Below are 113,889 nucleotides of genomic sequence, written 5' to 3' on the forward strand. Positions count from 1 at the left end.
GATCGGCTTGATCACTCTCATTAGTCAATGCCCATCCATCGTCCCAAAAAGACGAAGCAATACAAAACCTAAGACCAGTTCACGATTTTTGCGCTCTGCCGGCCTGGTGGCCATTGCGGGGACCCAAACACCCGATCCCATCCCGAACTCGGAAGTGAAACGCCCCAGCGCCAATGGTACTGCGTCTCAAGACGTGGGAGAGTCGGTCGCCGCCAGGCCCGCAAAGCGCAAAAAACAATCCTCTACAAATACAACAAACACCGCGGGGTGGAGCAGCCTCGCGAGTTTTCGGACCTCTGATGTCCGTTTCCCAGACACAATTTGCCTCTATCGACAGCGTCACGCTCAAGCGTGGCGCTTTTTCTGTTTTTCAAGGGCTCTCACTGGAGCTTTCGGAACGCCGGATCGCGCTTGTCGGCCTCAACGGCTCCGGCAAGAGTTCGCTTCTACGTCTCCTAAACGGACTTCTCTTGCCGGATGAAGGCGCGGTGACGGTGTTCGGCCTCGATACCCGCAAGAACCGCCGCAAGTTGCCGAGGCATGTCGGCATGGTATTCCAGAACCCGGACCACCAGATAATCTTTCCCACCGTCCTGGAAGAGCTTGCCTTCGCACCGCGGCAGATGGGGGCAACGCGCAGCGATGCCCAAACCCTGGCGCGCCATACCTTGGTACAGCACGGCTGCGAAGGCTGGGCCGAACGACCTGTCGCCTTGCTGTCGGAAGGCCAGAAACAGCTCGTGTGTCTGCTCGCCGCCAGCATCTCCGAACCGGGGCTGCTGCTTTGCGACGAACCGTTCTCGGGTCTCGATCTCTCCTTGCGACTGCATTTTGCCGCCCACATCGCCGCGATCCCTGCGCGCGTGGTGATGGTCAGCCATGACCTCGACATGCTGTCGGAGTTCGACCGGGTCATCTGGCTTGACAAGGGAGCCGTCGTCGGAGAGGGACGCCCGGACGAACTGCTGCCGGAATATCGGGCGTTTGCCCGGGCGCGGGCGGGCCAACTGACGGCGGACGGCCTTTGATCTCCTCCTATCTGCCGGGGAGCACCGTGCTGCACAGGGTGAGTGCAGGATGGAAGCTGCTCGGGCTGTTTCTCGTCTCCATGCTGCTGCTGCCGGTCGATTCCCCGCTGGTTCTCGGGGCCGTGCTGCTGTGCGCGCTGGTCCTGCTGGCGTCTTTGGGGGCAGGCATGGGCGCCGTCCTGCGCTCCTTGAGGCCGGTTGCCTTCGTCGTTGCCTTCATTCTTGCGCTGCACGGGCTGTTCGGCACGCTGGAAGCGGGTGTCATCGTCGCCTTGCGTCTGGCGTCGCTGCTGTTGCTGGCAACTCTCATTACCTTAACCACCCGGCTCGACGACATGCTCGATACGTTGACGCCCGTGTTCCGCCCCGTCGCCTTGATCGGTCTGTCCGAGCGGAGGCTGGCACTGGCAATCGCGCTCGCCATTCGCTTCACGCCGATGCTGGTCGACGTGACACAGCAGCTCAACGAGGCCTATCGTGCGCGCTCCGGACGGAACGGGCATGTCAAACTTGTTGCGCCGCTCTGCATCCACGCCCTAAATGCCGCCGACCATGTCGCAGAAGCGCTTGCGGCCCGTGGCGGAGCGGATGGCTGCCCGCCGGAGAGGGACGACGACCGGGAAGAGGGTAGGGCTGGACGATGACCGCCGATCGCTCGTTGGTGCATATCGCCATTCATGTGGCTGTGATCTCTGCACTCGGGTATTACCTGCCCGCCTTCACCACGCCGATCACCGGCAGTGTTCCGATCACCGCCCAAACGCTCGGCATCATGCTGGCCGGCGTCATGCTGGGCCCAGTTCGGGGCGCGTTCGCCGTGCTTCTGTTTCTCCTCATCGTTGCGCTTGGCATGCCCGTCCTGTCAGGCGGACGCGGCGGCATCGGCGTGTTCTTTCTTCCTTCCGCCGGCTTTCTCATCGGGTTTCCGGTTGCTGCCTTCGTCTGCGGCTTGACCATGCAGCTGCTCCGCCATCGCCCGGTATTCCCTTCGGCACTGGCAGCGTCGATGGTCGGGGGCATTCTGGCCCTCTACCCGTTCGGCATACTCGGCATTTCCCTTGTGGCGGGAAAGCCGCTCTGGGAGTCTGCCATCGGAGCGCTTGTCTTCGTTCCCGGCGATATCCTGAAGTGTTTCGGCACGGCGCTGGTCGCCAGTGCGATCGAGCGGGGTCGTCCGGATGCCATCTTCTCCCGGCAATAGACTGCTCGGGGGCGCAATGGCGCATGTGGGAGCAACGCTGGAACGGTTAGCTGCGCAGGACCCAAACCGCACTGCCGTCAGCGACGGGCGACGGGCCCTCAATCGAGCAGAGCTTCTGGAGCTGGTAACGGCGTCCGAAGTTTTGCTTGCGCAAAAAGCGGCGGCGGACCGGGTGCTGGTGACGACGGGCGAAGCAGTCGAGGCGCTCGGCCAGCTCCTTGCTGCGGCTCGCAGCGGCCGGGCAGCCGTCGTTGTCGACCCTGCGCATCTGGAGCGGCATGGGAACCGGCTTCGCCAGTCTATTGGGCCGCTCTTCGAAGACTGGACCGATATTTCTTTCGATAGCAGGGCTGTGCCCGAGGAGGCGTCGAAGCCGATGGCTCCAGGGCCCGGCACGCCGTTCTATATCGGCCTGACGTCCGGTTCGACCGGCCAGCCCAAAGCCTTTCAACGGTCGCATCGGTCTTGGACGGAGAGCTTCCGTCTTGCGGACGAGGCGTTCGGCCTCGGCGCGGACGAGCGCGTTCTTGTGCCTGGTGGCCTTGGCCATTCCCTGCATCTTTTCGGGGCGATCCACGGCCTGCATCGCGGCTGGCGGGTGGATGTCGTGCGCAGTTTTCAGCCTCTGGCCGTGCTGCGACGGATGCAGGAGGCGATGAGTACGGTGCTGGTGACCACGCCGACGCAGTTGCGTCTGCTGGCAATTGCCGGCGACAGGGAAGGGCTGCGCCTTCATTGCCTAAGGCGGGTTCTCATCAGCGGCGCGAAGTGGCATGCGCGCGACCGCGAGCTGGTCGCCGCTGTTTTTCCGCAAGCCGAATGCCACGAATTCTACGGCACGTCCGAGACCAGTTTCATCTCTCACAGAGGCCCGGCCGATCTGTATAGCGAGGGCGTCGGGCGCCCCTTTCCCGGAGTGGAGCTGGAGGTGCGCGGACAAGACGACAAGGCGCTGCCTGCCGGCCAGGACGGGGAAATCTGGGTTCGCAGTCCCTTGCTTTTCGACCGGTATGTGATGGGGGACGAGCCGATGACCCGGAGCGATGCCGGTTGGCTGACCCTGGGCGATCGGGGGCGCGTGGATGACGAGGGGCGGGTCTTTCTTGCCGGGCGCGGCGGGCGGATGATCGTGACATCGGGGCTCAACGTGTTTGCCGAGGAAATCGAGACGGTGTTGCTCGAGTATCCGGGCATTGCCCAGGCTGCCGTTTTCGGTGTGCCCGACACATTGCGCGGCGCGCGGATTGTTGCGGCAGTTCAGCTGGCGGACCCGGCACTGGCTCAGGCGGACCTGCGCCGCCACTGCCTTGCACGGCTGGAGCGAGCCAAGGTGCCGCGCAGCTTTCATGTCGCCGAGCACTGGCCGCTGACGCCTGGCGGAAAATCGGATCTTCAGACGATAGGAGCCTGGGTGCTGGAGCAGGAGGAAGCCGATGCCGGCGTTTCTGATCGCAGCAAAGCGTAGCGCCGTTGCGCCGATGGGCGGGGCGTTCGCGGCCCTTGAGGTCGATGCGCTCGCCGCGCCGGTGATGCGCGCCTGCCTATCGGCCGGGGGCGTAGATATCGTCGATGAGGTCATGGCCGGAAACGCCCTCTATGGCGGCGGCAACCCGGCCCGGCGGGCGGCCCTGCTGGCGGGGCTCCCGGACCACGTTCCTGCCCTGACCCTTGACCGCCAATGCTGCTCCGGCCTGGATGCGATCATCCTGGCTGCGCGCATGGTGGAAGCCGGGGCCGCCGAGTGCGTGCTTGCCGGCGGTGTCGAGAGCTACTCGCGGGCGCCGCTGCGCATGCGCCGTCCGGCGACAAAAGACGAAGCGCCTGTGGCCTATGACCGGCCACCCTTCACCCCCTGGCCCGACCGCGATCCCGACATGCCGGAGGCCGCTGCCGGTCTTGCCGAGTTGCGGGAGGTTCATGAGGACTCACAGGCCGCCTTTGCTGTCGAGAGCCACGCTCTGGCGCGCGCAGCCGCCGAGGCAGGGCGGTTCGCAGGCGAGATCGTCGACGTTGCGGGGCTCTCCCACGACAGTTTCGCTCGCCGGCTGACGCTGGAGACCTGCCGCCGATCCCGTTCGCTCGCCGGAAAGGCCGGGCATCGGGTGCTGGCAGCAACTGCCGCCGTCTCGGCGGACGCGGCGGCGTTTGCGCTGGTCGTGTCGCAGGATTGGCTGGACCGAAATCCATCCGTGCCCGCCTGTCGGATCGTCGCCGGCGGGGCTTTGGGCGGAGATCCTTGCCTGCCGGGGCTCGCGCCGGTCGAGGCCTCGCGAAAGGTGCTTTCCGCGGCAGGGATCGAAAGCGAAGGCCTTTCGGCAAGCGAGGTGATGGAGGCCTATGCGGTGCAGGCGATGGCCTGCATAGAGGATCTCGGCCTCGATCCGTCAACCGTCAACCGTGGGGGGGGAGCCCTTGCCCGGGGGCATCCCATCGGGGCTTCGGGTGCGATCCTCGCCGTGCGGCTGTTTCACGAATTGCTGCGCGAGGGCGCGGGCAGCTTCGGGCTCGCCGCCATTGCGAGCGCCGGCGGGCTCGGGTCCGCATTGCTGCTGCAGCGGGTCTAGTTGCCGGCCTCGCGCGGCGGATACCAGTAGCGGGCATTTTCCTCGCCGCGGTCGATCAGTACGAACTGGTTGGCGAACACCCGGTAGCCATGGCTCCAGTCGCCGTCGGGCCAGCGCACCCGGATGACGGCCCGCTCGGCCACACCGAGCCCGACATGGACGAAACCGGCGTGGCCGGAGGCGTGGCCGCCGCCGATACCGATGTCGCGGGTGAGACTGCGAGCGCCGACGCGGATGCTCAGCTTCGCCCCCACGGCATTGCGGTTCACGCCATCCTGCGACAAGGCGATGGCGACCCAGTTGCCGAGCGGCTTCGGCCGCTGGCTGCCGTCGTCGCGGCCGAGATTGCGGAACAGGCTGACGGGCGCGGAGCGGTTCACGACGACAAGGTCGAGCAGTCCATCCATGTTGAAATCGGCAAGGCCGGCGCCACGTCCCCGCCGGTCGAGAGCGACGCCGGCGCGGGCGCCCTGCTCCGCAAAGCGACCGTCCCATTGCTGGATCAGCAGGTTGTCCGGGTCGAAGGCGGCAAAGTCCGGCATCGCCTCGACATTGCCCTTGGCGATGAACAGGTCCTGAAGCGTATCGTTGTTGACGTCCTGGAACTCCGCATGCCAGCCGGTCGAGGGACGCATGTCCTCGCCCGTATAGGGGCGGTGCGCGGTCACGCCCTTGTCAAAAGCGATGTCGCGATAGACCGGCAGGAGATCGTCTCCCTCCTGGTCTATGGTCTGCAGCTTGGTGTCGCCCATGCTGGTGAGCGCATATTCCGGCAGCCCGTCGCCGTCGAGGTCCGTCGTGGCGATGCCCATTCCCCAGATCTTGAGATGGCGCCAGCCGTCGCTGCGGCGATAGGGGCGGGGCGGCCGGCCGGGCGGCAGGGCCCAGAGCTGCTCTTCTCCGCCACGATAATAGTGACGGTCGTTGGAGACGCGCAGCGCCGGTTCGCCGGAGCGGTTCCAGTCTGTGAACAGGAGGGAGAGGCTGCAATAGCCGGGTGTCAGGGCGAAGCTCTCGGAGTAATCCGGTGTCTCCCCGGCGCGCGGGCGATGGAGCGCATTGTCGTCGCAGGTTCCCCAAGGCGAACCCGGGGCGCTGCGGTCGACATAATTGCCGAAGGCGAGAGTGGGGAAGGCGAGGTCCTTCTCGAACACGGCGGCAAAACCCGTGGTCCAGCTACGCCCGCCATTGAAGGAGAAGCGGCGATTGGCCGGCTCGAAGCGGCACTCGCCGGTTCCGCGCAACAGCTGGTTCTCGCCGACCCGGAGCAGGGCCAGGTCCATCAGGCCGTCATTGTCGATGTCGAGCGGATAGGCGCCGGTCACCTGCTCCAGCAGGCGCTCGGGAAGGCCGGTGTCGACCCGCTCGAACGATAGCCTGCCGCCTGCGGGCGAGGTGTTGCGATAAAGGGCGGCCCGCCCTTCGCCGCCTGCAAGGAACAGGTCGGGCCGGCGGTCTCCGTCGCAGTCGAAGATCGCCGTGCCGCCGCCCACGAAATACTCCCAGGGGCCCGAATAGGTGTGCTCGATACCGGCCTGCCGCGCCTCTTCCGAAAAACGGGGCACCGGAGCGGGCGCATCCGTGGCATTCGCGTTGGCGGTGCCGGCGAGGAGGGCGAGGGTTGCGGCGGCAGCAGCAGAGAGTGCACGGTGCATCGGAGGATAGCCGGTCATTGCGCGATCTCCAGGCTCCGCAGGAATGCGATGATCGCCTCCCGGTCCTCGTCCGGCAGTGCCTCATAGGCCTTGCGTGCCGTGCGAGCTTCGCCGGCATGGGCGCGGATGACCTCGTCCAGGGAGGTCAGGTCGGCGCGGTGGCCGTAAGGAGCGGTGGAGCCGGCGCCCCAAAGCTCCGCAGTCAGGAAAACATCCCTGTCGACGAAGCGCTGTCCCAGAAGTTCGTTGCCGAGGGTCGGCTCTTGCGCGTCGGCGATCTTGTGACGCTTCAGGTCGCCGAACAGCGGAACGAGAATGTTGCCGTCCGCATCGCGCGGCAGGACCTTCACGAAGTCGAGCTCGGCAAGGTCGATTTCGAGGGGGGCCTCGACATCCGCTTCCCGCAGTGTGCCGGCCGTCTCTCTCGGGCCGGGATCGCGGAAGACGGCGGACTTCAGAGGCAATGCCGGGATATGGCAGGACGCGCAGCCGGCGTCGGCAAAGAGGAGCTCTCCGCGTGTTGCCGCCTGTTGCCAGGCGGCCGGCAGGTCCGGCTTGCGGGTTGGCGCGGCAAGCGTCGCCTGCCATACGACAAGGGCGGTGACGTCGGCGGCGCCGATCTCGTCGACGATCCCGTCTTCGTCGAAGTCCGTCGTCCCGGTCCATAGGGCGCCGAAGCGCTCCACCGGCTGGATGCCATGGTGATGGTTGAGCGCATTCACCGTGAACTGCCGCAAGGAGCCGAAGACGCCTTTTTGCGAGAAGGGGCGCAGGACCAGATCGGCATCGATGCCTTCGATCCCCGTCAGGTCGAGGCCGCCGTCGGGATGGGCGGTGATCGTGCCGAAGGAAACGCCCTTGGTCTCGAGCTCGGCCGTCACGGTCGTGCCCTTCTGCCGGGCTTGTGCAAGTGCCGTGTCGCGCCGGGACTGCAGCTCGGCCGTCATCTCCCGGGCCAGAAGCTCGATCAACCCGGCGCCCTGGAGCGCCGGCGAGCCGCGTTCGTTGGAAAATTGCGGGTCGATCGTGTCGAAGTCGGCGCTCTCGAAGCCTTCGGACACGAAGACATTGGCGGTGAAGGATGCGCCTCCGCCTACGACCGGCTCATGGTGGCAGGACGAACAGGAACTGGCGTCGAGCCCTGCAAGCCGCTGGAAGCGCAGATGCACGGGACGTCGGCGTTTGGTCGGGATGATCGCCTGTGTGGCCATCGGCCGACCGGCGCCTTCCTCGACCAGGAACTTTCCGATGAACAGGCGCTCGCCGTGATCGCGCAGTACCGCGATCCTCTCTTGCATGGGCAGGCGGGCAACGGCCTCAAGGTCGAGCAGCGTGTCGAGCACCCTTTCGCTCCAAGGCGGACTGTCCGCCGCCCGAGCCGGATCGCCGAGCGCCAGCATGGCGAGCAACGGGATCGCAGCATTCTTCCAGCAAGGCATGCGGCCTATCCTCCCTGTGCCTCCTTCTGGCTGCCATACCCGGTGTCGGAGAAAACCTCCGTGTCGAGGGCATGCAGCGCCCGCGCGACGGTGCCGCGCAGGATGAGATCCTCCTCCCAGGGGATCGCTTCGATTTCGACGCTGCCGCGCAGATCGGCCACCAGCGCTTCTTCCAGAGCTGCCCGCGCAGCCGTTTCCATGAGCGGATAGGCGTCGGCCGCTGCTCCCGTGACGACGATGCGCCGCGGGTCGAGTGTTGCGATCACCCTGGCGAAGGCATAGCCGAGCGCGGTGCCGCCGGCGTGAAAGGCATCAAGCGCTCCTGCTTCGCCTGCCCTGGCCGCAGAGATCAGTTCGCGGATCGTCTCGCGCCCGACCGGCAGGTGCGAGGGGGGCGTCTGCAGGTCGAGCCCTTTTGCGTGTCGCAGCAGGGCATAGTCGCCGAGATAGGCCTCCAGGCAGCCGCGACGCCCGCAGCGGCACAGGGAGCCGCCGGGAATGTGATTGGCATGACCGATTTCCGCCGCCGCGCCCGTTTCGCCGACGAACAGGCGATTGTTGACGAAGAGGCCCATGCCGACGCCGTAGTCGATGAAGATCACCGCGAAGGTGCCGCCGTAGCGCAGGGGATCTGTCCGGTGCAGCGCCTCGGCGATCATGTTGGTGTCGTTCGAGAGCAGGCAGGGCACGCCGAAGGCGCGGGTGACGGGGCCGACCGCCTCGACATGCCGCACGGCGAAGGCCGGAGACCAGGCGACCGTACCGGCACTGTCGTCGACGACGCCTTGCGAGGCGAGGGCGATGATTGCCGGGGGCGGGCCTCCCAGTCCGTCGATGAAGCTGCGCAGGCTGTCGATCAGGATCTGGCCGAACCCGTCGGCGGTGACGGAGGCGCTGTCGAAAGCGGCGGCGTCGCGCCCGACCAGCCGTCCGGCATAGTCCGCCAGCGCCATCTCGATGGTGTTGACCGAGAGCTTCACCGCAAGGACGCGGGCGGCGGTTCCGTCGAGCGTCAACAGGCTGCGGGGGCGGCCTCTTGCCCCTTTCTCGCGTTCCCGCTGGGCGTCGTCATCGACGCCGGCGACAAGTCCTTCGGCGATCAGATCGGAGGTGATCGAGGTGACGGTGGCCGGGCTGAGCTGGGTGACGCGGCCGAGATCGATGCGCGCCTGAGGGCCCTTCCTGCGCAGTGCCTGCAAGACAACCGAGCGGTTCTGGCGCCGTATCTGGTCGCGGTCAGCCTTCTGCGTCATGCCCATACCAAAGCGTTCGTTTCCACCCCGACGGGAGCCGTGTCGTGCGCAAGGCATGGCCGTGGCCAGGGTTTACGCGCGCCGGGCGTTTTTGTCATGATCCCCGATCCTCGTCGAGAAACCATGTTGACAGGGGCTTTCGTTTGGAGCAACTTTTTTTCGGACGTCGAAAAAAATAAAATTACGCCGACGAACCAAAGCACGCATCCTTTGGCCGGGGAGGCACAGGCCGGGGACAGCTTGCCTGATACACGATCCTTCGTTCCGCATGGGAGGAGCGGGGATAAATCGGAGGAAAGACATCATGCGCAGATTCTACCCGCTTCTGGCCGGAGCGCTTCTCGTTTCCGTCGCGCTGCCGATCCATGCGCAGGCGCAGGACATCACTGTCGGCGTCAGCTGGTCGAATTTCCAGGAAGAGCGCTGGAAGACGGACGAGGCCGCCATCAAGGGCGCGCTCGAGGCCGCCGGCGCCACCTATGTGTCCGCCGATGCCCAGTCTTCATCCGCCAAGCAGCTTTCGGATGTCGAGGCGCTGATTGCCCAGGGCGTCGATGCGCTGATCATTCTGGCGCAGGATTCCCAGGCAATCGGGCCGGCCATCCAGGCGGCCGCGAACGAGGGCATTCCGGTCGTCGGCTATGACCGCTTGATCGAAGACAATCGCGCCTTCTACCTGACCTTCGACAATGTCGAGGTCGGCCGCATGCAGGCCCGCGAGGTCCTCAAGCTGGCGCCGGAAGGCAACTATGTGATGATCAAGGGCTCGCCCACCGATCCCAATGCCGACTTCCTGCGCGGTGGTCAGCAGGAGGTGCTGCAGGCGGCAATCGACGGCGGCAAGATCAAGATCGTCGGCGAGGCCTATACGGACGGCTGGCTGCCCGCGAACGCACAGCGGAACATGGAGCAGATCCTGACCGCCAACAACAACAAGGTCGATGCGGTGGTTGCCTCGAACGACGGCACCGCCGGCGGTGTCGTGGCCGCGCTGACCGCACAGGGCATGGAAGGCATCCCGGTTTCCGGTCAGGACGGCGACCACGCCGCTCTCAACCGTGTGGCCAAGGGCACGCAGACCGTCTCCGTATGGAAGGACGCGCGAGAGCTGGGCAAGGTGGCCGGCGAAATCGCCGTTGCGCTTGCCAAGGGCGGAACGATGGACGGCGTCGAGGGGGCCGGCAAGTGGACCTCGCCCGCCGGCACCGAGTTGACGGCACGCTTCCTGGCGCCGATTCCCGTCACCCGTGACAACCTGTCGGTCGTGGTCGATGCAGGCTGGATCACCAAGGACGCCCTGTGCCAGGGCGTCAGCGGCGGCCCGGCTCCCTGCAACTGAGCCAGTCCTTCAAGCGATGGCCCTGTCCCGGCCTTCTGTCGGGGCAGGGTGGCCGCTGATGGGTGACATCCGGCCGCGAGGGGGCGCGAGACGCGCGCCGCCCTCCAAGCGGGAGCTTTTCCATGTCTGAGACCGCAGTCACCGGACCGAAGGCACCGGCGAGCAGATCGTTCTTCTCAGCGCTGCAGATCGATACGCGCCTGCTCGGCATGATCGGCGCGTTCGTCGTCCTGTGCCTCGTCTTCAATGTCTTTACCGGCGGCAATTTCCTGACGCCGCGCAACATCTTCAACCTGACGATCCAGACCGTGTCGGTTGCGATCATGGCGACGGGCATGGTGTTCGTCATCGTGACACGCCACATCGACCTGTCCGTCGGCTCCCTGCTTGCGACCGTTGCCGCAGTCATGGCGATGGTGCAGACGCAGGTCCTGCCGGTCGTCTTCGGCCTGGAACTCGGGCATCCTGCGATCTGGATCCTGGCGATCCTGGCCGGCGTCGTCGTCGGCACGCTGATCGGTGCCTTCCAGGGCGTGCTGATCGGCTATCTCGGTATTCCCGCCTTCATCGTCACGCTTGGCGGCCTTCTGGTCTGGCGCAACGCGGCCTGGTTCATCACCGACGGCCAGACGATCGGCCCGCTGGACGAGCGGTTCACGATGATCGGCGGTATCGGCGGCACGCTGGGCGAGACGTGGTCCTGGGTCTTTGCCGGGCTGGCCGTTCTTGCCGCTCTTGCGCTCCAGTTTTCCTCGCGCCGACGCAAGGAACGCCACGGCTTTCCTGTCAAGCCGGTTTGGGCCGAGGTGACGCTGGGTGCCGTGATCGCCTGCGCCATTGTCGGCTTCATCGCCGTCCTCAATGCCTACGAAGTGCCGGCCCGCGTCCTGCGGCGCGACTTCGCGGCACGCGGCCTGGAAGTGCCGGAAGGGTACACGGCGGCTTACGGGCTGCCCTACTCGGTGCTGCTGCTGATCGTCGTCGCCGTGTGCATGACGGTGGTCGCGCGGCGCACGCGGCTCGGGCGCTACATTTTCGCGGCCGGCGGCAATCCGGATGCGGCCGAGCTGTCGGGCATCAACACGCGTCTGCTGACCGTCAAGATCTTCGCGATCATGGGCGGGCTGTGCGCGCTGTCGGCAGCCGTTGCCGCCGCCCGCCTCGGGTTTTCGACCAATGATATCGGCACGCTGGACGAACTGCGCGTCATTGCGGCGGCCGTCATCGGCGGAACGGCGCTGTCCGGCGGCATCGGGACGATCTACGGGGCCATTCTCGGCGCGCTGATCATGCAGTCGCTGCAATCGGGCATGGCCATGGTCGGTGTGGATGCGCCGCTGCAGAACATTGTCGTCGGCGTGGTGCTGGTCGTCGCGGTGCTCGTCGACATCCTCTACCGCAAGCGCACGGGAGACTGAGCCATGGCAACTCCTCTCGTACAGATGCAGGACATCTGCATTTCCTTCGGCGGCGTGCATGCGGTCGATAATGTCAGCGTCGACCTGCATCCGGGGGAAGTGGTCGGGCTGCTGGGCCATAACGGCGCGGGCAAATCGACCCTGATCAAGATCCTGTCCGGCGCCTATCGCGCGGACAGCGGCGAGATCCTGATCGATGGCAAGCGCGCGACAATCAACAGCCCGCGCGATGCCCGCAACTACAATATCGAGACGATCTACCAGACACTGGCGCTTGCCGACAATCTGGACGCTGCCTCGAACCTGTTCCTCGGCCGCGAGATCGTCTCGCCGCTCGGCTTTGTCGACGACGACGCGATGGAGGCGGAGACCCGCAAGATCCTCAGCCGCCTCAATCCGAACTTCCGCAAGTTCAAGGCGCCGGTGAAAGCGTTGTCGGGCGGCCAGAGGCAGTCCGTCGCCATTGCCCGTGCGGTCTATTTCAACGCCCGTATCCTGATCATGGACGAGCCGACCGCCGCGCTCGGTGTTCAGGAGACCCAGATGGTCTCCGAGCTCATCAAGGAGCTGAAGAAGCAGGGGCTCGGCATCTTCCTGATCAGCCACGACATCCATGACGTGTTCGATCTGGCGGATCGGGTGGCGGTGATGAAGAACGGCAAGCTCGTCGGCACCGCCCGTACCCAGGATGTCACCAAGGACGAAGTGCTTGGGATGATCATTCTCGGCAAGTGTCCGGAGGGTGCAATCCCGGGTCCGGGCGCCTTCATGGATGTATCCGCTGCGTGATGCGGTGCGGCAAGACGACAGGAAGAAAGGCTTTTTCCGGGCCGGGACTTCTCATCGAGGGTGAGTTCCCTTAGGCTCTTGGCATGAACGCGCCACCGCCCGTGACAGACGACATCGCCCTGTTTCTCGATTTCGACGGAACGCTGGTCGAGATCGCCAGGACACCCGATGCGGTCGAGGCCAGCCGGGCGACCATTGCCTGCCTGGAAGGGCTCGTCGAGCATCTCGGCGGTGCTTTGGCGATCGTGAGCGGCCGTCCCATCCACGAGATCGACCATTATCTCGCACCTCTGCGGCTTCCCTGCGCCGGCCTGCACGGGCTGGAGACGCGGTTGCATCCCGATGAAGAGGTTGAGCGCGCGCCGGTCGGTCCCGAGATCGAGGCGCTGAAGGCGGCACTTTCCGGCAGCGGTCTCCTGGGGCGCGGCGTCTCCATCGAGGACAAGGGGCCGGCGATCGCCGTCCACTTCCGGATTGCGCCCGATTGCGAGGATGCGGTGGTGGAGGTGATGCAGGCGGCGATTGCCGAACTGCCCGACCTGCATCTCGTTCGCGGTAAGATGGTTGTGGAGGCAAAGCCGGCTTATCGCGACAAGGGATGGGCGGTCGGGACCTTCATGGATCTTTCCCCGTTTCGCGGGCGCACTCCGGTGTTCGTCGGCGACGATGTGACGGACGAGGACGGCATCCGCGCGGCCGAGGCCGTCGGCGGTTTCGGGGTCAAGGTGGGAACCGCCGAGAGCCTTGCCCGTTTTCGTGTCAGCGACGTGAAAGGCGTTCGCGACTGGCTGGCGCTCGGCCTGCCGGCAAAGGCACAGGCAAGGACACGACATCCATGACGCTCGACCGCAAGGCTTCCCTCGACCTCGCCCTGATCGGCAACTGCTCGATTGCGGCGCTGGTCGACAGGATGGCGCGGGTGGTCTGGCTGTGCCTGCCGCGCTTCGACGGCGATCCGGTCTTTCACGGGCTGCTGGGCACCTGCAGCGACGAGCGCGACGGATTGTTCGCCATCGAGTTGGAGAATGCCTGCCGCAGCGAGCAGGCGTATCAGGAGAACACCGCCGTCGTGGTGACGCGCATCTTCGACGATGCCGGCAATGCCATCGAGATCACCGACTTCGCTCCGCGCTTCCAGACCAAGGGGAGGACGTTCCGGCCGACCGCTTTTGTGCGCCGGGTCAGGCCGCTTTCGGGCCACCCCAGGATCCGGGTGCGCTGCCGTCCGCGGTTCGACTACGGCGCGCGCGCGCCGGAAGTGACCTACGGCTCCAACCACATGCGTTTCGTCGGCAACGGGCAGACCGTCCGCCTGACGACCAATGCCTCGATCACCTATGTGCGCGACGAGACGCCGTTCCTGCTCGACGGGCCGGTCTCCTTCTATTTCGGTCCCGACGAAAGCCTGACGCATCACCCCGAGACGCTGTGCCGCGAGTTCGAGGAAGAGACGGTGCTGCACTGGCGGCTCTGGACCCGGCGCCTCGGCCTGCCTCTCGATTACCAGGAAGCGGTCATCCGGGCCGCGATCACGCTAAAGCTGTGCACCTACGAGGAAACGGGCGCGATCATCGCGGCGGTGACGACCTCGATCCCGGAAGCGGCCAACAGCGGGCGCAACTGGGACTATCGCTATTGCTGGCTGCGCGATGCCTTCTTCGTGGTGCGGGCTCTCAACTCGCTCTCCGAGATGGAGACGATGGAGAACTACCTCCGCTACATCAACAATATCGCGTCGATGACCGGCAGCGGGCACGTGCAGCCGCTCTACGGGATCGCGCTGGAAGACCGCTTGATCGAGACCACGGTGGACCTGCCGGGCTATCGCGACATGGGGCCGGTCCGGGTCGGCAATCAGGCGTACGAGCATTTCCAGCACGACGTCTACGGCAACATCGTGCTCGGCGCCTCGCAAGCCTTCTTCGACAAGCGGCTTCTGCGACAACCCGGTGTCGATGATTTTGAGCGGCTGGAGGTGATCGGCGAGCGCGCCTTCGCCATGCACGATCAGCCCGATGCGGGCTTGTGGGAGTTGCGCACCCGCGCCCGCGTCCACACCTCGTCGTCGCTGATGTGCTGGGCGGCCTGCGACCGGCTCGCCAAGATCGCGCATCAGTTCGGCCGGCGGGAGCGGGCTCTCTTGTGGCAGGACCGCGCAGACACGATCCGCTCGGTGATCCTGTCGCGGGGATGGAATGCCGAGACCAATGCCTTCGTCGAGAGCTTCGAGGGACGCGATCTCGACGCCAGCCTCCTGCTGATCGCCGAGGTCGGGTTCCTGTCGCCGCAGGATCCGCGCTTCATCGCGACGGTGGAGCGGATCGGCGAGACGTTGCGCCGCGGCAAGCATTTGTTCCGCTATCACGCGGCAGACGATTTCGGCGCGCCGGAGAACGCCTTCAACATCTGCACCTTCTGGTACATCGACGCGTTGGCGCGGATCGGCCGGAAGGAGGAGGCGCGCGACATCTACGAGACGATGCTGTCCTGCCGCAATCACGTGGGCCTGTTGTCCGAGGACACCGACCCCGTGACCGGCGAGATGTGGGGCAACTTCCCCCAGACCTATTCGATGGTCGGTATCATCAACGGCGCCATGCGGCTTTCGTCCGGATGGGAAAGTCTCGTCTGACCTGACGCTCGAGCTGGCTCGCGGGCCTTCACGGCCGCGGCCAGACCACTTCATGTGTCCGTCGGATCCCGGTCCGCAGGCCGGGCCGGCTTGTGCCGGCGCGAACGGACACGCAAACCGGAGGAACCCATGTCCAGACTTGTCGTCGTCTCCAATCGTGTCGGACCGCTCAAGGATACGGGGCGGGCGGGCGGTCTGGCAGTGGCGCTTGTCGATGCCCTGACGGAGATGGGGGGACTGTGGTTCGGCTGGAGCGGGGAAGTCTCCGAGGAAGGTACCTTCGGCAACATCAAGCACGGGGGCGGCACCCGCAAGGTGGCGATGGCGACGGTCGACATGACCCAGGCGGATTACGACGAGTTCTATGCCGGCTACGCCAACCGCACGCTCTGGCCGGTTCTCCACTATCGCCTGGATCTTGCGGATTTCGACAGACGCTTCGAGGAAGGCTATCGGCGGGTCAACGAACGCTTCGCGACGCGGCTGCGCCCGCTGCTGCAGGCCGACGACATCATCTGGGTGCACGACTACCATTTTCTCGCCTTTGCGGCGGAGTTGCGGGCGATGGAGGTCGGCAATCCGATCGGCTTTTTCCTGCACATTCCGTTCCCGGCGCCGGAGGTGCTCGCGGGCCTGCCGAATGCGGAGCGGCTGGTGCGGCGCATGCTTGCCTACGACGTTCTCGGCTTCCAGACGCGCAGGGATGCCGCGAATTTCCGCCGGTTCGCCGTGGAGGAACTCGGGGCCGTCGAACGCGACGGCGAGACGCTGGACATCGCCGGCGGCACGGTTGTCGCGCGTGCCTTTCCCATCGGGATCGACGCAGCGGGGTTCGCCCGGCAGGCAACGACTCCGGAGGCGCGCCGCAATACGGCGCGCACCGAGAAACTGCTCGCGGGACGGCAACAGATCATCGGGGTCGACCGTATCGACTATTCGAAGGGCCTGCCGGAGCGCTTCCGGGCCTTCGGCCGGCTTCTGGAGGACTATCCGGAGAACCGGGGCAGGGTGAGCCTGATGCAGGTCGCTCCGCCCTCGCGGGCCGAACTCGATGCCTATGCGGAAATCCGGCGTGAGCTCGAGGAACTGACCGGAAACATCAACGGTCGCTTCGCCGATCTCGACTGGACACCCATTCGCTACATGACCCGCTCCTTTACCCGGCGGGCGCTTGCCGGGATCTATCGTGCCAGCCGGGTGGCGCTGGTCACGCCGCTTCGCGACGGCATGAACCTTGTCGCGAAGGAATATGTCGCGGCGCAGCGGGCGGAAGATCCCGGTGTGGTGGTGCTGTCGCGCTTTGCGGGGGCGGCCGAAGGCATGCCGGAGGCACTGATCGTCAATCCGCATTCGGCGGAAGGCGTCGCGTCGAGCCTGCAGGCCGCGCTCAACATGCCGCTCGACGAGCGCCGTTCGCGCTGGCAGGCAATCTTCGACCGGATTTGCCAGAACGATGCCGCCTCCTGGGCGGGGGCTTTTCTCGACGCCTTGCGCGGCCGCGGGGCAGGCTGAGGACCCTGGCGGCCTTACAAAAAAGGGGAGCGGCCGGGCCGCTCCCCTTGTTTCTTTCGATCCGGCCGCGCGTTATTCGGCTGCGTCGGCCTTGATCACGCCGCGGCGGATCTGGTCTTCCTCGATGGATTCGAAGAGTGCTCGGAAGTTGCCTTCGCCGAAGCCCTCGTCGCCCTTGCGCTGGATGAACTCGAAGAAGATCGGCCCGATGACGGTCTTGGAGAAGATCTGCAGCAGGATCTTGGTCGTCCCGCCGTTCACCACGCCCTCGCCGTCGATCAGGATGCCATGCTTCTTCATCCGCTCGATGGGCTCGTCATGGCCGTGCACACGCTCGCGTGACATCTCGTAATAGGTGTCCGGCGGGCCGGGCATGAACTTCAGCCCGTTGTCCGACAGCAGGTCGGTGGCGTCGTAGATGTTGTCCGTGCCGACCGCGATGTGCTGGATGCCTTCGCCCTTGTACTTGCGCAGGTATTCGGCGATCTGGCTGGTGTCGTCCTTCGACTCGTTCAGCGGGATGCGGATCTTGCCACAGGGCGAGGTGATCGCCCGGCTGACGAGGCCGGTGATGCGTCCGTCGATGTCGAAGAAGTGGATCTGCTTGAAGCCGAACAGGTCGCGGTAGAAGTCCCACCACTTGTCCATGTTGCCGCGATAGACGTTGTGGGTCAGGTGATCGAGGTAATAGAAGCCGACCCCTGCCGGACGCGGGTCGCGTTCCCCGAGCCATTCGAACTCGTCGTCATAGGCCGAGCCCTTGGCGCCGTAGGTCTCGACGAAATACAGCAGCGAGCCGCCGATGCCGACGATGGCAGGGACGTCGAGTGCCTTGTCGTCGCCGTGATAGGGCGTCGCCCCCATCTTCACCGCATGCTCGAACGCGTGACGGGCATCGACCACGCGCCAGGCCATCGAGGGCGCGCAGGGACCGTGCTCCTCGACGAAGCGCATGGCATGCGAGCCGGGCTCGGCATTCAGCACATAGGTGATGTCGCCCTGGCGGTAGAGGGTGATCGCCTTCGTCTTGTGCCTAGCGACGGGCACATAGCCCATACGGCGGAACAGGGCGTCGAGCTTTTCCGGCTCGGGATGGGAAAACTCGACGAACTCGAAGCCGTCCGTGCCGGCCGGGTTGTTCTCGTCGATCTTGGCGGGCGGTGCGTCGTGCGGAAACGGTCCCATGCTGTCCTCCTCTGGAAAGCGAAACTTCGCACAGTATGCGCCCCGTTCGATGCAAGGTGCGTGCATTCTGGGTGCGTAATGGGCTATCAATGCACAAAACGTGCATAATCAAGATAGAGTGCGCACAAGATGACGGATCTTGACCCTTTTGACATTCGCCTGCTTGCAAGCCTTCAAGATGATGCGGCGGTCACCAACCAGCAGCTCGGCGAGCGGATCGGGCTGTCCGCCTCGCAGGTTTCGCGGCGGCGACAGAGGTTGGAGGAGGAGGGCGTCATCCGCCGTTACCGGGCCGATGTCGATGCCGCGGCCGTGGGTTTCAGCGTCGTTGCGTTCGTGGGCGTCGCGCTCAATGCCCATAGCCGCCAGAACGCCCGCCGTTTTCGCGATCTGGTGCGGGCCTTGCCCGAGGTTCAGGAGGCGCATGTGCTGACCGGCGACATGGATTACATGCTGAAGGTGGCGGTCGCGGACCTGGCGGCGCTGTCGCGCTTCATCAATGACGAGTTGCTGCCGCATGAAGCGGTGCGCAACGTCCGCTCCTCCATCGCCATGGAGACGCTGAAGGACGACAACCGTCTGCCTTTTGCCTGAGCAGGTGGTCCGATGCTTGCAGTCGCGCCTTTCGCTTCCCATCTCCAGACGTGAATGCTCCGGGGTACGCCCTGGGCTGCCGCCAATCGTCAAGGGACCGGAGACAGACAACGATGTTCGATGCACGCAAGCTGCTTGAGGAGTTCATGGGCCAGGGCGGTTCCTCGGCAGGCTCCGGGCGAAGCGGATCCGGTGGGGGCGGCGCGGGCGACCTTCTGGCGCGCGGGCAGGACTATCTGCGCTCCTCCGGCTCCGGCGGAATTGCGGGCGGCGCGCTGGCCGGCGGCCTTGCAGGCCTGCTGCTCGGCACCAAGAGCGGCCGCAAGATCGGCAAGAAGGCTCTGACATACGGCGGCATGGCGCTGGTTGCCGGCCTCGCCTACAAGGCCTATCGCGATTATCGCGGCGGTGGGGGCGCTTCCGCTCCCGCGCAGACGGCTCCGGCTGCTTCCTCCTCGTCCGCTCCGGTGCTGCCTCCTCCCTCCGATTCCCCCTTCTCTCCAGCGCGTCAGCCGGGTGGAGAGGAAGAGTTCGCTCTCGTGCTGCTGACAGCGATGATCTCGGCCGCCAAGGCGGATGGGCATATCGATGCCGACGAGCAGCGCAAGATCTTCGACAAGCTCGATACGCTAGATCTCGACAGCGAGGCCAAGGCCTTCGTGATGGACGAGCTGCGGGCGCCGCTGGATATCGACCGCGTGGTGAAGGGGGCGAAAAGCCCCGAGGCGGCGCTGGAGGTCTATGCGGCCTCGCGTCTCGCCATCGATCCCGATCATCCGGCAGAACGAGCCTATCTGCAGATGCTCGCCGCCCGTCTCGGGCTGGAGCCGGGCCTTGCCGAAGAGGTCGATCGCGCAGTTGCTGAGGCTGAAGCCTCCCTCTGACAAAGCCAGCGCCCGGCCGTTCCGGGCGCTGGGCTTTCCCTCCTTGCCATCGACGGCGCCAGCGGGCATCGTTCCGCTCCACGCGGGCCAGGGCAGGGAGGAACCATGCGCGACCTGGGGGAATGGGATTACGTGATCGTCGGCGCGGGCTCGGCCGGCTGTGTGCTGGCCAATCGCCTTTCGGCCGATCCGCAGGTGAAGGTCCTGCTGCTCGAGGCGGGCGGCAAGGACGACTACGTCTGGATCCACATTCCCGTCGGCTACCTCTACTGCATGGGTAATCCCCGGACCGACTGGGGCTTCAAGACCGCGCCGGAACCCGGCCTCAACGGCCGCTCGCTCTCCTATCCGCGCGGCCGGGTGCTCGGCGGCTGCTCCGCCATCAACGGCATGATCTACATGCGCGGCCAGGCGCGCGACTATGACGGCTGGCGCCAGATGGGGCTGGAGGGCTGGGGCTGGGACGACGTCCTCCCGCTGTTCCGCCGCGCCGAGGACCACTACGAGCTTTCCGACGACATGCACGGCCGGGGCGGCGAATGCCGCGTCGAGCAGCAGCGTTTATCTTGGGACATTCTCGATGCGGTGCGCGATGCCTGCGAGGAGGTCGGGATCCCGAAGATCGACGACTTCAACCGCGGCGACAATTTCGGCTCGTCCTATTTTCAGGTCACTCAGCGAGGCGGTATCCGCTGGACGGCAGCAAAGGGGTTCCTGAAGCCTGTTGCGGGCCGCCAGAACCTCAAGATCGTCACTGGTGCGCAGGTGACCCGGCTGACCGTCGCCGATGGACGGGTGAGCGGGGTCGAGCTGCGCGTCGATGGCGCCCCCGCACTGGCGAGGGTCGCCGGCGAGCTGGTGCTGTCGGCCGGGGCTATTGGCTCTCCGCAAATCCTGGAACTGTCAGGCATCGGCGATCCGGAGGTGCTTGCGCGCCAGGGCATCGACGTGGTCGGCGAAAGCCGGCAGGTGGGAAGCAACCTGCAGGACCACTTGCAGATCCGCACGATCTTCAAGGTCAGCGGGGCGGTCACCCTGAACCAGTTGGCCTCGAACCTTTTCGGCAAGGCGAAGATCGCGATGGAATACGCCTTGTCGCGCTCCGGGCCGATGTCGATGGCGCCCTCTCAGCTCGGCGTCTTTGCAAAGTCGGATCCGGCATTCGAGACCGCGAACATCGAGTATCATGTGCAGCCGCTATCGCTCGACAAGTTCGGCGAGCCGCTCCACTCCTTCCCGGCGATCACCTTGAGTGTCTGCAACCTGCGGCCCGAGAGCCGGGGCAGCGTGCATGTCGCGAGCCGCGACCCGTTCGCCCATCCCGAGATCCGGCCGAACTACCTGTCGACGGCCGGCGACCGCAAGGTCGCGGCCGACAGCATCCGGCTGACGCGCCGGATCATGGCAACGGACAGGATGGCGCGCTTTTCGCCGCTCGAGCACCTGCCCGGTCCCCTGGTACGCAGCGACGAGGACCTGGCGCGGGCGGCGGGCGACATCGGGACGACGATCTTTCATCCGGTCGGGACCTGCCGCATGGGGAGCGACGAGGCATCCGTCGTCGATGCGAGGCTTAGGCTGAGGGCCGTGGGCGGCATTCGTGTCGCGGACGCCTCCGTCATGCCGGCGATCACCTCCGGCAACACGGCCGTTCCGACCATGATGATTGCCGAAAAGGCCGCGGAGATGATTCGCGCGGACCGACGTGCCTGATCTTGCCTTTCCGCGATTTGTACCCGGCTGCCTGGCCCGCTAGGATCGCGCGAATGACGCTGGGGAAGACACGGTGATGACGACGCTTGCCAGACGGGCCAGCCGCAACGCGCTGCATATCATGGTGTTGTGCTGCGCCTTGCCGGTCACCGTGCTGATCGGGTGGGTGACGTGGGAAACGGCCTCGCGGCTGTTTGCCACCGAAGTGGCGACCAGGGCGCAGGCGCTTCTTTCCGTGCAGTCGGCAACGCTGGAGCGCCAGCTCGACAAGTTCCGCCTTCTGTCTCCCTTGCTGGCGCAGCGCCCCGATGTACGGGATATCATCCTGCGCCGGGACGCGAGGGGCGGCGAACGGGCGGCGGCGCTGGTCGCCGGCATGGCCGGAGCGCAGGAGGTCCTGTTCCTCGACGCCGCCGGCGGGTTGATCGCATCCAGTCACATGGCGCCGCGCCGTCCCGGCAGCACCCTGGAACAACTGCCGCTGGCGGAGGCCCAGCAAGGTCGCCTCGGCCGTACCTACCGGCGAGGCGATGGCCGCGAGCCGGGTAGCTACGTCTTTGCCTCGGCTGTCCGTTCCGGCAGTCTCGTGGTCGGCATTGTGGTCGTGCGCGTTAGCCTTGCCGAGATCGAGCAGGCCTGGGCGCTGAGCCCGGCGCCGATTATCGCAATCGACGAGATGGGCGAAATCGTTGCGACCAATCGCCCGTTGTGGCGCGGGGATAGGGCGAGCGAGCGGTTCGAAGTGCTTGGAGCTGCCGAAGTGCCGCGAACCGGAGACGGTGCGGCGGCCGCGGCAACCGAGGCCGAGTATGTGCGCTTCAATGGCGCGGCCGGTCGCGGGCCCTATCTGCGGATGGCGCGGACCTTGCCCGTGCTGGACTGGCAGGTCGCGGCGTTTGCCGATACGGGCGATGCCCGCTCGCAGAGCCAGAAGGTCGCGGCGATCGCCGTGCTGATCTGCCTGCTCGCCAGCGTGGTCGGCTGGGTGGCGGCCGACCGGCGCGTTGCCGTCCTGCGCCGGCTGCGCGAAGACAAGATCGCCGCGTCCCGATTGGAGCGGAAGGTGCGGCTGCGCACGCGCGATCTTTCGGAAGCGAATGCGCGGCTTGCGCGCGAGGTGAGCGAGCGAGAGGCCGCCGAAGCCGAGCTCAGGAACATGCAGGCCGACCTTGTGCAGGCGGCGAAGATGGCGACGCTCGGCCAAATGTCCGCCGCCCTGTCGCACGAGTTCAATCAGCCGCTGGCGGCGATCAGGTCCAATGCGGACAACGCCAAACAGTTCCTCGAACGCGACATGCGCGAGCGTGTGGGCAGTGCACTCGACCGCATCGTCCTGATGGTCGAGCGCATGGCGGAGATTTCGCGCGTGCTCAAGGGGTTCAGCCGCCGCGCGGGAACCGACCTGCGCCCCACCGCCCTCAAGCCGGTGATCGACGAGGCGATGATGCTGCTGTCGCCCCGGGTCAAGCAGGGCAGGGCACAGCTCGTCGTCACGCATCAGAATGGCCCGCTCTCCGTGGTCGGTGGCCATGTGCGGCTGGAGCAGGTGGTGCTCAACCTCGTCGCCAACGCGCTGGATGCGGTGGACGAGCGCGAGGACGGGCGGGTGATGCTGATCACCCGCAGCGAGGCGGGGCAGGCGGTCGTCGAGGTGCATGACAATGGGCCTGGCATTTCCTCCGATCTCCTGCCGAAGGTGTTCGATCCGTTCTTCACCACCAAGGAAGTGGGCAAGGGGCTGGGCCTGGGGCTTTCGATCGCCTACAAGATCGTCCACGATTTTTCGGGCAGCCTGACCGTGCGCCACGCAGATGGCGGCGGGGCCGTCTTCACGGTCCGGTTGCCGCTGGCCGAGGGGCTGAGCGATGCGGCAGAGTAGGGCACGGCTTGCCAGGCGGTGCGATGCCGGCGACATGACGGGAAGCTGATGGACAAGGCGACAGTGCTGCTCGTCGATGACGAGCCGGATCTGCGGGAGGCGCTCGCCGAAGGGCTGGAACTGGCCGGCCATAGCGTCGACACGTTCGAAGGCGCGTCCGGCGTCTTCGGGACGCTCGGTCGGGATTTCTACGGCGTGCTGGTGACCGACATCCGCATGCCGCAGACAGACGGTCTCGATCTCATGCGCAAGGCGCTGGAGATCGATCCGGCCCTGCCGGTCATTCTCATCACCGGCCATGGCGACGTGCCCCTCGCGGTTCAGGCGATGCGGGCGGGCGCCTATGATTTCATCGAAAAGCCGTTCCCGGTCAGCCGGCTGTCCACGGTGATCGAAAGGGCGCTGGAAAAGCGGCGCCTCGTGCTGGAGAACCGCCTGCTGCGCGAACAGCTCGCCAGCCGGACGGGGCTGGAGGGGCGGCTGGTCGGTCGCTCGGCCGTGATGGAGCGGCTACGCGGGCTTGTTGCGGCGCTGGCCGACACCGATGCGGATGTCCTGATCATCGGCGAGACCGGTGCCGGCAAGGAAGTGGTGGCCCGCGCCCTGCACGAGGAGGGGCACCGGCGCGATGGCCCCTTCGTCGCGCTGAACTGCGGCGGCCTGCCGGCCGAGATCATCGAATCCGAGCTTTTCGGCCACGAGAAGGGAGCCTTTACGGGGGCGGCGAACCAGCGCATCGGCAAGCTGGAGCATGCCCATGGCGGCACGGTGTTTCTCGACGAGATCGAGTCCATGCCTCTCGATCTTCAGGTGAAGCTGCTCAGGGTGATCGAGACCCGCACCATCGAGCGGCTCGGCTCCAACCGGACGATCCCTTTGGACGTGCGCTTCCTGGCAGCGACAAAGGACGATCTGGAGGCGGCCGGCAGCGCAGGCCGCTTCCGCAAGGACCTGTTCTACCGGCTGAATGTCGTCACGATCCAGATCCCGCCCTTGCGAGCGCGCAAGGAAGATATTCCTCTGCTCTTCCATCACCTCACTCGTGAGGCGCGGGCCCGCTACCGGCGGGAGATACCCGATGTCTCGCCGGCCTTCGTCAGCGAGCTCATCGCACGCGACTGGCCTGGAAACGTCCGTGAACTGCGGAATGTTGCGGATCGGTTCGTGCTCGGTCTTGAACGGCCGGGTGGTACGGGCCTTGCCGGAAGTCCGAACGAAGCGACGGCCCTCTCCGAGCGGGTTGCCGCCTATGAGCGGGCCGTGATCGCGGAAGAACTGGCCAAGAACGGCGGCAGCCTCAAGGCGACGTATGAGGGGCTGGGTCTGTCGCGCAAGGCGCTCTACGAAAAAATCCGCAAGTACGGTCTCGACCGCACGACCGCGGATGGCGAAATTCCCGGTTGAGTCCGCAGCGGATGTGTCGATCTCGACACATCTTGTCTGAATGATGTGTCGGTTCCTGCACATCCTGGGCTCGCCAGCGAGAGGATGAGATCCTCTCCTGCCCGCAAATCAGGCGATCTGCCCGCCTGTCGGGCATCTGGCACGCATGTTGCTGTGTTGAAGGGGCGAATAAACCGGCACCTCTTGCCGGATCACCCGGCCGCGCGCCCTAGCGCGGCAAAACATGTCTGGGAGGACATTCATGAAAAAGTTCGCAACGGCTGCGGTCGCAGCCGCATGCCTTACCTTCGCCGCTCCGGCTCTCGCCGATTGCGACGACGGTGAGATGGTCATCAAGTTCAGCCACGTGGTAGCCGGCTCCGGCCATCCCAAGGGCGATGCCGCGACCCTGCTCGCCAAGCGCGTCAACGAGGAGATGAACGGCAAGGCCTGCATGCAGGTGTTCCCGAACTCGCAGCTCTTCGATGACGACAAGGTGATGGAAGCCCTGCTGCTCGGCGACGTGCAGCTCGCGGCGCCGTCCCTGTCGAAGTTCGAGGCCTACACGCTGAAGTACCGCCTCTTCGACCTGCCGTTCCTGTTCAACGACCTGTCGTCGATCGACCGCTTCGCGGCGAGCGAGCCCGGCAAGGAGCTGCTGAACTCCATGACGGACGTCGGCTTCGTCGGCCTTGGCTACTGGAGCTCGGGCATGAAGCAGTTCTCGGCCAACAAGCCGCTGCTGCTGCCGACCGATGCTGCCGGCCTGAAGTTCCGCATCCAGACCTCGGACGTTGCCGAGGCGATGATCGCCGCCATGGGCGCCAACGCCCAGAAGCTGGCCTTCAAGGAGGTCTACGGCGCGCTGCAGACCGGTGTCGTGGACGGTCAGGAGAACTCCTGGTCGAACATCTACACCCAGAAGTTCTTCGAGGTGCAGGACGGCATCACCGAGACGAACCACCAGCTGCTGGCCTACCTGCTCGTCACCTCCGACGAGTGGCTGAATGGCCTGGAGCCGGATGTGCGTGATCAGTTCCTGACCATCGTCAACGAGGTCACGCTTTCCGCCAATGCCGCCGTTGCCGGCCAGGAAGCCGAAAACCGCCAGAAGATCCTGGACGCTGGCAGCGAAATCCGGGTTCTGACCCCGGAGCAGCGCAAGGCCTGGGTCGATGCGATGAAGCCGGTCTGGGACAAGTTCCGCGGTGATATCGGTGAAGAGCTGATCGAGGCTGCTCAGGCTGCGAACAGCCCGAGCTGACATTGATACGAACCGCCCGCGGGCCTCTTGGTTCGCGGGCGGTTTGACCTGGCGGATCGCTCCCGGCAAGTCGCGCGCAGAACGAGGGCCATGCCCCTTGCGCCGACCGGTAGCCTTCCGAACCTCGTTCCCGACATAACAGATACATTGGGGGAAGCGATGCAACGCGTCGACAACTGGGTCACGCGCTTCGAGGAGAACGTGATCGCACTTCTGCTCGCGGCGATGACCATCGTGACCTTCACTCAGGTGGTTGCCCGCTACGGCTTCAACTCCGGCTGGACCGGAGCACTCGAACTCACCCGCATTCTCTTTGCCTGGCTGATCCTGTTCGGCATGAGCTACGGGGTGAAGATGGGCACGCATCTGGGCGTCGATGCGGTCATTCGCCTGTTCCCGGCGCCGATCTTCCGCATTCTTGCGATTTTCGGCGCTCTTTGCGGTGTGGCCTATGCGGTCATCCTGCTGCATTCCGACTGGCTGCAATGGTTCGGCATCAGCACGCGGGGCGGCGCCATCGACTACTGGTCGCGCATGCATCGCATCGGCATCGGCCTCGATGACCTGCGCTATCCGGAGCTGGTGCAGGAGATGTTCGGTACCCAGGAGCGCGTTCAGCGCTGGATCGCCTATCTGATCCTGCCCGTGGGACTGGCCCTCTTCGCATTCCGCTGCGCCCAGGCGGCCTGGCAGATCTTCACCGGCAAGCGCGAGATGATGATCGCAGCGCACGAAGCGGAAGAGCTCGTTGCCGAAAACAAAAACGTGCTGAAGGACTGATCCCGCCATGGAAGCCGGTGTTCTCTTCATCATGGTGCTCGGGCTGCTGTTCCTCGGCGTCCCGATCGCGATCGCGCTGGGCTTGTCCAGCGTCCTGACGATCGCCTTCTTCTCTCAGGACTCGATGTCCTCGGTCGCTCTGCAGCTGTTCACGGCCTCGCAGAACTACACGCTTCTGGCGATCCCGTTCTTCATTCTCGCCTCTGCCTTCATGTCGACGGGCGGTGTCGCCCGGCGCATCATTCGCTTTGCCATCGCCTGCGTCGGTCATCTGCGCGGCGGCATGGCGATCGCGGCCGTCTTCTCGTGCATGCTCTTTGCGGCGCTGTCCGGCTCCTCGCCGGCGACCGTGGTCGCGATCGGCACCATCGCCATCGCCGGCATGCGGCAGGTCGGCTACACGAAGGAGTTCGCTGCAGGCGTCATCGCCAATGCGGGCACGCTCGGCATCCTCATCCCGCCGTCCATCGTCATGGTGGTCTATGCCGCAGCGACGGACGTGTCCGTCGGCCGCATGTTCCTTGCCGGCGTCATTCCAGGTCTTGTGGCCGGCCTGATGCTGATGTTGGCGATCTACGTGAACGCACGCATCAAGAACATGCCCAAGCAGCCGTTCGGCGGTCTGGGCGAGGTCGCCTCTGCTGCCGGCGAGGCGGGCTTCGGCCTGCTGCTGATCGTCATCATTCTCGGCGGCATCTACGGCGGCATCTTCACGCCGACGGAGGCGGCCGCGGTGGCCGCGGTCTACTCGTTCCTGATCGCCATCTTCATCTATCGCGACATGGGACCGCTCAAGGGCGTTCCCATGCGCAAGGATGGCGAGACGCTGGGGGCGGCGATCCTGCGCAACGTGTGGTTGACCGTGGTTTATTTCCTGCCCGGTTGCGTTCACAGCGACACACGCAAGGTGCTGGTCGACGCATCGAAGACGACGGTGATGCTGATGTTCATCATCGTCAACGCGCTGCTCTTCGCCCACACCCTGACGGCCGAGCGCATTCCGCAGGCGATCACCGACTGGATGATCGGTGCGGGCTTCACCTGGTTCACCTTCCTGATCGCCGTGAACATCCTGCTGCTGATCGGCGGCCAGTTCATGGAGCCGTCGGGCCTGCTGCTGATCGTCGCTCCGGTGGTGTTCCCCATCGGCATGGCGCTCGGCGTCGACCCGATCCATCTCGGCATCATCATGGTGGTGAACATGGAGATCGGCATGATTACACCGCCCATCGGCCTCAACCTGTTCGTGACATCAGGCATAACAGGCATGAGCCTCGTTCAGGTGGTGCGGGCGGCAGCACCCTTCGTGCTGATCCTGTTCATCTTCCTGATCCTGGTGACCTATGTGCCGGCACTGTCGACCTGGCTGCCCTACTCGCTGATGGGGCCGGAGCTGGTCACCCGAACGGGCTGACCTTAAGGTCGGGCAATGCCGCAACAACAAAGACCCCGGCGATGGTTCCATCGCCGGGGTCTTTCGTTCTTACGAAACGGTAAGCTCGAGGGCTTGCCGTCAGACGATGCTGCCGAGCTTCATGGCAACGCCCATGTCGCCGGCGACCTTGATCTTCCCGGTCATGAAGGCCGTGGTCGGATTGAGCTCTCCGGCCAGCAGATCCGCCAGGTTCTCCTGCGAGATCGAGATCGTGCAGTCGGCGTCCTTGTCCTCGTTGGAGACGTTGGAGCCCTCGACATAGATGACGCCCGCATCGCCGCAGTCGAACTTCACGCTGTCGGAGATGCCGCCACCGGCCACCTTGCCGCGTACGGCCTCGGTCAGTTCATCCATCGTCATGCTTGTCCTCCTGTCGCCGGATCCGATTGGTCGCACCCAATCATGACGCTTACGTAATCGTCAAGTGCGTTTGGGTTTCTCCAACCATGTACCACGCGCTTAGTGGTTGTTTCTCGGCAATCCCTTGGAGGCGGCGATATCGCGATAGGCGACAGCCGGTTTCAGGACCATGCCCTTGTCGAATTGATCGACGATGCCACGCTGGATTTCCTGCCAGGGCGTCTGGTGATCCGGGATCGCGAAACCGCCGGCCGTCGCGAGCTCCGCCCGTCGCTGCTCCAGCTCCTCGTCCGGGATCAGGATATTGGCCGTGCAGGCTCTGAGGTCGATGCGAACCCGGTCGCCGGTCCTAAGCAGGGCGAGGCCGCCTCCAGCTGCTGCCTCCGGCGAGGCGTTGAGGATCGAGGCCGAACCGGAGGTGCCGGACTGGCGTCCGTCGCCGATACAGGGCATGGCGTGGATGCCGCGTTTGATGAGGGCCGTAGGGGGCTGCATGTTGACCACCTCCGCGCCGCCCGGATAGCCGATCGGACCGGTGCCGCGAATGAACAGCAGGCAGGTCTCGTCGATCTCCAGCTCCGGATCGTCGATGCGATGGTGATAGTCCTCCGGCCCTTCGAAGACGATGGCGCGGCCTTCGAAGGCGTCCGGATCGTCCGGGTTGGACAGGTAGCGGTCGCGGAACTCCTTCGAGATCACGCTCGTCTTCATGATGGCGCTGTCGAAGAGGTTGCCCTTCAGGTTCAGGAAGCCGGCCTTGTCGACCAAGGGATCGCTCACCGGCCGGATCACCCGCGTATCCAGGTTCTCCGCGGTGCTGCAATTGTCGCCGAGGCTCTTGCCGTTGACGGTCAGTGCCTGCGGATGGGGCAGGCGGTCTGCCTTCATCAGCTCGCCGATGACTGCCGGCACGCCGCCGGCATGGTGATAGTCCTCGCCGAGATATTCGCCGGCCGGCTGCATGTTGACGATCAGCGGAACGTCGTGGCCGAGACGCTGCCAGTCATCGTTGTCGAGCGGTACCCCGAGATGCCGGGCGACCGCATTCAGATGAATCGGCGCGTTGGTCGAGCCGCCGATGGCCGAGTTGACGACGATGGCGTTCTCGAAAGCCTCGCGGGTCATGATGTCGGAGGGCTTGAGGTCTTCCCAGACCATGTCGACGATCCTGAGGCCTGTCTGGTAGGCGATCTGCGCGCGCTCACGGTAGGTGGCGGGAATGGCCGCGCCTCCCGGCAGCTGCATGCCCAGAGCTTCGGCTAGCGAGTTCATCGTCGTCGCCGTGCCCATCGTGTTGCAATAGCCGACCGAGGGAGCCGACGAGGCGACGAGATCCATGAAGCCGGCATAGTCGATCTCGCCGGCGGCGAGCATCTCGCGCGCCTTCCAGACGATGGTGCCGGAGCCGGTTCGCTCGCCTCGGTGCCAGCCATTGAGCATCGGCCCGACCGAAAGGCCAATGGCCGGAATATTGACGGTCGCCGCCGCCATCAGGCAGGCGGGGGTGGTCTTGTCGCAGCCGATGGTCAGGACCACGCCGTCGATGGGGTAGCCGTAGAGCAGCTCCACCAGACCGAGATAGGCGAGATTGCGATCGAGCGAGGCTGTCGGCCGCTTGCCGGTTTCCTGGATCGGATGAACCGGGAACTCGAAGCAGATGCCACCGGCCTCGCGGATGCCTTCACGCACCCGCTTGGCCAGCTCGATGTGGTGGCGGTTGCATGGCGAGAGATCGGAACCCGTCTGGGCAATGCCGATGATCGGCTTGCCGGACTGCAGTTCCTCCCGCGTCAGCCCGTAGTTCAGATAGCGTTCGATATAGAGCGCTGTCATGCCCGGATCGTCGGGATTGTCGAACCAGGCGCGTGAACGAAGGCGTTTGGGGTCTCTCGCGGTCATGCTTGTCTCCGATGGCCAACTGATAGCTCTATTTGTATTACAATATAGCGCAGATCAATGGCCTACGGTCATTTCCGGCTCTCCTGCGCCCGCCAGCGGCGCAGCAGGGCCGCGTTGGTGACGACGGAGACCGACGACAGGGCCATGGCCGCTCCCGCAAGGGCCGGCGTCAGCATGCCGAGCGCGGCAAGCGGGATCCCCACGACATTGTAGATGAAGGCCCAGAAGAGGTTCTGGCGGATCTTGCGAACCGTGGCGCGGGAAATGTCGATCGCGTCGGCGACGAGATCGGGGCGGGAGCGCATCAAGGTGACGCCCGCCGTTTCCATGGCTACTTCCGTGCCGCTGCCCATGGCAATGCCGACGCTGGCCGCAGCGAGCGCGGGCGCATCGTTCACCCCGTCGCCGACCATGGCGACGGTCCGGCCGGCTCCTGTGAGGTCGGCGATGGTCTCCGCCTTTCCTTCAGGTGCGACACCGGCGATCACCCGGCCGATGCCGGCCTCGGCGGCGACCGCTCGTGCCACGGCTTCCGTGTCGCCGGTGAGCATCACCGTCTCGATGTCCATGTCGGCAAGGCGTTTCAGGGCGGCCGGGGTTTCATCGCGCAAGGTGTCGGCCATCGCGATCACGCCGACAGCCCGGCCGGCAACCGCAACGCCTGCGCAGGTCTTTCCCTGTGCTTCGAACTCACGGAAGATCTGCAGCACGAGGAACGTGTCGACCGAGTTGTTCTCCAGCAGCCGGCGGTTGCCGATCAGGACCTGTTCATCGGCGATTTCCGCAATGATGCCCTGGCCGGTAACGGCTCGGAAGTTTCCGGGTCGCGACAGTTCGAGGCCGCGCTCGCGTGCGGCTGCGACGATGGCGCCCGCCAGCGGATGCTCGCTGGGAAGCTGGGCGCTGGCGGCGATGCGCAGCAGGCGATCCTGGTTGCCGTCGAAGGCACGGATGTCCGTGACTGCGGGGGTGCCGCGGGTGAGCGTGCCGGTCTTGTCGAACACGACCGTGTTTACCGAATGCGCGGTTTCGAGTGCCTCGATGTCCCGGATCAGGATGCCGGCGCGTGCCGCCGCCCCGGTTCCGGCGACCAGTGCCGTCGGGGTCGCAAGGCCGAGCGCACAGGGACAGGCGATCACCAGAACGGCGACTGTCGCACCGATGGCGGCATCGAGACCGGCGCCCGAGAACCACCAGCCCGCGAAAGTGGCCAGCGCCACCAGGACGACGACGGGCACGAAGATCGCGGAGACCTTGTCCACCAGTTTCTGCACTGGCGCACGGGAGTTCTGCGCGTTCTCGACGAGGCGGATGATCGAGGCGAGCTTGCTGTCGCCCGCAACGGCGCTGACCTCGACAGTCAGGGCGCCGGAGCCGTTGATGGTCCCGCCGATAACCTCGTCACCGGCGGCCTTGGCGACCGGCATGCTTTCGCCGGTCAGAAGCGCTTCGTCCACCTCGCTGGCGCCGTCGCGCACGGTGCCGTCGACCGGCACACGCTCGCCGGGGCGCACGAGAATGGCGTCGCCCGGAAACAGGCTCTCGACCGGCACGGTCTCGATATCCTCGCCCGAGATCTTGTGGGCGATCTGTGGCTTCAACTCGCTCAAGGCCCGGATGGCGGCCGTGGTGGTGCGCTTTGCGCGCATTTCCAGCAGCTTGCCGAACAGGATCAGCGTCAGGATGACCGAAGAGGCCTCGAAATAGAGATGTCCGGGCTCCTGCGGCCAGGCCATCACGGTTAGGACAAGGCTGTAGCCATAGGCCGCGGTCGTGCCGAGGACCACCAGCACGTCCATGTTGGCGCCGCCGCCGGCGAGTGCCTTGAAGGCGCCCACATAGAAGCGGCGCCCGGCCAGAACCTGTACCAGACCCGCCAGAATGGCCTGCAGCCAGCCCGGGGGCATCAGCATGACGCCGAAGGGCATTGCCACCATCGAAGCGACCATCGGGGCCGACATCAGAGCGGAGAAAATCAGCAGAAGCAGGGTCTGCCGTTCTTCGCGGCGAATGCGGGCGTCGGTTTCGTCCTGTCGGCGCTTTTCTTCCTGCCACCCGGTGGAGCGCTCGCGGGCGGTATATCCCGTCGCCTCCACCGCGGAAATGATGTCTCCGGCCGTCACGCTGCCGTCCGTCTGGACCACCGCTGTCTCCAGCGGCAGGTTGACGGTGGCGCGCAAGATGCCGGGCTTGCGGCTCAGGACTTTCTCGATGCGTGCCGAGCAGGCCGCGCAGGTCATTCCGCCGATATCGAGATGAACGAGAGGCGTGGCTCCGGGCGTCGAGGCCGGGAGTGCGTCACGCATTTTGGGGGCGGCTTGTGTCATCCGCTGATCTCCGTTGCAGGAGCCCTGTCCGGCAGGAGGGCAGGACAGGTTCCGATGGTGTCGGCAACGGGTATAGGACTTCCGGTCACTGGAAGGTCAAGGGGGCAGGGCGAGGTCAGGCCCGCCCTTCCTCGACGGCATGACAGGCGACCCCGGCGCTGCCGGTATCCCGCAGCAGGGGCAGCTCGCTTTTGCAGCGCTCGTTCGCGAGCGGACAGCGCGGATGGAAGGCGCAGCCACTCGGCGGATTGATCGGATTGGGGATCTCGCCTTCGACGGGCCGGCGAGGCGTCCCGGTCATCTCCAGGTCGGGGATCGCGGCCAGCAGCATCCGGGTGTAGGGGTGGCTTGGATTGCGGAAAAGCTCATGACTTTCAGCCACTTCGACAAGGCGGCCGAGATACATCACGCCGATGCGCTTGGCCATGTGGCGGACCACGGCGAGGTCATGGCTGATGAAAAGGTAGGTGAGCCCGAACTCGTCCTGCAGGTCGCGCATCAGGTTGAGGATCTGCGCCTGCACCGACACATCAAGCGCCGAGGTCGGCTCATCGCAGACCAGGAACTCGGGCTTTGACGCAAGCGCGCGGGCAATGCAGATACGCTGCCGCTGTCCGCCGGAGAACTCGTGCGGATACTTCGCGCCATCGCGCGGATGCAGGCGAACCAGTTCAAGCAGTTCGCCGACACGGGCGGAAATCGCCGCCTCGGAACTTTCCAGCTGGAAGGCTCGGATCGGCTCCGCGATGATCCGATCGACCCGCCAGCGCGGGTTGAGGCTCGCGTACGGGTCCTGGAAGATCATCTGGATCCGCCGGCGCAGGTCGCGCATCTCCTGTCCCGACTGGCGGCGCGAGCGCATGTCGACGCCCTCGATGCGGATCTCGCCTGCGCTTGCCTCCAGCAGGCCGACGACCATCTTGGCGACGGTCGACTTGCCCGAGCCTGATTCTCCCACCAGCGCAAAGGTCTCCCCCTTCGAAATGGAGAAGGAAATGTCCTGAGCTGCCTTGAGGAAGGCTTTGGGCGTGCGCTCCAGTACCCGGTTGAGCCAGGGCTTTGAAACGTCGAACGTCCGCGAGAGCGAGCGGACCTCGACAACGGGGCCGTTATCGGCGGCGGCGCGCTGCGTGGCTGTGCTCATCGGCCTGCCCCTTCGGTTTCCAGCAGTTTCCAGCAGGCGGCGTGGCTTTCGCCGGCGGGCATCAGGTCGGGCCGTTCGACGCGACAGCGGTCCATCGTCAGCGAGCAGCGCGGATTGAAGGCGCAGCCGCTGGGAATCGAATCGAGCCGGGGCATGGATCCGGGGATCTGGGTCAGCCGGTCGTGGTCTCCGGTGAGGGAGGGAATCGCGCCCATCAGGCCGATCGTGTAGGGGTGGCTGGGAGACTTGATGACATCCTTGACCGGCCCGATCTCGGCGATGCGCCCGGAATACATCACGGCCACCCGGTCGGCGGTCTCGGCGATGACGCCCATGTCGTGAGTGATCAGCATCACCGCCGTGCCGTGGTCGCGGCACACGCGCTGCAGCAGGCGGATGATCTGCGACTGCACCGAAACGTCGAGAGCGGTGGTCGGTTCGTCGGCGATCACCAGTTCCGGCTCGGCGCACAGGGCAAGGGCGATTACGACGCGTTGGCGCATGCCTCCCGAGAACTGATGCGGATAGGCGGACAGTCGCTGTCCGGCCGCCGGAATGCCGACTTCCTCCAGCAGCGCCACCGCCCGGTCGCGCGCCTCCCGCTCGGAGACGGGCAGGTGCGTCATGATCGTTTCGATGATTTGGTCGCCGATGGTGAAGAGCGGATTGAGGCTGGTCAGCGGGTCCTGAAAGACCATGCCGATGCGCTTGCCGCGCAACTTGCGCATTGCGGCCGGCGACAGGTTGTCGATGCGCTCGCCCTTGAGGCGGATCTCGCCGCCGGCAATGCGCCCGGGTGGCTCGAGCAGGCCGATCACCGCCGTGCCGGTGATCGATTTGCCTGCGCCGGACTCGCCGACGACGCCCAGCACTTCACCCTCGCGCAGGTTGAACGAGATGCCGTCGATCGCCGTCAGCACGCCGCGACGGGTGGGGAATTCGACCCGAAGGTCCTTCACGGAAAGCAGGGGATGTCTCGTCATGATCAGCCGTCTCTGTCCGTGTTCATGTCAGCGCAGTTTCGGGTTGAGGGCATCGCGTAGCCAATCGCCCAGAAGGTTTACTGCCAGCACCAGCACGGCGAGCGCGCAGCCGGGGAACATCGCAATCCACCACTCTCCCGAGAACAGGAAGTCGTTGCCGATGCGCACCAGCGTTCCGAGCGAGGGCTGGGTGGGCGGGATGCCGACGCCGAGGAACGACAGGGTTGCCTCGGTGATGATCGCGAGGCCGAGATTGATCGTGGCGATGACCAGCACCGGCCCGATGACGTTGGGCAGCACATGCCGGATCATGATCAGGAAGGGCGGGATGCCGATCAGCCGGGCAGCCTGCACATATTCCTTGTTGCGCTCCACCAGCGTCGAGCCGCGCACCGTACGGGCGAACTGAACCCAGAAGGACAGTGCGATGGAGAAGACCAGAATCCAGAATGCGAAGCGTTCGCGGTCGAGATTGCCGAAGACGGCGCGGGCGACGCCATCGACCAGCAGCGCGATCAGGATCGCCGGGAAGGTCAGCTGCACTTCGGCCACGCGCATGATGACCGCATCGACCTTGCCGCCGACATAGCCGGCGATCAGTCCGAGCAGCACGCCGACGATTGCGGCGAAGAACACCGACAGGAAGCCGACGGCGATGGAGATGCGGGCGCCGTACAGGATGCCCGAGAACACGTCGCGGCCCTGGTCGTCGGTGCCCAGAAGATAGTTCGGATCGGAATATTCCATGCCGACCGGCGGCAACCGTGCATCGAGAATGGAGATGCTGGCGAGGTCGAACGGATTATGCGGGGCGATCCAGGGCGCAAGGGCCGCACCGAACAGGAACAAGAGCGTCACGATCGCGGAGAGGATGGTGACCTTCGACCGCAGGAAAGAGTGCATGATGTCGCTGTCGAGCATGCGCGACAGCCTGCTGCGGCCGCGCGCGTCCTGCTTGATTGCGCTCTCGTCGGTGGCATTGGTCATGATCGCCTCCTAGTGCGCTGCACGCTCGACCCGCAAGCGCGGATCGACGCGGAAATAGAGCAGGTCGACGATCAGATTGATGATCACGAACAGGAAGGCGATCAGCATCAGGTAGGCCGCCATGATCGGGATATCGACATTCTGGACCGCCTGCAGGAACAGCAGGCCCATGCCCGGCCACTGGAACACCGTTTCGGTGATGATGGCGAAGGCGATGATCGAGCCGAGCTGCAGGCCGGTGATGGTGATGACCGGGACGAGGGTGTTCTTGAGCGCGTGGCGGAAGTTGATGCTGCGCTGACGCAGGCCCCGGGCGCGGGCGAACTTGATGTAGTCGGTGCGGATCACTTCCAGCATCTCCGACCGCACCAGGCGCATGATCAGCGTCATCTGGAACAGGCCGAGCGTGATGGCGGGCAGGATCAACGCCTTGATGCCGCTCCAGGTGAGCAGACCCGTCGACCACCAGCCCAGTTGCACGACTTCGCCGCGGCCGAAACTCGGCAGCCATTGCAGGGTCACTGCGAAGACGAAGATCAGCAGGATGCCGATGAAGAAGGTGGGGAGCGAAATGCCGATCAGTGAGATCGACAGGAAGAGCTTCGACAGCCAGCTGTCCCGGTGCAGGCCCGTGTAGACGCCCATCGGGATACCGACGAGCAGGGCGAACAGGGCCGAGACCAGGGAGAGCTCCAGGGTCGCCGGCAAACGGCGCCCGACCAGTTCGGCGACGGGTTGGCGGAACTGGTAGGAGGTGCCGAAGTCGAACTGTGCCGCCTTGGTGATGAAGCGGCCGAACTGGACGAGCATCGGGTCGTTGAGGCCAAGGCGCTCGCGCAGCGCCTCGCGTTGCTCTGGCGTCGTCTCGACACCGACCATCTGGTTGACCGGGTCGCCGACGAAACGGAACAGGGTGAAGGAGATCAGGGCCACGACAAGCATGACCAGGATGGCCTGCAGGAGGCGGCGGATTGTGAAGGCGAGCATGGGGCCTCTGCGTCAGGTACCTCGACCTTCGGGTCGCAGGTTCCGGTTTCGCTCCGGCGGATCCCTTCTGTCGTCGGGCGGGATTACCGAGAAAAGGCTGCAGCCCGGCACGAAAGTCCGGGCTGCAGAACCGGCAGGGCGCCGGTGTTACTTCTTGACGACCCAGCGATAGTGGAACTGGTCGTCCGCACGCTGCACGACGTCGACGTTCTCAGCGACACCCCAGGCCAGCGCCTGCTGGTGCAGCGGGATGTGGGACACGTCCTCATGCACGATGGTGAAAGCCTGGGCGATCAGCTCGTCGCGCTTGGTCGCGTCGTTCTCGACAAGAATCTGTGCTGCCAGCTCGTCGACCTTCGGATTGCAGTAGCCGCCGAGGTTGAAGGGGCCACCCTTACCCTTGTCGTCGCGGCAACCGGTGATGTTGTGCAGCACGTTCCAGCTGTCGAAGGAACCCGGGGTCCAGCCGAGCAGGTAGAACGAGGTGTCGTAGCCGTTCGAGGCCAGCACCTTGGCGAAATACTGCGCCTTGGGCTGGGCGTTGAGATCCACCTTGATGCCGACGCGGGCAAGGAAGGAGGCAACCGCCTGGCAGATCGCCTCGTCGTTGACGTAGCGATCGTTCGGGCAGTCCATGCCGACCGAGAAACCGTCCGCATAGCCGGCCTCGGCGAGCAGAGCCTTGGAGGCCTCGGGATCATACGGGTGACGCTTGAACTCGTCCGACCGCGAGTACTGGAACGGCGAGATCAGCAGGGCGGACGGGGTCGACAGGCCGCGCATCACCTTGTCGCGGATCGCGTCCATGTCGATGGCCTGGTAGAAGGCCTTGCGGACCCGCACGTCCTTGAACGGGTTCTTGCCCTTCACGCTGGAATAGAGCAGCTCGTCGCGCTTCTGGTCGAAGCCGAGGAAGATGGTGCGCAGCTCCGGACCGGTGAGGGCCTTGGTCTGCGGGCTGTCCTCGACGCGCTTGATGTCCTGGACCGGGATCGGGAACACCATGTCGAGTTCGCCTGACAGCAGCGCCGCGACGCGGGTCGCATCGGAGCCGATCGGCGTGAACTCGACCTTGTCGATGTTGCCGGCGACCTTGTCCCACCAGTTCTCGTTCTTCTCGAACGTGGTCTTCACGCCCGGCTCATGGCTGATGAGCTTGTAGGAGCCCGTGCCGTTGGCGTGCAGCGAGGCGTAGTTCGGCGCGGTGTCGGACGCGGAGGTGACCTTCACGGCGTTGTTCGCCTCGGTCCATTCCTTGTCCATGATGTACCAGGTGTCCCACTCGTAGTGGAGAATGGGATTCGGGCCGGTCAGCACGAAGTCGACGGTGTGATCGTCGACCTTCTCGACCTTCACGTCGGCGCCGATGCGCGTTGTGAGGTCCGAGCCTTCGGAACGGATGCGCTCGGCGGAGAACACCACGTCGTCGGCCGTGAAGTCGTTGCCGTTGTGGAACTTGACGCCCTTGCGCAGGTAGAAGCGCCAGCGGGTCGGCTCAAGGATTTCCCAGCGCTCCGCCAGGCCGGGCTCGATCGTGAGGTCGGGAGCACGCCGGGTCAGACCCTCGTAGACATTGCCGAGCGTGCCAAGCGTGAAGGTCTCGTTCAGGGAGTAGGGATCGAGCTGGTTCAGGGTGCCCTGGAAGGCATAGCGGAGCGTTTCCGCCGATGCAGCCGTTCCCAGCAGCGACGTGATGAGTGCTGCCGCAGCTATTGTCGATTTGATGCGCATAGTCCCCTCATGACTTATCGTTGTCTCGGGCTCCTCCGACGCCGACCTCAACGGATGGCGCCGACCCGATGTGCCGCATTTTTGCGGATCACCAGACTGCATCTAAGCAATGTCGAAAGCGACAGTCCAGCATGCGCTGGATGCGAAAGAGAGGAATGGCGTATGACGTAACGGAATGGCCGTCCTGTCTCCGCACCGTTCCTTGCGGAACGCGCGCCAGATCCTCGCATGCAAGCGCCAGGTGCCTGTGGATTATCTGTTCGGCTCGCAGGCAGGTGTGATCCGAATTGGCAGGGGCGGGGCTCGCAGCTCCGGCGGGAAACGCGATGTCGAAGCTGTTCGGGTAGACGGGCGGGGAGCGCAAAAAAAGCGCGCGCCGTAGATGCGCGGCGCCGGGCCGCTCGGCCGAGGCTGTTCCGGCCAAGCGGTTCTTCTGGCGATCAGCGCCGGATCGGGCGCCATTTTCGACGGAATTGCGTGCCGGCGATCTAGCGGCACATGTCGGCGATCAGCCGCGAAACGAACCTGTCCGCCGCGGCGATCTCCGCCTTCTCGATGAATTCGTCCGGCTGGTGGGCCTGGTCAATGGAGCCCGGGCCGCACACGACGGCGGAAATGCCCCGTTCCTGGAACTGGCCGGCCTCTGTGCCGTAGACGACCATCTGGCGGCTGTTGTCGCCGGTCAGACGGCGGGCGAGCGCTTCGGCCGGACCGTCCTGCTCCTCGCTGAGAGCGGGGGCATAGGCGATCTTCTCCACGCTGACCCCGGTGTCCGGATGGATCGCGTGCATGCCCGGCTCGATCTGCGTGCGGATGAAGCCGTCCAACCGCTCCAGCCAGGCTTCCAGCGTGTCGCCGGGAACGGTGCGGATGTCGCAGAAGAACGAGCAGGAGCGCGAGACGATATTGGCCGCCGTGCCGCCCTCGATCACGCCGCAATGGAGCGTGGTGAAGGGCGGATCCATGGCAAGGGTGGGATCGGCGGCGCGCTGGTTTTCGCGGGTGCGATCGTCCAGCCAGGAAATGATGCGGGCAGCGTTGGCGATCGCCGAGACGCCACGATCCCACTGGCTGGAGTGAACCGAGTGGCCGCGAACCGTGACGCGGATGACCGCCGTTCCCTTGTGCGCGGTGATGACGCGCATGTTGCTGGGCTCGCCGACAACCACCATCGAGGGCTTGGGACCGCTGCGCAGCATCGAATCGATCATCGGCGGGGCACCGATGCACCCCAGTTCCTCGTCATAGGACAGGGCGATGTGGATCGGCCGAGTCAGGGGGGCGGCGACCATCTGCGGCACGGCGGCCAGTGCGACGGCGGCAAAGCCCTTCATGTCGCAGGTGCCGCGGCCATAGAGCCGACCGTCCGCCTCGCGCAGGACGAACGGGTCGCTGCTCCAGGCTTGTCCTTCGACGGGCACGACGTCGGTATGGGCCGACAGGGCGACGCCGCCGTCCTTCTGCGGGCCGATCACCGCATGAAGCGCGGCCTTGGCGCCGGTGGCGTCGGGCACGCGTTGCGATGCGATGCCATGGCCGGCGAGATAGGTTTCGACGAAGTCGATGAGATCGAGGTTGCTGTTGGAAGAGACCGTCGGAAAGGCGACGAGACGAGCAAGCATTTCCTGGGAAGAATACTGTTGCGACATGGAGAGGAAGACCTGATCAGGCGGGGGAAGAAGACGACTTGCCGAGAGTATCGACCAGGTGCGCCGGCGGGTCGAGAGCGAAAACATCGAGCGGCTCGCGTCGGCCTCTGACCGCGATCTCCGTTCTGCCCGTCAGGTCGCAGGTGTAGCCGGCAGCCTCCAGCACGGCGCTCGACACGACGAGACTGTGGCCCAGTTCCTTCGTTGCGGTCTCCAGCCGGCTGGCGATGTTGACGACATCGCCGAGCGCGGTGATGCGGCCGCTGGCACCGTTGCCGCTGACCGCGCCGATGCGGCCGAGGATCACCGGCCCGGCATGCAGGCCCATGCCGACCCGCAGCGGCGCGCTGAGCTGCGGGCCGAGTTCGACATTCAGCCGCTCGATGGTTTCCGCGATGGCACTGGTTGCTGCCAGGGCGTTACGGCACCCGGCCTGCAGACCGTCCTTCATGCCGAAGATCGCCATCACGCCGTCGCCGATGAACTTGTCGACATAGCCGCCGCAGGCTTCGATGGCGCGGGCGGTCTCGCCAAGATAGCGGTTGAGCAGGAACACGACGTCGTAGGAAAGGCGGGTTTCGGCAAGGCCCGTGAAGTTGCGCAGGTCGATGAACAAGATTGCCGCCGGCTGCTCCACGCCCCAGTGATAGGCATCGCCATCGGATCCGGCGACCCGCACAGCGCCGCTTGCCGGCACCAGGGGCTGGACCTTGAGGGGAGCTTCCGGCCGCACTTGGCAGGCGAGGCGGATGTCCTCGCCCGCGCTGATCCTGGTCAGCACCTTGGCTTCGGTGGCGGACGGGGCGGGCAACGTGTCCAGCCCGTCGAGAATGCGGGTCCGGCATGTCGAGCAGCGCGCGCGCCCACCGCAGACATCGGCATGGGGAATGCCGTTCATCTTGCTGATTTCCAGCAATGTCGGGCCGGGGGCGACCTTCACCACCCGGTCGCCCGGGTAGGTGATCTCGATTGTCTGGCGCGAGCGGCGGACAAGCGCCCTGAGGACGATGACGACGACGACCAGCGCAACCAGCGCATAAAAGCCGTTGCGCAAAATGGTGACCAGCGGATCGGACCAGGAGGTCATTTCCTGGGTCAGGGGGAACGGCGTGTTCTCCATCAGGCGCAGTCGGCGGCCCGCGTCGATCCAGCCCCAGGACGCCAATACGGGCACGAGAAGCGCTAGGGCGAACAGAAACGGCTTGAACGGTGCGTAGCCGGGCTTCAGGCGCAGCCAGAAGTGTACCCCGATCATGCCGTGCAGCCAGACCAGCAGCATCAAGACGGTCTGGTTGAAAATCAGGCCGGGCCACAGGACCGTGAGCACGTTGCGGTAGGTGTCCTCATAGCCGAAGCGATAAGCCAACCCGCCGGTGCCGATGGCATGGGGCAGCAGGAGGAAGGGTATGGAAAGCCCGAGCAGGAGCTGCGCCCACTGCCAGGCTGAAAGGCGAAGGCTGCGGCGGCGGGCGGTCTTCCACAGGGCGAGTGCGATGTGCACCAAGAGGGACGAGAGCAGTAGGATTTCGCCGGGCGGGCTGCGCCAGATGGCAAGAAATACCTGCCGTCCGGCCTCCATCGCCTCGATCGACCAGATGCCGAGCATGTGGTTGAGGAAGTGGCTGAACGCGAAGGCGAGCAGCACAAGGCCGCTGCCCAGCCTGAGCCGCTGCCGGATTCCCTGTCCGTCCGCAGACGCGGACGTCTTCTTCTGTGCCATCCAAGCCGCCGTCCGCTCGTCCCGCAGCTTGCGGGAAGGTCACGTCTTCCGGGCCCGGCCTTGACGTTGCAAGCGCCGGTCGCCCATCCTGCGGCGACCCTTGGCGATGTCTCGCCAACCCCTCCTGTCAGGAACCCTGACCATGGCCGCCATGCTCTACGGTATACCGAATTGCGACACGGTGAAGAAGGCTCGCCGTTTCCTCGACGAAAACGGCGTCGCCTACACCTTTCACGACTACAAGAAGGCCGGCGTCGACGAAGGCCTGTTGCGGTCCTTCTTCGAGGCTTTCGGATGGGAGGCCGTGGTCAACACGCGCGGCACCACCTGGCGCAAGCTGCCGGACGAAACGAAAGCCAAGGCGGCCGGTGAGGCCGGAGCGCTCACCGTGCTCATGGAGAACCCGTCAGCGATCAAGCGGCCGATCTATCACGATGGCGACCGCTGGCTGATCGGGTTCGATCCGGCGTCCTGGTCGACGCTGCGCTGACGTTCCCTGCCTCAGGCGTCGCCGTCCGGCTTCCACAGCCGGTCGAGGTCGAAGGCGTGCATGTCCTTGAGCAGATCGACGAAGCCGCGCGCGGCATGATCGAGCGAGGCTTCGCCCTTGGCAGCGTTGGCCGCAGCTGCATTGCCTACCGTTCCTGCCGGATTGAGGTCCTGGGCTTTCCAGCCGAACTGGGCCGGGCCGTGGCCGCGCAGGTGCTTGAATTCGCGCAGGAAGTCGAGCTGGGTGGAGCGGAAATCCTCCGCCTTACGCATGTCGACCAGATCCGGGCGCAGATACAGCATCAGCGATGTCTCGACATCACCGCCATGGATGCCGTAGGTGAATTCCTCGTCCGGGAAGATGCCGTGCGGCTGACCGAAACGTGACCAGCCGGTCGCGGTGACCAGCATGTCGTGCTTCACACGCAGCTCGCGGGCAACGATGTCGATCAAGGGCACGTTGCCGCCATGCGAGGTGACCAGGACCAGCTTGCGCACGCCGGCGCGAAATACGCTCTCGCCGATCTCGACCCAGGCACGGGTCGCCGTTTCCCACGACAGCGTCAGCGTGCCCGGCGAGGAGATGTGCTCGTTGGACTTGCCGACGGCCTGAACGGGCAGGAACGTTGCCGGCACGTCGCGCGGCAAAAGTTCCAGCACCCGCGAGATCTGGCCCTCGGCAATACAGGTGTCGGTGAACACAGGCAGGTGAGGGCCGTGCTGCTCGATCGCCGCCACGGGCAGCACCGCGACCCACGACGAGGTGTCGGCGTTGGCAAAGTCGAAGGCGGTCATCTCGTGCCAGAAGCGGCGGGGCAGGTCGGTCATGTTTTGCAGCTCTCGTTGGCGTTGCGGCCTCTTCTTGCGAAGTCAGGGCCGAAGGCGAAAAGGACCGGGCGGGGAGCCCGGCCTCCTGTGATGTGGGCCTGCGGAGCCGGTCGTCAAAGTGCTTCCAGGAAGCGCTTTGCAGCAGCGCCGTGCTCGGCGCGCAGGCGTTCGATGTCCATGTGCACGGGGCGAGCGTCGATCACTTTCCAGTCTCCGGCCACCATCACTCGGTTCGCGCTGTGGGCGCCGCACAGGATCAGCGCGGCAAGCGGGTCGCCGGCACCGGAAAAGCGAAGCTCGTCGAGCCGGTAAAAGGCAAGGTCCGCCTGCTTGCCGACGGCGATGGCGCCCAGGTCCTTGCGGCCGAGGCAGCGCGCCGATCCTTCCGTCGCCCAGCGGTAGGTGTCGAGATGGGTTACCGAGGCCGCGTCGTAGGTCAGTCGGTTGATCATCAGGGCGTGGCGCAGGCTTTCCATTAGGTTGGAATTGTCGTTGGAGGCCGAGCCGTCGACGCCGAGGCCCACCGGACAGCCCGCCGCTTCCAGCTCCTTCGTCCGACACTGACCGGAGGCCAGCGTCATGTTGGACGTCGGGCAATGGCAGACGCCGACGCAAGCATGGCCAAGGCGCCGGACCTCGTCATCGTTGAAATGGATGCCGTGGGCCAGCCAGACACGCTCGTTGAGCCATCCGCATTCCTCGAGATAGTCGACGGGGCGGCACTGGAAATGGTGCAGGCAGTAATCGTCCTCGTCGATGGTCTCGCCGAGATGCGTGTGCAGGCGACAGTCGAAGCGCTCGGCCAGCGTGACGCTCTCGCGCATCAACCGCTTGGTGACGGTGAAGGGGGCGCAAGGGGCAAGAGCCACCTGGATCATCGCGCCTTCTGACGTGTCGTGATAGCGCGACAGCACCCGCTCGCAGTCGGCAAGGATCGTGTCCTCGTCCTGCACGGCCGTGTCGGGGGGCAGGCCGCCATCCTTCTGGCTGAGATTCATCGAGCCGCGCGTCACCGTCATGCGGATGCCGAGACGCGTTGCCTCTTCCACCTGGATATCCATCGCGTTCTCGAGCCCGGCGGGAAAGAGATAGTGATGGTCCGAGGCGGCGGTGCAGCCTGACATCAGCAACTCGGTGAGGGCGAGACGCGTGCCGAGTCGGAAGGTCTCCGGCGTGACATTTCTGGCCCAGATCGGGTAGAGCGCCTGGAGCCAGGGAAACAGCTCCTTGTTGATGGCGCTGGGATGGGCCCGGGTCAGCGTCTGGAAGAAATGGTGGTGGGTGTTGATGAGCCCGGGAATGACCACTTCGGAAGAGGCGTCATAGGTGGTGTCCACCGGGCTTGACGGCTCCTGCCCGGCCGGCACGCATTCGGCGATGCGTCCGTCCTGCACCACGATGCCGCGGGCGGCATTGTCGGCAAGGATTGCGAGCGGGTCCTTGATCCACATGCGCATGAAGGTGCGTCCTGTTGTCGGGTCGACCTGCAGGCTTGGATAGCGACCCGAGGCCGCCCGAGTTCCGCACAGGGAAAGGTTGCATGATCGGCGCCGGCTTGCGAAGCGCGGGCGCGGAACCGACCCTAGCAGAGGGGGGAAAGACCCGGCAACGGGCTCCTTCAGCGGGCGGAGCGAATCACGCCTGCGGAGCGGCAGCGATCACTTCCACCTCGACCACGAATTCGGGTCTGGCGAAGCCCGAGACGATCATCAGCGTGGAGGCGGGCGGGGGCGAGCCGGTGAACTCGTCGCGCGTCTTCATGTAGCCGGGAAGATGTTCGCGGCCCGTCACATAGGCGTTGATCCTCACAATGTCCGAAAGGTCCATTCCGGCGGCCCCAAGGATGCGGCGGATGTTCTCGAAGCACAGGCGGGTCTGGCCTTCCACATCGGCCGGCACATCGCCTTGCGAATCGATGCCGAGCTGGCCTGAGCAGACGACCAGGCGGTGCCCGGCCGGCACCTCTATCGCGTGGCTGTAGCGGGCAAACGGCGGGGCCATGTCGGCGGGCGTGATCGCTGTTTTCATGCGGGTCTCCGTACGGTGCCTGTCCTGACTGGGCGCGCCTGCAGCCGGTTGTGTCAGGGAAAGGCGGGCGGGTGTTGGATGCAAGGCTAGCCGGATCGGGGGGCGCCGGGAAAGGTCCTGTCGCATTCCGGTCGCGCGGACGTGCTGAAATTTCCGGCGCAATCGAAGGGTGCGATGCTGCTTTTTTGTGCGGACAAGCTGGGTTAGTGTGGCGCGTCGATGTCATGAAGCGCTTCTGAAGGGGATGTAACTGGTCGCTTTTGCCATTGTCCCTTCGGCGCAGGTTCCAGAAACGGTTCCGGCCCTTGCAGGACTGTCAGAATTGACTGGTACCCTTGGGCGTATGGCACGTCGATTGCTGTGCTGAGAGGAGATGGCTGCAATTTGAGCGTGGCCGATCCTCGATGGCCGATCATACTCGATCGGCTGTGGCGTTTCCCGCTCCGCGAGCGCGGATCGCCCTAAAACAAGAACGGGACGGACGGCCCGTAAAGGCCGAAGCGAGTTTGAAGCATTTCTGGAGGCGAACAGCATCATGCGGACAGTTTCGAAGGGCGCCCTGCTTGGGGGCGCGGCACTTGCGCTTGTTTCGGTTTCGGCGGGCGCGTCGCTTGCCCAGGAGGCGGTGACGTTCGGCACCAACTGGCTCGCCCAGGCTGAGCATGGCGGCTACTACCAGGCCGTTGCCGACGGCACCTACAAGGCTTGCGGTCTCGACGTCACCATCGTGCCGGGCGGTCCGCAGGTGAACAACCGGGCACTCATGCTGGCCGGCAAGATCGACTTCCTGATGGGCGGCAACATGCTGCAGACCTTCTTCGCCGTGCGCGAGGACATTCCGGTCGTCGTGGTGGCCGCGGACTTCCAGAAAGAGCCGCAGGTGATCATCACCCATCCCGGCAAGTATGAGAGCTTCGAGGCGATGGCCGGCACCGCGCCGCTGCTGATCGGCGACAACGGCTTTGCCTCCTACTACCAGTGGATGATCTCCGAGTTCGGCTTCACCGTCGAGCAGCGCCGCCCCTACACGTTCAACCCGGCGCCGTTCCTTGCGGATCCGGCGGCCGGCCAGCAGGGCTACGTGACATCCGAGCCCTACGCGGTCGAGCGCGAAGGCGGGTTCGTTCCCGACATCTACCTGATCGCCGACTACGGCTTCAGCACCTACGCGACGACGGTCGAGACGATGGCCGACACGGTCGCCAACCGGCCCGAGGTCGTGAAGTGCTTCGTCGAAGGCTCGGCCATCGGCTGGAACAACTACCTGTACGGCGACAACTCCGCCGCGAACGATGCGATCAAGGCTGCCAATCCGGAAATGACCGACGAGCAGATCGCCTTCTCCATCGACAAGATGAAGGAGTACGGCATCGTCGATTCCGGCGATTCCGAGACGATGGGCATCGGTGCGATGACCGACGAGCGGATGACCGACTTCTACCAGAAGATGGTCAAGGCCGGCGTCATCGAGGACGGGCTCGACATCAAGAAGACCTACACGCTCGAGTTCGTGAACAAGGGCGTCGGCCTCGACCTGAAGAAGAAGCTGACGGGGAACTGAACGGCCTTGTCCAGTTGCACAGCGATCCGGTCGGTCCGGCCGGCACCAGAGGGAGGCGCGCGATGAGCGCCTCCCCGATCATCACGGCGGGGGGCGCGGTCGCCCCCCGTACCCCCATCGTCTCGCTGCAACGGGTGTCGAAGACCTTCGCCAACGCCACAGTGGCGTTGAAGGACATGACGCTCGACATCAACAGCGGCGAGTTCGTCAGCCTTCTTGGTCCCTCTGGCTGCGGCAAGTCGACGGCGCTGCGCATCATCGCCGGGCTGTCGAGCCCGACGGCGGGTCGGCTCATGTGGCCGGACGAGCGGCCCGGTGCGCACGATCACGCCATCAGCTTCGTCTTCCAGGAGCCGACCCTGATGCCTTGGGCGACGGTGTTCGACAACGTGCACCTGCCGCTCAAGCTGAAGGGCAAGTCCGCCGACGCCTCGCGCACGGCCGTGATGGAGGCGCTGGAAATGGTGGGGCTGGAGCGCTTCGCGACCAGCTATCCGCGGGAACTGTCCGGCGGCATGAAGATGCGCGTTTCCATCGCTCGGGCGCTGGTCACGAAACCCCGTCTTCTGCTGATGGACGAGCCTTTTGCGGCGCTCGACGAGATCACTCGCTTCCGCCTCAACAACGACTTGCTGCGCCTGTGGCAGGAGTTCGGCTGGACGGTGATCTTTGTAACCCACTCGGTGTTCGAGAGCGTCTATCTGTCCAACCGGATCGTCGTCATGGCTGCCCGGCCCGGACGCGTCGTTGCCGATCTTGCCGTGGATGCGCCCTATCCGCGGGACGAGACGTTCCGGACCTCGCATGTCTACTCGGATTACTGCCGCAGCGCGTCGGAGGCGTTGCAGGCCGCGATGGCCGCCGAGGGTGACAACAACCACTGAGTTGCGGTGCCGGGTCGAGGCGACCTGAGCCGCTTTTTCGCCGAACAGCCAGAGGACGACCGCATGACGGCCAACCTGGACACGACCGCAAGCCCGAGCGTCGAGGCGGCCGCGCCCGTCGACCCGGCGGAACAGCGCAAGGCGCGCCGCGAGCGTATCGACCGGACCGCCCGCTGGCTGCTGCCGGTGGTGGTGATGATCGCGACCATCGCCCTGTGGCAATGGTATGTCGTTGCCTTCAAGGTGCCCCACTACATCCTGCCGGGTCCGGACCGGGTGGTGCAGGCGCTGATCGCCGACTGGTCGATGTTGTGGCCGGCCCTGCTGATCACCATCGCGATCACCCTGGGGGCGCTGGTCATCGCTACCGTCGGCGGTGTCGGCCTGGCGGTGCTCTTCGCCCAGTCGAAATGGGTGGAGATGTCTTTCTTTCCCTATGCGGTGATCCTGCAGGTGACCCCGGTCATCGTGATCGCACCGCTGATCTTCATCTATGTTCCCTCGAAGATCGCGGGCCTTTTGATCTGCGCGTGGATCGTTGCGTTCTTCCCGATCCTGTCGAACACGACGCTCGGGCTGAACTCCGCCGATCACAATCTGCGCAACCTGTTCCAGCTTTATGGTGCCACCCGCTGGCAGACGCTGCGCTATCTCCGCCTGCCGGCGGCGCTGCCCTATTTCCTCGGCGGGTTGAAGATCGCCGGGGGACTGTCGCTGATCGGTGCCATCGTGGCGGAGTTCGTCGCCGGCACCGGCGGCCTCGGCTCGGGCCTTGCCTTCAAGATCCTGGAGGCGAGCTACCGGCTGAACATCCCGCGCATGTTCGCCGCCATCCTGCTCATCTCGGTCACCGGCATCATCATCTTCGCCAGCTTGAGCGTGCTGTCGCATCTTCTTTTGCGCCACTGGCACGAAAGCGCGATCAAGCGGGACTCCTGATCTCATGACACATGCCGTGCCCGAAATTCCCGCAACCGGCAGGGTCCTGCTGGCCAACGCCACCGTGCCGAGCGCCGTCACCAGCGGCACGCTGAACCATATCGGCGATGGTCTCGGCCGCGCGGACATCCTGATCGAGCACGGCGAGATCGCCGCCATCGCGCCGCCGGGACTGCTGGACGAGCGGGACAGAATGGCGGTGGTCGAGCTCGACGGCGGACTGGTGCTGCCGGGTTTCGTCGACATGCACACGCATCTCGACAAGGGCCATATCTGGCCGCGCCGGCCCAATCCGGACGGCACCTTTCCCGGCGCGCTGGAAGCGGTGTCGGCAGATCGGCCGGCCCGCTGGTCGGCAGCGGATCTGCGGCGGCGCATGGACTTCGCCCTGCGCTGCGCCCATGCCCACGGCACGGTGATGATCCGCACGCATCTCGACAGCATTCCGCCGCAGGACGAGATCAGCTGGCCGCTTTTCGCCGAGATCCGGCAGGAATGGATGGACCGGATAGAGCTGCAGGCGTCCGCCCTCTATGGGGTCGAGAGCCTTCTGATCCCTGGCTTTCTCGACCGGATCGCCGACACGGTGAAGAAAACCGGAGGCACGCTCGGCGCCGTCACCTACATGATCGAGGGGCTAGAGGGGCATATCGACGCCCTGTTTCGCGCTGCGTCCGAGCGCGGTCTCGACCTCGACTTCCATGTCGACGAGACCGCGGACCCGCAGGCGCGCTCGCTGGCGCTGATTGCCGAGGGCGCGCTTCGCAACCGCTTCGAGGGACGGATCGTCTGCGGCCATTGCTGTTCTCTGGCCCGGCAGGACGCTGATGAGGCCGACCGCACGCTGGACCTCGTGGCAGAGGCGGGGATCGGCGTGGTGTCGCTGCCGCTCTGCAACATGTATCTGATGGACCGGCAGGCCGGGCGGACACCGCGTTGGCGCGGCGTGACGCTGCTGCACGAGATGAAGGCGCGGGGCATCCCTGTTGCGGTAGCCTCCGACAACACGCGCGATCCCTTCTATGCCTATGGCGACCTCGACATGGTCGAGGTGTTCACCCAGGCGACGCGCATCCTCCATCTCGACCATCCCGCCGACGACTGGATCCGCACGGTGACGACGACACCGGCGAGCCTGCTCGGCGATCCGACGCGCGGGCGGATCGATGCGGGGCTGGCCGCTGATCTCGTGCTTTTCCGGGCCCGCAACTGGAACGAACTCTGCGCGCGGCCGTCCGGACCGCGCCGGGTCATGCGCGCCGGCATTGCTCTTGAGCGCACACTGCCCGACTATCGCGAACTCGACGATCTGATGGAGCCTTGAATCATGCATGACATCGCCGCGCTCAAGACCGCCCTGGAGGGTCTGGCGATCGAGGACAATCCGCAGATCGTGCGGCAGAAGAGCCGCGACTTCTTCTGGTATTCGCCCGTTCTCAAGCGCCAGCTCGAGGACGTTACCGCCGACATCGTCGTCAGTGCCCGCAGCCAGGAGGATGTCATCCGCGTCCTGAAGGCCTGCTACGAGTTGAATATTCCGGTGACGACGCGCGGCGCCGGGACCGGCAATTACGGCCAGGCAATGCCGCTGTCCGGCGGCGTCGTGCTCAGCCTTGCCGAGATGAACCAGGTGCTGGAGACCGGTCGCGGTTTCGTGCGGGCCGAGGCCGGCGCGATCATGTACGCCATCGACGAGGCCGTACGTCCCACGGGTCAGGAACTGCGGATGCACCCGTCCACCTACCGGACGGCAACCATCGGCGGCTTCATTGCCGGCGGGTCCGGCGGCGTCGGATCGATCAACTGGGGCGGACTGCGGGACTTCGGCAACATCATCTCGCTGAAGGTGGTGACGATGGAGGCCGAGCCGCGACTGCTGACGCTGTCCGGCGAGGACATGCACAAGGTCAGCCATGCCTACGGCACCAATGGCATCATCACCGAAGTCACCGTGCCGCTGACGGCGGCCTACGACTGGGTCGACGTTCTCGTCGGCTTCGACGATTTCGCAGGCGCGGCACGCTACGCCGACGCGATTGCCAATCAGGACGGCATCCTGACCAAGGAGATCGCGCCGATCGCCGCACCGCTGCCACACGACTACTTCCTGCGGCACCGCAAGTTCCTGCGGTCAGACCAGTCCGTGTGCGCGCTCATGGTGGCGCCCTTCGCGATGGATGCGTTCGATGCCTTCACCCGGCGCCAGAAAGGGGCGGACGTCGTCTACCGCTCGGACTTGGCGAGCGAGGAGGAGAGCAAGGGACTGCCGCCGGTCTATGAGCTGACCTGGAACCACACGACGCTGCGCGGTCTCAGGGTCGACCCGACCATCACCTACCTGCAGGTGCTCTATCCCTTCCCCGACCATGTGCAGAAGGCGGTGAAGCTTTCGGAGATGCTCGGCGACGAGGTGCCGGGCCACCTGGAATTCGTCCGTTTCGACGGCAAGATCACCTGCTTCGGCCTGCCGGTGGTGCGCTACACGACCGAGGAGCGTCTCAACGAGATCATCCGCATCCACGAGGATCTCGGCTGCCCGATCTTCAATCCGCATCGCTACACGCTGGAAGAGGGCGGCATGAAGCAGACCGATGCGGTCCAGCTCGCCTTCAAGGGCGAGGCCGACCCCAAGGGCCTGCTCAATCCGGGCAAGATGATCGCCTGGGAGAACCCGGACTTCGACTTCTCGGCCGAGCAGACCTTCCTGTTCCCCGGTCTGGCGCGATAGGTCGTCAGCCTTGCGCGTGCTCCTCATCCATGCGCATCCGGTGGAGGAAAGCTTCTCCACCGCGCTGAAGAACGAAGTCTTGCGAGTGCTCGTGGCGGCGGGCCATTCGGTCGAGGAATGCGATCTCTACGCCAGGGGCTTCGACCCGGTGCTCAGCCGGGAAGAGCGGCTCGCCTATCACGACGTCGAACGCAATCGCGAACCGGTGGCGGAGTATGTCGAGCAGTTGATGCGGGCGGAGGCGATCGTCCTTGTCTATCCGGTCTGGAACTTCGGCTTCCCGGCGATCCTGAAGGGCTATTTCGACCGCGTCTTCCTGCCCGGGGTTTCCTTCCGCATGCGTGACGGCAAGGTCGTGCCAAATCTCCAGCACATCCGCCGGCTCGTCGCGGTGACCACCTATGGCGGCAGCCGGCTTCGCGCCTGCCTCGTCGGGGATCCGCCGCGCAAGCTGGTCCGCCGGGTGCTGCGGGCGCTCATCGCGCCGACCGGGCGGCTGTCCTATCTGGCGCTCTATGACATGAACCGGATCGACGAGGCCGGGCGCAAGGCCTTCGTCGCGCGCGTGACTGCAGAACTTAAGAGGCTTTGATGCGCGTCCTGGTGATCTTCTGCCATCCTGCCTCGGACAGCTTTTCCGCGTCCCTTTGCCGGACGGTGATGGAAACGCTCAGCGCCGCCGGCCACGAGACGCGGCTTACCGATCTTTATGCCCGCGGCTTCGATCCCGTGATGCAGGAGGGCGAGTGGCGGCGCTATGCGGATCCGGCGGTCAACCGGGACCCGGTCGCCGAACATGTCGACGACATCCTGTGGGCGGAGGCGCTGGTCTTCGTCTACCCGACCTGGTGGTACGGGCTTCCTGCGATGCTCAAGGGATATCTGGACCGGGTCTGGATCCCCCATGTCACCTTCGATATCCCGACCGAGACCACCGGCACGCGGCCACGCATGCAGCATATCCGCAAGATCGCGGTGGTCACGACCTGCGGCGCGTCCTGGCTGATCTCCAAGATAATCGGCGAGCCGGGTCGCAAGACCGTGTTGCGCGGCATCCGGGCGCTTTGCCATCCGCGCTGCCGTGTCCGCTATCTTGCCCACTACAAGATGGATACCTCCACGGATGACAGCCGCAGGCGCTATCTTGAAAAAGTGAAACGCAAGCTCGCGCGGTGGTGAGCCGTCTTTCCTGTCCGCTCCAATGCCCGGCCGCCTGACCGCGATTTCGCCGTGACGGCGAATCCCTTTTGATTCCTTGCCGTTCCGGACGCATTATGCGTGGCAGGACATCATGTCCGGGGATTGGCTGTGAAGCGTGGACGCGATTTTCGTTCGCTGTCATCAAGCTTTCATTTGCCGGCATTAGAAGGCGGGACATGGCGTTCAATTACAAAAAGAGCGTGACGTTTCGCCTGGCTCAAACGGCCAAGGCCCATCGTTCGCGCGCAGGCATCCACCTCTCCCGGATCGGGCTTCATCCGGGTCAGGAAGCCGTGCTCAAGGTCCTGTCGGAAGATGACGGCCAGACCATGAGCCAGCTCGCGGCTGTACTTTCGGTGCAGCCGCCGACCATCACCAAGATGGTGACCCGCCTTTCGGCGCAGGGCTTCCTGCGCCGCGCGGCCTCCGAAACCGACGGGCGCCTTGCCCGGGTCTTTCTCACCGACGAGGGCCGGGCGCTGGTCGAGACCGTCGACCGCTCCTGGAAGCGGCTGGAGCGCGAGGCGCTTGCAGGTCTCGACGAGAAGGACCGAAAGAAGCTGCGCAAGCTTCTGCGTCAGGTCGAGAAGAACCTCGGATCGCGGACCGTCGATGAGGTCGATCTCGAGGTCGATGACGCCGAGTAGGCCGGTCTTTCGACTGTTTTTCGAAGAATTTGCGGAGCGCTCCCCGGTGCGCTTCGCATCTTTGCGCGTTCGCCCTGCGCAGGGCGGTGGTCCGGGTTGCTCCCAGCGCATAGCCGGTGTGCATTTCCGCGACATGACAAGTCGCAACATTCCCTGATCTACTCTAATTAATAGGACAAATGCACGATTCCGGTCGTGACCGATGGAGTGCGTCGACCTGCCGACGCCTGTCGGCAGACGAGTGAGGGTAGATCTTGGATTCCCTGCAACGGGCGGTCAGCGGCTGGCGCCAGCTCATTCCGGAGCGTTTCGTCGGCATTGCGCTGATCTGTTTCGCGTTCCTGTGCTTTTCCTGCCTCGATACGACAGCGAAGTATCTCGGCCGGTATCTGCCGACCGAGCAGGTCGTGTGGATGCGGTTCATGACGCATATCTTCTACGGCATCTTGCTGTTCCGTCTCTGGCGTACGCCGCAGGTGCTGCACACGCGCCGCTGGGGGCTGCAGATCCTGCGTGCGCTCTGCCTGCTGGGCTCGACGGCGTTCAACTTCTTCGCGATCCGCTACATGCAGCTGGCCGAAACGGTTTCGATCATGTTCGCGACGCCCTTCGTCGTGACCGCTCTGGCCGGGCCGCTGCTCAACGAGTGGGCCGGCATGCGCCGCTGGATGGCGATCATCGTCGGCTTCATCGGCATTCTGGTCGTCACCCGGCCGGGATTTGGAGAGATGCACTGGGCAGCGCTTCTCTCGGTCTGCTCGATGCTCTGCTATGCGATCTACGTGCTGACCACGCGGATGCTGACGCAGACGGATTCACCGGTCGGAATGCTGATGATCTCGGCAATCGTTGCAGCCACCGCGATAGCGCCTTTCGGCATTTCCGCCTGGCAGATGCCGTCCAGTGCCTGGCATTGGGTGCTGCTGCTGGCGACCGGCGCGCTGGGCGGTATCGGCCATTTCGCGCTGATCCGTGCGCATGTGCTGGCGCCCGCCCCGGTGCTGGCGCCTTTCATGTATACGCAGATCCTGTGGATGGTGGCGCTCGGCTATCTGGTCTTCGCCGACGTTCCGACCGTCTACACGGTGATTGGCGCGGCCATCGTCACTGCCTCGGGTCTCTACATCCTCTACCGTGAGCGCAAGATCTCGCATGCCGAGGTGGCGGCCGAGGCTGCATCGCAGGGACGGGGGTAGGTTCGCCTTGTGTGCCATGGTGCGATGGGCGATCTTTCAATCGATTAGGGTCGCGGACACGCGATCCGGCGCGAGGGGCGCATCGTGAGCGACAGATCTTCCCCGAACCGGGGTCGTCCCGAAAGGCCCGCGGGCGAGGCTGGATCCGGCCTTTCCGAAGGCCCGTCCGCGCGCGGATCCTCGCGCAGCGCCCATCGCCGCATCACGCTCGGCGACATGGCCGCCGAACTTCAGGTCTCGACGGCGACCGTGTCGCTTGCCTTGCGCAACTCGCCGCTGGTCGCCGCTGAAACGCGCGAGCGGATCAAGGCGCATGCACGCAGCGTCGGGTACATCTACAACCGGTCGGCGGCTGCCTTGCGTACGGCACGCTCGAACATGGTCGGCATTGCCGTCCACGATATCCTCAATCCCTATTTCGCCGAGATTTTCCGGGCGTTGGAGGACGAGCTGGGGCGGGAACAGCAGGTCGTCCTGATCTGCAATCACCGCGACGACGTGCGGCGCCAGCGCAGTTTCGTCGATAGCCTCTTGCAACACCGCATAGATGGCCTGCTTCTGTGCGCCTCGGTCGACACGACCGCGGAGGAAATCAATCAGCTGGTCGAGACCGGCATTCCCGTGACGCTGATCTGCCGGGACGTGGACGGCGCGCGCGCGCCGGTGGTGCGCGGCGATGACGTTGCCGGAGGGCGGATGCTGACCGAGCACCTGATCGCGCAGGGGCACAAACACATCGCCATGGTCGGCGGCAGGCGCCGCAGTTCGGCCGGACGCGACCGCAATCTCGGCTGGCGCCAGGCACTGGAAGCGGCCGGCCTCGACCCTGCCGCCCAGGTCGACATCCCCGAACTGATGACGCAAGCGGATGGGCGCCAGGCCGTGCCGGCGCTGCTTGCCGCAAATCCGCGACCGACGGCCGTCTTCGGCTTCAACGATCTTATTTCCTTCGGGCTGATCGATGCATTGAAGCGCACCGGGGTGGCGCCGGGGGATGGCATGGCCGTCGGCGGCTATGACGATACCGACGGGGCTGCGGGCGGCTCGCCGTCTTTGACGTCCGTCTGCAACAATCCAGAGCGCATCGGCCGCGAGGCGGCGGAACTGATCCTGCGCCAGATCGGCGGAGAAACGGTCAGCGACGAGCGTCGCATGATCGCGCCGTCCCTCAACATCCGCGAGAGCACTCCGCCGCCGGGAGGCGGTCAAACGGGGTGACGATCCGCAACATTTCATTCGATCTGAAAGGGAGAGAGACATAATGGCCTTGGCTGAAATCCTGATGCTCGGGCGCATGCTGCCGCTGGTGGAGACGAGCCTGGACAAGCAGTTCACGGTCCACCGCGCGACGGCTGCGGATGTGGCCGCGTTGCCGGCCGATCTCTGCGCAAGGGTGCAGGCGGTGGCGGGTGGTCCGCATATCCCGGTCAATGCCGCACTTATCGACCGCCTGCCGTCGCTGGAGATCGTTGCCAATTTCGGCGTCGGTTACGATTCCGTCGATGCCCGCTACTGCGCGACGAAGGGGATCTGCGTCACCAACACGCCTGATGTGTTGAGCGAGGAAGTCGCCGATACCGCGATGGGCTTGCTGCTGATGGCAGCGCGCGAGTTGCCGGCCGCCGAGCGCTACCTGCGCGCCGGCCAGTGGGTGGCCAAGGGACCGTTCCCGCTGACCCGCGCGACGCTGCGTGGCCGCAAGCTCGGCATTCTCGGTCTCGGCCGTATCGGCAAGGCGATTGCAAGGCGCGCAGAGGCCTTTGGTCTCGAGATCCACTATCATGGACGCTCCCGCCAGCCGGACGTCGCCTATCGCTATCACGAGACGCTGCTGGGCATGGCCGAGGCCTGCGACACGCTGATGGTGGTGGCGCCGGGCGGGGCCTCCACCAAGGGCATCGTCAATGCCGAGGTGCTGCAGGCGCTGGGGCCGGAGGGCATCGTCGTCAATGTCGGCCGCGGAACGGTGATCGACGAGCCGGCGCTGGTGAAGGCCTTGCAGGACGGGACGATCCTGTCCGCCGGTCTCGATGTCTTCGAGGACGAGCCGCGGGTGCCGCAGGCGCTCATCGACTTGGAGCACGTGGTTCTGCTCCCGCATGTCGGGTCGGCGTCGCAGCACACCCGCAACGCGATGGGCCAGCTCGTCGTCGACAACCTGCTGTGCTGGTTCCAGAACGGGAAGCCGGTCACCCCGGTTGCCGAGACGCCTTTCGTGCGAAAGGTCTGAACAAGCTTAACGAAGCGTTAATGGGTTCAGCCGATCCTGTTCCGATTGCAGTTGGATGACGATGTTACGAGCGGTTGAGGCCGTTCCTTCGTCGTTCGCTGCCGGACCGGGGTGCGCATCGCGCGCCTTGCAGGAGCAGGAACGGGATCATGGCGCTTCACATGCAACGGATCGGCGTTCTCGTCGCCGTCACGCTGTTCTCGCTGGTGTTCTTCGGCACCGGCTTCACGGGCGCTCAGCCGGTCGAGGCGCGCGTCGCAGGTCACTGGCAGCTCATCGACGAGGTGTCCGGGACGGTTTGCCGGCTGGATCTCAAGGCTGAGGTTGCCGGCGGCATCTTTCCGCAGGATGCGTTTCGCGCCGACATGAGCGCCTGCACGAGCCCGGCGGGCGGCGAACTGCCGCAGCTGGGCTGGCGTGTGCCGCCGGAGGGCGGCATCGAGTTCGTGCTGGAAAACGGCAGCGTGCTTGCCGCCTTCGACGTTGGCGAGAGCGAGGGGCTTGCCTCGGTGGCGCCTGCCGGCGCCTTCCTGCTTCTCGTGCCCGAGCAGGCAATCGCGCTGTCGGCTCTCATTCCGACAGCGCGCTGATCCGAAGCCCGGAAACCTACTTGGCCTTGTTGGACAGGAACTCGCCCATGCGCTCCAGCGCGCGGGCGATGTTCTCTGCCGAATTGGCGTAGGACAGGCGGATATAACCTTCGCCGAGAATACCGAAATCCGGCCCGCCGATGGTGGCGACGCCGGTTTCCTCCAGCAGGGCGCTTGCCAAGGGCTTCGCCTTCCAGCCGGTCGCGGAGATGTTGGGGAAGGCGTAGAAGGCGCCCATTGGCGTGCGTGCGCTGACGCCGGGCAGGGCGTTCAGCCCGTCCACCACCAGCTTCCGGCGCTTGTCGAACTCCCGCATCATGTCGGCGACCGCATCCTGCGGGCCTTCCAGCGCGGCAAGGCCGGCATACTGGGCCGGTGCGTTGACGCAGGACCAGCAGTTGACGGCGAGCTTGCGTGCCTTGTCGATCAGCGCTTGCGGCCAGACCGCATAGCCCATGCGCCAACCGGTCATGGCATAGGTCTTGGACCAGCCGTCGAGCAGGATCAGCCGGTCGCGGATCGCCTCGAACTCCAGCAGCGAGGTGTGGACCGCCCCGTCATAGGTCATCTGGCCGTAGATCTCGTCCGACAGGATGGCGATGTCGGGACGTGCGGCAAGGCCGGCCACCAGCTTTTCGATCTCGGCGCGCGGCGTCACGCCGCCGGTCGGGTTGGCGGGCGAGTTGAGAATGATCAGGCGGGTATTCGGTGTCAGCAGGCCGAGCGTTTCCTCTGCGGAGAAGGCGAAATCGTTCTCCTCGCGGATCGGCACGGGCACCGGCGTCGCGCCGGTGAACTCGATCATCGACCGGTAGATGGGGAAACCGGGATCCGGATAGAGAATTTCCGCACCCGGCTCGCCGAACATGAGGATCGCCATGAACATGGTGACCTTGCCGCCCGGCACGACGACGACCCTGTCGGGATCGACCGCAACGCCCGCGCGCTTCTCGATGTCCGCTGCAACGCCTTCGCGCAGGGGCAGGATACCGGTTGCCGGTGTGTAGCCGTGATGGCCGTCGCGCAGCGCCTTCACCGCCGCCTCGACAATGTGGTCGGGCGTGCGGAAATCGGGTTGGCCGATGCCGAGATTGATGATGTCCTTGCCGGTACGGGCAAGCTCGGTGGCGCGCGCCAGAACGGCGAAGGCGTTCTCCTCGCCGATCCTGTTGAAGCCTTCGATGGTTTTCAGCATGGTTCCTCCCGGGACCGGGCAGGCGATCTCGTCCGCACGGTGTGTCATGGTAGAGTCATTGAGGCCCTTGATATCGCGGGCTTACGCCCCTTGGAAGGGGACTGGTGTCCTGGGCCGCAAGGGGCATCTCCCCCTGCACTTTCCGGAGCGGTTGTTGTGAGCGACGTTGTGCATCTCGATACTCCCGTCGGACCGCTCGAGATCGAGGCGGCACACGATGCCATCGTGCGCGTCGGCTGGGGCCGCCGGCGCGATCCGTCTCCCACGCCGCTGCTGGAGGAGGCGCTCGACCAGCTGCGGCGCTATTTCGCCGGTGACCTGACGCGTTTCGACCTGCCTTTGGCGCCGGCCGGCAACGAGTTCCAGCAGTCGGTGTTTCGCGAGCTGCTGGCCATTCCCTACGGCGAAACGCGCACTTATGGCGACCTTGCCGCCCGGCTTTCCACCTTTGGCCAGCCCATCGGCCAGGCTTGCGGGGCCAACCCGATCCCGGTGATCATCCCCTGTCATCGGGTGCTGTCGGCCGGCGGCCTCGGCGGATATTCGGGGGAAGGAAGCAGCGAGACAAAGATCGCGCTGCTGAAGCTCGAGGGCGGCTTTCCGTTCCTGCTCTAGATCCCGGTGCCCCGTCTCGCGCGCCACATTTTGCCAAGGCGCGGAAAATTCGGTACTGCGATGGGTAACGCACCCCATATTCACGGGAAAGCGCGGCAGGCGATCCACGCCGGGCCGCGCCCAAGTCAGATACAGGCAAGGCCATGACCCTATCCCAGGACAGCAAGATCCCCGTCACCGTGCTGACGGGCTATCTCGGCGCCGGCAAGACGACGCTGCTCAACCGCATCCTCAGCGAGAACCACGGCACCCGCTATGCGGTGATCGTCAACGAGTTCGGCGAGATCGGCATCGACAACGACCTGCTCGTCGAATCCGACGAGGAAATCTTCGAGATGAACAACGGCTGCATCTGCTGCACCGTTCGCGGCGACCTGATCCGCACCGTCGAGAACCTGATGAAGCGCCAGGGCAGCTTCGATGCCATCGTGGTCGAGACCACGGGCGTTGCCGATCCGGCGCCGGTCGCGCAGACCTTCTTCATGGACGAGGACGTGCGCGCCAAGGCCAAGCTCGATGCGGTGGTTGCCGTCGTCGACTGCCGTCACGTGCTGCAGCGGCTGGCCGACACCGACGAGGCCGAGGACCAGATCGCCTTCGCCGATGTGATCCTGCTCAACAAGACCGACCTGGTGACCGCCGACGAGCTGAAGGCCGTCGAGACGCGCATCCAGTCGATCAACCCCTATGCCAAGCGGATCCGCAGCGAGCGCTGCGCAGTGCCGCTGGACGAGGTGCTCAACCGCGGCGCCTTCGACCTGGAACGGATCCTGTCGCTGGATCCGCATTTCCTGGAAGAGGCCGAGCATACGCATGAGTGCGGGCCGGACTGCGACCATGACCACCATCACCACCACCATCATGACCACGATCACGGCCATGATCACCACCATCACCACGACCACGACGCGCCGCATTCGGTGAAGAGCGTATCGATGACCGCAGGTGAGCTCGACCCGCAGGTCTTCTTCCGCTGGATTGGTGACATGACCCAGGTCAACGGGCCGAACATCCTGCGGCTCAAGGGCATCATCGCCTTCAAGGACGACCCGCAGCGCTATGTGGTGCAGGGCGTCCACATGATCCTGGAGGGCGACCATCAGCGCGAGTGGAAGGACGGTGAGGTCCGCAACAGCCGCTTGGTGGTGATTGGCCGCGAGCTTGATTTCGACGCGCTCGAGGTCGCGTTCAAGGCGTGCGAGGCCTGATCGGGATGGTCTCCGTTGCTCCGCTCGATCCGGGCGGTTTCGTCGTGGCGGCTGCCTTCCTCCGTGGGCAGCCGGCCTTCGCCTCCGGCGCCGGCGCCGTGCTTCTTCTCACCGATGCGGGCGAGCACCGCATCCCCGTCCATGACGGCGGGCTGCTCGTTGCCTGCCGCACGCTGGAGGGCGATGCGCTGTTGTCCGGCGGCGATGACGGGACGGTGCGGCGCCTTGGCGCCGACGGCACCGTCGAGACGCTCGCCGAGATGCCGCGCAAGTGGATCGACATGCTGGCGGCCGGTCCGCAGCGCGCGGTCGCCTATGGTGCAGGGCGCAGTGCGTTCGTCCGCCAGGCCGACGGCACCGTGAAGGACTTCTCGCAGCCCCGCGCCGTCGGCGGGCTCGCCTTCGCCCCGAAGGGGTTGCGGCTGGCGATCGCCCGATACGACGGGGCGACCTTGCAATTCGTCAACACGGCCGCAGCGCCCCAGCAGCTCGACTGGAAGGGCGCGCACAAGGACGTCACATTCTCGCCTGACGGCAAGTATCTGGTGACGACCATGCAGGAGAACGCGCTGCATGGCTGGCGGCTGTCCGACGGACAGGACATGCGGATGACCGGCTATCCCGGCAAGATCCGCTCGATGAGCTGGTCGGCGAAGGGGCGCTATCTCGCGACCTCCGGCGCCAATGCCGCCATCGTGTGGCCGTTCTTCGGAAAGAGCGGGCCGATGGGGCAGCAGCCCTTGCAGCTGGGAACCCGCGGCGACCAGATCGTCACGCGCGTTGCCTGCCATCCGGACGAGGAGGTGGTGGCTATCGGCTATCAGGACGGGCTGGTGCTGATGGCGCGCTTTTCGGATGGCGAAGAGGTGTTGCTGCGACGTCCGGGCGAGGGGGCGGTCAGCGCGCTTGCATGGAACGACGAAGGCACACAGCTGGCCTTCGGCACCGAAACCGGCGAGGCGGGGCTGATCTCGCTCTAGCAGGTCTCACAGGGAGGGACGGGGCATGATCGCTCGCACCATGGCACTGGCCGTCGCGATGCTCGGCGGCGTTACCACGTCCCAGCTCCCGGAGTTTGCCCAGCAATACCGCCAGCGGCTCGGCGGGGCCATCGATGCGCTCACCCAGGTGGTCGAGGAGTTTCGTGCCGATGCTGCCACCCATGGTCTCACGCCGGGCGAGGCCATTGATCGGCTGGAAAGCTCGTCCGACCGGCTGGTCGTGGCCCAGGGCGAGCGTGCACAGCGTGCGCTCGATCGCCTTGCGGGCCTGCAGCGGCAGCAGGAGGCCTTTCGCGAGGCCGGTCCCTTCGAGCGTCTCGTCGTGCTTGCCCGGGACCTCGATCCGCAAATCGCCAGCCGCGCCTTCGAGGATTTCGAGCCGGCGGTGCCGGTGACGATGGAAGGGGCGGTTACGGCCGCCGGCGGGTTCCTGACGGTGCTGTTCGGCGCGGGGTTATTCGGCAGGGCGACGCGGCGACTGCGTCGGCGGCGGGACGCCTGAGGCGCCTGCGCCGGTCGGGGAAAGGGGAAGGCATGGACACGCTCAGCCGGATGCGCTGTTTCCTGAAGGTGGTCGACGCCGGCGGATTTTCGGCCGCCGCGCGCGAGCTGGGCCGCTCCAAGGCTCTCGTCTCGAAATATGTCGGCGAGCTGGAGGACGAGCTCGGGGCCCGGCTGCTCAACCGCACCACCCGCCAGATCTCGATGACCGAGGTCGGCCATGCCTTCTACAAGGAGGCGAGCGATATCCTGACCCGCATCGACGACCTCAAGGCCTCGATCCAGAACACGCATCAGGAAGCGCGCGGCACCTTGCGGATCTCCGCCCCGCGTTCGATGGGCGATGACTTCCTCAACCCGGCGATCATGGCCTTTCTGGCAGCCGAGCCGCAGATTTCCGTGGATCTGCGGCTGGAGGACCGGTTCGTCGATCTGGTCGAGGAAGGGTTCGATGCGGCAATCCGTGTGGCGGAGCTGACCGATTCCAGCCTGATCGCCCGCAAGCTGGCGCCGTTTCGCGGCGTGGTCTGCGCCTCGCCGGAGGCCATCGCACGTTTCGGCCGGCCTCTGCATCCGCAGGAACTGGCGAACCTTCCCTGCATCATCGACAACAATTACCGCTTCCGGAACAACTGGCAGTTCCAGGTGGAAGGCAACCGGATCAACGTGCCGGTGAAGGGGCGTGTCGAGGTGAACAGCGCCGAGGCCGCGCGTGCTGCGGCCGTCGCCGGGTTGGGGTTCCTGCGCATCCCCTATATCTTCGTGCATCGGGATCTGGCGGAAGGACGCCTCGAGCCGATGCTGGAAGGTTTCCACCCGGAAGGGCAGGCGATCTATGTCGTCTACCCGCACCGGCGGCACCTTTCGGGCAAGGTGCGCGCCTTTGTCGATTTCCTCAGCGAGTGGTTCGCCGAGCGACGGCGGCAGGGCGAGGTCTGCTGATCCCGCGCCTGCCTCCAAGTCTGTTCCCGATACTCAGGCTGCGGCGAGCCGTTCCTCCGCCAGCGTGTCGGCCACCTTCTGCGTCGGCAGCGACAGGCGTTCGGCCCGCTCGAAGATGCGCGTCAGCGTGGCGTCGATGGCTTCGACCTTGCTCCGCACCAGTGCGTCGTCGCCGCCCGGGGTGGCCAGCGCGATGGAGATCACCCCGCCCGCATTGATGGCATAGTCGGGCGCATAGAGGATGCCGCGTTCGCGCAGCGCTTCGTCGTGGCGTTCCTCGGCCAGCTGATTGTTGGCCGCGCCTGCGACGATGCCGGCACGGATCTGCGGGATCGTCTCGTCATTGAGGCCAGCTCCAAGCGCGCAGGGTGCAAAGACGTCGACATCGGCCGCGTGGGCGTTGTCGGCGGCCACCGCCTCGGCGCCGAGGCGGGCCACGGCTTCTTCCAGCGTTGGCTTGTGGATGTCGGCAAGCACAAGGCGGGCTCCGGCGCGGTGCAACTGTCCGGCGAGATCCATGCCGACATGGCCGAGCCCCTGGACGCAGACCCTGCGCCCCTCCAGGCTGTCCGAGCCGAAGCGGTGGCGCAGCGCCGCACGGATGCCGCAGAAGACGCCGAGCGCGGTGTAGGGCGAGGGATCACCCAGGCCGGTAGCGCGCGTGCCGCGCACGTGATCCGTGCGGGTGGCGACGATCTCCATGTCGGGAGCAGAGATGCCGACATCCTCGGCGGTGATATAGGTGCCGCCCAGGCGGTCGACCTGGGCACCGAAGGCGGCGAGCAGGTCCGGGGTCTTGGCGCTGCGGGCGTCGCCGATGATCACGGCCTTGCCGCCGCCGAGATCGAGGCCGGCGAGTGCGTTCTTGTAGGTCATGCCGCGCGACAGTCGCAGTGCGTCCGTCAGCGCCTCGGCACTGTTGGCATAGGCCCACATGCGGCAGCCGCCGAGCGCCGGGCCAAGGCGCGTATCGTGAACTGCAATGATGGTGAACAGGCCGCTTGCGCGGTCGTGACCGAAGACGACCTGCTCGTGGCCGCGAAATTCCGGATGATCGAACATGCCGTTCTCCACCGATTGAAGCTTGCGGCCGATCACTGGGGCATTCATGACGTTTCTCCTCCTGCCCTGTCGAGGCAGCATGCAACGGATGGCACGAAGGGGGCGCGGCCCCTGCAGGGCAGCACCGAGCCATGTGGCATCGCTCTTCTCTGGACAAGAAAAATATAGGTCGGTGAATTTGAAATTTCCGTCTTTTCTGTTCGAAGAGGTGTTTATTGATGCAGGAATATATCCTCTAGTGTGTGTTTTTTCGAAAAATTTATCCCATTGAAAATAGGTCTTGCTGCCGATGAGAGTCTTCGGGGCATGGGCCAGCGAGTATGCCGGCTGAGACCGCCTGCCTTGCTGTTGCCGTGAAGTTTGCCAATATCGGCAACATGGATTCGAGGCTGGGAGAAATGCGTCGCATGTGGAAGACCGGATTGATTGCCGCCGCTTTGACGGCCGGCCTTGCCGGTGCGGCCCAGGCCCATCCGCATGTCTTCGTGGAAGCGCGGGCGGAGGTGGTGTTCGACGATGCCGGGCGCCTGTCGGCCGTGCGTCATGTCTGGAGCTTCGACGAGGCATTCACGGCCTTTGCCGTGCAGGGCCTCGACGAGAACGGCGATGGCGAACTCTCCCGCGAGGAACTGCAGCCGCTGGCACAGGTCAATGTGGAGTCGCTTGCCGAGTACGAGTTCTTCACCTTCCTGCAGCAGGGCGACGCCGAGGTGGCGTTCGACCCGCCGAAGGAATACTGGCTCGACTTCTACGGTGGTCGGCTGACGCTGTTCTTCACGCTGCCGCTGCGCGAGGCGAGGGTGATGGACGCCTCCACCGTCGAACTCGATGTCTTCGATCCGAATTATTTCGTCGCCTTCGAGATGACCCAGGACACGCCCTTCGCGATGGTGGACGCGCCGCCGACCTGCACACTCGACTTCACGCCTCCGCCGCCGCTGGATCCGCAGACCGCGACGACGCTCGCCGCCATTCCCCAGACCGAGCGGGAACTGCCTTCTGATCTGGTGCAGATCACCGAGACCCTGTCGAACTCCGCAAGGATCGGCTGCAAGTGAGGCCCTGCCGATGAGGCATCCGATGACCCGTTCCGCCCCGCGCGTTCCGTCCTCGCTTCCTGTTTTTCTGGCGCTTGCCTGTCTCGTGGTCGTTGCCGCCACACCGGCGGCGGCTTCGCCTTCGCCCTTCGGCGTCGGTCTGGTCGAGCCGTCCGTCGCGCCCGGCGGGATCTTTTCCGGCTTCTTCGGCTGGATCGCCCAGCAGCAGAAGGCCTTCTATGCCTCGCTGACGACGGCGATCAAGGCGATGAAGGAAGACGGCAGCGCCGGTTGGTGGCTGATGGGACTGTCGTTCCTTTACGGCGTCTTCCATGCCGCTGGCCCCGGCCACGGCAAGGCGGTGATCTCGTCCTACGTTCTGGCGAACGGCGAGACCCTGCGGCGCGGCATCGCGTTGTCCTTCGCTTCTGCCTTCGCCCAGGCGGTGACGGCGGTGGTGCTAATCGGGATCGCCTCGGTGCTGCTGCGGATGACGTCGATCGCCATCACCGAGACCACTCGCTGGTTCGAGATCGGCTCCTACGCGGCCGTCGCCCTGCTTGGCGCCTTTCTGGTCTGGCGCAAGATCCTGAAGCCGATGCTGACGCCGCGCCGACCCGTCGCGCTGGGCGCGCAGGCGGTGGCAGCCTGCACGCATGATCACTCCCACGATCACGACCATCATCACCACGATCACGGTCATGGGCACGGGCACGGGCACGGGCATCACGATCACCCTCACGGCCATGACCATGCGCACCACCATGACCACGCCCATGAGGCGGGCGAGGTCTGCGGCAGCTGCGGCCATGTGCATGCGCCGCCGCCGTCGATGCTGGCCGGCCGCTTCACGCTGGCCCGCGCCTGGTCGGTGATCCTGGCCATCGGCCTGCGGCCCTGCACGGGTGCGCTGGTGGTGCTGGTGTTTGCCATTTCGCAGGGGCTTGCGCTGGCGGGCGTTGCAGCGACCTTCGCCATGGCGGTGGGGACCGGTCTGACGGTCTCGGTGCTGGCGGTGCTTGCGGTGGTTGCCAAGGACGTGGCGCTGCGCAGCGTCGGCGGCCGTGCCGCCGCGCGTCTTCACGCCGGCATCGAGGGCTTTGCCGCTCTCGTCGTCTTCCTGCTGGGAACGTCTCTACTCGTCGCGGCGCTCGGCTGGGGCGGCACCGTCTGACGACAGATCAGGCCTTGCTGCCGACATTGGCCGGAGAAGCGCCAAGCGTTGCGGTTGCCTGTCTGCGCGCGGCCACTTGTTCGCGGTGGATGACATAAAGGCCGGAGCAGATCGTCAGCACGATGCCGAGCGAGGCCAGCGTGTCGGGCAGGTCGGCAAAGATCGCGAAGCCGATCAGCGTCGCGAAAGGAAGCTCCAGATATTGCATCGGCGCCAGCGTGGCGGCGGGGGCAAGCCGCAGCGACCATGTCATCAGCAGATGCGCCAGGGTCCCCACGACCCCGATGGCTCCCAGCAACCAGATCTCCCGCCCGTCTACCGAAACGAAGCCGAGCCCGGGCAGGCCTGCACCTGAAAAGACCAGCCAGGCGCTGCCGAGAATGGCTGTGGCGATGAGGCCGCTGACCGCCTGCAGGCTGATCGGATCCGTCTCCTTGGCGATGCTGCGGGTGACCATCATGAACAGGGCGAAGGCGACCGCGACCCCAAGCGGGAGCAGGGCAGGAGCTCCGACGGCGGCGTAGTTCGGCTGGATTACCAGCAAGGTGCCGACAAAGCCGACGACGCAGGCCATCAACCGGTGAGGTCCGACTTCCTCTCCCAGCACGAAACGACCGAGCAGCAGCATCAGGAACGGCATGACGAAGGCGATGGCGATGGCGTCTGCCAGCGGCAGGAAGCGAAGCGAGGCAAACATCGCCGCGATGCCGAGAATGTGCAGGATGGTGCGCAGCACGGTCAGATGCAGCAGCCGCATGGGAATGCGCAGGCTGCCCCGCACGAGCCATACGACCGGGATCAGCAATGCCGCCTGCAGGGCGAAGCGCACGATCAGCAACTGGCCAAGCGGCACCGTCTCGCCGAGGATCTTGGCAAAGGCATCGCCCAGCGGGGCGAGAAGGCAGAAACCGGTCATGAGCAGCATGCCGCTCAGAGGCTTGTCCTGGGTCATGGTCGCACACTAGGCCTGGGCGCCGCGCAAGGGAAGCGTCCAGGTTGTATCGGGTTGCATCGGATCGGCAAAATTGTCAGTTGCCAGTCCTGACGCACCCCATGCGACTTGGCAAGAGGCCTGCAATTGATGCGGAGCGGAAGCCGTTCAAGCCGGCGGAACCGGGGAGCCGTCGCGGCCGAGTTCTATCGGCTCGCCATGCGGCGTGGCCGCCGCCGCCCGCAGCCAGGCATCCTGCCTTGCGTCGATCCGCTCGACGGAGGTCAGCGCCTTGCGCGTGATCATGGTCTCCAGCGCCACAAGCCAGTGCTCATAGTAGTTGTCGCCGCAATCGGGATCGCCGCGCGACTGGGCGTCGCGGATCGCCTGCGACAGGGTTTCCGCCCACTCGGTCCAGGTGAAGACGCCGCGCCCATTCAGCTCCACGGCGAGCGCAAAGGCCCGCGCCTCCCAGGGCTCGCGGAAAACCGGCTCGCCGTCATGTTGGGGCAGGTTTTCCAGCGGCGGCAGCGGGGTCTGCCCGCCCGTTGTTTCAAAGGGCTTCAAGATAGGGCTCCCACAGGTCGATACGCACCTTGAGCGAAGGGTCTGTACCTTCCCCCCACAACTCCGGTCCGTCGAAGACAACGCCGTAAAGCCAAGTCGGCTGCTCGCCGTCCCCGGCGGAACTCGCGTCGGGGAAGACATGGACGCCGTGCACGGCCTCGATCACGCCGACGCGCCCGCGGCAATAGCGTGGGATACGGGTGTGGCCGGTCGGGTGCATGTTGCGGGCCCGCACCCGGTCGCCGACGGCAAAGCCGGCAGGCATATCGCTCTCGCGCTCGCTCGGTCCGCCGCGGGCCAGCATGGCAGCGACGTCGCCGGCGGCCAGGACCCGCTTGACCGGCCGGGAAGGACGCAGACTGTGGCCGGCGTCGATCTCGTCGGCGCCGACAAGGTCGCGTTCGGCCAGCAGGCGCTCCAGTGCAAACAGCCAGATCTGATAGTAGCTCGAGGTCAGGTAGCGGCCCGGCTCCATGCTTTCCCGCGCGCGGCGGGACATGTCGATATTCCACTCGCCGGTCGCGCCCATGGCCAGGGTCAGGGCGAAGGCGCGCGGCTCCCAGTCCGCATGGAACAACGGCTTGATCGGTTCCGGCACCACGGCGCCGAACCCCATCATGCCTCCGAGGTCCTGTGCACCGTTCATGCGTTCTGCTCCTGAAGCTCGGCCGGGGTCAGGGCGAGGCCCGTGCCGATCATGCTGTCGCGGGTGACGAGACGGGCGAGCTCGTCCTCGCTCCAGCCGTCGGTGCCCTCCGGTCGCTGCGGCAGCACCAGGTAGCGGATCTCGGCGGTGGAATCCCAAACGCGGATCTCCTTGCCCTCCGGCAGGGTGACGCCGAAATCCGCCAGCACGCCGCGCGGATCGCGTACCGCCTTGGCGCGGTAAGGGGCGGACTTGTACCAGACCGGCGGCAGGCCGAGCACCGGCCACGGGTAGCAGGAGCACAGGGTGCAGACGACCATGTTGTGCTCGCTCGCGGTGTTCTCGACTGCCACCATGTGCTCGCCCTGACGGCCGACATAGCCGAGCGAGTGGATGGCGGCCGTGGCATCGCTCATCAGCCAGTCGTGGAACTGCGGGTCGCTCCAGGCCTTCGCCACGACGCGGGCGCCGTTGTGCGGTCCGACCTGCGTCTCGTAGGTCTCGATCAGCACGTCGAGGGCAGCCGGGTCGACATAACCTTTGTCGATCAGGATCGATTCCAGGGCGCGTACCCGGGCGTCGGTCTGCGACAGGTGCGAGCCGTGGTCGTGGTCATGATGGTGATCATGGTCGTGATCGTGGTGATGGTGACCGTGATGATCGTTGCCGCCTGACATGGTGATGGGCCTTTCTTTGTATCCTTGGTGCCGGTCGGCGTTGCTATTCGGCTGCCTGGCGCGTGCTGCGGTTTTCTCGCAAGGCTGCGCCGAAGGCGGCGAACAGGCGCGAGGACGCGGCGTCGCTGCCGACCCAGTATTCCGGGTGCCATTGGGTGGCGAGGGCAAAGGAGGCCGCTCCGTCGATGGAGACCGCCTCGATGGTGCCGTCGTCGGCGGTGGCCTCGATGGTGAGACCGGGCGCCAGGCGCCCGATCGCCTGCCGGTGCAGGGAGTTGACGTCGATGCGGGCATCTCCGAGCACCGCCGCCAGCTTTCCGCCGGGAACGATCTCCACATGGTGGGCCAAGGCGAAGCGCGCGTCCTGGCTCTCCGCCTCCGGGGCCCGGTGATCGCGACGTCCGTCCATCTCCTGCACTTCGCTGACCAGCGTGCCGCCGAGCGCGACATTCAGTTCCTGCAGGCCGCGGCAGATGGCGAAGACCGGCAGGGCGCGGGCGATGGCGCGGCGGATCAGCGGAAGCGTGGTCGTGTCGCGGCGGTTGTCGAACGGGCCGTCCTTCTCCTGGGCCTCAGCGCCGTACAGGGTCGGATGGACGTTGGAGCGGGAGCCGGTCAACAGCACGCCGTCGACGCGGTCTAGCACCGCGTCCAGATCGATCGCGGGGCCCAGGGACGGCAGCAGCAGCGGCATGGCGCCCGCGCCCTGCACCAGGGCCTCCAGATAGGTCGATGGGGCGGCATGCCAGGCATAGCCGTCGAGTTCCTTCACGTCGCAGCTGACGAGAACAACGGGGGCGGACATTTGGGCTCCTGAAAAGCTCCGAGAAAGGGGCTGGCCGCGTGGGCGCGACCTCAAGCCTGCAGAGCGACTGCAACCGGTCGCCGGTCATGTTTCGCGAGATTAGCGAAAGGCGCGCACTTGTCCACCACCGCACACGCCTGCGGCTCCCGGTTCCCTCTCCGCCGGGCCCGGCTCGGCCGCAGGTGGAGCGGGCTTTGCCAGGGGCTTGCCGGGCATGGTGAAAATTCGCGCAGTTGTATCGGCCGGCCTTGTGTCCCATAGGCATATGCGGTTTATATCGCTGTCAAAGTGCCTTTAGGAGAAGGGTACTTGGCAACGTCTGGCAACCCCGGTTGCCGACACGAGTTCGAGAAATCGGGCGAGGGACTCGACATCTCGACAAATCCCAAGGGAGGGACCGCATGGATCGCCGTTCATTCATCAAGAAGGCCGGCCTGGCCGGCGTTGGCGCCGGCGCAGCAACGCTCGCCGCTCCGGCCATCGCGCAGGGCAACCAGACCTGGCGCATGGTTACCACCTGGCCGAAGAACTTCCCGGGCCTGGGTGTCGGCGCGCAGCGTCTGGCCGATCGCATCACCGCCGCATCCGGCGGCCGTCTGACCATCCAGGTCTATTCGGCTGGCGAGCTGGTTCCGCCGCTCCAGTCGCTCGATGCGGTCATCGACGGTTCGGCCGAGATGAGCCATGGCGCTGCCTACTACTGGCAGAACAAGAGCCCGGCCCTGTCGTTCTTCACCGGCGTGCCCTACGGCATGACCTCGCGTGAGCTCACCGCGTGGGTGCGCTTCATGGGCGGCCAGGAGCTCTGGGACGAAATCTACGACCAGTTCGGCGTGCAGGGCTTCCTGTCCGGCGACACCGGCACCCAGGCGGGCGGCTGGTTCCGCAACGAGCTGACGAGCCTTGAGTCCGTCAAGGGCCTGCGTTTCCGTACGCCGGGCCTCGGCGGCCGCGTGTGGGAGAAGCTCGGCGCCACCGTCACCAACATGGCCGGCGGCGAGATCTTCCAGGCCCTGCAGTCCGGTACGCTGGATGCGGCCGAGTTCGTCGGTCCGTACAACGACCTGGCTCTCGGCTTCTATCAGGTGGCAAAGAACTACTACTTCCCGAGCTTCGTTGAGCCGGGCCTCGCCACCGAGCTGGTCGTCAACAAGTCCAAGTATCAGGCCCTGCCGGCCGACCTGCAGGCGATCGTCCGCGATGTCTGCCAGGCCGAGTACGACCAGGTTGCCTCGGACTTCTATGCCAACGACCCGCGTGCTCTGAAGACGCTCGTCGAAGAGCATGGCGTCAATGTCCGCCAGTTCCCGGACGACATCATGGAAGCCGGTGCCAAGGCTGCGATCGAGATCCTGACCAGCCTGCGCGATTCCGACGATGCTCTCGTCAAGAAGACGACCGAGAGCTTCATCGAGTCGCTCAACATCCTGCGCACCCGCACCGAGGGCACCGACGGCGCCTTCATCGAGGCGCGCAAGGCCTACTTCAAGATCTGATGCAACACGCCGGATGGGCCCGCCTGACGGTGGGCCCATCCGGCGCTTTTTGAGGCTTTTCGAAAGCCCGAAACGAGAAAACCCCGGCCTTGCGGCCGGGGTTTTTTGTTCGTCTCGAGGAGTTGCCCGGGACACCGCCTTCCGGGCGGGGAAGGGATCGCCGCGCTGGGATGTGCGCGGCGACCGGTCCTCAGTTGTAGATCTGCTTGGGCAGCCAGGTTGCGATCTCCGGGAAGATGAACAGGATCGCGATGGCCAGCAGCTGCAGGCAGACGAAAGGCAGCACGCCCTTGTAGATCATCGCCGTCGACACCGAGTGCGGTGCAACGCCTCGCAGATAGAACAGTGCGAAGCCGAAGGGCGGCGTCAGGAACGATGTCTGCAGGTTCACGCCGACGATGATGCCGAGCCAGACCGGATCGACGTCCAGCGCCAGCAGGATCGGCGCGGTGATCGGGATCACGATGAAGATGATCTCGAACGTGTCGAGGATGAAGCCCAGCAGGAACATGATGAACATCACCACCGCCACGGCCGCCAGGGTGCCGCCGGGCAGGTTCGACAGGAACTCGTGCACCAGGTTGTCGCCGCCCATAAGGCGGAAGACGATGGAGAACACGGCAGCGCCGAACAGGATGATGAAGACCATGCAGGTGATGGTCGCCGTCGCGATCGCGGTTTCCCGCAGGATCGAGAAGGACAGGCGCCAGCGCAGGGCGGCGAGCACCAGCGCACCGACCGCGCCCACGGAAGCCGCTTCCGTCGGCGTTGCGACGCCGCCGAGGATCGAGCCGAGCACGGCCAGGATCAGCATCAACGGCGGCAGCAGCGCGGTGAGCACCTCGCGGAAGAGATGCGCTTTCTCCTCCTGCGGCACGGGCGTTGCCGGACAGGATTTGGGATCCACGATCGCCTTGAAGATCGTCCAGGACAGGTAGAGGCCGACCAGCAGCAGGCCCGGCAGCAGCGCGCCGGCGAACAGGTCGCCGACCGAGACCGGCGTGGGAGCGAAGTTGCCCTTCGACATCTGCACCTGGGCGTTGATGCCCGACAGCATGTCGCCCATGAAGATCAGCACGGTCGAGGGCGGGATGATCTGGCCGAGCGTGCCCGAGGCGCAGATGACGCCGGTGGCGAGGCGCGGGTCGTAATTGGCGCGCAGCATCGCCGGCAGCGAGATCAGGCCCATCGTCACGACTGTGGCACCGACGACGCCGGTGGAGGCGGCCAGCAGCGCGCCCACCACGATCACCGACATGCCGAGGCCGCCGCGCAGGTTGCCGAACAGCTTGCCCATGGTCAGCAGCAGCTGTTCGGCGATCTTCGAGCGCTCCAGCATGACGCCCATGAAGATGAACAGCGGCACGGCGACCAGGACCTCGTTGGTCATGTAGCCGATGTAGCGGTTGGCCAGGCTGCCAAGATTGGACGGGTCGAAGACGCCGAACCACATGCCGACGAGGCCGAACATCAGCGACACGCCGGAGAGCGTGAAGGCGACCGGGAAGCCGAGCAGCAGGAAGCCGATAATGCCGAAGAACATGAGCCCCGACAGGAGCTCGCCGATAAGAACGGGATCCATCAGGCCTCAGCCTCCCCAGTGGATGCGGCGACGCTTTCGTAGCGCAGATGCGGCGGCAGAAGGTCTTCCCGGTCGGCCAGAGCCAGGATCGCCCGGGCGGCCATGGCGATACCCTGCAGGGCCAGAAGCGCGGCGAAGGCGATGATGAAGGACTTCAGGATGAACAGTCCGGGCATGCCGCCGACATTGGCCGACGCCTCGTGCAGGCGCCAGGAGCGGGCGACGAAGGTCCAGCCGAAGTTGATCACCACATAGGTGAAGGGCAGCAGGAACAGGAAGACGCCGATCAGGTCCACCATCGCCTTGCGGCGAATGCTGGCGGGCCGGTAGAAGATGTCGACGCGGACATGGTCGTTGCGCAGCAGCGCGAATCCCGCAACGGCGGTGAACATGGCGCCGTTCAGCCAGACGTAGAGATCCTGCATCCAGACATAGCTGATCGCGAAGACATAGCGCTGCACCACGACGGTGAAGCAGACGGCGACGATGGCCAGCGAAAGCCAGGAAAACACATTCCCGACCAGCGCGTTGATACCGCTGATGATGCGGACGATCAGGGCAAGCGCACGCACGGGCTCACTCCCAATCGCGCGTTTGGCGGCGCGCGTTCTCGAGTTTCATCACAGACCTTCTCCGGTAGTTCCCCCAGCGGGGCGTCGACGTATTCGCCGTTCCGGCCCGCTTCCCCATATGACGATGGGCGTTTGCTTAGCAGCTTTGCGCCCATTGCAAAAGCAATGCTGCATGGGTTGCAGGCAAAATCGCCTTGCCGGCATCGCGCCGACAATCTGCGGTGCGGACGTTGCGGCAAGTTCTGTTGCAGGTGCGAAATGACCGGCGAAAGGGTGTGGAACAGCCGCCTGCGAGAGAGGATTGATCCGATCGGGTTGCGGATTTCATTTGACGGCACCGGGGGTTGGGAAAGAACCTTGGCGCAGCGGGCGCGCGTGAGAGCGCTCGCAGGGAGGGAGTTCACATGGCACGCAATACGGTCTCGCTCGACGACAAGTTCGACCTTTCGAGGGAGCGCATCTTCATCTCCGGCACCCAGGCGCTGATCCGTCTGGTGCTGATGCAGAAGGAGCGGGACCGCCGCGCCGGGCTCAACACCGGCGGTTATGTCACCGGCTATCGCGGTTCGCCGCTCGGCGCGCTCGACCAGCAGTTCCAGAAGGCCGCGCGGCTGCTTGCCCCGCAGGACGTCGTGTTCTCGCCGGCGATCAACGAGGACCTGGCCGCTACCGCACTGTGGGGCACCCAGCAGGCGGAAATGCGCGGCGAGGGCCGTTACGACGGTGTCTTCGGCATCTGGTACGGCAAGGGGCCGGGCGTCGACCGGTCGGGCGATGCCTTCCGCCACGCCAATCTCGCCGGCACCTCGCGCCATGGCGGCGTCCTGGCGCTGATGGGCGACGATCACACCTGCGAGAGCTCCACCACGGCGCACCAGTCGGAATTCGCGCTCGTCGATGCGATGATGCCGATCCTCAATCCGGCCGGCGCGCAGGAAATCCTCGACTTCGGCCTCTATGGCTGGGCCCTGTCGCGCTATGCCGGCATCTGGGCCGGCCTGAAGCTGGTCAAGGACAATGTCGAATCGACTGCGACCATCGACGGGCGGCTCGACCGGGTCCTGCCGGTGCTTCCCGACTTTCCCTTCCCGCCGGACGGCGTGCACATTCGTCCGTCCGATCATCCCCTGGTGCAGGAAGCGCGCCTGCACGAAGTCAAGCTGCCGGCGGCCAAGGCCTTCATCGCCGCCAATCCGCTGGACAAGGTGGTGCTGTCGGGCGGCCGCCAGCCCGTTGTCGGCATCGTCTCCACCGGCAAGAGCTATCTCGACGTGCTGGAGGCGCTGGACCTGCTCGGCATCGACGAGGTGGCTGCCGCGGATCTCGGCGTTGCCTTCCTCAAGATCGGCTGCCCCTGGCCGCTGTCGCCGGGCCGTCTGCGCGATTTCGCGCAAGGTCTCGAGCTGCTGATCGTGGTGGAGGAAAAGCGCGGGCTGATCGAGCCGCAGGTGAAGGAAATCCTCTACGGGATGACCGACGCCCCGGCGGTGATCGGCAAGGCCGATGAGGAGGGAGCCGTGCTGTTCCGAGCGCCCGGTGCACTGGAGCCGATCCAGATCGCCCGCGAGATCGGCCGCCGGGTGGCGCGGCGGCGCGCCTCCGATGGGCTTTCCGCCCGCCTTGCGGATCTGGAGGAACGGTCCCTGCGCCTTGCCGCGACGCGGGACGTTGCCGTGCGCAGCCCATATTTCTGCGCCGGCTGTCCGCACAATTCCTCGACCCGCGTTCCCGAGGGCAGCCGCGCCTATGCGGGCATCGGCTGCCACTACATGGTCCAGTGGATGGACCGGAACACGGAAGGCTACACCCAGATGGGCGGCGAGGGTGCCAACTGGGTCGGCGAAGCGCATTTCTCGCGCACCGGTCACGTCTTCCAGAATCTCGGCGACGGTACTTACAACCACTCGGGCGCGCTGGCGATCCGCGCAGCCAAGGCGGCCGGCGTCAACATCACCTACAAGATCCTCTACAACGATGCGGTGGCGATGACCGGCGGCCAGGCCCATGACGGCGGCCTGCGCGTCGACGAGATCGCCCGGCAGGTGGCGGCCGAAGGTGCGCGGCGGGTCGTCATCGTCACCGACGAGCCGGGCAAATATCCCCCGGCGACCGCCTGGCCGTCCGGCACCGCAATCCATCACCGCGACGAGCTGATCGAGGTGGAGCGCGAGCTTGCCGGCGAGCCGGGGCTCACCGTTCTCATCTATGACCAGACCTGCGCCGCCGAGAAGCGGCGCCGGCGCAAGCGCGGCCTCTTCCCCGATCCGGACGAGCGGGTGGTGGTCAACGAGCTGGTCTGCGAGGGCTGCGGCGATTGCGGCGTGCAGTCCAACTGCGTCGCCATCCAGCCGGTCGAGACCGAGTGGGGGCGCAAGCGGACGATCGACCAGTCGTCCTGCAACAAGGACTTCTCCTGCGTGAAGGGCTTCTGCCCGTCCTTCGTCAGCGTGCGCGGGGGCGTGCTGAAGGGCCGTGCGGTGATGCCGCCGGCGGCACCGCAGGTCGCCGAGCCGCAGATCGCTCCGCTCACCGGCATGCATTCGGTGATGATCACCGGCGTCGGCGGCACCGGCGTCGTCACCATCGGCGCGGTGATCGGCATGGCCGCCCATCTCGACGGGCTGGGCTGCGGCATCATCGACATGGCCGGCCTTGCCCAGAAGGGCGGGGCGGTGATCAGCCATCTGAAGCTGGCGCCGCGGCCCGAGGAAATCTCGGCGATCCGCGTCGGCCCCGGCTCGGCGGATTTGGTGCTTGGTTGCGATATCGTCGTTGCCGGCTCGGCCAAGATCCTCTCGGCGATGACGCCGGGGCGGAGCTTCGCGGTGATCAACACCCACGAGACCCTGCCGGGCGACTTTGCCCGTAATCCCGATTTCAGCCTTCCCGGCCGGCGCCTGGTGGCGGCGCTCAGTGAGGCGGCAGGACGTGATCGCGCCCGCTTCATTGACGCGACCGAGCTTGCCACCGAGCTGTTCGGCGATGCCATCGCCGCCAACATGTTCCTGCTCGGCTTCGGCTGGCAGCTCGGCGCCTTGCCGCTGACCCGCGAGGCTCTGGAAGAGGCGATCCGCCTCAACAAGGTGTCGGTGGAGATGAACCTGTCCGCCTTTGCCTGGGGGCGGGTCGCGGCGGTGGATCCGGAGGCGGTGGTGCGGGCGGTAAAGTCGCGTCCCGACCAACTCGAGCACCGGCGCTTGTCGGAAAGCGTCGAGGAGATGGTCGCGCGCCGTGCCGCCTTCCTCACCGACTACCAGGACGCGGCCTATGCGGCGCGCTACAGCGAGCGCGTCGCGCGCCTGTCGCAGGCGGCAAGCCGTCTCGGCGCGTCCGGCGAGGAAATCCGCGAAACGGTGGCGCGCGAGCTCTTCCGCCTGATGGCGATCAAGGACGAATACGAGGTCGCCCGCCTGTTCACCGGCGAGAGTTTCGCACGCCAGCTGTCGGAGACGTTCGAGAGCTTCAAGAAGCTGGAGTTCCATCTCGCCCCGCCGCTGCTGTCGCGCACCGACAAGCGGACCGGACGTCCGGCCAAGCGTCGTTTCGGCCCCTGGATGATGCCGCTCTTCCGCCTGCTTGCCCGCATGAAGGGCCTGCGCGGCGGTACGTTCGATGTGTTCGGGCGTACGCAGGAACGGCAGCGCGAACGCCGGCTGCGCGACGAGTACGAGCGGATCGTCGACGAGGTGGCGGGTGCGCTCGATGCCGGCAACGTGGCGGCGGCGCAGGCACTGCTTGCCTTCCCGCGCTCGATCCGCGGCTTCGGCCCGGTCCGGGAAGCCTCGATGCACGAGGCGGAGGCGCGGCTGCCCGAGTTGCTTGCGGCGTTCCGCGAGGGGCGCAGTGCCCGGCTTGCGGCGGAGTAGGTAGCGCGGTCACACCGGTTTCGGCACTTGTCTCGAAAAAGAATCAGCTCACGGCCGCCTTTCGGCGGCCGTGTTCGTTTCCGGTTGTGCTTTGCCGCGCAGGCAACGGCTCTGCCCTTCTGCAAGGCACGCGGAACGATCTGATATCGTGTCTCTTTCGCAGGCTCCAGGCTTTGCATGCCTCTTGGCATAATTCATCTTTTGTTTCGCTAATAAATCTTATGGTTGTGATGAGTTGTGGGTAATCTATTTGAATATTTATTGATTCGAATATAGATTTATTTTTTATCGATTAAGGGGATTTCGAAATGAAGACGATGTATTTTCTGGTTTGCGTTCTGATGAGTGTTGCGTTTGCAACGGTCAGTGCCAGCGCCCATGGCGGTGGATGTCGCAAGGACAGCCCGCGCGGGCAGTGTTGCCACGCCGGTTCCCAGCCTTATCACTGTCACTGAGGCAAATGATCCGGCCTTATCCGGAGACCCAGTCAACCTGTGCGGTCAGCATGTAGCCTGAGCCGTAGACGGTCCGGATGAGGGTCGGCGTGTCGGGGCGGGTCAGCTTCTTGCGGATCCGTGAGATGCGCACGTCGATGGCCCGGTCGAGCGTGTCGTCGCGTCCGCCGTGTTCCAGAAGATAGTCGCGGCTGAGCACCCGGCGGGGGGCTTTCAGCAGCGCTGTCAGGATCGCCGCTTCGCCGGTCGACAGGAACGTCTCCTCGCCGTCCGGATCGACAAGGCGGTGGCTTTGCGGCTCGAACCGCCAGTTCTCGAAACGAGCGAATTCCCGGGGCACCCGTTCGCCGCTCTCGCTGCTGCCCGTTGCCGCCGCCGGCGCGGCGCGGCGCAGGAGGGAGCGTACCCGGGCGACGATTTCGCGCGGGTCGAACGGCTTCACCACATAATCGTCGGCGCCGAATTCCAGCCCCATGATCCGGTCGGAGGCATGGGCGCGGGCGGAGAGCACGAGAATCGGTACGGGCCCGCGCGCGCGCACCCGGTTGATCATCTCCATCCCGTCCATGTCGGGCAGGCCGAGGTCGAGGATGATCGCGGCGGGCATGCGCTGGCCGATGCCGATCAGGGCCGCGTCGGCCGTCGCGAAGACTTCCGTGCGGAACCGGTAGGTGGAGAGCGTGTCGGCCAGCAGGGCGCGGATGTCGGCTTCGTCCTCGATGATGAAGACGAGCGGGTCCGCGCCGGCGGCGGCGTCTCCACCCTGGATGGGGTCGGGATGGTTCATGAAGCAAGTATCTCGTTCATGGTCCGGGCGAGCAGGCGGCTGGAAAAGGGTTTTGGCAGCACAGGGCAGTCCGGTGACTGGGCCTCAAGCGTCGGCCCCTGACGGTAACCGGTCATCAGCGCCACCGGAAGACCCGGCCGCCGTTTTCTTAGTTCGGCAACAAGAGCGATGCCGTTGGTCTGGCCCGGCATGACGATGTCGCTGAGCACCGCACGGATGTCCTCGACGTCGCGGACAAGGTCCAGCGCGTCGTCCGTGCTGCCGGTCACCAGCACCGAATAGCCGAGGGCGCAGAGCTGGTCGCGCACCACGTCGGCGACGTCGGTGTCGTCGTCCACCACCAGCACCAGTTCGCCGTTGCCGTCGGCGGCGGGCTCGCCGTCTGCGTTGTCGTGTTGGCCCGGCTCGGCGTCGATCACCGGAAAGGCGAGGCGGATCACCGTTCCTTCTCCCGGGGTGCTGTCGATCAGGATGCCGCCGCCGCTGCGCCGCACGCAGCCATAGACGGTCGGCAGGCCGAGGCCGCTGCCCGTTCCGAAAGGCTTGGTTGAAAAGAACGGGTCGAAGGCCTGGCGGCGCACCTCCTCGCTCATGCCCTCGCCGTCGTCCCGTACCTCCAGCAACGCATGGGCGCCGGGCATGACGCCGAACCGGTCGGCCTCCGCCCGGTTGAGATCGGCGCAGGTGAGCGAGATGGAGATGGTCCCGCCCGAGGGCATCGCATCGCGGGCATTGAGCACCAGGTTGACCAGCGCATTCTCGAACTCCGCCGGGTCGATGCGCACGATGGCGTCGCACGCGGCAAGGTCGAGCACCAGCTCCACCGATTTCGGCAGGGAGCCGGCGAGCAGTCCTTCCACATTCGCCGTCAGCGGGGCGAGCCGCAGCGGCCGCACGTCGGAAGCATCGCCTCTGGCGAAGGCCAGGAGGCGCCGGGTCAGGTCGGCGCCGCGCTGGGCGGCCTGGTGGATCGGGTCGAGATGCATGGCAAGATCAGGCATCGCCGGGAGGTCGACCTTGCGCCTCAGCGCCAGCACGTTGCCGATGATGATCGTCAGCAGGTTGTTGAAGTCGTGCGCCAGCCCGCCGGTCAACTGGCCGACCGCCTCCATGCGCTGGGCCTGGGCCAGGGCCGCCTCGCTGCGCTTCTGCTCGGTCGCATCCAGCGACAGCACGAAGCAGCCGAGCACCCGCCCGTCCAGCGTACGGTCGGGGATGAGGGTGGAGCGCATATGCGCGACGACGCCGGTCGGTCGGGTGCGCGAATATTCATAGGAGACCGCCTGGCCCTGGAAGGCCTTCTCGATATGCGGCTCGAGCCGGGCATAAAGGTCGGGGCCGAGAATGTCGCCCACATGCCGGCCGGCGATCGATTCCACCGTCTGGTCGAACCACTTGGCATAGCGGCGGTTGGCGAAGCGGTAGATCGGGCCGGGGCTGATATAGGCAACGAGCGCGGGGATGTTTTCCGTGACCAGCCGCAGCCAGTCCTCGCTCTGGCGCAGCTGATGGGTGCGCTCGGCGACGGTGCGCTCCAGCGAGGCCTGGTGCTGCCGCTCGCGGGTGATGTCGGTATAGGTGGTGACGAAGCCGCCCTCGGGCAGGGGCGCGCCGGTCACCATCACCACCTGACCGTCGGGGCGTACCCGCTCGAAGGTGTGCGGCTCGAACAGCTTTGCCCGCTCGACCCGGCGCGCGACGATGTCGCCGACATCGCCTGGGCCGTATTCGCCGCGTGCCGCGTTCACCTCGAGAAAGGCGGACAGATGCGTGCCGCGACGGGCCAGGTGCCAGGGAAACTCCAGCATCGAGAACAGCTGACGGTTCCAGGCAACGAGGCGCAGGTCCGCGTCGAAGACGGAGAACCCCTGGTTGATGTGATCGAGCGCCGCCTGCAACAGGTCGAGCCGCTCGCGATACAGGTCGCGGCGTGTCATGGGGCGAGTTTATCCAGCGCTTGGCCGCTGTCGATATCGTCTCTCGTCGATACCGGGTCTTCCTCGCCTCTGAAACAATTCGTTGCATTTGGCACATACTGGCGCAACGCTGGGGCCCTAGCGTTGCCTTTAAGCGGAAATCCGCGTCAACCCGTGCCGAGTCTCCAACAAGAGAGAAGGGGTTGTCGCCGTCGAGACCAATTGTGTCTTGGCAACGCTGAAACGAACGACCCCGAAAACGGGGCGTCCAGAGGGGAAGAAACGCATGGCAGGGTCGCCCGTCGTCGAGCGCCTCGACGAGGACACCTTTCCGAAAATTCTTCTGCGCAATGCCCGTGTCTTCGCGGACCGGCCATCCATGCGCGAGAAGGATCTCGGAATCTGGCAGACTTGGACTTGGTCGCAGGTGCTGGAGGAAATCCGCTCCTTTTCGATCGGTCTGCAGGACGCCGGCTTCAAGCCGGGAGACAGGATCGCCATCGTTGGCGCCAACCGTCCGCGGCTCTACTGGTCGATGGTCGCGGCGCAGTCGCTCGGCGGCGTGCCGGTCCCGCTCTATTCGGACTCCGTCGCCGAAGAGATGGCCTATGTCCTGGAGCACGCGGAGGTTCGCTTCGCCTGTGTCGAGGACCAGGAGCAGGTCGACAAGCTTCTCTCCATGTCGGAGCAGCTGCCGAGGCTCGAGCACATCGTCTACGACGATCCGCGGGGCCTGCGCGACTACGATCACACCCGACTCCACTCCTTCGAGCAGCTGCAGGTGAACGGCCGCGCCGCGCTTGCCGCGGACGGCGCGCGCGAAAAGGCCTGGCTCGAGGGCATCGCCGCTACGAAGGGCGCCGACCTTGCGGTCATGCTCTACACCTCCGGCACCACCGGCCGGCCGAAGGGCGTGATGCTGTCCTTCGACAACCTCGTCATCTCGGCGCGCAACGGCAACGCCTTCGACAAGCTGAACGAGACCGAGGAGACCATCGCCTACCTGCCGATGGCCTGGATCGGCGACCACGTGTTTTCGCTCGCCCAAGCCTATCTCGCCGGCTATTGCGTCAATTGCCCGGAAAATCTCGAAACGGTGCTGTCGGACCGGCGCGAGATCGCCCCGACCTATTTCTTCGCCCCGCCGCGCGTCTTCGAGGGTCTTTTGACCCTCATCATGGTCCGCATGGAAGATGCCGGCCGGCTCAAGAAGAAGATGTTCGACAGCTTCATGGCGCTGGCGCGGCGGGTCGGCGAGCCGATCCTCAACGGCGAGAAGGTGTCGCTGGTCGACCGTCTGCTCTACCAGCTCGGCGAATTCATGGTCTACGGACCGTTGAAGAACCAGATGGGCTTTACCCGTCTGCGCGTCGGCTACACTGCCGGCGAGGCGATCGGCCCGGAGATCTTCCGCTTCTACCGCTCGCTCGGCCTCAACCTGAAGCAGCTCTACGGCCAGACCGAAGCCAGCGTCTACATCACCATGCAGCCGGACGGCGAGATTTTCGGCGATACGGTCGGCATGCCGGCGCCGGACGTCGAGATCAAGATCGCCGAGAACGGCGAGGTGCTCTACCGCTCGCCGGGCGTCTTCGTCGGCTACTACAAGAACGAGGAAGCCACCCGCACCACCAAGACCGAGGACGGCTGGGTGCTGACGGGCGATGCGGGCTTCATCGCCGACAACGGCCATCTCAAGATCATCGACCGTGCCAAGGACGTGGGCAAGCTCACCGACGGCTCGCTGTTCGCGCCGAAATACATCGAGAACAAGCTGAAGTTCTATCCCAACGTGAAGGAGGTCGTGGCCTTCGGTGACGGCCGCGATTTCTGCGGCGTCTTCGTCAATATCGACCTGACCGCCGTGGGATCGTGGGCCGAGCGCAACAACGTCAACTATGCCTCCTACCAGGAGCTGGCGGCGCATCCACAGGTCTACGAGATGGTTCGCAGCCATGTCGACGAGGTGAACCGCGATCTTGCGAACGAGCCGATGATGGCGGGCGCGCAGATCAAGCGCTTCCTGGTGCTGCACAAGGAGCTCGACGCCGACGACGGCGAGCTGACGCGCACGCAGAAGGTCCGCCGCTCCTTCATCGCCGACCGCTACGCCCCGCTCATCGAGGCGCTCTACGACGGTTCCACCAACAAGCATGTGCGCACCGAGGTCACCTTCGAGGACGGCCGCAAGGGCGCGATCGAGGCAACCGTCGAGATCCGCGACATGCAGACCTATCCGGCCGCAAGCAGCGGCCTCAGGGAGGCGGCAGAATGAACGCCTTTGTCGACCCCGCCGGCATGGCCGGGCACTCCGGCCTGACCAAGGGGGAAGTCCTTCTGCGCGTCGACAACGTCTCGTTGTCCTTCGGCGGCGTGAAGGCGATCACCAACATCTCCTTCGACATCCTCAAGGGTGAGGTGAGGGCGATCATCGGGCCGAACGGTGCCGGCAAGACCTCGATGCTCAACGTCATCAACGGCTTCTACCATCCCCAGGAGGGGACGATCACCTGGCGCGGCCAGGTCCGGCGGAAGATGAAGCCCTACGAGGCGGCGAGCCACGGCATTGCCCGCACGTTCCAGAACGTGGCGCTGTTCAAGGGCATGACCACGCTCGACAACATCATGACCGGCCGCGGCCTGAAGATGAACAAGAACTTCTTCTGGCAGTGCCTGCACTGGGGGCCGGCGCTGAACGAGGAGATCGAGCATCGCCGCAAGGTCGAGGAGATCATCGACTTCCTCGAGATCCAGGCGATCCGCAAGACACCGGTGGGCCGGCTGCCCTACGGCCTGCAAAAGCGGGTGGAGCTGGCCCGGGCGCTGGCCATGGAGCCCGAACTGCTGCTGCTCGACGAGCCGATGGCGGGCATGAACCTTGAGGAGAAGGAGGACATGAGCCGCTTCATCCTCGACGTGAACCAGCAGTTCGGCACGACGATTGCGCTGATCGAGCACGACATGGGCGTGGTCATGGACCTGTCCGACCGCGTCGTGGTGCTCGACTACGGCCGCAAGATCGCCGACGGGCCTCCGGAGGAGGTGCAGTCGAACCAGGATGTGATCGACGCGTATCTCGGGGTTCCGCACTAATGGACATGCTCTACAACATCCTCATCGACCCCTTCGTGCAGATGGTCGACGCGCCGGACTTCCTGATCCAGGTGGTCTGGGAAGGTTTCGTCGCCGGTGTGCTCTACGCCCTGATCGCGCTCGGTTTCGTGCTGATCTACAAGGCCTCGGGCGTCTTCAACTTCGCACAAGGCATCATGGTCGTGTTCGCGGGCCTGTCTCTGGTCGGCCTGCACGAGAAGGGGGTGCCGGCCTGGCTGGCGCTGATCCTGGCAATCGGCATCATGGCGATCCTCGCCGTGTGCATCGAAAAGTTCGTCATGCGGCCGCTGGTCGGCCAGCCGGACATCATCCTGCTGATGGCGACCATCGGCATGACCTACTTCCTGATCGGCCTCGGCGAAGTGATCTTCGGCGGCGAGCCGAAGCAGATGATCACCTCCGAACTCGGCCTGCCAACGGGCTCGACGGCCTTCGAGATGGGCGAGCGCGGCCTGGTGATCCTCCAGCATATCGACATCGCCGCAGCGGTCATCGCGCTGCTGATGGTCGGCGGGCTCGCGCTCTTCTTCAACCGCACCCGTATCGGCCGCGCCCTGCGCGCGGTGGCCGACGACCACACGGCGGCCCTGTCGGTGGGCATCTCGCTCAACCAGATCTGGGCGATCGTCTGGTTCGCCGCCGGCATCGTCGCGCTGGCCACCGGCATCATGTGGGGCGCGCGCTCCGACGTGTCCTTCGCACTGGAGATCGTGGCGCTGAAGGCGCTGCCGGTGCTGATCCTCGGTGGTTTCACCTCCATCCCGGGCGCCATCATCGGCGGGCTGATCATCGGTATCGGCGAGAAGGTCGGAGAGATCTACTGGGGCGGCCTCGTGGGAGGCGGCATCGAAAGCTGGCTTGCCTATGTCATCGCGCTGATCTTCCTGCTGTTCCGACCGCAGGGCCTGTTCGGCGAAAAGATCATCGAGCGGATTTGAGGAGCCAGCCATGTTCTATCGTGAAGCCGGCCAGTACAAGACGACCTATGCCGCCGATCAGCAGATCTTCCCGATCCGCCAGGACCGTATAGGCATTGCCGTCATTCTCGTGGTCGCCCTCCTGCTGCCGCTGGCGGCGAGCGAGTTCACGCTCTCGGCCATCGCCATTCCCTTCCTGGTTCTGGCGCTCGCCACGATCGGCCTCAATATCCTGACGGGTTATGCCGGCCAGCTGTCGCTGGGCACCGGCGCCTTCATGGGGGTTGGCGCCTACAGCTGCTACAAGCTGGTGACGATCTTCCCGGATGTGAACGTCATCGTCCACATCCTGCTGTCGGGCATCTTTGCCGCGGCCGCGGGCGTGGTCTTCGGCCTGCCGTCGCTGCGCATCAAGGGCCTGTACCTCGCCGTGACGACGCTTGCCGCGCAGTTCTTCCTCGAGTGGTGCTTCATCCGCATCCCGTGGCTGTACAACTACAACTCGTCGGGCGCGATCGAGGTGCCGGGCCGCGAGGTCTTCGGCACGCTGATCACCGGCCCGGCGGCCAGCGGCACGGCCCGTTACTACGTGGTGCTGGCCATCGTCGTGGTGATGACCCTGCTCATCAAGAACGTGATCCGCGGCCGCATCGGCCGGCAGTGGATGATGATCCGCGACATGGACATCGCCGCCGAACTGATGGGCGTGCGCCCGCTCATCGCCAAGCTCTCGGCCTTTGCGGTGTCGTCCTATGTGTGCGGCGTCGCCGGCGCGATGTTCGTGTTCTTCTATCTCGGCGCCTCCGAGCCTGCGGTGTTCTCGATCACCCTGTCGTTCCAGGTGCTGTTCATGGCGATCATCGGCGGCCTCGGCTCGCTGGTGGGGTCGTTCTTCGGCGCGGCGTTCATCTGGATCCTTCCGATCCTGCTGCGCGTCGGCCTGCCGGCTCTTGGCGTCGATGTCGCCGCCGAGACCGTGTTCCAGGTCGCCCAGATGGTCATCGGCGCGCTCATCATCTTCTTCCTGATCGTCGAACCGCACGGGCTGGCCCGGCTGTGGGCGATCGGCAAGGAGAAGCTCAGGGTCTGGCCGTTCCCGTACGCGTGATCAGGGAGGATCCGCGTGGGAGGGGCGACCCTTGTATGCCATCGGGGCGCGAGCCGGACCCGGTCCAAATGGCGAGGCTCCACTGGCAAGGCTCCGCAAGGGGCACGTATGGGAGGAAAGACATGCGAATGAAAACTCTCCTGGCGGGATCGGTCCTGTTGGGCCTGGCGGCGTCCTTCGCCGCCCCGGCTCTCGCCGAGGATTCCGTCTACATCCAGCTTCCGACCTACCGGACCGGCCCTTATGCCGGCTCGGGGATCCACATCGCCAACGGCATGTCCGACTATCTGGCGATGATCAACGAGCGCGACGGCGGCGTGAACGGTGTCAAGATCGCCTTCGACGAGTGCGAGACCGGCTACGACACGCAGAAGGGCGTGGAGTGCTACGAGCAGGCCAAGGCGAAGAACACGCTGGTGTTCAACCCGTGGTCGACGGGCATTACCCTGCAGGTGATCCCCAAGTCGTCGGTCGACAAGATCCCGGTCCTGTCGATGGCCTATGGCCTGTCCGCAGCGGCCGATGGCAACACCTTCCCGTGGGTGTTCAATCCGCCGGACACGTACTGGGACGGCCTGTCGGCGATCATCAAGTACATCGGCGAGCAGGAAGGGGGCATGGAAGGCCTCAAGGGCAAGAAGATCGGCTACATCTTCCTTGACGCCGGCTACGGCCGCGAGCCGATCCCGCTGCTCGAGAACCTTGCCCAGAAGTATGGCTTCGAGGTGCTGCAGTACCCGGTCCCGGGCAAGGAGATGCAGAACCAGTCGTCGCAGTGGCTGTCCATCCGCCGCGATCGTCCCGACTATGTCGTGATGTGGGGCTGGGGCGCCATGAATCCGACCGCCATCAAGGAAGCGGTGAAGAACCGGTTCGACATGTCGAAGTTCATCGGCGTGTGGTGGGCCGGCGGCGATGAGGACGCACGGGCCGGCGGCGCGGGCGCCAAGGGCTACAAGTCCGTCAGCTTCAACAATGTCGGTGCCGACTATCCGGCGCTGCAGGACATCAAGAAGCTGGTCGTGGATGCGGGCAAGTCGAGCACCCCGGCGAGCACGGTGGGCGAGAACCTCTACAACCGCGGCGTCGTCAATGCGGTCTACATGGTCGAGGCGATCCGTACCGCGCAGGAGATGACCGGCAAGAAGGTGATCAACGCCGAGGACATGCGCGTCGGCCTTGAGAACCTGAAGATCGACGAGGCACGTCTGGAGGCCATCGGCCTGAAGGGCATGATCGCGCCGATCGAGATCACCTGCGCCAACCACTCCGGTCACCACTCGCTGTTCATCCAGGAATGGGATGGCGAGAAGTGGACCCCGGCGACCGACTGGTTCTCGCCGATGACCGAAGAGGTCACGCCGATCCTGATGCAGGCCTCGAAGGACTACGCGACGTCGAACGCCCCGTGGCCGACGCGTGAGGACGCCTGCCCGGCCAACTGAGCCAGGCAGTCTCGAGAAACACCCGGTCCGCGGCGAGGCTGCGGACCGGCACCAGATCCGCCGGCCCGCGCCGCATTCGCCCGGACCGGACCGCCCAACGCCTAGCGCCGGAAGAGTGACATGGACGCCAATGCACGGCAGACCGAGACGTCCGCTTCGACCATCCTCGCTGTGAACAACATCGAGGTGATCTACAACCACGTCATCCTGGTGCTGAAGGGCGTTTCGCTGACCGTGCCGGAAGGCGGCATCGTCGCCCTGCTGGGCGCCAACGGCGCCGGCAAGACCACGACGCTGAAGGCCGTGTCGAACCTTCTGCAGGCCGAACGCGGCGACGTGACCAAGGGCAACATCGTCTTCAAGGGCGAGCAGGTGCAGGCGCTGTCGCCGAGCGACCTGGTGCGCCGCGGCTGCATCCAGGTCATGGAAGGCCGCCATTGCTTCGGCCATCTGACCATCGAGGAAAACCTTTTGACCGGCGCCTTCACCCGGCGCGACGGCGATGCCGCCGTCAAGGCGAGCCTCGAGAAGGTCTATGCCTATTTCCCGCGCCTGCGCGAGCGGCGCAGCAGCCAGGCCGGCTACACGTCCGGCGGCGAGCAGCAGATGTGTGCCATCGGCCGTGCGTTGATGAGCAAGCCGAACATGATCCTGCTCGACGAGCCGTCCATGGGACTTGCCCCGCAGCTCGTCGAGGAGATCTTCGAGATCGTCAAGGAGCTCAACGAGAAGGAGGGCGTGTCCTTCCTGCTTGCCGAGCAGAACACCAACGTCGCCCTGCGCTACGCCACCTACGGCTACATCATGGAATCGGGCCGCATCGTGCTCGACGGCGCCGCCAAGGCGCTGCGCGAGAACGAGGACGTGAAGGAATTCTACCTCGGCGTCGGCGGCGAGGGGCGCAAGTCGTTCCGGAACGTGAAGCACTACAAGCGCCGCAAGCGCTGGCTCGCCTGAGCCAGCACCGCGTCCAGTCAAAGCAGCAGGCCGAAGCGGGGCGGACAGCCCGGCGACGGAGACGCGAAAGGTCCATTCTTTCGCCCGGCCAGGAATTCACGAGGAGCGCGACATGAGCGCAGAGCATTTCGACAACCTGGAGATCCGCGAGCCGGGTGAACGGGACGCCGATCTCTTCGCGCGGCTTCCCGCCCATGTGGCCGATGCGATGGCGAAGGCGCCCGGCTGGGCCAGCCACCTTGAGGGATACGACCCGGCCTCGCTCGTCGACCGGGCAGCGCTCGCCCGTCTGCCGGTGCTGCGCAAGCCGGATCTGATGGCAGCCCAGGCGCAGACCCCTCCCTTCGGCGGCTTCGCCACCGCGCCGCTGTCGGCCATGGGGCGCATTTTCATGTCGCCCGGCCCGATCTGGGAGCCGCAGGGGGGCGAGGCCGATCCCTGGTCGGCGGCGCGCGCCTTCTTTGCCGCCGGCTTTCGGGCGGGCGACATCGTCCACAACGCTCTGTCCTACCACCTGACGCCGGGCGGCTTCATTCTCGATCACGGCGCGCGAGCCCTCGGCTGCGCGGTCTTTCCCGCCGGCGTCGGCAATACCGAGATGCAGGTCGAGGCCATCGCCACCCTGCGTCCGAGCGGATATGCCGGCACGCCCGACTATCTGAAGATCCTCCTCGACAAGGCGGCGGAACTCGGCCGCGATGCCTCCTCGCTGCGGCGGGGTCTGGTGTCCGGCGGCGCGCTGTTCCCCAGCTTGAGGGCGGAATACCGCGAGCGCGGCATCGAGGTGCTGCAGGCCTATGCGACGGCCGATGCCGGCGTCATCGCCTACGAGGCGGCCGCCGACCAGGGCATGATCGTCAACGAGGACGTGATCGTCGAGATCGTTCGTCCGGGCTCCGGGGTGCCGGTGCCGGAGGGCGAGGTCGGCGAGGTCGTGATCACCAATTTCAACCGGGCCTATCCGTTGATCCGGTTCGGCACGGGCGACCTGTCGGCCGTGCTGCCGGGCCGCTCTCCGTGCGGGCGCACCAACATGCGGCTCAAGGGCTGGATGGGCCGGGCCGACCAGCGCACCAAGATCAAGGGCATGTTCGTCGATCCCAAGCAGATTTCCGAACTGCTCGGCCGGCACCCTGAGATCACCCGCGCCCGGCTCATCGTCGAGCGGCAGGCGGAGCAGGACGTGATGCGTCTGGCCTACGAGGCCGAAACGCATGGCGACGGCCTCGATCAGGCGATTTCCGCCACCTTGCGCGAGGTGACCAAGCTGTCGGGCCGGGTCGAGCGGGTGCTGCCCGGTGCCCTGCCGAACGACGGCAAGGTGATCGCCGACGAGCGCAACTACGAAGCCTGAGCAAGCCCTGGCGACGGCGGCCTCCCGTCTGCCGGCGTCCTCGCCCCTTGCGCAGTTGCAACGCCCTGGCCTATGCAAGAGGACCCCGGTTGTGCGGGACCCGATGGCGATGGCCGGCGGACGGCCTCAGGTGCGGACGAGCGATACCATGCAGGATGAAGCGGAGAAGGCTGCCGACGGCGCTTTCGTGTTGCTGGTCGAGGACGATCCGGACGACGTCGTCATCATCCGTCAGTCGCTGAAGGCGTCCAGCGTGCCTGTCCGCCTTGAAGTCGCCTCGGACGGCGCCGAGGCGCTCGACCATCTCAACCGCGCTGCGGCGGCCGGTTCTCCCGCCCCGGACCTCATTTTGCTCGACCTAAACCTGCCGGTGATGACGGGAACGGAGTTTCTCGGCAAGCTGCGCCAGCATGCCCGGCTCAGCGCGGTCCCGGTCTGCGTCTTCACCACGGCCGATGATCCGGTGACGATTCGCCGGGCCTATGCGGCCGGCGCCAATGCCGTCGTCACCAAGGCCGACAGCCTTGCCGGCATGAGCGAGGTCCTGCACACGATCGTCGAATTCTGGTTCCGCGTCGCCGAGCGTTATCGCGGCGAGTGAGCGCCTTCCTTACAAGACCGCAAGCCTAGAGATAGACGATCTCGTAGAGGTCGTCGTCCGCGGCAGGGCCCGGCTCCGCGATGGCAGCGGGATCGGGCAGCGCGGCCGGCTTCGCGTCGGGTCTTGCAGCGGGCAATGCCCGGTCGATGGGGCGCCCCAACGCGGCGTCGAGATGCGATTTCAGGATCTGCAGCGAGAACGGCTTCACCACCACCGACTGGGCGCCGAGCGTTGCCGCCCTTTGCAGCAAGACAAGATCGACATGCGCGCTGATGATGATCGCCGGGGTGGACGCGGTCACGGAATTGTCGTGCGCACGCAGCTTGGTCAGGAACTCCGCGCCGTCCTGGCGCGGCATGCGCCAGTCGATCAGCATGACGTCGAAGCGGTGCAGCTTCAGGAGCTGCTCCGCCTCCATGCCATCGGCTGCCTCGGTGACGGCATGGAAACCGAGGTCCTTCAGCATGCCGCGCAGCAGCCGGCGGGTGAATGCGCTGTCCTCCACGAGGAGGATCTTCTCGTTCTTCACTGAAATTCGTCCCGGTGGCGGCGTGCAGGCGCGCTTCCTGCAACCGGAAGCAACGGCCAAGCCTTGGTAATATCGACAATTTTGACGATCTGTTTTGAAAGGACCGTTAACAGCGCCCAAGTCCGGAGCAATTGCCCGCCTGCGTCAGCCTGTCGCGCATTCGGGTGAACCCTCTTCGACTTGGCTGCGTAGAAACGACTAGGATATGGACGACCCGGCTTTTGCGCCTTATGTGCCGCTCAGCCGGACCGGAATGTGATCGGGAGCCAGATGGACAGCATGAGCGTGATCGACAGCGACAGCGAGCGGGAAACGAGGCGTCGCGAGATGGGCAAGGTGCAGCTGCCGGCCGGACATCCCGGCGTCAAGGCGGGCAAGATCGGCGTTCTCATCGTCAATCTCGGTACGCCCGACGGCACCGACTTCCGCTCCATGCGCCGGTATCTGAAGGAATTCCTGACGGACAAGCGGGTCATCGAGTGGCCCAAGGCGCTGTGGTACCCGATCCTTTTCGGCATCGTCCTCAACACCCGGCCGAAGAAATCCGGCAAGGCCTATGACGAGATCTGGAACCGGGAACTCGACGAATCGCCGCTGCGCACGATCACCCGCTCGCAGTCGGACAAGCTTGCCGCCGCCATGGCCGGTATCGACGACCGCATCGTCGTCGACTGGGCGATGCGCTACGGCCAGCCGTCGATCCCGGACCGGCTGGCGAAGCTGCGCGAGCAGGGCTGCGACCGTCTGCTGGTCTTCCCGCTCTATCCGCAATATTCGGCCTCGACCACGGCGACAGTGAACGATGTTGTGTTCCGCGAGCTGTTGAAGCTGCGCTGGCAGCCGGCGCTGCGCACCGTGCCGCCCTATCACGACGATCCGGTCTATATCGACGCGCTGGCCAGCTCCATCGAGAAGACGCTTGCCGGCCTCGACTTCGAGCCGGAGACGGTGATCGCCTCCTATCACGGCATTCCGCAGTCCTACTTCCGCAAGGGCGATCCCTATCACTGCCATTGCCACAAGACGACGCGGCTTCTGCGCGAGCGGCTCGGCTGGTCGGAGGACAAGCTGAAGATCACCTTCCAGTCGCGCTTCGGTCCCGAGGAATGGCTGCAGCCCTACACGGACAAGACCGTGGAGGCGATGGCCAAGGCCGGCACCCGCAACATTGCGGTGATGAATCCGGGCTTCGTCGCCGACTGCCTTGAAACTCTGGAAGAAATCGCCGGAGAGGCGGGGGAGATCTTCCACGAGAATGGCGGCGACAACTTCGCGCATATCCCGTGCCTCAACGACAGCGACGACGGCATGAACGTCATCCAGACCCTGGTGCGGCGCGAGTTGTCCGGCTGGATCTGAGCCGTTTGCCGCGTCCTCGGGGCGCTCTTCTTCACCATTGCATGCCGCTTGCGCTTGCAGATCGCGGCTCGCCGGGTACATGTAGCGGCGGGCCGTCCGGTTGCGCGCGACCGGCCTGCAATCCGTTCCGCCGCACGGCAGTGCGGCCTTGGTGAAGGTGACGCAAGATGCTCGAAGGCCTTTTTGGTTTCGATATCCTCGTTCTGGTTCTGCTCGTCCTGCTGGTCCTTGTTGTCCTGGCAGGCGTCAAGACCGTACCGCAGGGCTACAACTACACCGTCGAGCGCTTCGGCCGGTATCGCAAGACGCTGACCCCGGGCCTCAACATCATCGTCCCCTTCGTCGACCGTGTCGGCCATCAGATCAACATGATGGAGCAGGTGCTCGACGTTCCGACGCAGGAAGTGATCACCCGCGACAATGCCACGGTGAGCGCCGACGGCGTCACCTTCTACCAGGTGCTGGATGCGGCGCGCGCCGCCTACGAGGTCTCGGGCCTGGAGAATGCGATCCTGAACCTGACCATGACCAACATCCGTTCGGTCATGGGGTCGATGGATCTCGACGAACTGCTGTCCAACCGCGACGAGATCAACGCCCGCCTGCTGCGGGTGGTGGATGCGGCCGCGTCTCCCTGGGGCATCAAGATGACCCGCATCGAGATCAAGGACATCAACCCGCCGCGGGACCTCGTCGAGGCGATGGGCCGTCAGATGAAGGCGGAGCGCGAGAAGCGCGCCTCGATCCTGGAAGCGGAGGGCAAGCGGGCCTCGGAAATCCTGCAGGCGGAAGGCGAGAAGCAGTCGCTGATCCTGGAGGCGGAAGGCCGGCGCGAGGCCGCGTTCCGCGATGCGGAGGCGCGGGAACGCTCCGCCGAGGCCGAGGCCAACGCGACCCGCATGGTCAGCGAGGCGATCGCCGCCGGCGACATGCAGGCGATCAACTATTTCGTCGCCAACAAATATGTCGAGGCGCTCGGCCAGTTCGCCCGCTCGCCGAACCAGAAGCTCCTGATCCTGCCGACCGAGACCACCGCCATCCTCGGCTCGCTCTCGGGCATTGCCGAGATCGCCAAGGAGGCGTTCGGCCCGGGCGGCGGGTCGTCGCGGCCGCGCGGCAGCGTGCCCACGACCAGCGGTCCGTCGCGTGACGGCAGCGAGCCGCGGGGATGACCATGATCGAGCGTCTGGTGATGGAGCTGGGCCCGTGGATCTGGTGGATCGGCGGTCTGCTCCTGCTCGGCCTCGAGGTTCTGGCGCCGGGCACGTTCTTCCTGTGGTTCGGCCTTGCCGCCATCGTCGTCGGCACCCTGGCGATCCTGGTCGAAATGCCCTGGCAGCTGGAGATCGTGCTGTTCGGGCTGCTGTCGGTGATCGCCGTGGTTGTCGGGCGCCTCTACATGCGCCGGCAGGGCAGCGAGGGGGATGAGGCCGGGCTCAACCAGCGCGGGGCGCGCATGGTGGGTCGCGAATTCGTGCTGGCCGCGCCGATCTCCGGCGGGCAGGGCTCGGTCCGGTTCGACGACAGCGTCTGGCGGGTGAGCGGGCCGGATTGCCCGGCCGGCACGCGCATCCGTGTCGTCGGGGTCGATGGCAGCACGCTGGTGGTAACGCCCGTCGAGGGCTGAGAGCTCAATTCACGGGGCGCAGAAGCGCGAAAAAGCGAAAGGGCCGGGAATTGTTTCCCGGCCCTTCGTCGTTTGGTTTCGGAGCTGCCCGTCCCTTACGGATTGTGGCCGAGCGGGATTGGCGGTTCCTCGCGCATCAGCAAGATGCCGATGCGGCGGTTGGCGGCAAGATAGGGGTCGTTGGGGAACAGCGGTTCGCTGTCGGCCTTGCCGACGACACCGTAAAACCGGTCGGCGGGCACGCCGTATTCGGTCAGAATCTGGCGCGCGGCATTGGCGCGATCGGCCGAAAGCTCCCAGTTGGTGTAGCTGGGGTTCAGCGCGATGCCGCCCGAGGTGGTGTGGCCGGTGATCTGGATGCGGTTCGGCATCCGACCGATGACCGGGGCCATCTTCGACAGCAGGCGGCGGGTCAGCTCATACGGGTATTTCGAGCCTTCCGGGAACATCGAGCGGCCGTCCTGGTCGACGAGGCTGATGTTCAGGCCTTCATCGGTCTCCTCCAGGATGATGTTGGAGGAGATTTCGGTGATGTCGGGCATTTCCTGCCAGGCCTGGCGCAGGGAGGCCGCGGCGGTGGCGAACTGGCGCGGATGCTCGATGTCCGACTTGCGCACATCGTGGGTGTTGGCTTCCGGTCCCTGCTTGCGGCGTTGCTCGTGCCGCTCCTGTGAGAAATCGGAATCCACCTCTTCGGGAACCTGACTGACGTCCTTCATGTAGTCGCGGACGGGGATGCCCTCGACCTCGATGATGCCGGTGCGCCGGGACGTTTCCTTGACGCCGAAGGCCTCGCGCATCGAGCCGGCGACGATCTGCAGTTTCTGCTTGTCCTGGATCGAGAAGGAGATGATCAGCACGAAGAAGCAGACGAGCAGGGACATCAGGTCGGCGAAGGTGACCAGCCATTCCGGGGCGCCGCCGCCGCCTGCGTTCTTTTTTCTGGCCATGGTGCGCCGGTCTCCGTCGCGTGATGTGTCGTGCCGGGTGTCAGGCGGCTTCCGCGAACTCGGCGCGGGCCTTTTCCGGCAGATAGGCGATCAGCATGTCTCGGATCAGGGCCGGGCTCTTGTTCTCGCGGATCTGCAGGATGCCGTCGATGACGAGGGTCTGGTTGACCTCTTCGGTCTCGAATTTCGAATCGAGCTTGTCGACCAGCGGCAGGCAGACGACGTTGGCGATCAGGGCGCCGTAGAGCGTCGTCAGCAGCGCGATGGCCATCGACGGGCCGATGGTGGAGGGATCGTCCATGGTCGCGAGCATCTGCACCAGGCCGACCAGAGTGCCGATCATGCCGAAGGCCGGCGCGGAATCGCCGAGCGCCTTGAACACCTTGCGCCCTTCCTGCAGGCGGTCGAGATAGAGGTCGCGGTCGCGCTCCATCGCGTCCTTGATGAACTCTCCCTCATAGCCGTCGGCGATGTACTGCACGCCCTTGGCCAGGGTCGGATCGCTCACCTCGACATTTTCCAGGCCCAGCGGGCCGGACTTGCGGACGATGTCGGCAAGCGTGCTGATCTCCTCGATCAGGTCGCGCGGGCTCGACTTCTTGTGGGTGAAGGCGACCTTGCCACCGACCACGAAGGCGCCGCCGATGCCGGCGAGCGGGAAGCGCACCAGGGTCGCGGCGAAACCGCCGCCGATGACGATCAGAATGGAGGGAACGTCAATGAACTGGGTGAGGTTGCCGCCCAGCATGATGGCGATGAGGACGACCACAAATGCTGCAACGATGCCGATGATCGAACCGAGATCCATGCCGTGCCACTCTCCGAACAAACCTGTGGTCCGGTCGCGGACCTGGAGGTGATCATAGGCAGGGCGTGGCTAATCAATCCCTAAAGGGGCGAGGGGAAATTTGCTGCGCAATCGGAAAAAACCACGAGGGCAACCCTCGCTTTGCGTGAAGAATGCCTCAGGCGACGCCGTGCCGGAGCAGATCGTGCAGATGGATGATGCCGACTGGACGCCCGTCCTCGACGACGAAAACCGCCGTGATCGAGGTGCGGTTGAGGAACTCCATTGCCGAGGCCAGCAGCATGTCGCCGGGAATGGTCTTCGGCGCGCGGGTCATGACGTCGCCGGCGGTCTTGTCGAGGAAATCGTGGCTGAGATGGCGGCGCAGGTCGCCGTCGGTGATGATGCCGACCAGCTGTCCGGCCTCGTCGACGATGCCGAGCACGCCGAAGCCCTTCTGCGTGATCAGGACGATGGCGTCGCGCATGGTGGTCGCCGGGGTGGCGAGCGGCAGTTTCTCGCCGCCATGCATCACGTCGCGGGCATGCAGCAGGCTGGCACCGAGCCGGCCGCCGGGGTGATAGACCTTGAAATCCTGGGCGGTGAAGCCGCGCGCTTCCAGCAGCGCGATGGCCAGCGCGTCGCCGGTCGCCATCTGCAGGATCGTCGAGGTGGTCGGCGCCAGGCCGTGCGGGCAGGCCTCCTCGACCTTGGGCAGCGCCAGCACGATGTCGGCGGCGGTGCCAAGAGCGCTCTCGGAGCGCGAGGTGATGGCGACGAGCGGCACCTTGAAGCGGCGCGTATAGGCGATGGTCGCGGCCAGTTCCTGCGTCTCGCCGGACCAGGACAGCGCCAGCACCACGTCGTTGTCGGTGATCATGCCGAGATCGCCGTGGCTGGCCTCGGTCGCATGCACGAAGGAGGCGGGCGTACCGGTGGAGGCGAGCGTCGCGGCGATCTTGGCGCCGACATGGCCGCTCTTGCCGACGCCGGTGACGATCACCCGGCCGCGCGCCGAGGCGATGGTCGCGACCGCGCGGGCGAAAGGCTCGGACAGGCCGTTGCCGAGCGCGGCCTTCAGGATCGCAAGGCCTGCCGCCTCGGTCTCGATCGTCCGCAGGGCAGAGGCGCAGGCGTCCTGTCCGCTGCTTGCGGAGGAGGTGTCGAGGGCAACAGGTGCGGTCATGGGGCGGGTCCGGCCGTATCGATGTTCGGTTGCGCCCGTCTTACCCCCCAGCCGGGGGCTTTCGCAAGGGCGGCGGACGGAGCGCCGGCAAGGCTTGCGCAACGCTCCGTTAACCTTAACAGACCATTATCGTGGCCAAAGTTGGCCGCAACCCGGCCGCATGTCGCCGCTGGATCGAGAATGACACGTACCGCCCTCTCCGCCCTTGCCGTCATGGCGCTGCTCGCTGCGCAGCTGCCCACGGCCCCGCGCGTCCAGGCGCAGGACACAGGTCTGGGCTCCGGGTCGGCATCGGGATCCGGCTCGCTGTTCGGCTCCGCGCCGCTGGCCTCGTCCGCCGATACCGGTTTCGACGGGGAGGCGGAGGACGGGGTCGATCCGCTCGGCCGCGAGGACGGAGTGTCCGCGCAAGGGCGCAGCGGCACGCGCGGCACGATCTCCGAGATCGGCCCCGGCGCTGGCGAGGAAGCACAGGCGCTGACGGCAACGGGACGCGCCGAGCCGGTTCAGCCGTTCTCCGAAAGACTGCGGGCCGTGCAGAGGCGTTCGGCACTGGGCGGCGGCGGGCGGATCGCCAACACGGCCTATGCCGGCGACACGACGCGGGACGAACCGCGCGGCATGCGCGTCGGCTCTTTCCTGCTCTATCCGGAGCTGTTCACGGGTCTTGGCTGGTCGGACAACCGGGCGGGCGATTCCAACGGCAATGGCGGTGCGACCTATCGCATCGCGCCGAGCCTCAGGGTGCAGTCCGACTGGTCGCGCCACAGCCTCGGCATCAATTTCCGCGGCAGCTATACCGGCTATCCCGACAGCGGGCTCGAGGCCGACCCGAACGTGTCGAGCGACGCCTTGCTGCGGCTGGAGGTCGGCGAGCGCACCGAGGTCGACATCTCGGGCAGCTATGGCCTGTCGATGCAGGATCGCGGCACGGCCGAATCGGCCGGCGGCGACCAGGAGATCCATTCGCTCGGCGGCGGTCTGGCGCTGCGCCGGGACCTCGGCCTTGTCGGCGCGGAGCTGCGCGGCGAGGTGGATGCGACCTATTACCAGGGCGCGGGGGGCGCTGCGGCCAATCGCGACCGCGACAATGCGCTGTTCACCGCGACCTTGCGCGTCGACGGCAATACCGGCGCCGCGGTGACACCCTTTGCCGAGGCGAGCGTGCTTGCCCGCCGCTACATGGACGCGTGCAACAATCCGGCGCTGTGCGAGGACCGTAACTCTTCCGGCTATGGCCTCAGGGCCGGCCTTGCCTTCGACAATGGCGGCAAGATCTCCGGCGATATCGCCGTCGGCTGGCGCAGCGAGAGGCTGGACGATGCCCGCCTGGCGCGGCTGGACGGCATGACGGTGGACGGCTCGCTGGTCTGGTCGCCGACCCGGCTGACCACGGTGACGGCGCTTGCCAGCACCAGTTTCGCCCCGTCCTCGCTGGCCGGAACGCCGGGCTCGGCCGCCTATTCGAGCGACTTGCGGGTGGCGCACGGCTTCAGCGACGCACTGAGCGGCGAGGTCGGCATCGGCTACACTTGGCGCGATTATACCGGCCTCGTGCTCACCGAGCAGGAGGCACGGGCCACGACGGCGCTGACCTGGGCACTGACGTCCAATGTCGCGCTGCAGGGCCGCTACACATTCCGCCGCTTCATCTCGAGCAATCCGGGATCGAGCTACGATTCGAACACGATCGAGGCGGGGTTGAGATTCCGGCACTGAGGCATACTTGCCGACAGAGGCGGTGCGACCGGCCTGTCGGGCCGGTCCGGAAATCCGGGGCGTCGGGGGGCGAGGGAACCGGGCCTGCATAACGCAAGCAGGCGGTTCCACCGGGAGACGATCAGGAGTGTTGATGTTTTTGCTTCAGAGCCATGCAAGGGGGCCGGCCCGTTCCGTGCGGCGGCTGGCCGGTGCCCTCGGACTTGCCCTGACGCTCTGCCTGCCGACCGGCGCGGCGATGGCCGATGCCGGTTTTACCCGCTGGGTGGACGGATTCTGGTCGACGGCGCGGGCGGCGGGTGTGTCGCAGGCGACCTATCGCCGGGCGTTCCAGGGCATGACGCCGGACGAGGATACGATCCGGCTCATGAACCGGCAGTCGGAATTCGTGAAGCCGATCTGGGAGTACCTGGACAGCGCCGTCTCCGACACGCGCGTCGAGAACGGTCGCCAGATGCTGCAGACCTATGCCCGCGAGCTGGCGGTGATCGAGAGCCGCTACGGCGTCGAGCGCCACGCGGTCGTGGCGATCTGGGGCATGGAGACCAACTACGGCAACTTCATGGGCAAGCACTATGTGGTGCGCGCCCTGGCGACGCTGGCCTATGCCGCGCCGCGCCGGCGCGAGTTCTGGCAGCGCGAACTGGTGACGGCATTGCAGATCCTCGACGCCGGCCACGTCTCGCCCGACCGGATGGAAGGGTCCTGGGCCGGCGCGATGGGCCACACCCAGTTCATGCCTTCCAGCTGGAAACAGTATGCGGCCGACTATGACGGCGACGGCCGGCGCGACATCTGGACCAACATCCCCGATGCGCTCGCCTCCACCGCCAACTACCTGAAAAAGCACGGCTGGCAGGGCGGCAAGACCTGGGGCTACGAGGTCGAGCTGCCGCGCGGCTTCGACTACACGCTGGCCGACACCGACCGCTCGCTCGGCGAATGGTCGCGGATCGGCGTGCGCCGCCCCGGCGGCCGCGACTTCCCGCGCCCGTCCGACAATGCCGAGCTGGTGCTGCCGGCCGGCGCGTCGGGTCCCGCCTTCCTGATGCTGAAGAACTTCTTCGTCATCAAGCGCTACAACAACGCCACCGCCTATGCCCTGGCCGTCGGCCATCTTGCCGACCGGATCCGCGGCGGCGAGCCGTTCGCCCGCCAGTGGCAGCGCGATGCCTTGCCGCTGTCGAAGCCGCAGGCGGAGGAACTGCAGACGCTGCTCAACCGGCGCGGCTTTTCCGTCGGCACGGCGGACGGGCAGGTGGGACCGGCCACACGGCGCGGCATCCGCGCCTATCAGACGGCAGCCGGCCTGATCCCGGACGGCTATGCCTCGGTGGCGCTGCTGGAGCACATCCGCAGGGGACGCTGAGCCGGTGCCGGATGGAGCGGCCTTCCTCGCCTGGCAGCATTTGGCGACGGCGCCCGAAAGGACGCCGGTGCTGCCCGACGGCTGCCGCGACGTCCTGGTGCTGCACCGGGCGGGCGCGGCGCCGCAGGTCATGCTGACCGCATTCGACCTTTGCCCGCGCATCGCCGAACTGGCGGCCGGAACCTTGATCGAGGGCTTTCGCCTGAGGCCGGGGGCCGGCATCGCGCCGCAGGTTCTGGCGGAGATCGCCCGCGACGCGGAGCGTGGATCCGGCGATGGAGCTGCGGAAATCCTCGGCAATGCGCTTGCCGGACTGGAGGGCAGGGGCGGCGACGTCGGCACCGCTATCCGGTTGCTGGCCGGGCCGGGCGAGAGCCTTGCCTCGGTCGCACGCGGGCTCGGCCTGTCGCCGCGCTCGCTGCAGCGGCGGTTCCGCGAGCAGGGCCTGCCGCCGCCCGACCAATGGCGCTTGCTGGGACGGGCACGCAGGGCCGCCGGACAACTGGCCGGCGCAGCCCCGCTGGCGGAGATTGCTGCGGAGTGCGGCTTTGCCGACCAGGCGCACATGACCCGGGAGCTCGCCCGCTGGTTCGGAGCGAGCCCGGAGCGGCTGCGCCGGGATCGCGCCCTTCTGGAGCTGGCGTGTCAGCCGGCGCTCGGCAACTGGACCGGCGAGCAGATTTCCACCAGATAGCCGTTGGGATCGCTGACATAAGCAGTCGTCTGTCCCCACTCCTCGCGGCGCGCGTCCTGCAGCAGCGTGGCGCCGGACGCCACCGCCCGCTCGAGCGCCGCGTGCACGTCGTCCGTCTCGAAAGCGAGCTCGAAGACCGGCGCCTTCGCATCGGCCTGGCCCGGCGTCTTGCCGAGCTGGCGCATCAGGGTCTTGGAGGAAAAGGCAAGGCGCGTCTCGCCGGTCGCGAGCTCGCCATAGTCGCCGCCGTCATGCAGGAAGCCGCGCTGCAGCGCGAAGGCGCGCTCGTAGAAATCGAGCGTCGCCGGGACGTCGTCGACATAGAGGATCGAGTATCTGAAGATCATGTCCTGCTCCGAAAATTGATTGCCTGATCGCTATGGCAAGACCGGTTTGCCCCGTCTTGAAGGATCGCGACAGGCGCGCGATTCAAACCTCCGACCGGAATCTGTTCCCTTCCTCCCGCAAGGGCCGTAAAATCGGTGCCATGACAGCTTGTGCCACTTTCTCCGCGCGTCGTCCCGGCGTGCCTGCCCGCCCTTCGGCGCGCGGGCGTTTCCGGCTGGCCATGCTGGTGGCGCTGGTCACCGCATTCTGCCTGCTGCTGCCCGACCTGCAACCGGGCAAGGTGGCCGATTTCGGCCCGGGTTCGGCGCTGGCGCAGAACGGCCGGCCGATCGTCCAGCCGGGAGATTCGCGCAAGTCGAACTTCCACCCGCTGTCGCCGCTGCTGCGGCTGTTCGGTGTCGACAACAGCCGCCGCCGCACCCGCATCCAGCCGCGCGAACCGCGCCAGCGGCTTCAGCCCTCGCGCGAGCCGGTGCGGCCCGTGGTTGTCGAGGTGCCGAAGGAGGCCGACGCACGGGTGGTCCTGGTGGTCGGCGATGCGCTGGCCGGCGAGCTGGCGGAAGGGCTGGAGGCGACCTATTCGGAAGTCCCGTCGGTGCGCGTCGACAGCCTGTCGATCAACGATGCGGGCCTTGCGGGCGCCGGTCCAGGTACGCTCGGCGACCGGGTTCGCGGCATCATCCAGGGCCGCCGCGTTGCGGCGATCGTGATGCTGATCGGCTCGCTCGACCAGCGCGATATCACGACGGAAACCGGCACGGCCCCGTTTCGCAGCGAGGCGTGGAACGCGATCTATGGCCAGCGGATCGGCGATCTGGTCGCCGTCGCGCGGGCGCAGCGCACGCCGGTGGTCTGGGTCGGCCTGCCGCCGCCCAAGGGCGTCGCCCGGCGCAACGACTTTGCCCATATCAACACGGTCGCCAAGCAGCGGGCGGAAGCGGCCAACGCCATCTATGTCGATGTGTGGGACGTGTTCCTGGACGAAAACGGCGGCTACACGTCCTACGGCCCCGACGTGGAAGGCACGCGCCGGCAGCTGCGCTCGGCTGACGGCATCGGCTTCACCTGGCACGGCCGGCGCAAGATCGCCTTCTTCGCCGAGCGTTCCATTGCCCGCATCCTCGGCTCGTCGGGCGCCTTCGCCTTCGAGGGGGTGGAGGACGATCCCAATTTCATCGTGCTGACCGGGCGCCAGGGCGCGCCGGAGACGGTTCTGGCCGGCGGCGAAAACGCCAAGAACGCGCCCGTCGTCGACACGCCGCAATACCAGTTGATCGTGCAAGGCGCGCCCATTGCGCCGCAGAGCGGACGGGTCGACGACTTCCGCGCCCCGTAAGTTTCGGGACTATGCGAGCCCTCGACTTGTTGCCGAACACGGCGCGGACAGGGGCAGACCTCCGGAATTCTACGTAATTACCTAATTTTTCACGTTTTTCGGGAAGCCTGTCGACCTCGCAACGCAGTCCAGGTCCCGAACATGGCCATTTCCCGCTCCGCTCCCTGGTCCCTTACCGTGACGGGACGCTTCCTGCTCATGGTCGCGACAGCCGCGCTCATCATGATGGCGGGTACGGGATATGCCTTCTACGTGTTCCGGCGCTCGCTGCTGTCGGCACTGGGCGATCCGGTGCACGCGCAGGAGCTGCTGGGTCCGGCTGCCACCGCCAAGCTCGACGGGCTGATCCTGGAACAGATGCTGGAGATCGTGCTCGTCTGTCTTCCCGTCGGCATTGCCTTCCTGGCGCTGGCCTTCGTGCTGGCGATGGGCGTGCGGCGGCCGCTGAAGGCGTTGCAGGAAGGGCTGGTGGCCCTGTCCAACGGCGATTTCGGCATCACGGTCGCAGGCGCGGAGCGGCGCGACGAGATCGGCGCCATCGCCCGTTCGGTGGCGGATTTCCGCGTGCGGCTTTCGGAAAAGGCGGAGCAGGACGCGCGCGAGGCGCTGGAGCAGCAGCAGCGCATGGCAAGCCAGCGTGGCGAGACGCTGAACCAGGTGGCAGCGGAGTTCGAGCAGACCGTGGTCGGGGTCGTTCACCGGCTCGGCGATGCGGCCGGGCGGGTTGCCCATCTGACCAAGGATCTGGACGGGGCGGTCGACATGGCCGCAAGCGCCGTCGACGAGGCGTCCGGCTCCTCGATCCAGGCATCCAGCTCGGTTTCGACGGCGGCGGAGGCAGCCGAAGAGATGTCCCAGTCGATCCTGTCGATCGGCCGGGAGATGGAGCAGGCGGCGGAAATGGCGCGGGCGGCGGTCGAGGAATCGCGCTCGACCGATGCCATCGTCGGCCGGCTGGCGGAAAGCGGGCGGGCCATCGGCGAGGTTGTCGATCTGATCAAGCAGATCGCCGATCAGACCAACCTCTTGGCGCTGAACGCCACCATCGAGGCGGCGCGGGCCGGGGAAATGGGCCGGGGCTTTGCCGTCGTTGCTAATGAAGTCAAGACGTTGGCGGGCCAGACCTCACGGGCGACCGAGGATATTTCCCAGCAGGTCGAGGCGGTGCAGCAGGTGTCCGAGCAGGCGGTCGGGGCGATCCGCTCCATCGCCGGCACGGTCGAGCGCATCCACTCGATCTCCGACACGATCCTGCAGGCGGTTCAGAAGCAGATGTCGGCGACCGGCGAGATCAGCCAGAGCGTCGAGTTCGCGACGCAAAGCACCGAAAACGTGGCCTCCAGCATGGACGCGCTCAGCCGCGCCAGCGGTTCGACCCGGGCCGCCACGGACGAAATCCGCGGCGCCAGCTCCGAACTTGCCCAGCTGTCCGAGGCGCTGCGCGAGCAGGTCGGCGGCTTCCTGTCGAGCATCCGCGCGGCGTGATCCTCACGGGGATAAACCAGCGCCCCGGCGGGGATAAGTGCTGTTTTTTGGTCTTGAGAAATTGAGAAAGGCGCCGCAAGAGGCGCCTTTCTTATTGATATTGCTCATCTTTTTTTGAGACGATTTTGCAAAATCTTGCGAGATTTTGCGAAAGGCCGTCTTGAACGGCCTCACGCTTTGCAAAATCGGCCCGGTCAGCGCGGCAGGTTCGAGCTGCCCGTCAGGTGCAGGTCGATGGCCCGTGCGGCCTGACGGCCCTCGCGGATCGCCCAGACCACCAGCGACTGGCCCCGGCGGACGTCGCCGGCGGCGAACACGCCGTCGATGGACGTCTTGTAGTCCTGGGTGTTCGCCTTGACGTTGGTGCGGGCGTCGCGCTCGATGCTGTCGCCGAGCTCGGCGAGGTAGGTGCCTTCCATCGGCCCGGCAAAGCCGATGGCGACCAGCACCAGCTCGGCGCGCAGGATGAACTCGCTGCCCGGGATCGGCCGGCGCTTCTCGTCGACGCGGGCGCACTTGACGCCGGTGACGTGGCCGTCCTCGCCGACGAGAGCAAGGGTAGCGGCCGCGAACTCGCGCTCGGCGCCTTCCGCCTGGCTGGAGGAGGTGCGCATCTTGGTCGGCCAGTACGGCCACACCGTCAGCTTGTCCTCCTTCTCCGGCGGACGCTGGCGGATGTCGAGCTGGGTCACCGACAGGGCGCCCTGGCGGAACGAGGTGCCGACGCAGTCCGAGGCCGTGTCGCCGCCGCCGATGACGACGACATGCTTGCCGCCGGCCCAGTAGGGCTGCTCGGCCGAGACGTCCTCGCCGCCGACGCGGCGGTTCTGCTGGACCAGGAACGGCATGGCATACATGCAGCCCTGAAGGTCCATGCCCGGAAGCTCGGGATCGCGCGGACGCTCGGCGCCCACGGTCAGCAGCACCGCGTCATGGCGCTGCTTGAGCTCGTCCACCGTCAGGTTGACGCCGACATTGGCACCGTAATGGAAGACGACGCCTTCGCCTTCCATCTGCTCGACGCGGCGGTCGATGTAGTGCTTTTCCATCTTGAAGTCGGGAATGCCGTAGCGCATCAGGCCGCCTGCGCGCGGCTCGCGCTCGTAGACATGCACCGTGTGGCCGGCGCGGGCCAGCTGCTGGGCCGCGGCAAGGCCGGCGGGACCGGCGCCGACGATGGCGACGGTCTTGCCGGTGCGGAACGGCGCCGGCTCGGGGCGGATCCACCCTTCAGCCCAGGCCTTGTCGGCAATCGCCTGTTCCACGGTCTTGATGGCGACCGGCACGTCCTCGAGGTTCAGCGTGCAGGCTTCCTCGCACGGGGCGGGGCAGATGCGGCCGGTGAACTCGGGGAAGTTGTTGGTCGAGTGCAGGTTGCGCGCCGCCTCTTCCCAGTCGCCGTTATAGACCAGGTCGTTCCAGTCCGGGATCTGGTTGTTGACCGGACAGCCGACGGGCCCATGGCAATAGGGCACGCCGCAATCCATGCAACGGGCAGCCTGGCGCTCGACTTCCTTGTCCTCGAGCGGCAGGGTGAACTCCCTGAAGTGGCGGATGCGGTCGGAGGCCGGCTGGTACTTCTGTTCCTGCCGGTCGATCTCCAGGAAACCGGTAACTTTTCCCATGATCTCTCGTCTCCCTTACTCGGCCGCCACCAGGCCGAGCCGCTTTTCTTCCATTTCCCTGAGGGCGCGGCGGTACTCGACCGGCATCACCTTCACGAATTTCGGGCGGAACTCGTCCCACTTCTCCAGGATCTCCTGCGCCCAGGCCGAGCCGGTATGGGCGATGTGGTTGGAGATGATCTGGCGAAGCCGCTCGTCGTCATGCCGCGTCATGTCGGCAGACAGGTCCACGCGGCCCTTGTGCTCGATGTCGCCACCATGGTGGTGGAGCTTCTCCAGGAGGTCGTCCTCCTCCGGGACCGGCTCGATGTCGACCATGGCGAGGTTGCAGCGGTTGCGGAACGAGCCGTCCTCGTCCAGCACATAGGCCACGCCGCCCGACATGCCAGCGGCGAAGTTGCGGCCCGTCCAGCCGAGCACGACGACGACACCGCCGGTCATGTATTCGCAGCCGTGGTCGCCCACGCCCTCGACGACGGCGATGGCACCCGAGTTACGGACCGCGAAACGCTCGCCGGCGATGCCGCGGATGTAGCACTCGCCCTCGGTCGCACCGTAGAGCACGGTGTTGCCGGCGATGATCGAGTAGTCCGGATCGGCGGCGCTCTTCGGGTTCGGACGGATGACGAGCTTGCCGCCCGCCAGGCCCTTGCCGACATAGTCGTTGGCGTCGCCCTCGAGCGTCATGGTGATGCCGCGCGCCAGGAAGGCACCGAAGGCCTGGCCGGCGGTGCCGGTCAGCCGCACGTCGATGGTGCCGCCCTTCAGGCCCTTGTGGCCGAAGCGCTTGGCCACCTCGCCCGACAGCATCGCACCGGCGGAGCGGTCGACATTGCCGATGGTCTCGGTGATCACGACCGGCTCCTTGCGCTCCAGCGCCGGCTCGGCGGCCGCGATCAGGCGGCGGTCGAGAACGTCGTCGATCGGATGCTTCTGGCGCTCGGTCCAGCGCTTCGCCTCGGCCGGGGCCTCGGGCATGTGGAAGATGCGCGAGAAGTCGAGGCCGCGCGCCTTCCAGTGGTCGATCATCTTCTCCTGGTCGAGCAGGTCGGTGCGGCCGACGAGATCGTCGAAACGGGCGATGCCCATCGCGGCCATGATCTCGCGGACTTCCTCGGCGACGAAGAAGAAGTAGTTGACCACATGCTCCGGGGCGCCCTTGAAGCGCTTGCGCAGTACCGGATCCTGGGTGGCGATGCCGACCGGGCAGGTGTTCAGATGGCACTTGCGCATCATGATGCAGCCGGCGGCGATCAGCGGCGCGGTCGAGAAGCCGAACTCGTCGGCCCCCAGCAGCGCGCCGACGATGACGTCGCGCCCGGTCTTCAGGCCGCCGTCGACCTGCAGGGCGATGCGCGAGCGCAGCCCGTTCAGCACCAGGGTCTGCTGGGTCTCGGCAAGGCCGATCTCCCAGGGGCTGCCGGCATGCTTGATCGAGGTCAGCGGCGAGGCGCCGGTGCCGCCGTCATAGCCGGACACGGTGATGTGGTCGGCGCGCGCCTTGGCAACGCCGGCGGCAACCGTGCCGACACCGACTTCCGACACCAGCTTGACCGAGATGTCGGCCGCCGGGTTGACGTTCTTCAGATCGTAGATCAGCTGCGCCAGATCCTCGATCGAATAGATGTCGTGGTGCGGCGGCGGCGAGATCAGGCCGACGCCCTGCGTCGAGTGGCGGACCTTGGCGATCACCGCGTCGACCTTGTGGCCGGGCAGCTGGCCGCCCTCGCCGGGCTTGGCACCCTGGGCCACCTTGATCTGGATCATGTCCGAGTTGACGAGGTAGTCGGTGGTCACGCCGAAGCGGCCCGAGGCGACCTGCTTGATCGCCGAGCGCATCGGGTTCTGCGACCCGTCCGGCAGCGGCATGTAGCGCTCCGGCTCCTCGCCGCCCTCGCCGGTGTTCGACTTGCCGCCGATCCGGTTCATGGCGACGGCCAGCGTCGAGTGGGCCTCGCGCGAGATCGAGCCGAAGGACATGGCGCCGGTCGAGAAGCGCTTGACGATCTCGGCCGCCGGTTCGACCTCGTCGATGGAGATCGGCGCGCGGCCGACATCCTCTGCGGTCTTGACGCGGAACAGCCCGCGAATGGTGAAGCGGCCGTTGTGCTCGTTGGTCTCGCGGGCGAACTCGCGATACTGCTCGGGCAGGTTGGAGCGCACCGCATGCTGCAGGAAGGCGATGCCTTCCGGCGTCCACAGGTGGCTCTCGCCGCGCACGCGGTAGGCGTATTCGCCGCCGACATCGAGCGAGCGGCGCAGCACCGGCACGTCGGCGAAGGCGACGGCGTGACGGCGGGCGGTCTCCTCGGCGACCTCGGCAAGGCCGATGCCCTCGATCATGGTGGCGGTGCCGAAGAAGTACTCGTTGACGAAGTCGGTCGACAGGCCGACCGCGTCGAAGATCTGGGCGCCGCAATAGGACTGGTAGGTCGAGATGCCCATCTTGGACATGACCTTGAGGATGCCCTTGTCGATCGACTTGATGTAGCGATAGACAACCTCGTCGGCGTCGACTTCCTCGGGGAAGTCGAGCTCGGCATGGAGCTGCAGCAGCGTCTCGAAGGCGAGATAGGGGTTGATCGCCTCGGCGCCGTAGCCGGCCAGCACGCAGAAGTGATGCACCTCGCGCGCCTCGCCCGTCTCCACTACCAGACCGACCGAGGTGCGCAGGCCCTTGCGGATCAGGTGATGGTGCACGGCAGCGGTCGCCAGCAGCGCCGGAATGGCGATGCGGCCGCGGCTGACCAGACGGTCGGACAGGATGACGATGTTGTAGCCGTTGATCACCGCCTTCTCGGCATTGGCGCACAGGTTGTCGAGCGCCTCGCGCATGCCGCCCGCGCCCTTGGACGCGTCGTAGGTGATGTCCAGCGTCTTGGCCGAGAACTGGTTGTCGGCGGTGTCGCCGATGGTCCGGATCTTCTCCAGATCGTCATTGGTGAGGATCGGCTGGCGAACCTCCAGTCGCTTGGAGGTGGCCAGGCCCTTGAGATCGAACAGGTTCGGCCGCGGCCCGATGAAGGACACGAGGCTCATCACCAGCTCCTCGCGGATCGGGTCGATCGGCGGGTTGGTGACCTGGGCGAAGTTCTGCTTGAAATAGGTGTAGAGCAGCTTCGGCTTGTCCGACAGCGCGGAGATCGGCGTGTCGGTGCCCATCGAGCCGATGGCTTCCTGGCCGACGGTCGCCATCGGATGCATCAGGAGCTTGATGTCTTCCTGGGTGTAGCCGAAGGCCTGCTGGCGGTCGAGCAGCGTCTCCGCCGCCACCGGCGCACGCCCGCGCACCGCCGGCATCTCCTCCAGCACGATCTGGGTGCGGTGCAGCCAGTCCTTGTAGGGGTTGGCGGTGGACAGCTGGCGCTTGATCTCGTCGTCGGAAATGATCCGGCCTTCCTCGAGATCGATCAGGAGCATCTTGCCCGGCTGCAGGCGCCACTTGCGGATGATCTTCTCTTCCGGCACCGGCAGCACGCCGACCTCGGAGGACATGATGACGAAATCGTCGTCGGTCACCACGTAGCGGGCCGGACGCAGGCCGTTGCGGTCGAGGGTCGCGCCGATCTGGCGGCCATCGGTGAAGGCAACGGCGGCCGGTCCGTCCCACGGCTCCATCAGGGCGGCGTGGTACTCGTAGAAGGCCCGTAGGTTCTCGTCCATCAAGGGGTTGCCGGCCCAGGCCTCGGGGATCAGCATCATCGCCGCATGGGCGAGCGAGTAGCCGCCGCGCACGAGGAACTCGAGCGCGTTGTCGAAGCAGGCGGTGTCGGACTGGCCCTCGTAGGAGATCGGCCACAGCTTGGAGATGTCGTCGCCGAACAGGGGCGAGGACACACTCGCCTGACGGGCGGCCATCCAGTTGACGTTGCCGCGCAGGGTGTTGATCTCGCCGTTATGGGCGACCATCCGGTAGGGGTGGGCAAGATCCCAGGACGGGAAGGTGTTGGTGGAGAAACGCTGGTGAACCAGCGCCAGCGCCGAGGTGAAGCGCGGGTCCTTCAGATCGGCGTAATAGGCGCCGAGCTGATAGGCCAGGAACATGCCCTTGTAGACCAGCGTCCGGCTCGACAGCGAGACGATGTAGAAGCCCTTGGTGACGGCATCGGTCTCGGCGCGGATGACGTTGGAGATCACCTTGCGCAGCACGAAGAGGCGGCGCTCGAAATCGTCCTGGGTCTCGCAGTCGCGGCAGGCGATGAACACCTGGCGCGAGCAGGGCTCGGTCGCCGCGATGTCGGGCGCCTTGGAGAGGGACGAGTTGTCGACCGGCACGTCGCGCCAGCCAAGGCATGCCTGGCCTTCCGCGTTGATGACGCGCTCGACGATCTCCTCGCAGACGCGGCGCAGCGCCGGGTCCTGCGGCAGGAAGAGGAAGCCGACGCCGTAGCGGCCCTTCTCGGGCAGCTCGAAGCCCAGGCCCTTGGTCTCGGCGGCGAAGAAGTCGTGCGGGATCTGCACCAGCATGCCGGCGCCGTCGCCCATCAAGGGGTCGGCACCGACCGCGCCGCGATGGGTGAGGTTCTCCAGCACCTGCAGGCCGTCGGAGACGATGCGGTGGGAGGGAACGCCCTTGAGATGGGCGACGAAGCCGACGCCGCAGGCGTCATGCTCGCGCGCGGGATTGTAAAGACCCGACCGTGCGGCTTCCTCGCGTCGCTCGTTCAGCGTTTTGCGGGCAGTCGTCGCTTTGGCCGGTGCGGTTTCGGTCACGAAGTCCAGCGCCTCGATCATCGCTTCGGTCTTGCTCATGTCTGCCCTCTTTCATACTGCGCCGGGACCGTCCTTCTCCGTTCGGGTCGCGCTCTCTCGTGATCGAGGAGCCCGGCTCGTCCGTCGAACGGGCGTTCGCCCTGACGCTGACCAGTGAAGCGGACCTGCCCTTCGGTCCGCCTGTTCCGGCGGTGCATGTCCCTTGCGGGACTTCCGCCGGCAATCCGTTTCGGTGCTGCGCACCGGCAAGGGCGTTTCGCCCGCATGCCGCAGTCATACGCCGGACAAAGCGCCGGCGGATCCCGCGACCAGTTGTAGCACACGCTGCCGCCCACGATCAGCCGTCGGATGCGTTCAGCCTGTCCGAACGGGGTGCCGCGGGCGCGGCGCGGGAAGCCGGCCAGCCCCGGCCGCTTCCGTTCCGGCCAAAAGGGACAGCAATCCTGTCCTATCTGGCGGAGGCGCACAATGCCAGATTTCCCGTGGGGGGGCAAGCGGCTTGCAAGCCCGCGCAAAACTATTTCTTGCGCCACGGCCGGGGGCTTTTGTCATTAATGCAATGCTGTCGTGGCGGGAAGGAAAGAATGTGTCGGTTGCCGTGCCGGGCGGCGTTTTCCGGCGAGGCGGGAGAGGCGCGCGGACGGGCTTGCAAGGGCGCGCAGGGCGGTCTTAGATCGCGCCATGATCTTCGCCAGCGACAATTGGGCGGGTGCCTCGCAGCCGGTTATGGATGCCATGGTCCGCCACAACACGGGCGCCGCGCCGGCCTACGGCACGGACCCGCTCACCCTCAAGGTTCGCGACCGGTTTCGCGAGATCTTCGAGACGGACGACCTCACGGTCTGGTTCACCGCAACCGGCACGGCGGCGAATGCGCTGACCATGGCGGCCTGCGCAAGGCCCGGCGGGCTTGTGCTGACCAGCGACATCGCGCATGTGCTGTGCGACGAGTGGGGGGCGACGGAGTTCTTCTCGCACGGCATGAAGATGGTGCCGGTGGAGACGCGCAACGGACGCATCTCGGCGGAAGCCCTGTCGCGCGAACTGGCCAAGCACCCGGCCGGCAGCCGCTTCGGCACGCCGGTGGCGGTGAGCCTGACCCAGGCGAGTGAGTGCGGCACGGTCTACCGGCCCGACGAGCTGGCGGCGCTGACGAGGGCGGCGAAGGAACGCGATCTCGTCTGCCACATGGACGGGGCGCGCTTCGCCAATGCGCTGGTGCATCTTGGGTGCAGCCCGGCGGAGATGACCTGGAAGGCGGGGATCGACGTGTTGTCCTTCGGCGGCACCAAGAACGGCTGCTGGTGCGCCGAGGCGATCGTGGTGTTCAACCAGGACGCCTTGCGCGATCTTGCCGCACACCGCTCGCGCGCCGGGCACCTGTTCTCCAAGTCGCGCTTCGTCGCGGCCCAGCTCGACGGCTATCTGGAGAACGGCCACTGGCTGGAAAGCGCCCGCCACGCCAACGCGATGGCGAGCCGGCTGGCCGAGGGGCTCGCGGCGTCCGGCCATGCGCTCGCCCATCCGGTGGAGGCGAACGAGGTGTTCCCGGTGCTCGATCTTGCCACCATCGCGCGGCTGCGCGAGGCGGGGGCGGCGTTCTACGAGTGGCCGGAGATCGAGGCGGGCGAGGGCACGTCCGGCGTGCGGCTGGTGACGTCCTTCGCCACAAAGCCCGAAGAGGTCGCGCGCTTCCTGGAGGTCGCCGCGGGGTAAAGGGTGGCTGCGCGCGGAACAATTTTCTCCGTGCGCGGCTTTCCTGCCGGAAATTTGGAATTCGTTTTCGCGTTTCGGGTTGGCGCAAAGCCGAACGGGGCTAGCCTCGCGCCGGTTTCAGCGAAACGACCGGAGCGACTGCCGATGAAGATCCATCCCACCGAGGACATGCATGTCCTCTCGATTGCCCGACGGCTGACCATTCCCGAGGTGGCATCGGCCGCCGCCGAGCTGTCGAGCGAGATCGAGGCGGAGCGCCAGCGCGCCGGCCTTGCGGCGGCGGGGCCGTGGACCTTTATCGCGCAGAACCTGCCGCGCGACGGCAAGACCGCGTTCGACTGGCGTATCTGCCTGCCGGTGGCGGGCGCTGCTGCCTATGACGGCCCGCTGGAGGTTCTGCATCTGGAGCCGATCATGGTGGCGTCCGCCGTGCATCTGGGACCCATCCGGACGCTGTTCACGCAAGGCTACGCGCCCTTGCTGCGCGCCGTCGGCGAGACGCGGCATCATCTGTCGGGCCAGAGCCGGGAGGTCTATCACGACTGGCGCGGCGGCAAGGCCGGCTACAACCGCATCGAGATCCAGTTCGAACTGTCGCGCTGACGGAACCGGCCAGAACGAAAAGCGCCCGGCCTTCGGAAAGGCCGGGCGCGGGGGGCAGGCGTGTCTCTCGCCGAGGGGGGATAGCGAGGTCTCGCCTGCCTGATCCTTCAGTGCCGGATCGTCAGTGGGTGCTGCCCTCGATCTGCTTCTGGCCGGCCTTGCCGATCTCGATCTTGCGGGGCTTCATGGCCTCCGGGATCTCGCGGGCAAGGTCGATATGCAGCAGGCCGTTCTCCAGGCTGGCGCCCTTGACCTCGACATGGTCGGCGAGCTGGAAGCGGCGCTCGAAGGCGCGCGAGGCAATGCCGCGATAGAGCACTTCGCCGGTCTCGGCTTCCTGGGCGCGCTCGCCCTTGACCGAAAGCGTGTGCTCCTTGGCCTCGATCGTCAGGTCGGCCTCGCCGAAGCCGGCGACCGCCATGGTGATGCGGTAGGCGTTCTCGCCGGTGCGCTCGATGTTGTAGGGCGGATAGCTCGGCGCCTCCTGGCCCGTGTTGTTGTCGAGCATGGAGAGCAGGCGGTCGAAGCCGACGGTGGAACGATAGAGCGGGCTGAAATCGAAGTGACGCATCGGTGTGTCCTCTCGTTGAGCAACAGATGATGGTTCCGGTTCCGTGCGATCCCGCCGTCATGGCCGGGAGGGGAACCGTGCGCGGGCCCGTCAGTGGCACCCGCGACTTACGAGATGGGGAGGGCGAAATCGGCTTTCAAGAGGGGCATCCCGCCGGTCGCGTCTTCCGCCTTGCAAGGGCCCCGGCGGCCGGTCCCGGCACCTGAACGACAGGTGAACGGAGCCTTCCGGGAGGGTTCACGCGGGCCGGTGCATCTTTCGGATCGTCAACCGGCGCTGACGCGCCCAAACAGGAGACAGATCCATGAGGAAGTCGCTTCTTGCCGCCGTCGCCGCCCTTGGTGTCGTTCTTTCGGTTCCCAGCGCCCAGGCGCTCGATATCCGCATCGGCACGGGCTCGGCCACCGCATCCACCGGCGCCAGCGTCGAGGTCCAGCTGGTCGGCCACCGTCATCGCCCGCGCGGCTACCGCGCCGACCGCCTCGGCCCGCGCCAGATCGTGAAGCGCCTGCACCGTCAGGGCTTCCGCGACATCAGCCGCCTGCGCCATCGCGGCCATGTCTATGTCGCCCATGCCCGCGGCTATCGCGGCATGCCGCAGCGCCTGGTCGTGGATGCCTATTCGGGCCAGGTCGTCGGCCGCGCACCGATCGGCCGCGGTCACGGACACGGCTGGGGCGGTCGCGGTTGGGGCGGCTACGGCCGCCTGTAATCGCCGCGGGCCATGCGCCCGCCGGACCTTCCCGAACGGGGCCGCCGGAGTTGAGCCGGCGGCCCCGCTCCTGTATGGGTCAGGGCACGGAGATCGCTGGACTTGTGGCGACGCCGGCTGTCATGCATTGACGTCCGGCCCGGAAGATTGGAGTGCAGCGCGGTGGCAATGGAGCTCTACGATCATCCGGACAATCCGGTGCCGGAGGGGGCGATCTGCCAGCAGGTGACGACGCCCGACGGCATCCGCCTGCGCACCGCGCGCTGGATGCCCGACCGCGGCCCGCTCAAGGGCACGGTGACGCTGCTGCAGGGCCGGGCCGAGTTCATCGAGAAATATTTCGAGACCATCGCGGACCTGCGCGCGCGCGGCTTTGCCGTGGTCACGTTCGACTGGCGCGGCCAGGGCGGCTCGCAGCGCCTGCTGTCCAACCCGGCGCGCGGCCATGTGGACGATTTCGCCGATTTCGTCACGGATCTCGACACGGTGATGGGCGAGGTGGCGCTCGCCTCGATGCCCGGCCCGCACCACGTGCTGGCGCATTCGACCGGCGGGGCGGTGCTGCTGCTGGCGGCCGGGCGACTGCGCACCCGCATCGAGCGGGCGGTGCTGTCGGCGCCGCTGATCGGGCTCGGCAAGGTGGGGCTGCCGCAGCGGCTGATCTGCCCGCTGTCGACCGCGTTGTCGTCGGTGGGGCTGGGCACCGCCTATGTGCCGGGCGGGGCGGCGAAGTTCCACATGCCGTTCGAGGGTAATCCGCTCACCAGCGACGAGATCCGCTTCCGCCGCAACGAAGCGGTGTTGCGCGCCCATCCGGACCTGGAGATCGGCGCGCCGACCATCGACTGGCTGGCGGCCGCCTGCCGCGCGATGACGCGGTTCGTCGACCCGGATTTCGGCCCCTCGCTGCAGGTGCCAGTGCTGCTGGTCGCCTCGACCGGCGACCGCATCGTCTCGGCGAGGGCCTCGGAGCGC

97 protein-coding genes and 1 rRNA gene (1 of these 98 only partly in view) are annotated in these 113,889 nt (G+C 66.0%); 62 read left to right on the forward strand and 36 right to left on the reverse strand.

Annotated elements, in window-relative coordinates; all coding sequences use genetic code 11:
- The first annotated feature begins 102 nt into the window (after positions 1-102).
- The 6 genes from rrf to ACVJ6E_RS12990 all read left to right on the forward strand — a co-directional run bounded on the left by rrf (position 103) and on the right by ACVJ6E_RS12990 (position 4,793).
- Positions 103-218: ribosomal RNA gene (rrf, locus tag ACVJ6E_RS12965) — 5S ribosomal RNA — on the forward strand.
- An 81-nt stretch (positions 219-299) separates the two neighbouring features.
- Complete coding sequence (locus ACVJ6E_RS12970) at positions 300-1,028, forward strand: ABC transporter ATP-binding protein (protein WP_120269723.1); 729 nt, start codon at positions 300-302, stop codon at positions 1,026-1,028.
- A complete protein-coding gene (locus ACVJ6E_RS12975; RefSeq protein ID WP_120269722.1) occupies positions 1,025-1,672 on the forward strand; it encodes an energy-coupling factor transporter transmembrane component T family protein in 648 nt (215 codons plus the stop codon). The genes ACVJ6E_RS12970 and ACVJ6E_RS12975 overlap by 4 nt, the downstream gene beginning before the upstream one ends.
- A complete protein-coding gene (locus tag ACVJ6E_RS12980) occupies positions 1,669-2,229 on the forward strand; it encodes a biotin transporter BioY (protein ID WP_120269721.1) in 561 nt (186 codons plus the stop codon). Before ACVJ6E_RS12975 ends, ACVJ6E_RS12980 begins: the two co-directional genes overlap by 4 nt.
- A gap of 16 nt (positions 2,230-2,245) precedes the next feature.
- The gene (locus ACVJ6E_RS12985; RefSeq protein ID WP_158592724.1) at positions 2,246-3,694 is read left to right on the forward strand and encodes an AMP-binding protein; all 1,449 of its coding nucleotides are present in this window, start codon (positions 2,246-2,248) and stop codon (positions 3,692-3,694) included.
- Entirely contained in the window at positions 3,663-4,793 is a 1,131-nt protein-coding gene (locus ACVJ6E_RS12990) for a thiolase family protein (RefSeq protein WP_120269719.1), read from the forward strand. The genes ACVJ6E_RS12985 and ACVJ6E_RS12990 overlap by 32 nt, the downstream gene beginning before the upstream one ends.
- On the opposite strand, the gene ACVJ6E_RS12995 is transcribed toward ACVJ6E_RS12990, so the two are convergent.
- Genes ACVJ6E_RS12995 through ACVJ6E_RS13005 form a run of 3 tightly spaced genes read right to left on the reverse strand, consistent with a single transcriptional unit; the run spans position 4,790 to position 9,140 of the window.
- The gene (locus ACVJ6E_RS12995; RefSeq protein ID WP_491676472.1) at positions 4,790-6,466 is read right to left on the reverse strand and encodes a CRTAC1 family protein; all 1,677 of its coding nucleotides are present in this window, start codon (positions 6,464-6,466) and stop codon (positions 4,790-4,792) included. The two genes, ACVJ6E_RS12990 and ACVJ6E_RS12995, sit on opposite strands and share 4 nt — an antisense overlap.
- On the reverse strand, positions 6,463-7,887 hold the full coding sequence (locus ACVJ6E_RS13000) for a di-heme oxidoredictase family protein (protein ID WP_120269718.1): 1,425 nt from the start codon (positions 7,885-7,887) through the stop codon (positions 6,463-6,465). Before ACVJ6E_RS13000 ends, ACVJ6E_RS12995 begins: the two co-directional genes overlap by 4 nt.
- A 5-nt stretch (positions 7,888-7,892) precedes the next feature.
- Positions 7,893-9,140 (reverse strand): ROK family protein, encoded by a 1,248-nt coding sequence (locus ACVJ6E_RS13005; protein WP_120269767.1) that lies wholly within the window; start codon positions 9,138-9,140, stop codon positions 7,893-7,895.
- Between the two features lie 304 nt (positions 9,141-9,444).
- Here ACVJ6E_RS13005 and xylF point away from each other — a divergent pair, with 304 nt between their 5' ends.
- From xylF to ACVJ6E_RS13035, 6 genes are all read left to right on the forward strand, one after another.
- Positions 9,445-10,479, forward strand: a complete 1,035-nt coding sequence (gene xylF, locus ACVJ6E_RS13010; protein WP_120269717.1) for a D-xylose ABC transporter substrate-binding protein — start codon at positions 9,445-9,447, stop codon at positions 10,477-10,479.
- 122 nt (positions 10,480-10,601) lie between these two features.
- Positions 10,602-11,897 (forward strand): sugar ABC transporter permease, encoded by a 1,296-nt coding sequence (locus ACVJ6E_RS13015; RefSeq protein ID WP_120269716.1) that lies wholly within the window; start codon positions 10,602-10,604, stop codon positions 11,895-11,897.
- 3 nt (positions 11,898-11,900) lie between these two features.
- A complete protein-coding gene (locus tag ACVJ6E_RS13020; RefSeq protein WP_208996770.1) occupies positions 11,901-12,686 on the forward strand; it encodes an ATP-binding cassette domain-containing protein in 786 nt (261 codons plus the stop codon).
- A gap of 83 nt (positions 12,687-12,769) precedes the next feature.
- A complete protein-coding gene (gene otsB / locus ACVJ6E_RS13025; protein ID WP_199681299.1) occupies positions 12,770-13,525 on the forward strand; it encodes a trehalose-phosphatase in 756 nt (251 codons plus the stop codon).
- Positions 13,522-15,318, forward strand: a complete 1,797-nt coding sequence (locus ACVJ6E_RS13030) for a glycoside hydrolase family 15 protein (RefSeq protein ID WP_120269713.1) — start codon at positions 13,522-13,524, stop codon at positions 15,316-15,318. Before otsB ends, ACVJ6E_RS13030 begins: the two co-directional genes overlap by 4 nt.
- A 129-nt stretch (positions 15,319-15,447) precedes the next feature.
- Positions 15,448-16,830 carry a trehalose-6-phosphate synthase gene (locus ACVJ6E_RS13035; RefSeq protein WP_120269712.1) on the forward strand — a complete coding sequence of 461 codons (1,383 nt, stop codon included), beginning with the start codon at positions 15,448-15,450 and terminating at the stop codon, positions 16,828-16,830.
- 72 nt (positions 16,831-16,902) lie between these two features.
- Here the strand turns inward: ACVJ6E_RS13035 and hppD are convergent, their stop codons facing one another.
- Positions 16,903-18,015: a 4-hydroxyphenylpyruvate dioxygenase gene (gene hppD / locus ACVJ6E_RS13040; protein ID WP_120269711.1), complete on the reverse strand. Its 1,113-nt coding sequence runs from the start codon at positions 18,013-18,015 to the stop codon at positions 16,903-16,905.
- Positions 18,016-18,144: 129 nt separating this feature from the next.
- On the opposite strand from hppD, the gene ACVJ6E_RS13045 reads away from it, so the two are divergent.
- The 8 genes from ACVJ6E_RS13045 (at position 18,145) to ACVJ6E_RS13080 (ending at position 27,926) form a co-directional block, all read left to right on the forward strand.
- Positions 18,145-18,609, forward strand: coding sequence for an Lrp/AsnC family transcriptional regulator (locus tag ACVJ6E_RS13045; protein ID WP_120269710.1), 465 nt, complete (start codon positions 18,145-18,147; stop codon positions 18,607-18,609).
- 113 nt (positions 18,610-18,722) lie between these two features.
- Positions 18,723-19,493 carry a tellurite resistance TerB family protein gene (locus tag ACVJ6E_RS13050; RefSeq protein WP_120269709.1) on the forward strand — a complete coding sequence of 257 codons (771 nt, stop codon included), beginning with the start codon at positions 18,723-18,725 and terminating at the stop codon, positions 19,491-19,493.
- Between the two features lie 105 nt (positions 19,494-19,598).
- Positions 19,599-21,206: a GMC family oxidoreductase N-terminal domain-containing protein gene (locus tag ACVJ6E_RS13055; RefSeq protein ID WP_120269708.1), complete on the forward strand. Its 1,608-nt coding sequence runs from the start codon at positions 19,599-19,601 to the stop codon at positions 21,204-21,206.
- Between the two features lie 76 nt (positions 21,207-21,282).
- Positions 21,283-23,085 carry an ATP-binding protein gene (locus ACVJ6E_RS13060; protein ID WP_120269707.1) on the forward strand — a complete coding sequence of 601 codons (1,803 nt, stop codon included), beginning with the start codon at positions 21,283-21,285 and terminating at the stop codon, positions 23,083-23,085.
- A 48-nt stretch (positions 23,086-23,133) separates the two neighbouring features.
- Positions 23,134-24,489 carry a sigma-54-dependent transcriptional regulator gene (locus ACVJ6E_RS13065; RefSeq protein ID WP_120269706.1) on the forward strand — a complete coding sequence of 452 codons (1,356 nt, stop codon included), beginning with the start codon at positions 23,134-23,136 and terminating at the stop codon, positions 24,487-24,489.
- A 241-nt stretch (positions 24,490-24,730) separates the two neighbouring features.
- A complete protein-coding gene (locus ACVJ6E_RS13070) occupies positions 24,731-25,732 on the forward strand; it encodes a DctP family TRAP transporter solute-binding subunit (RefSeq protein WP_120269705.1) in 1,002 nt (333 codons plus the stop codon).
- 159 nt (positions 25,733-25,891) lie between these two features.
- On the forward strand, positions 25,892-26,512 hold the full coding sequence (locus tag ACVJ6E_RS13075; RefSeq protein WP_120269704.1) for a TRAP transporter small permease: 621 nt from the start codon (positions 25,892-25,894) through the stop codon (positions 26,510-26,512).
- Positions 26,513-26,519: 7 nt separating this feature from the next.
- Positions 26,520-27,926: a TRAP transporter large permease gene (locus ACVJ6E_RS13080; RefSeq protein WP_120269703.1), complete on the forward strand. Its 1,407-nt coding sequence runs from the start codon at positions 26,520-26,522 to the stop codon at positions 27,924-27,926.
- A gap of 99 nt (positions 27,927-28,025) precedes the next feature.
- On the opposite strand, the gene ACVJ6E_RS13085 is transcribed toward ACVJ6E_RS13080, so the two are convergent.
- The 10 genes from ACVJ6E_RS13085 to ACVJ6E_RS13130 form a co-directional block, all read right to left on the reverse strand.
- Positions 28,026-28,307, reverse strand: coding sequence for an SCP2 sterol-binding domain-containing protein (locus tag ACVJ6E_RS13085; RefSeq protein ID WP_120269702.1), 282 nt, complete (start codon positions 28,305-28,307; stop codon positions 28,026-28,028).
- A 99-nt stretch (positions 28,308-28,406) separates the two neighbouring features.
- Positions 28,407-30,206, reverse strand: coding sequence for an IlvD/Edd family dehydratase (locus tag ACVJ6E_RS13090; RefSeq protein ID WP_120269701.1), 1,800 nt, complete (start codon positions 30,204-30,206; stop codon positions 28,407-28,409).
- 68 nt (positions 30,207-30,274) lie between these two features.
- Positions 30,275-32,512, reverse strand: a complete 2,238-nt coding sequence (locus tag ACVJ6E_RS13095) for a heavy metal translocating P-type ATPase (protein ID WP_120269700.1) — start codon at positions 32,510-32,512, stop codon at positions 30,275-30,277.
- A gap of 136 nt (positions 32,513-32,648) precedes the next feature.
- The gene (locus ACVJ6E_RS13100; RefSeq protein WP_120269699.1) at positions 32,649-33,677 is read right to left on the reverse strand and encodes an oligopeptide/dipeptide ABC transporter ATP-binding protein; all 1,029 of its coding nucleotides are present in this window, start codon (positions 33,675-33,677) and stop codon (positions 32,649-32,651) included.
- Positions 33,674-34,660 carry an ABC transporter ATP-binding protein gene (locus tag ACVJ6E_RS13105; RefSeq protein WP_120269698.1) on the reverse strand — a complete coding sequence of 329 codons (987 nt, stop codon included), beginning with the start codon at positions 34,658-34,660 and terminating at the stop codon, positions 33,674-33,676. The genes ACVJ6E_RS13100 and ACVJ6E_RS13105 overlap by 4 nt, the downstream gene beginning before the upstream one ends.
- A 27-nt stretch (positions 34,661-34,687) precedes the next feature.
- On the reverse strand, positions 34,688-35,647 hold the full coding sequence (locus tag ACVJ6E_RS13110; RefSeq protein ID WP_120269697.1) for an ABC transporter permease: 960 nt from the start codon (positions 35,645-35,647) through the stop codon (positions 34,688-34,690).
- 9 nt (positions 35,648-35,656) lie between these two features.
- Entirely contained in the window at positions 35,657-36,634 is a 978-nt protein-coding gene (locus tag ACVJ6E_RS13115; protein ID WP_120269696.1) for an ABC transporter permease, read from the reverse strand.
- Positions 36,635-36,781: 147 nt separating this feature from the next.
- Positions 36,782-38,365: an ABC transporter substrate-binding protein gene (locus tag ACVJ6E_RS13120; RefSeq protein WP_120269695.1), complete on the reverse strand. Its 1,584-nt coding sequence runs from the start codon at positions 38,363-38,365 to the stop codon at positions 36,782-36,784.
- A gap of 488 nt (positions 38,366-38,853) precedes the next feature.
- A complete protein-coding gene (gene argE, locus ACVJ6E_RS13125) occupies positions 38,854-40,014 on the reverse strand; it encodes an acetylornithine deacetylase (RefSeq protein WP_120269694.1) in 1,161 nt (386 codons plus the stop codon).
- Between the two features lie 16 nt (positions 40,015-40,030).
- Positions 40,031-41,734 carry an adenylate/guanylate cyclase domain-containing protein gene (locus tag ACVJ6E_RS13130; RefSeq protein WP_208996761.1) on the reverse strand — a complete coding sequence of 568 codons (1,704 nt, stop codon included), beginning with the start codon at positions 41,732-41,734 and terminating at the stop codon, positions 40,031-40,033.
- A 142-nt stretch (positions 41,735-41,876) separates the two neighbouring features.
- Here ACVJ6E_RS13130 and ACVJ6E_RS13135 point away from each other — a divergent pair, with 142 nt between their 5' ends.
- Positions 41,877-42,224, forward strand: coding sequence for an ArsC family reductase (locus tag ACVJ6E_RS13135; RefSeq protein WP_120269693.1), 348 nt, complete (start codon positions 41,877-41,879; stop codon positions 42,222-42,224).
- A gap of 11 nt (positions 42,225-42,235) precedes the next feature.
- Here ACVJ6E_RS13135 and ACVJ6E_RS13140 read toward each other — a convergent pair whose 3' ends face one another.
- From ACVJ6E_RS13140 to ACVJ6E_RS13150, 3 genes are all read right to left on the reverse strand, one after another.
- Positions 42,236-43,051, reverse strand: a complete 816-nt coding sequence (locus ACVJ6E_RS13140) for a creatininase family protein (RefSeq protein WP_120269692.1) — start codon at positions 43,049-43,051, stop codon at positions 42,236-42,238.
- Between the two features lie 113 nt (positions 43,052-43,164).
- On the reverse strand, positions 43,165-44,508 hold the full coding sequence (locus ACVJ6E_RS13145; RefSeq protein WP_120269691.1) for an 8-oxoguanine deaminase: 1,344 nt from the start codon (positions 44,506-44,508) through the stop codon (positions 43,165-43,167).
- 178 nt (positions 44,509-44,686) lie between these two features.
- Positions 44,687-45,079 (reverse strand): RidA family protein, encoded by a 393-nt coding sequence (locus tag ACVJ6E_RS13150; RefSeq protein ID WP_120269690.1) that lies wholly within the window; start codon positions 45,077-45,079, stop codon positions 44,687-44,689.
- 535 nt (positions 45,080-45,614) lie between these two features.
- On the opposite strand from ACVJ6E_RS13150, the gene ACVJ6E_RS13155 reads away from it, so the two are divergent.
- From ACVJ6E_RS13155 to ACVJ6E_RS13210, 12 genes are all read left to right on the forward strand, one after another.
- Entirely contained in the window at positions 45,615-46,640 is a 1,026-nt protein-coding gene (locus ACVJ6E_RS13155) for an ABC transporter substrate-binding protein (protein ID WP_120269689.1), read from the forward strand.
- 62 nt (positions 46,641-46,702) lie between these two features.
- Positions 46,703-47,524: an ABC transporter ATP-binding protein gene (locus ACVJ6E_RS13160; RefSeq protein WP_120269688.1), complete on the forward strand. Its 822-nt coding sequence runs from the start codon at positions 46,703-46,705 to the stop codon at positions 47,522-47,524.
- A 63-nt stretch (positions 47,525-47,587) separates the two neighbouring features.
- Positions 47,588-48,463, forward strand: a complete 876-nt coding sequence (locus ACVJ6E_RS13165) for an ABC transporter permease (protein ID WP_120269687.1) — start codon at positions 47,588-47,590, stop codon at positions 48,461-48,463.
- A 4-nt stretch (positions 48,464-48,467) separates the two neighbouring features.
- Positions 48,468-49,787, forward strand: a complete 1,320-nt coding sequence (locus tag ACVJ6E_RS13170) for a cytosine deaminase (RefSeq protein ID WP_120269686.1) — start codon at positions 48,468-48,470, stop codon at positions 49,785-49,787.
- Positions 49,788-49,790: 3 nt separating this feature from the next.
- Positions 49,791-51,191, forward strand: coding sequence for an FAD-binding oxidoreductase (locus tag ACVJ6E_RS13175; protein WP_120269685.1), 1,401 nt, complete (start codon positions 49,791-49,793; stop codon positions 51,189-51,191).
- Positions 51,192-51,201: 10 nt separating this feature from the next.
- On the forward strand, positions 51,202-51,783 hold the full coding sequence (locus ACVJ6E_RS13180) for an NAD(P)H-dependent oxidoreductase (protein WP_097176036.1): 582 nt from the start codon (positions 51,202-51,204) through the stop codon (positions 51,781-51,783).
- A complete protein-coding gene (locus tag ACVJ6E_RS13185) occupies positions 51,783-52,370 on the forward strand; it encodes an NAD(P)H-dependent oxidoreductase (protein WP_120269684.1) in 588 nt (195 codons plus the stop codon). Before ACVJ6E_RS13180 ends, ACVJ6E_RS13185 begins: the two co-directional genes overlap by 1 nt.
- 197 nt (positions 52,371-52,567) lie before the next feature.
- Entirely contained in the window at positions 52,568-53,038 is a 471-nt protein-coding gene (locus tag ACVJ6E_RS13190; protein WP_067218507.1) for a MarR family winged helix-turn-helix transcriptional regulator, read from the forward strand.
- A 254-nt stretch (positions 53,039-53,292) separates the two neighbouring features.
- Positions 53,293-54,234, forward strand: a complete 942-nt coding sequence (locus ACVJ6E_RS13195) for a DMT family transporter (RefSeq protein WP_120269683.1) — start codon at positions 53,293-53,295, stop codon at positions 54,232-54,234.
- Between the two features lie 84 nt (positions 54,235-54,318).
- A complete protein-coding gene (locus tag ACVJ6E_RS13200; RefSeq protein WP_208996759.1) occupies positions 54,319-55,452 on the forward strand; it encodes a LacI family DNA-binding transcriptional regulator in 1,134 nt (377 codons plus the stop codon).
- A gap of 43 nt (positions 55,453-55,495) precedes the next feature.
- Complete coding sequence (locus ACVJ6E_RS13205) at positions 55,496-56,464, forward strand: 2-hydroxyacid dehydrogenase (RefSeq protein ID WP_120269681.1); 969 nt, start codon at positions 55,496-55,498, stop codon at positions 56,462-56,464.
- Positions 56,465-56,613: 149 nt separating this feature from the next.
- Entirely contained in the window at positions 56,614-57,054 is a 441-nt protein-coding gene (locus ACVJ6E_RS13210; RefSeq protein WP_097176032.1) for an AprI/Inh family metalloprotease inhibitor, read from the forward strand.
- 16 nt (positions 57,055-57,070) lie between these two features.
- On the opposite strand, the gene ACVJ6E_RS13215 is transcribed toward ACVJ6E_RS13210, so the two are convergent.
- A complete protein-coding gene (locus tag ACVJ6E_RS13215; RefSeq protein ID WP_120269680.1) occupies positions 57,071-58,249 on the reverse strand; it encodes a pyridoxal phosphate-dependent aminotransferase in 1,179 nt (392 codons plus the stop codon).
- A 156-nt stretch (positions 58,250-58,405) separates the two neighbouring features.
- Here ACVJ6E_RS13215 and ACVJ6E_RS13220 point away from each other — a divergent pair, with 156 nt between their 5' ends.
- The 5 genes from ACVJ6E_RS13220 (at position 58,406) to ACVJ6E_RS13240 (ending at position 62,516) form a co-directional block, all read left to right on the forward strand.
- On the forward strand, positions 58,406-58,864 hold the full coding sequence (locus tag ACVJ6E_RS13220) for a methylated-DNA--[protein]-cysteine S-methyltransferase (protein ID WP_208996757.1): 459 nt from the start codon (positions 58,406-58,408) through the stop codon (positions 58,862-58,864).
- A 143-nt stretch (positions 58,865-59,007) separates the two neighbouring features.
- Positions 59,008-60,072, forward strand: coding sequence for a CobW family GTP-binding protein (locus ACVJ6E_RS13225; protein ID WP_120269679.1), 1,065 nt, complete (start codon positions 59,008-59,010; stop codon positions 60,070-60,072).
- A gap of 5 nt (positions 60,073-60,077) precedes the next feature.
- Positions 60,078-61,052 (forward strand): WD40 repeat domain-containing protein, encoded by a 975-nt coding sequence (locus ACVJ6E_RS13230; protein ID WP_120269678.1) that lies wholly within the window; start codon positions 60,078-60,080, stop codon positions 61,050-61,052.
- A 25-nt stretch (positions 61,053-61,077) separates the two neighbouring features.
- Positions 61,078-61,575 carry a DUF2937 family protein gene (locus tag ACVJ6E_RS13235; protein WP_120269677.1) on the forward strand — a complete coding sequence of 166 codons (498 nt, stop codon included), beginning with the start codon at positions 61,078-61,080 and terminating at the stop codon, positions 61,573-61,575.
- Between the two features lie 32 nt (positions 61,576-61,607).
- Entirely contained in the window at positions 61,608-62,516 is a 909-nt protein-coding gene (locus tag ACVJ6E_RS13240; RefSeq protein ID WP_120269676.1) for a LysR family transcriptional regulator, read from the forward strand.
- A 33-nt stretch (positions 62,517-62,549) separates the two neighbouring features.
- Here ACVJ6E_RS13240 and ACVJ6E_RS13245 read toward each other — a convergent pair whose 3' ends face one another.
- On the reverse strand, positions 62,550-63,626 hold the full coding sequence (locus ACVJ6E_RS13245; protein WP_120269675.1) for a Glu/Leu/Phe/Val dehydrogenase dimerization domain-containing protein: 1,077 nt from the start codon (positions 63,624-63,626) through the stop codon (positions 62,550-62,552).
- Between the two features lie 359 nt (positions 63,627-63,985).
- Between ACVJ6E_RS13245 and ACVJ6E_RS13250 the strand changes: the two genes are divergently transcribed.
- Positions 63,986-64,636: a DUF1007 family protein gene (locus ACVJ6E_RS13250; RefSeq protein WP_185926127.1), complete on the forward strand. Its 651-nt coding sequence runs from the start codon at positions 63,986-63,988 to the stop codon at positions 64,634-64,636.
- 22 nt (positions 64,637-64,658) lie between these two features.
- Entirely contained in the window at positions 64,659-65,789 is a 1,131-nt protein-coding gene (locus ACVJ6E_RS13255) for a nickel/cobalt transporter (protein ID WP_120269764.1), read from the forward strand.
- 7 nt (positions 65,790-65,796) lie between these two features.
- On the opposite strand, the gene ACVJ6E_RS13260 is transcribed toward ACVJ6E_RS13255, so the two are convergent.
- The 5 genes from ACVJ6E_RS13260 to ACVJ6E_RS13280 form a co-directional block, all read right to left on the reverse strand.
- A complete protein-coding gene (locus tag ACVJ6E_RS13260; RefSeq protein WP_120269673.1) occupies positions 65,797-66,741 on the reverse strand; it encodes a DMT family transporter in 945 nt (314 codons plus the stop codon).
- Between the two features lie 147 nt (positions 66,742-66,888).
- On the reverse strand, positions 66,889-67,287 hold the full coding sequence (locus ACVJ6E_RS13265; protein WP_120269672.1) for a nitrile hydratase accessory protein: 399 nt from the start codon (positions 67,285-67,287) through the stop codon (positions 66,889-66,891).
- Complete coding sequence (nthB, locus tag ACVJ6E_RS13270; RefSeq protein ID WP_120269671.1) at positions 67,274-67,933, reverse strand: nitrile hydratase subunit beta; 660 nt, start codon at positions 67,931-67,933, stop codon at positions 67,274-67,276. Before nthB ends, ACVJ6E_RS13265 begins: the two co-directional genes overlap by 14 nt.
- Entirely contained in the window at positions 67,930-68,610 is a 681-nt protein-coding gene (nthA, locus tag ACVJ6E_RS13275) for a nitrile hydratase subunit alpha (RefSeq protein ID WP_120269670.1), read from the reverse strand. The genes nthB and nthA overlap by 4 nt, the downstream gene beginning before the upstream one ends.
- 43 nt (positions 68,611-68,653) lie before the next feature.
- Positions 68,654-69,415 (reverse strand): gamma-glutamyl-gamma-aminobutyrate hydrolase family protein, encoded by a 762-nt coding sequence (locus tag ACVJ6E_RS13280; protein WP_120269669.1) that lies wholly within the window; start codon positions 69,413-69,415, stop codon positions 68,654-68,656.
- Positions 69,416-69,816: 401 nt separating this feature from the next.
- Here ACVJ6E_RS13280 and ACVJ6E_RS13285 point away from each other — a divergent pair, with 401 nt between their 5' ends.
- On the forward strand, positions 69,817-70,911 hold the full coding sequence (locus tag ACVJ6E_RS13285) for a TRAP transporter substrate-binding protein (RefSeq protein ID WP_120269668.1): 1,095 nt from the start codon (positions 69,817-69,819) through the stop codon (positions 70,909-70,911).
- 190 nt (positions 70,912-71,101) lie between these two features.
- Here the strand turns inward: ACVJ6E_RS13285 and ACVJ6E_RS13290 are convergent, their stop codons facing one another.
- Both ACVJ6E_RS13290 and ACVJ6E_RS13295 read right to left on the reverse strand, forming a co-directional pair.
- Complete coding sequence (locus tag ACVJ6E_RS13290) at positions 71,102-72,493, reverse strand: TRAP transporter large permease (RefSeq protein ID WP_120269667.1); 1,392 nt, start codon at positions 72,491-72,493, stop codon at positions 71,102-71,104.
- Complete coding sequence (locus ACVJ6E_RS13295) at positions 72,493-73,065, reverse strand: TRAP transporter small permease subunit (RefSeq protein WP_120269666.1); 573 nt, start codon at positions 73,063-73,065, stop codon at positions 72,493-72,495. The genes ACVJ6E_RS13290 and ACVJ6E_RS13295 overlap by 1 nt, the downstream gene beginning before the upstream one ends.
- A gap of 404 nt (positions 73,066-73,469) precedes the next feature.
- Between ACVJ6E_RS13295 and ACVJ6E_RS13300 the strand changes: the two genes are divergently transcribed.
- On the forward strand, positions 73,470-76,931 hold the full coding sequence (locus ACVJ6E_RS13300; RefSeq protein ID WP_120269665.1) for an indolepyruvate ferredoxin oxidoreductase family protein: 3,462 nt from the start codon (positions 73,470-73,472) through the stop codon (positions 76,929-76,931).
- 471 nt (positions 76,932-77,402) lie between these two features.
- On the opposite strand, the gene ACVJ6E_RS13305 is transcribed toward ACVJ6E_RS13300, so the two are convergent.
- Entirely contained in the window at positions 77,403-78,173 is a 771-nt protein-coding gene (locus ACVJ6E_RS13305; protein WP_120269664.1) for a response regulator transcription factor, read from the reverse strand.
- Positions 78,170-80,110, reverse strand: coding sequence for a PAS-domain containing protein (locus tag ACVJ6E_RS13310; RefSeq protein ID WP_120269663.1), 1,941 nt, complete (start codon positions 80,108-80,110; stop codon positions 78,170-78,172). The genes ACVJ6E_RS13305 and ACVJ6E_RS13310 overlap by 4 nt, the downstream gene beginning before the upstream one ends.
- Before the next feature lie 265 nt (positions 80,111-80,375).
- On the opposite strand from ACVJ6E_RS13310, the gene ACVJ6E_RS13315 reads away from it, so the two are divergent.
- The 8 genes from ACVJ6E_RS13315 (at position 80,376) to ACVJ6E_RS13350 (ending at position 89,585) form a co-directional block, all read left to right on the forward strand.
- Complete coding sequence (locus ACVJ6E_RS13315; RefSeq protein WP_120269662.1) at positions 80,376-82,364, forward strand: AMP-binding protein; 1,989 nt, start codon at positions 80,376-80,378, stop codon at positions 82,362-82,364.
- Positions 82,361-83,182, forward strand: a complete 822-nt coding sequence (locus tag ACVJ6E_RS13320; protein WP_120269661.1) for an ABC transporter ATP-binding protein — start codon at positions 82,361-82,363, stop codon at positions 83,180-83,182. The genes ACVJ6E_RS13315 and ACVJ6E_RS13320 overlap by 4 nt, the downstream gene beginning before the upstream one ends.
- 5 nt (positions 83,183-83,187) lie before the next feature.
- Entirely contained in the window at positions 83,188-84,141 is a 954-nt protein-coding gene (locus tag ACVJ6E_RS13325) for a branched-chain amino acid ABC transporter permease (RefSeq protein WP_120269763.1), read from the forward strand.
- A gap of 10 nt (positions 84,142-84,151) precedes the next feature.
- Positions 84,152-85,228, forward strand: coding sequence for a branched-chain amino acid ABC transporter permease (locus ACVJ6E_RS13330; protein ID WP_120269660.1), 1,077 nt, complete (start codon positions 84,152-84,154; stop codon positions 85,226-85,228).
- 122 nt (positions 85,229-85,350) lie between these two features.
- The gene (locus ACVJ6E_RS13335; RefSeq protein WP_120269659.1) at positions 85,351-86,673 is read left to right on the forward strand and encodes an ABC transporter substrate-binding protein; all 1,323 of its coding nucleotides are present in this window, start codon (positions 85,351-85,353) and stop codon (positions 86,671-86,673) included.
- A gap of 120 nt (positions 86,674-86,793) precedes the next feature.
- Positions 86,794-87,630, forward strand: a complete 837-nt coding sequence (locus ACVJ6E_RS13340; RefSeq protein ID WP_120269658.1) for an ABC transporter ATP-binding protein — start codon at positions 86,794-86,796, stop codon at positions 87,628-87,630.
- A 112-nt stretch (positions 87,631-87,742) separates the two neighbouring features.
- Positions 87,743-88,984: a phenylacetate--CoA ligase family protein gene (locus ACVJ6E_RS13345; protein WP_120269657.1), complete on the forward strand. Its 1,242-nt coding sequence runs from the start codon at positions 87,743-87,745 to the stop codon at positions 88,982-88,984.
- A 148-nt stretch (positions 88,985-89,132) separates the two neighbouring features.
- A complete protein-coding gene (locus ACVJ6E_RS13350) occupies positions 89,133-89,585 on the forward strand; it encodes a response regulator (RefSeq protein ID WP_158592723.1) in 453 nt (150 codons plus the stop codon).
- A 25-nt stretch (positions 89,586-89,610) separates the two neighbouring features.
- On the opposite strand, the gene ACVJ6E_RS13355 is transcribed toward ACVJ6E_RS13350, so the two are convergent.
- Positions 89,611-90,114, reverse strand: a complete 504-nt coding sequence (locus ACVJ6E_RS13355; protein WP_158592722.1) for a response regulator — start codon at positions 90,112-90,114, stop codon at positions 89,611-89,613.
- Positions 90,115-90,441: 327 nt separating this feature from the next.
- Here ACVJ6E_RS13355 and hemH point away from each other — a divergent pair, with 327 nt between their 5' ends.
- The 3 genes from hemH (at position 90,442) to ACVJ6E_RS13370 (ending at position 93,100) form a co-directional block, all read left to right on the forward strand.
- The gene (hemH, locus tag ACVJ6E_RS13360; RefSeq protein WP_199681344.1) at positions 90,442-91,473 is read left to right on the forward strand and encodes a ferrochelatase; all 1,032 of its coding nucleotides are present in this window, start codon (positions 90,442-90,444) and stop codon (positions 91,471-91,473) included.
- 167 nt (positions 91,474-91,640) lie between these two features.
- Positions 91,641-92,645 (forward strand): SPFH domain-containing protein, encoded by a 1,005-nt coding sequence (locus tag ACVJ6E_RS13365; RefSeq protein ID WP_120269654.1) that lies wholly within the window; start codon positions 91,641-91,643, stop codon positions 92,643-92,645.
- Positions 92,642-93,100, forward strand: a complete 459-nt coding sequence (locus tag ACVJ6E_RS13370; RefSeq protein WP_199681296.1) for an NfeD family protein — start codon at positions 92,642-92,644, stop codon at positions 93,098-93,100. Before ACVJ6E_RS13365 ends, ACVJ6E_RS13370 begins: the two co-directional genes overlap by 4 nt.
- Before the next feature lie 95 nt (positions 93,101-93,195).
- Here the strand turns inward: ACVJ6E_RS13370 and ACVJ6E_RS13375 are convergent, their stop codons facing one another.
- The 3 genes from ACVJ6E_RS13375 to ACVJ6E_RS13385 form a co-directional block, all read right to left on the reverse strand.
- Positions 93,196-94,050, reverse strand: coding sequence for an OmpA/MotB family protein (locus ACVJ6E_RS13375; protein WP_120269652.1), 855 nt, complete (start codon positions 94,048-94,050; stop codon positions 93,196-93,198).
- Between the two features lie 40 nt (positions 94,051-94,090).
- Positions 94,091-94,858, reverse strand: coding sequence for a motility protein A (locus ACVJ6E_RS13380; protein WP_120269651.1), 768 nt, complete (start codon positions 94,856-94,858; stop codon positions 94,091-94,093).
- 157 nt (positions 94,859-95,015) lie between these two features.
- Positions 95,016-96,023 (reverse strand): KpsF/GutQ family sugar-phosphate isomerase, encoded by a 1,008-nt coding sequence (locus ACVJ6E_RS13385; protein ID WP_120269650.1) that lies wholly within the window; start codon positions 96,021-96,023, stop codon positions 95,016-95,018.
- 180 nt (positions 96,024-96,203) lie between these two features.
- Here ACVJ6E_RS13385 and ACVJ6E_RS13390 point away from each other — a divergent pair, with 180 nt between their 5' ends.
- The 3 genes from ACVJ6E_RS13390 (at position 96,204) to ACVJ6E_RS13400 (ending at position 99,805) form a co-directional block, all read left to right on the forward strand.
- A complete protein-coding gene (locus ACVJ6E_RS13390; protein WP_158592721.1) occupies positions 96,204-97,742 on the forward strand; it encodes an outer membrane beta-barrel protein in 1,539 nt (512 codons plus the stop codon).
- Positions 97,743-97,875: 133 nt separating this feature from the next.
- Positions 97,876-99,111 (forward strand): lytic murein transglycosylase, encoded by a 1,236-nt coding sequence (locus ACVJ6E_RS13395; protein ID WP_120269648.1) that lies wholly within the window; start codon positions 97,876-97,878, stop codon positions 99,109-99,111.
- A gap of 4 nt (positions 99,112-99,115) precedes the next feature.
- Complete coding sequence (locus ACVJ6E_RS13400; protein ID WP_208996754.1) at positions 99,116-99,805, forward strand: helix-turn-helix transcriptional regulator; 690 nt, start codon at positions 99,116-99,118, stop codon at positions 99,803-99,805.
- Here the strand turns inward: ACVJ6E_RS13400 and ACVJ6E_RS13405 are convergent.
- Positions 99,757-100,152, reverse strand: a complete 396-nt coding sequence (locus ACVJ6E_RS13405) for a VOC family protein (protein WP_120269646.1) — start codon at positions 100,150-100,152, stop codon at positions 99,757-99,759. The two genes, ACVJ6E_RS13400 and ACVJ6E_RS13405, sit on opposite strands and share 49 nt — an antisense overlap.
- A gap of 140 nt (positions 100,153-100,292) precedes the next feature.
- Between ACVJ6E_RS13405 and ACVJ6E_RS13410 the strand changes: the two genes are divergently transcribed.
- Both ACVJ6E_RS13410 and ACVJ6E_RS13415 read left to right on the forward strand, forming a co-directional pair.
- Positions 100,293-101,489, forward strand: a complete 1,197-nt coding sequence (locus ACVJ6E_RS13410; RefSeq protein ID WP_158592720.1) for a DUF459 domain-containing protein — start codon at positions 100,293-100,295, stop codon at positions 101,487-101,489.
- Positions 101,490-101,630: 141 nt separating this feature from the next.
- Positions 101,631-102,974, forward strand: a complete 1,344-nt coding sequence (locus ACVJ6E_RS13415) for a methyl-accepting chemotaxis protein (RefSeq protein ID WP_208996752.1) — start codon at positions 101,631-101,633, stop codon at positions 102,972-102,974.
- A gap of 194 nt (positions 102,975-103,168) precedes the next feature.
- Here the strand turns inward: ACVJ6E_RS13415 and ACVJ6E_RS13420 are convergent, their stop codons facing one another.
- Positions 103,169-104,599: a glutamate synthase subunit beta gene (locus ACVJ6E_RS13420; RefSeq protein ID WP_120269643.1), complete on the reverse strand. Its 1,431-nt coding sequence runs from the start codon at positions 104,597-104,599 to the stop codon at positions 103,169-103,171.
- Positions 104,600-104,614: 15 nt separating this feature from the next.
- Positions 104,615-109,333 (reverse strand): glutamate synthase large subunit, encoded by a 4,719-nt coding sequence (gene gltB, locus ACVJ6E_RS13425; protein ID WP_120269761.1) that lies wholly within the window; start codon positions 109,331-109,333, stop codon positions 104,615-104,617.
- A 660-nt stretch (positions 109,334-109,993) separates the two neighbouring features.
- On the opposite strand from gltB, the gene ACVJ6E_RS13430 reads away from it, so the two are divergent.
- Both ACVJ6E_RS13430 and ACVJ6E_RS13435 read left to right on the forward strand, forming a co-directional pair.
- The gene (locus tag ACVJ6E_RS13430; RefSeq protein ID WP_120269642.1) at positions 109,994-111,028 is read left to right on the forward strand and encodes a threonine aldolase family protein; all 1,035 of its coding nucleotides are present in this window, start codon (positions 109,994-109,996) and stop codon (positions 111,026-111,028) included.
- A 144-nt stretch (positions 111,029-111,172) separates the two neighbouring features.
- Positions 111,173-111,631: a hypothetical protein gene (locus ACVJ6E_RS13435; RefSeq protein ID WP_120269641.1), complete on the forward strand. Its 459-nt coding sequence runs from the start codon at positions 111,173-111,175 to the stop codon at positions 111,629-111,631.
- Positions 111,632-111,752: 121 nt separating this feature from the next.
- Here ACVJ6E_RS13435 and ACVJ6E_RS13440 read toward each other — a convergent pair whose 3' ends face one another.
- Positions 111,753-112,202, reverse strand: coding sequence for an Hsp20 family protein (locus ACVJ6E_RS13440; protein WP_120269640.1), 450 nt, complete (start codon positions 112,200-112,202; stop codon positions 111,753-111,755).
- Positions 112,203-112,506: 304 nt separating this feature from the next.
- On the opposite strand from ACVJ6E_RS13440, the gene ACVJ6E_RS13445 reads away from it, so the two are divergent.
- A complete protein-coding gene (locus tag ACVJ6E_RS13445; RefSeq protein ID WP_120269639.1) occupies positions 112,507-112,914 on the forward strand; it encodes a hypothetical protein in 408 nt (135 codons plus the stop codon).
- 168 nt (positions 112,915-113,082) lie between these two features.
- Positions 113,083-113,889: the 5' portion of an alpha/beta hydrolase gene (locus tag ACVJ6E_RS13450; protein WP_120269638.1), read on the forward strand. It continues 159 nt past the right edge of the window; the window shows 807 of its 966 coding nt (coding positions 1-807); it begins with the start codon at positions 113,083-113,085; the stop codon falls past the right edge of the window.

The organism is Stappia sp. G46H5W, assembly GCF_058448995.1.

Bases quoted from the DNA above. Each gene is read 5' to 3' on its own strand.
- ACVJ6E_RS12970 (WP_120269723.1), top strand. From the start codon at position 300: ATGTCCGTTTCCCAGACACAATTTGCCTCTATCGACAGCGTCACGCTC.
- ACVJ6E_RS12980 (WP_120269721.1), top strand. From the start codon at position 1,669: ATGACCGCCGATCGCTCGTTGGTGCATATCGCCATTCATGTGGCTGTG.
- ACVJ6E_RS12985 (WP_158592724.1), top strand. From the start codon at position 2,246: ATGGCGCATGTGGGAGCAACGCTGGAACGGTTAGCTGCGCAGGACCCA.
- ACVJ6E_RS12990 (WP_120269719.1), top strand. From the start codon at position 3,663: ATGCCGGCGTTTCTGATCGCAGCAAAGCGTAGCGCCGTTGCGCCGATG.
- ACVJ6E_RS12995 (WP_491676472.1), bottom strand. From the start codon at position 6,466: ATGACCGGCTATCCTCCGATGCACCGTGCACTCTCTGCTGCTGCCGCC.
- ACVJ6E_RS13000 (WP_120269718.1), bottom strand. From the start codon at position 7,887: ATGCCTTGCTGGAAGAATGCTGCGATCCCGTTGCTCGCCATGCTGGCG.
- ACVJ6E_RS13005 (WP_120269767.1), bottom strand. From the start codon at position 9,140: ATGACGCAGAAGGCTGACCGCGACCAGATACGGCGCCAGAACCGCTCG.
- xylF (WP_120269717.1), top strand. From the start codon at position 9,445: ATGCGCAGATTCTACCCGCTTCTGGCCGGAGCGCTTCTCGTTTCCGTC.
- ACVJ6E_RS13015 (WP_120269716.1), top strand. From the start codon at position 10,602: ATGTCTGAGACCGCAGTCACCGGACCGAAGGCACCGGCGAGCAGATCG.
- ACVJ6E_RS13020 (WP_208996770.1), top strand. From the start codon at position 11,901: ATGGCAACTCCTCTCGTACAGATGCAGGACATCTGCATTTCCTTCGGC.
- otsB (WP_199681299.1), top strand. From the start codon at position 12,770: ATGAACGCGCCACCGCCCGTGACAGACGACATCGCCCTGTTTCTCGAT.
- ACVJ6E_RS13030 (WP_120269713.1), top strand. From the start codon at position 13,522: ATGACGCTCGACCGCAAGGCTTCCCTCGACCTCGCCCTGATCGGCAAC.
- ACVJ6E_RS13035 (WP_120269712.1), top strand. From the start codon at position 15,448: ATGTCCAGACTTGTCGTCGTCTCCAATCGTGTCGGACCGCTCAAGGAT.
- hppD (WP_120269711.1), bottom strand. From the start codon at position 18,015: ATGGGACCGTTTCCGCACGACGCACCGCCCGCCAAGATCGACGAGAAC.
- ACVJ6E_RS13045 (WP_120269710.1), top strand. From the start codon at position 18,145: ATGACGGATCTTGACCCTTTTGACATTCGCCTGCTTGCAAGCCTTCAA.
- ACVJ6E_RS13050 (WP_120269709.1), top strand. From the start codon at position 18,723: ATGTTCGATGCACGCAAGCTGCTTGAGGAGTTCATGGGCCAGGGCGGT.
- ACVJ6E_RS13055 (WP_120269708.1), top strand. From the start codon at position 19,599: ATGCGCGACCTGGGGGAATGGGATTACGTGATCGTCGGCGCGGGCTCG.
- ACVJ6E_RS13060 (WP_120269707.1), top strand. From the start codon at position 21,283: ATGACGACGCTTGCCAGACGGGCCAGCCGCAACGCGCTGCATATCATG.
- ACVJ6E_RS13065 (WP_120269706.1), top strand. From the start codon at position 23,134: ATGGACAAGGCGACAGTGCTGCTCGTCGATGACGAGCCGGATCTGCGG.
- ACVJ6E_RS13070 (WP_120269705.1), top strand. From the start codon at position 24,731: ATGAAAAAGTTCGCAACGGCTGCGGTCGCAGCCGCATGCCTTACCTTC.
- ACVJ6E_RS13075 (WP_120269704.1), top strand. From the start codon at position 25,892: ATGCAACGCGTCGACAACTGGGTCACGCGCTTCGAGGAGAACGTGATC.
- ACVJ6E_RS13080 (WP_120269703.1), top strand. From the start codon at position 26,520: ATGGAAGCCGGTGTTCTCTTCATCATGGTGCTCGGGCTGCTGTTCCTC.
- ACVJ6E_RS13085 (WP_120269702.1), bottom strand. From the start codon at position 28,307: ATGACGATGGATGAACTGACCGAGGCCGTACGCGGCAAGGTGGCCGGT.
- ACVJ6E_RS13090 (WP_120269701.1), bottom strand. From the start codon at position 30,206: ATGACCGCGAGAGACCCCAAACGCCTTCGTTCACGCGCCTGGTTCGAC.
- ACVJ6E_RS13095 (WP_120269700.1), bottom strand. From the start codon at position 32,512: ATGCGTGACGCACTCCCGGCCTCGACGCCCGGAGCCACGCCTCTCGTT.
- ACVJ6E_RS13100 (WP_120269699.1), bottom strand. From the start codon at position 33,677: ATGAGCACAGCCACGCAGCGCGCCGCCGCCGATAACGGCCCCGTTGTC.
- ACVJ6E_RS13105 (WP_120269698.1), bottom strand. From the start codon at position 34,660: ATGACGAGACATCCCCTGCTTTCCGTGAAGGACCTTCGGGTCGAATTC.
- ACVJ6E_RS13110 (WP_120269697.1), bottom strand. From the start codon at position 35,647: ATGACCAATGCCACCGACGAGAGCGCAATCAAGCAGGACGCGCGCGGC.
- ACVJ6E_RS13115 (WP_120269696.1), bottom strand. From the start codon at position 36,634: ATGCTCGCCTTCACAATCCGCCGCCTCCTGCAGGCCATCCTGGTCATG.
- ACVJ6E_RS13120 (WP_120269695.1), bottom strand. From the start codon at position 38,365: ATGCGCATCAAATCGACAATAGCTGCGGCAGCACTCATCACGTCGCTG.
- argE (WP_120269694.1), bottom strand. From the start codon at position 40,014: ATGTCGCAACAGTATTCTTCCCAGGAAATGCTTGCTCGTCTCGTCGCC.
- ACVJ6E_RS13130 (WP_208996761.1), bottom strand. From the start codon at position 41,734: ATGGCACAGAAGAAGACGTCCGCGTCTGCGGACGGACAGGGAATCCGG.
- ACVJ6E_RS13135 (WP_120269693.1), top strand. From the start codon at position 41,877: ATGGCCGCCATGCTCTACGGTATACCGAATTGCGACACGGTGAAGAAG.
- ACVJ6E_RS13140 (WP_120269692.1), bottom strand. From the start codon at position 43,051: ATGACCGACCTGCCCCGCCGCTTCTGGCACGAGATGACCGCCTTCGAC.
- ACVJ6E_RS13145 (WP_120269691.1), bottom strand. From the start codon at position 44,508: ATGCGCATGTGGATCAAGGACCCGCTCGCAATCCTTGCCGACAATGCC.
- ACVJ6E_RS13150 (WP_120269690.1), bottom strand. From the start codon at position 45,079: ATGAAAACAGCGATCACGCCCGCCGACATGGCCCCGCCGTTTGCCCGC.
- ACVJ6E_RS13155 (WP_120269689.1), top strand. From the start codon at position 45,615: ATGCGGACAGTTTCGAAGGGCGCCCTGCTTGGGGGCGCGGCACTTGCG.
- ACVJ6E_RS13160 (WP_120269688.1), top strand. From the start codon at position 46,703: ATGAGCGCCTCCCCGATCATCACGGCGGGGGGCGCGGTCGCCCCCCGT.
- ACVJ6E_RS13165 (WP_120269687.1), top strand. From the start codon at position 47,588: ATGACGGCCAACCTGGACACGACCGCAAGCCCGAGCGTCGAGGCGGCC.
- ACVJ6E_RS13170 (WP_120269686.1), top strand. From the start codon at position 48,468: ATGACACATGCCGTGCCCGAAATTCCCGCAACCGGCAGGGTCCTGCTG.
- ACVJ6E_RS13175 (WP_120269685.1), top strand. From the start codon at position 49,791: ATGCATGACATCGCCGCGCTCAAGACCGCCCTGGAGGGTCTGGCGATC.
- ACVJ6E_RS13185 (WP_120269684.1), top strand. From the start codon at position 51,783: ATGCGCGTCCTGGTGATCTTCTGCCATCCTGCCTCGGACAGCTTTTCC.
- ACVJ6E_RS13190 (WP_067218507.1), top strand. From the start codon at position 52,568: ATGGCGTTCAATTACAAAAAGAGCGTGACGTTTCGCCTGGCTCAAACG.
- ACVJ6E_RS13205 (WP_120269681.1), top strand. From the start codon at position 55,496: ATGGCCTTGGCTGAAATCCTGATGCTCGGGCGCATGCTGCCGCTGGTG.
- ACVJ6E_RS13210 (WP_097176032.1), top strand. From the start codon at position 56,614: ATGGCGCTTCACATGCAACGGATCGGCGTTCTCGTCGCCGTCACGCTG.
- ACVJ6E_RS13215 (WP_120269680.1), bottom strand. From the start codon at position 58,249: ATGCTGAAAACCATCGAAGGCTTCAACAGGATCGGCGAGGAGAACGCC.
- ACVJ6E_RS13225 (WP_120269679.1), top strand. From the start codon at position 59,008: ATGACCCTATCCCAGGACAGCAAGATCCCCGTCACCGTGCTGACGGGC.
- ACVJ6E_RS13230 (WP_120269678.1), top strand. From the start codon at position 60,078: ATGGTCTCCGTTGCTCCGCTCGATCCGGGCGGTTTCGTCGTGGCGGCT.
- ACVJ6E_RS13235 (WP_120269677.1), top strand. From the start codon at position 61,078: ATGATCGCTCGCACCATGGCACTGGCCGTCGCGATGCTCGGCGGCGTT.
- ACVJ6E_RS13240 (WP_120269676.1), top strand. From the start codon at position 61,608: ATGGACACGCTCAGCCGGATGCGCTGTTTCCTGAAGGTGGTCGACGCC.
- ACVJ6E_RS13245 (WP_120269675.1), bottom strand. From the start codon at position 63,626: ATGAATGCCCCAGTGATCGGCCGCAAGCTTCAATCGGTGGAGAACGGC.
- ACVJ6E_RS13250 (WP_185926127.1), top strand. From the start codon at position 63,986: ATGTGGAAGACCGGATTGATTGCCGCCGCTTTGACGGCCGGCCTTGCC.
- ACVJ6E_RS13255 (WP_120269764.1), top strand. From the start codon at position 64,659: ATGACCCGTTCCGCCCCGCGCGTTCCGTCCTCGCTTCCTGTTTTTCTG.
- ACVJ6E_RS13260 (WP_120269673.1), bottom strand. From the start codon at position 66,741: ATGACCCAGGACAAGCCTCTGAGCGGCATGCTGCTCATGACCGGTTTC.
- nthB (WP_120269671.1), bottom strand. From the start codon at position 67,933: ATGAACGGTGCACAGGACCTCGGAGGCATGATGGGGTTCGGCGCCGTG.
- nthA (WP_120269670.1), bottom strand. From the start codon at position 68,610: ATGTCAGGCGGCAACGATCATCACGGTCACCATCACCACGATCACGAC.
- ACVJ6E_RS13280 (WP_120269669.1), bottom strand. From the start codon at position 69,415: ATGTCCGCCCCCGTTGTTCTCGTCAGCTGCGACGTGAAGGAACTCGAC.
- ACVJ6E_RS13285 (WP_120269668.1), top strand. From the start codon at position 69,817: ATGGATCGCCGTTCATTCATCAAGAAGGCCGGCCTGGCCGGCGTTGGC.
- ACVJ6E_RS13290 (WP_120269667.1), bottom strand. From the start codon at position 72,493: ATGGATCCCGTTCTTATCGGCGAGCTCCTGTCGGGGCTCATGTTCTTC.
- ACVJ6E_RS13300 (WP_120269665.1), top strand. From the start codon at position 73,470: ATGGCACGCAATACGGTCTCGCTCGACGACAAGTTCGACCTTTCGAGG.
- ACVJ6E_RS13305 (WP_120269664.1), bottom strand. From the start codon at position 78,173: ATGAACCATCCCGACCCCATCCAGGGTGGAGACGCCGCCGCCGGCGCG.
- ACVJ6E_RS13310 (WP_120269663.1), bottom strand. From the start codon at position 80,110: ATGACACGCCGCGACCTGTATCGCGAGCGGCTCGACCTGTTGCAGGCG.
- ACVJ6E_RS13315 (WP_120269662.1), top strand. From the start codon at position 80,376: ATGGCAGGGTCGCCCGTCGTCGAGCGCCTCGACGAGGACACCTTTCCG.
- ACVJ6E_RS13320 (WP_120269661.1), top strand. From the start codon at position 82,361: ATGAACGCCTTTGTCGACCCCGCCGGCATGGCCGGGCACTCCGGCCTG.
- ACVJ6E_RS13325 (WP_120269763.1), top strand. From the start codon at position 83,188: ATGCTCTACAACATCCTCATCGACCCCTTCGTGCAGATGGTCGACGCG.
- ACVJ6E_RS13330 (WP_120269660.1), top strand. From the start codon at position 84,152: ATGTTCTATCGTGAAGCCGGCCAGTACAAGACGACCTATGCCGCCGAT.
- ACVJ6E_RS13335 (WP_120269659.1), top strand. From the start codon at position 85,351: ATGCGAATGAAAACTCTCCTGGCGGGATCGGTCCTGTTGGGCCTGGCG.
- ACVJ6E_RS13340 (WP_120269658.1), top strand. From the start codon at position 86,794: ATGGACGCCAATGCACGGCAGACCGAGACGTCCGCTTCGACCATCCTC.
- ACVJ6E_RS13345 (WP_120269657.1), top strand. From the start codon at position 87,743: ATGAGCGCAGAGCATTTCGACAACCTGGAGATCCGCGAGCCGGGTGAA.
- ACVJ6E_RS13350 (WP_158592723.1), top strand. From the start codon at position 89,133: ATGCAGGATGAAGCGGAGAAGGCTGCCGACGGCGCTTTCGTGTTGCTG.
- hemH (WP_199681344.1), top strand. From the start codon at position 90,442: ATGGGCAAGGTGCAGCTGCCGGCCGGACATCCCGGCGTCAAGGCGGGC.
- ACVJ6E_RS13365 (WP_120269654.1), top strand. From the start codon at position 91,641: ATGCTCGAAGGCCTTTTTGGTTTCGATATCCTCGTTCTGGTTCTGCTC.
- ACVJ6E_RS13370 (WP_199681296.1), top strand. From the start codon at position 92,642: ATGACCATGATCGAGCGTCTGGTGATGGAGCTGGGCCCGTGGATCTGG.
- ACVJ6E_RS13375 (WP_120269652.1), bottom strand. From the start codon at position 94,050: ATGGCCAGAAAAAAGAACGCAGGCGGCGGCGGCGCCCCGGAATGGCTG.
- ACVJ6E_RS13380 (WP_120269651.1), bottom strand. From the start codon at position 94,858: ATGGATCTCGGTTCGATCATCGGCATCGTTGCAGCATTTGTGGTCGTC.
- ACVJ6E_RS13385 (WP_120269650.1), bottom strand. From the start codon at position 96,023: ATGACCGCACCTGTTGCCCTCGACACCTCCTCCGCAAGCAGCGGACAG.
- ACVJ6E_RS13390 (WP_158592721.1), top strand. From the start codon at position 96,204: ATGACACGTACCGCCCTCTCCGCCCTTGCCGTCATGGCGCTGCTCGCT.
- ACVJ6E_RS13395 (WP_120269648.1), top strand. From the start codon at position 97,876: ATGTTTTTGCTTCAGAGCCATGCAAGGGGGCCGGCCCGTTCCGTGCGG.
- ACVJ6E_RS13405 (WP_120269646.1), bottom strand. From the start codon at position 100,152: ATGATCTTCAGATACTCGATCCTCTATGTCGACGACGTCCCGGCGACG.
- ACVJ6E_RS13410 (WP_158592720.1), top strand. From the start codon at position 100,293: ATGACAGCTTGTGCCACTTTCTCCGCGCGTCGTCCCGGCGTGCCTGCC.
- ACVJ6E_RS13415 (WP_208996752.1), top strand. From the start codon at position 101,631: ATGGCCATTTCCCGCTCCGCTCCCTGGTCCCTTACCGTGACGGGACGC.
- ACVJ6E_RS13420 (WP_120269643.1), bottom strand. From the start codon at position 104,599: ATGGGAAAAGTTACCGGTTTCCTGGAGATCGACCGGCAGGAACAGAAG.
- gltB (WP_120269761.1), bottom strand. From the start codon at position 109,333: ATGATCGAGGCGCTGGACTTCGTGACCGAAACCGCACCGGCCAAAGCG.
- ACVJ6E_RS13430 (WP_120269642.1), top strand. From the start codon at position 109,994: ATGATCTTCGCCAGCGACAATTGGGCGGGTGCCTCGCAGCCGGTTATG.
- ACVJ6E_RS13435 (WP_120269641.1), top strand. From the start codon at position 111,173: ATGAAGATCCATCCCACCGAGGACATGCATGTCCTCTCGATTGCCCGA.
- ACVJ6E_RS13440 (WP_120269640.1), bottom strand. From the start codon at position 112,202: ATGCGTCACTTCGATTTCAGCCCGCTCTATCGTTCCACCGTCGGCTTC.
- ACVJ6E_RS13445 (WP_120269639.1), top strand. From the start codon at position 112,507: ATGAGGAAGTCGCTTCTTGCCGCCGTCGCCGCCCTTGGTGTCGTTCTT.